The sequence below is a fragment of the Ochrobactrum sp. AN78 genome, assembly GCF_029909885.1.
Lineage (GTDB): Bacteria > Pseudomonadota > Alphaproteobacteria > Rhizobiales > Rhizobiaceae > Brucella > Brucella quorumnocens.
In genome coordinates, this window is record NZ_JASAMU010000012.1 from 1 (window position 1) to 115343 (window position 115343).

Genomic DNA, 115343 nt, shown 5'->3' on the forward strand with positions numbered 1-115343 from the left:
CGTTTGAACTCTTCTGTAAATTCTCGCTGCTTCAATTCTAACTCTCCTGTCACTTTTATTTAACAGAAGCCCTCCACTTTTGAAGGGGAAGTCCATAAAGCGCCGGTTTTCCATCGGGATTGCCAGATGCTTCCCAGTAAATCTCATTGCTGTGCGATACGGCAAGAAGGCCGCTGTCGAAGGGGTGGTATTGGGAATAGGACATCGGCGCTCCGGCTATAAAACCGGGCATAAAAAACCTCACCCGGTGGGATTCCGGGTGAGGCTTCTCATAAAAATATCAATTGCTTATGACAGCGTTCCGGCAAGTGCCTTCTGGATCAGAGCGCGGGTTTCGTCGATACCATAAAGAGCGACGAAAGAACCAAAGCGAGGGCCGCGTTCCTGGCCGATCAGTACTTCATAGAGCATCTGGAAGAAGGAAACCGATACGCCGGGACCACCTTCAGGGCTCTTCTTGGTGTGATCCTGATATCGTTCGATTGCGCGAGCCACGTCCAGAATAGCATTCTGAATGTCATTGCCATCGGTGCCAGCAGGAAGAGTTGAGAGTTTCTCATCCAGCGCTGCAAGTGCTGCTCGTTCCACATCGTCCGGTGCGCGGAACTGCTTGGTCGGCTTGACGAAATCGTTGAAGTAACGGATCGCATAGCCAACGAGCGCGTCGAGTTCCGGATTGTTTTCAGGTGTAACACCCGGCACATGACGCGAGATGAAGCCCCAGAGAACAGCCGGATTTTCGGCATTCGATGCGCTCACCAGATTGAGCATCAGCGCGAATGTAATCGGCAGGTTCACCTTCGGCGGGTTGCCATAATGAATATGCCAGACCGGATTGTTCAGACGGTCTTTCCACTCCTGACGCTCATAAGCAGCGAGATAGGTGAAATACTCGTCCACGGCCTTCGGGATCACGTCGAAATAGAGCTTCTTCGCGGTCTTAGGCTTCTGGAAATTGTAGAGCGCAAGGCTTTCGGTCGGCGCATAGGCCAGCCATTCGTCGATGGCAATACCGTTGCCCTTCGACTTGGAAATCTTCTGGCCAATCTGGTCAAGGAACAGCTCATAGACGAAATGTTCTGGCGCACGACCGCCCAGAATTTCGCAAATGCGGTCGTAAATGCCGGCATTGGTCTGGTGATCCTTGCCGAACATTTCGAAGTCAACACCAAGAGCTGCCCAGCGCATGCCGAAGTCTGGCTTCCATTGCAGTTTCACATTGCCGCCAGTGACAGACAGGGTGGTTTCAACGCCATCTTCATCGTCAAAAGTAACGGTGCCGGCCTTGGCGTCCACGCTCTTCATCGGCACGTAAAGCACGCGACCAGACTTTGGCGAAATCGGCAGGAATGGGCTGTAAGTCGCCTGTCGCTCTTCACCAAGCGTTGGCAGCATGACTTTCATGATGTCGTCAAAACGTTCGACGGCCTTCAGCAGTACCGCATCGAACTTGCCTGACTTGTAATATTCGGTAGCACTTGCAAACTCGTAATCGAAACCGAAGGTATCGAGGAAGCGGCAGAGCATGGCATTGTTATGTTCTGCAAAGCTCTTGTATTCACCACCAAATGGGTTTGGCACAGCAGAAAGCGGTAATTGCAGATAAGGCTCAAGTGCGGACTTGTCTGGCACATTGTCCGGGATCTTACGCATGCCGTCGAGATCGTCGGAGAAGCAGATAAGGCGCGTCTTGACCTTGTCTTCCGTCAAAATGCGAAATGCATGACGCACCATCGAAGTGCGGGCCACTTCGCCAAAGGTGCCGATATGCGGCAGCCCCGATGGGCCGTAACCGGTTTCGAAGATCACCGTTTCCGGCATGCCGGTCTTTGCATAACGCTTCAGGATTTTTTTAGCCTCTTCAAAAGGCCATGCTTTCGCTTCCGCGGCCGCCGCGGTCAGTTCCGGGGTCAGCGTAATGTCGGGAAGGCGATGCGAAGTCATGGTTATATCCTGATATCCTGTGAAGGGCTTTATTCGTTGAAAACGGTGTATGTATACACGCTTATGCTCTATGGCGCGCCCCGGCGCGCGCGTCAATCTTTGCTAACCTTATTGCTACCGAATTTCCTTGCGCAAGTGTGATAGGCTTCCTACGTTTCCCGTCGATTGACCTTAAGTTTTGATTCCGATCGCATGGTGCAGGAGCATTTGATGAACAAGATTTCACCGCAGGACGCTCTCGTCTACATCATGGTGACGACATCCGCAGCCGATACGGCGATGACTGACGCAGAGCTTGCTTCCATCGGCAATACGGTTTCGCGCTTGCCAGTATTCCAGGGGTTTGACTCCAAACACCTGCCGAAACTTGCAAGTGATTGCTACGCGCTTTTGGCCGATGAAGACGGCTTGGAAAAAATTCTCGATCTTGCGCATGAGGTACTGCCTGAAAGGCTTTATGAGACGGCTTATGCATTAGCCGTTGAGGTGGCCGCCGCCGATCTTCATGTGGAGCAGGAAGAACTGGAGTTTCTTCAGATGCTGCGTGATCGCTGGGATCTTGACGAATTGACGGTTGCGGCAATTGAACGTTCTGCGCGTGTGCGTTTCCGCAAACTCGATCCGGCAGTCTAACTCAGGCTCTATGCGCCGCCGATTTGTGTGGCGAAGCGCTTGCGATATTCAGCGGGCGTTACGCCGACATGGCGGACAAAGGCGCGGCGAAATGTGTCCGCGTCTGAAAATCCGCAATGGGCCGCAACCTGTTTTGGGGCTTCATGTCCCAGTTCCAGAAGCTTTCTTGCTGTGTTCACGCGAGCCTCTTCAACCCATATTGCGGGTGTGACACCGACTTCGCTGCGAAACAGTCGCGAGAAATGGCGGGGGCTCAGGTCCATCCGCCCTGCAAGGCTGGCGACACTATGATCAAGCGCGGGATTGGCGGCGACCCAGCGCTGAAGCTCTTGCAACGCGCCGCGACCCGCCGGAACCGCTTCGCCTTTCCGGCTGAATTGCATCTGACCGCCAGGGCGCTTGAAAAACATCACCAGCTGGCCTGCAACACGCATAGCGATCTCGCGGCCAATATCTTCTTCAACAAGCGCCAGCGCGAGATCAAGGCCTGCTGTCACGCCTGCCGCCGTGCGTACGGGTCCGTCACTCACCTGTATGGAATCTTCATCGACATGGATTTGCGGATATTGGCTTGCAAGCATTTGTGCAACGGCCCAGTGCGTGGTGACGCGCCGTCCGTCGAGAAGCCCTGCCGCTGCCAGAAAGAAAGCGCCGCTGCAAACTGAACCATAGCGCCGAGTTTTCGGTGCATTGAGGCGCAACCAGTTTATAATGGACTTGTTAACCGGGCGCTCAGTGATATTGGGGCAACCGGCAACAAGAAGAGTATCTATGGGTTCGTTTGGCGCGTCATCGATTACCCAATCCGGTAATAGTTTTACCCCTGATGAACTGCGCAGTGGGCCGGGCGTACTTGCTGCGACCGCAAGCTTATAAACCTCGCGTCCTGCCTGCGCATTGGCTTCCGCAAAGACGTCGAGCGGACCGGATACATCGAGCAACTGGACACCAGGCAGTGCAATCATAACTATGTTTTTTGTCTTAGCTGGCGCTGGCGTCCGCATTTATCTCTATTTGTCCGAATTTAAAGTGTAGCGACGATTGCAGACAAAATAGACCAATTCTATCCTCCTGACCAGTAGCAACCCTCAAGACAACAGGAGAAACCAATGTCCTCTATCGATAAGGGCGCAGCGATCCCGGATAGTAAGCTGGCGAGGGCGATCACAGATTACATCCGCGACACTGAAACAGACCTTCTGTTTAATCATTCCAGCCGTGTCTATCATTTTGGTGCACTGGCTGGCCTCCAGCGCGGACTGAAGTTCGACCATGAATTGCTCTATGCCGGGGCGATGTTCCACGATATCGGCCTCATGCCGAGCCACAGCAGTGACCATGAGCGTTTTGAGGTTGATGGCGCCCATGCTGCGCGTGATTTCCTGCGTAGTCACGGCATTTCAGATGAAGATGCCTATACCGTCTGGACGGCCATCGCGCTTCACACGACACCGGGCGTGCCGCAGCATATGCACCCAGTCGTGGCGCTTGTAACCGCTGGCGTTGAGATGGATGTGTTGGGACTGACCTATGACCAATACACGGATGCCGAACGTGAGGCCGTGGTCAAAGCGTTTCCGCGCTCGCCGAAGTTCAAGGAAGATATCATTCAAGCCTTCTATGACGGCATAAAGCTCAAGCCGGATACGACTTTCGGCAACGTCAAGGCTGATGTCATCGCCGATAAAGAACCGCATTTTCATCGCGGAAATTTCTGTAGCGTTATCCGCTGCTCACACTGGCACGGTTAGCCTATCAGCCAATAAGCAAGAGCGCCCCCATTGGGAGGCGCTCTGTTTGTTTTAGAGCGCCGTGCACCCTCTTGGGCGCACAAAGGTCGCTCTAACGCTTTATATTTACAGCATAATTTTAACTTAAACTGATTCAAGTTTAAGGAATTATGCTGTAGCCGAATTTTCAGCAAACGACCGGAAGCCGTCGAGCTTTGCGCCATTCGATCGCGGTCCGCATCAGGTGGGCAGCATCCGCGAATGTTGCGTTTTCCTTCCAACGCTCCGTGTGGATAAGATTGGACGGAATGATGTCCTTCAATGCTTCAAGCGTATGACGAGGCACTGTGTCGGTACAGCTCCACAAGCGTCGGAAAACGACACTTATACGCGTGACCTTACCGTTGATTGCTACGACTGGTTCTGCTGTTTCCAGGTTCCAGTGCTCATAAGCATCGACTGCGTCCTGAAATGCGTGATGCAAATAGATCGGTGCGTGACCGTCATGAAGTGGGGGCAGCAAACTAGACATTTCTGTTTCCTCTCTTCCAATGGTGGTTCAGCTTCAGGCATTTACGGAAACTTCGATACAGGACTCCGCAAATGCGGTTCAAGAAGAGCTGATATTGGCTCTTCATGCATGTGCCGTATCAGTATTCTCCTCACGAAATACGACAACACATAATTAACCATGATCTATGGAAGAGTGGGTGTTTGGCAAGGAGAAAATTTCTTTAAATGTGCTGAAAGGGGAAAATCAGTTCAGCTGCAAGCAAGGTATTTGAGCTGCATATACGCACAAACTTTAGGAATTTTTTGCGGCTTCCGAATTAGGGTTCACTCTGAAAAAGAGGAACAGTTTTCGATATTTATTGCCATGGTGACAGAATTTGCCCTGCAATTAATTCAAGGCCAGTGTAGACAAGAAAAACGGGAATTGAATTTCAGAGGCAGTGGCATGGCTCGGTTTATTGCATCGCGCAGAGCATTTCTGGTTGGCTCAACTTCGCTGGTGGCTCTGCCGCTTTTAGCGCGATGGGCGGCGGCGGAAGACAAGGCGCAAAAGGGTGGGCGGCTGGTTGTTGCTGCGGATTCTGAACCGCGTAATCTCAACCCGGCTATCGTCGCTTCGAACGGTGTCTTTTTCGTTGCAAGCAAAGTGATAGAGCCACTCGCCGAAGCTTCTTTCGATGGTGAGAATGGTCTTGAGCCACGCCTCGCAACCAGCTGGAAAGGTTCTGACGATGGGCTGACCGCCACCTTCCATTTACGAGAAGGTGTAAAGTGGCATGATGATACGCCTTTCACATCCGCAGACGTCGCTTTTTCTGCGATGGAAGTCTGGAAGCCGTTACAAAACCTCGGACGTGTCGTGTTCAAGACGCTCGAAAAAGTTGAAACACCGGACGAGCATACGGCTGTTTTCCATTTCAGTGAGCCAACCCCCTTCCAGCTTATCCGCAATGCGCTGCCTGCGCTGACTGCGGTTCTACCGAAACATGTTTTTGAGGGCACTGACATTGCTGCCAACCCCGCCAATGAAAAACTCATCGGCACTGGACCTTTCAAATATGCCGAACACAAGACCGGTGAATATTATCGGCTTGCGAAGAATGAGAATTACTGGGGTGAGGGTGAGCCTTATCTTGATGAAATCATCTATCGTGTGCTGCCGGACCGTGCAGCAGCAGCTGGAGCGCTGGAAGCGGAAGAGATCGACCTGGCAGCATTTTCTGCTGTCCCTCTCGCTGACCTCGACCGTATCTCAAAAGTACCGGGGCTGACGGTTGTTTCCAAAGGTTATGAGGCGCTTACCTATCAGCTGGTGGTGGAGATCAATCATCGACGCAAAGAACTGGCAGACCTCAAGGTGCGGCAGGCAATAGCCCATGCCATTGATCGCGATTTTGTGGTGAAGACCATTTTTCTTGGCTATGCCAAGTCTTCGACCGGACCTGTTCCGCAATATGACAGCCAGTTTTATACTGGCGATGTCGCTGCTTATCCCTTCGATGTGGAGAAGGCGAACAAGCTTCTGGACGAGGCTGGCTACAAGCGCGGCAATGATGGCACGCGCTTTGCACTGAAACTGCTGCCAGCTCCTTATTTCAATGAAACCAAGCAGTTCGGCGATTATCTGCGGCAAGCGCTTGCGGTTATCGGAATTGATGCGCGTATCGTCAACAATGATTCAGCCGCACATCAGAAGGCGGTTTATACGGATCATGATTTTGATCTCGCAATCGCGCCAACTGTTTATCGCGGTGATCCTGCTATTTCGACCACCATTCTGGTTGAAGGTGGAATTCCTGCGGGCGTTCCGTTCTCCAATCAGGGCGGTTATGCCAATGCAGAACTGGACGCGGTGATTGCCAAAGCCGCGCATGAAATCGATGAAAAGAAGCGTACTGCGCTTTATCATCAATTCCAGCAATTGGTGGAGGCCGATCTGCCACTCATCAACGCGGCCGAATGGGGCTTCATTACAGTTGCCAATGAACGCGTGAAAAACGTCTCCAACAATCCACGCTGGGCAGTCTCTAACTGGGCAGATATCTGGATTGCACAGTGACGAACTGTAAGGTTGATAGTATCGTCTGGTCGTGACGCAGATTCTTGCTCTTTTCAGGAAACGATTGATCGGCAGCATATTCGTGCTGCTGATTGTTATCATTGGTTGTTTTCTGATGCTGGAAACAGCTCCCGGCGACGCTGTGGATGCTTATGCCGTCAGTTTTGGCGGCGATGCTGCAGCTATTGCCGAAATGCGCGCACGCTGGGGGCTGGATCAGTCAATCTGGCACCGGCTTGGCGCTTATCTTGCCTCCCTTGTTCAAGGCAATCTTGGGTGGTCCGTCAGTTTTAATCGCCCCATTCTCAACGTGATCTTTGAGCGTTTGCCCAACACATTGTTGCTCATGGGTGCTGCGACTGCGCTGTCTTTTGCCGTCGGGTCAGCTTTGGGTATTGTGGCCGGTGCAAAGCCCGGCAGCTTCCGCGACCGTTTTCTGTCCGTCGCCTCGCTTGTACTTTATGCCATTCCCGGCTTCTGGTTAGCATTGGTGTTGGTGATCCTCTTTTCGATCCGGTTGCGCTGGCTGCCGTCAAGCGGGATCGAAACCATTGCGTCCGGTAAAGAAGGATGGGCTCGCGCCATCGATATAGCGCGCCATTTAGTGCTGCCGGTTGTGTCGCTGGCGCTGATCTATCTGGCGCTTTATCTCCGTGTCATGCGTGCTTCGATGGCCGATATCTGGCGCATGGATTTTGTCCGTGCGTTGAAAGCGCGCGGTATCTCGCGCCCACGCATTGTGTTGCGGCACGTGGCGCGCAATGCATTGCTGCCGCTTGTGACCATGCTTGGGCTGCAAGCTGCCTCCATGCTTGGCGGGAGTGTTGTGATCGAAAGCGTCTTTGCCGTGCCTGGTCTTGGACGGCTGGCTCAAGAGGCTGTGGCAAGCCGTGACACGCCGTTGCTGCTCGGCGTCATTCTGACAAGTGCAATCATGGTCATCTTCGTCAACTTCATTGTTGATCTTCTCTATCTCTGGCTCGATCCGCGGATTGCTACGGGAGAGGCGCGATCATGAGCGGGTTCAAACGCTATTTCGGAACTGGCGAGGGCATTGCGGGTGCGATTATTCTGCTTGTGTTGATTACCGCAGCTCTCTTCGCGCCCATGCTCTTTCCCGGTGATCCACTGCGCATTGTTGCAACACCTTTGCTTGCCCCCTTCGACAATGCGTCTTTTCCGCTTGGAACAGACCGGCTGGGTCGCGATGTGCTGGCCGAGCTCTTTCATGCAAGTCGCACATCGCTGATCGTGGGCCTTGCCGCCGCTACCGCTTCCATCTTGATAGGAAGCATCGTCGGTACGTTGGCGGGGTTCGCTGGCGGACTGGTTGATGAAGTGCTGATGCGAATAACGGAAGCTTTTCAGACCGTACCGGGCTTTCTCCTAGCGCTTGCTTTGGTCAGCATTGCCGGACCGTCGCTTCCAGTATTGGTTGCTGCAATCGCCCTGTCGAGCTGGACGCAGGCGGCACGTCTTACACGTGGGCAGGTGCTGTCTATCCGCGAGCGCGACTATGTCGCGTCTGCTCGCGTTATTGGAATGCATCCGCTGGAGATTGCTTTCCGGCAGATATTGCCCAATGCATTGCCGCCAGTTTTGGCGCTTGTGCCGGTTATTGTTGCATCCGCTATTCTGATTGAAGCCGCATTGTCATTTCTCGGATTGGGTGATCCCAATCGTGTGACATGGGGCGGCATGATCGCTGAAGGGCGCACGGTCCTGCGTTCTGCACCGTGGCTGTCGATCTTACCGGGGCTGGCATTGGCGCTTACTGTTGTCGGCGTTTACCTCGCAGGCGAGGGGATTACGAATACGACTGCACGACGAGAGATGCAATCATGAGCCTTCTCGTTCAGCTTGAAAATTTCAGCGTTCACTATGGTCGGGATGCGGCTCTGCACGATGTTGCTCTGGATATAAAAGCCGGAGAAATCCTCGCTATTATTGGTGAAAGCGGCTCCGGCAAGAGCACTCTGGCGCTGGCAATAGCCGATCTTCTGCCTGTCAATGCTACGGTGTCAGGATACATCAATTGGCGAGATGGGCAGCCGAAGCCGGGCCGCGATATCGGGTTTGTATTTCAAGACCCAGCTTCGAGCTTCGATCCGCTGATGCGTGTTGGCGCGCAACTGGTTGAGACAATCCGCGCCCACGAAAAGGTCGACGGAAAAGCGGCAAAACGCAAAGCGATCAGGCTTTTAGAACGGGTTCATATTCTCGAACCGGAAGACAGTTTCTTGCGATATCCGCATCAGTTTTCTGGTGGTCAGAAGCAGCGCATCGCCATAGCTCTTGCCATCGCTGCAAATCCGCGTGTGTTGATTGCCGATGAGCCGACAAGTGCGCTCGATACAATCGTGCAGAAGGAAATCGTGACGCTCCTGCGCGAACTGGTGCGCGCAGATGGCATGACGTTGATTTTCATCACGCATGACATTGCACTGGCCTCAAATCTGGCAGATCGCATTGCCGTATTTCATCGTGGTGAGCTTTTGGAATGCAGCACCGCGCGCGAGATTATTGGCAATCCACAAAGCGACTATACGAAGGCGCTCATCAGTGCCGTTCCCACGCTGGAGCCAATTCATGGATAAGGCTCTGCTGCAGGCAAGCGAACTCAGTGTGCGCTACGGCGATAAGCTCGCACTTGAACGGGTAAGCCTTGAAATCTTCCAAGGTGAAACGCTGGCGCTCGTTGGTCCTTCGGGCAGCGGAAAATCTACGCTTGCGCGCGCATTGTTGCGACTACATACGCTTGATACAGGATCAATCCATTTCGAGGGCGAAGATTGGCTCAGACCACAAGGTTCGGTTCTTCGCAGGCGTCGCGCACGCTTACAGATGGTATTTCAGGATCCGCTTTCCGCATTCAATCCGCGTGCGACTGTGCATGAAGTGCTTCGGGAGCCGCTGCGTATTCACGGGCTGAAACGCGATATTGCCGAGCTTATGCAGAAGGTCGGCCTTGATCCCAAACTGGCGACACGCGGTGTGCATGAGATTTCCGGCGGTCAGCGTCAGCGGGTCGCAATAGCACGTGCACTTGCCACATCGCCATCGCTCATCGTTCTGGATGAAGCTGTCTCGGCACTTGATGTGACGGTGCGTGGTGCAATTCTGAAATTGTTGCAGGAGATACAGAAGGCCGAAGGCACGGCCTATCTGTTCATCACGCATGATCTGGCGGTTGCTGCACAAATGGCGGACCGCATTGCGGTGATGGAGCGCGGGCGGATTGTTGAATGTCGCCCGACGCAGGAGCTGATCGCAGCGCCGCAAGCGCCTGTTACAAAGGCACTTATCGAAGCTGTTCCGAGGATTCTGGTTTAGACCTTCCCAAGCTCGATCGAACGCTTGCGCGCGGCGTCAACGGCCTCGGCAACCAGATTCTTGAGGCGATCTTCTCCCATCAAAATGTCCAGTGCAGCTGCAGTGGTACCTTTGGGGCTTGTCACCTGTTCGCGCAGTTTTGTCGGGCTGTCGTTGCTTGCAGATGCAAGTGCACCGGCGCCCATCACAGTTTGCATCGCAAGCAATGCAGCGGTTTCACGCGGAAGACCAGCGGTGACGCCGGCATCGGTCAGGGCTTCAATGAAATGGAACACATAAGCAGGGCCGGAGCCGGAAACAGCGGTCACCGCATCCATCTGCGCTTCATCATCGATGCTTGTCACCTTGCCGGATGTCTTGAGAAGGCTTTTTACAAAAGCCGCATCATCCTCACTCACATTGGCGTTCTTGTAGGTCACAAGCATGCCCTTGCCGATTGCAGCCGGTGTATTGGGCATGCAGCGCATGATCCGGGCGTCACCGCCAAGATGCTGTTCAAAGAATGAAACCGGGATGCCTGCTGCCACGCTGACAAAGGTCGCGTTCGGTGCAAAACGCTTATAAGCAGGCAATACGTCGCCCATGACCTGTGGTTTGACCGCAATGAGGATCATACGCGGGTTCAGATCATCGGACAGGGAGTCCGCACTCGAGCAGGCATTAACTCCAGCGCCAGCCGCGCGGCTCTGAAGTGCCTCTGATGGTTCGACAACATGCACATTCTCGGATTGCAAAATGCCGCTGTCGAGCCAGCCTTTCAGCATGGCGAAACCCATATTGCCGCAACCAACGAGAATAACTGTATCTTGCATGAGAATGTTCCGCCTTCATGAATCGAGTGTTGAAGCACTGTCGTTTATTGTGTCCGGTATAGCCTTCCGTAGACACAAATCGCAAGGCTGGATGGCAAAAAGTCCGAAGGGTGATACGGCTTTATCAGTCCAAACTTGGGAGAAATTCGTTGTTGAATATAAGTGGTTTTATAGATAACTCTCGTTTCTGAGATTGAACATTGACTGATAATTCTATTGTAAAACATCGCTTTAAAAGGTGAAGCAAATGCTTGGAAGAGCTTTCCATATCGTGCGTGTCGCTGCGATTGCGGCAGGTGTCATGGTTGCCGGTATCATGGCTGCAGGTGCAGCAGCTGCTGAAAAACCTACCGGTCCCAAATGGGGTGTTGAAGAAATCAGCAAACTGTCTGATGCCGATCTTGTGGTTTCGTCACCTGCGGGAAAAGCCTTTATGGACAAGCTGGCTCCAGATCACGAAAAGGCTTGTGGCAAACCAGACGAAAATCGCCCTGATTTTGATGAGTTCTGCTCATGGGCCTTTAATAATGATGAGGCAGATTTTGATATCCTGCTTGGTATCAAAGACAACAAGATTGTCAGCTTTGTAGCATCCTCTGTGCCTGAAAAGAGCGATGTCTGGCTGTGTGAAAAGACGCAGAAGGACATTCCTGAAAGCGATTTGCAGACCTGTAATGTTCGCTCTGCCGATGAAAAGAGTCGCACGCATTGGTCAGCAAGCTGGGAAAGCTTCCTGAACTCGATCAACTAAACCCTTGGGTCGTTGATGGTTATATTGAGCGACGCTGACGCAAGTTAGCGTCGCTCTCAATTTATAATTTTGCTGTGATTTATTGATTGCTTACTTTTTCTGTTCCAAGATGCTGAGCAAATAGCATTGAGGGGAACAATGGATCCGGCCTTAACGACTGGCGTGCCGCCTGCGGAAGCATTTACCCATGTCCGCATCATCATCGGCATCATTCTTGGTCTTTGCGTATCACGCCTTCTGACGGGCTTTGCGCGGTTTATCCAGCATCCGGGGAAGCAGAAAATCTATCCGGTTCATCTGGCGTGGGTGGCCTTCATTCTGCTTTCGGTCATCCATTTCTGGTGGTTCGAGTTCAGTCTGAGAACCATTCATCTTTGGACATTCGAGAAATATTTCTTCGTGATCTTCTACGCTGGGCTTTATTTCCTGCTGTGCACGCTGCTCTTTCCGGACAGCATGGAGGAATATACAGGCTATCGGGATTACTTTATTTCTCGGCGCAAATGGTTCTTCGGCATTCTCGCACTGGTTTATGTCGCCGACGTCGTCGACACCCTTCTCAAGGGGATGGAACATTATCAGCTTTACGGGATCGAGTATCCTATTCGCGTGGGTGCGCTGATTGCGGGAAGTCTTATCGCGATGTTCACCGATAATCGGCGCTATCATGCGATATTCGTGACCGTCGCACTCCTATATGAAATAGCCTTCACACTAAGGCATTTTGCGACTTTATCCTGAAACTTCAGCTTTCGAGATTGTCATATCCATTGATGACGCTTATTGGCATGTCTGCTGGATAAAGGCGATGTATCCCAAGGCATCGCTTGTCTAGAGCGCTTGTCGGTCTGAACGGAACAGACCAGCGCTCTAATTATTTGATTGAAGCGTATCTTATCCGAAAACCGTTTCGCACCTTTCGGGATACGCTCTTAAACGGAGCATTCGATATGGCCCAATTGATCGATGGCAAGAAGCTCGCCGAAGATGTGGTTTCCACGGTAAAGCGTGAGACCGAAAAGCTCGTTAGTGCGACCGGGGTTGTACCTGGCATTGCAGTGGTGATTGTCGGCGAAGACCCGGCAAGCCAGGTCTATGTTGCCTCGAAGGGCAAAAAGGCCAAGGAATGCGGTTTTGTATCCGTTCAGCATGATTTGGCTGAAGATGCAACTGAAGTCGAACTTCTCGATCTGATCGACAGCCTCAACAATGATCCGGCCATCCACGGTATTCTGGTGCAGCTTCCGCTGCCAAAGCACATCGATTCAGGTCGTGTGATCCAGACTATTTCGCCGGAAAAGGACGTCGACGGCTTCCATTTCATCAATGTAGGCAAGCTTGGCACAGGTGAGCTGGATACAGCTTTTGTTCCATGCACTCCGGCTGGCGCAATGATCATGATCGAGCGTGTTCATGGCCGCGATTTGTCGGGCCTGAATGCCGTTGTGATTGGTCGTTCCAACATCGTCGGCAAGCCGATGTTCAATCTGCTGTTGGCAGCAAATGCGAGTGTGACCGTTGCTCATAGCCGTACCAAGGACCTGCCTGCGATTGCGCGCACTGCCGATATCCTGGTTGCCGCTGTCGGTCGCCCGCAGATGGTAAAAGGCGATTGGGTCAAGCCCGGCGCGACAGTAATTGATGTGGGTATCAACCGCATTCCTGCGCCTGAAAAGGGTGAAGGCAAAACACGTCTAGTTGGCGATGTTGATTTTGCAGATGCGGAAAAATTGGCCGGTGCCATCACGCCGGTTCCCGGTGGCGTTGGTCCGATGACCATTGCCATGCTTATGGCAAATACACTGACAGCTGCCTGCCGCAGTGTTGACTTCGAAAAGCCAGTATTTTGACACAATTTAAAGGCGTTTTTTGCGCCTTTTCTTGCGTAATTGTTCAGTTTGAGAGGCAAGGCGGCTTAAAAAACCGCTTTGCCTTGTTTCATTGGCGTCATCTTTCAGAAGACGGAAGCACCTTCATCGGCACGGCCAGCAATCTGACGGAAGGCGCGGAAGAGTTCACGCCCCATTCCGTGCTCGTTGCCCGAAAGGTCCGGGCGCTGTTCGCTGCGCTCAGCAAGAAGAGCATCATTGATAAGCACTTCCAGCGTTCCATTCACCGCATCAAGCCGCACAATATCGCCGTTGCGGATTTTACCGATTGCACCGCCGTCGAGGGCTTCCGGGGTCACGTGGATTGCGGAAGGTACTTTGCCGGATGCGCCAGAAAGACGCCCATCAGTAACGAGTGCTACCCGCTGACCACGATCCTGCAAAATGCCAAGCACGGTCATCAACTTGTGCAGTTCCGGCATACCATTGGCTTTCGGTCCCTGATAGCGGACAACTGCGATGAAATCGCCGGTGAGATCGCCCGCCTTGAATGCGGCCTGCAATTCCGACTGATCATTGAAGACTTTTGCAGGTGCTTCAATAACATGGCGTTCGGGCTTCACGGCTGAAACCTTGATGATCGCGTTGCCGATATTGCCAGTCAAAACCTTGATGCCGCCTGACGGCTGGAACGGCGAATGGATCTTCGCCAGAACCTTGTCGTCACCGCTTTTTTCAGGCACCGGCTCGCGCACGACATTGCCATCGGCACCGAGCTTGGGTTCGATCGCGTATGGTCGCAATCCTTCGCCCCAGACTGTGCGGACATCTTCGTGCAGAATGCCGCCGTCAAGCAGCTCACGGATCAGGAAGCCCATACCGCCTGCAGCATGGAAATGGTTTACATCGGCAAGTCCATTTGGATAAACGCGGGCCAGCAAAGGCACTACGTCAGAAATCTCCGAAATATCCTGCCATGTGAGCTTAATGCCTGCCGCAGCCGCCATGGCGATCAGGTGAATCGTATGATTGGTCGAGCCGCCTGTGGCGTTCAACCCAATGATACCGTTCACAAAAGAGCGCTCATCGAGCATCTCACCGACTGGTGTATATTCGTTGCCGCATGCGGTGATCGCCAGCGCGCGTTTGGCCGCTTCGCGGGTAAGGGCGTCACGCAAAGGTGTGCCCGGATTGATGAAGGATGAACCGGGCAAATGTAGCCCCATGATTTCCATCAGCATCTGGTTGGAGTTTGCCGTGCCATAGAATGTACAGGTGCCCGGACCGTGGTAGGATTTCGATTCAGAGATCAGCAATTCCGCACGCCCAACCTTGCCTTCGGCATAAAGCTGACGGGTCTTGGCTTTCTCATCGTTCGGCAAGCCGCTCGTCATGGGACCAGCCGGAATGAACACCGCAGGCAGATGCCCGAACGTCAGGGCGCCGATGATTAGTCCCGGCACGATCTTGTCGCATACGCCGAGGTAGACGGCAGCATCGAACATATCGTGCGAGAGGCCAACGGCTGCGGCCATGGCGATCACTTCGCGTGAGAACAGCGAAAGTTCCATGCCAGCGAAACCTTGTGTGACGCCGTCGCACATTGCTGGCACACCACCTGCGACCTGTGCCACACCGCCAGCTTCACGGGCAGCCTTGCGGATCAGCTCAGGATAGGTCTCAAACGGCTGATGCGCCGAGAGCATGTCATTATAAGCGGTGATAATGCCCAAATTGGGCACGACATCGGCGGTGAGTGCCGCCTTGTCATTCGGGCCGCAGGCTGCAAAACCATGAGCGAGATTGGCACATCCAAGCACAGCGCGATGCGGTTTCTTGGATGCAGCCTCGCGGACGCGTCCAAGATATGCCTCGCGGCTTGGTTTCGAGCGCTCAACGATGCGCTCGGTAATTTCCTTGATGCGGATATGTGCAGTCTGCGTCGTCATGGGTATCACCTGCTAAAATAGTGCGAGGTTTGCCTGTGGTTTATTCCAATAGAGCGCCGTGCGCCTTCTTGGGCGCACAAAGGTCGCTCTAACACTCTATATTTACAGCATAGTTTTACCTTAAACTGATTCAGGTTTAAGGAATTATGCTGTAGCCCGAATGCAAACTGCTGCGTTCTTAACTGGAACTGATCTAACTGGTCCAGTAAAGCTGGATCGGCTTGCGGGCATGGCGGAAGACCGCTCGCACTGGCATTTCAGTCTCGTCATCGCCAGCCAGCGCTTGCTCAAGTGTCGCCTGCTTGGCAGCACCTTCAATGTGCAGAACCAGCATATCGGCTTCAGCGAGCAATGGCAGCGTAAGGGTCAGGCGCTTCTCGCCAGCACCTTCGGCATGGATTGGCAGAACAACGGCCTTTGTTGTCGGATCAATCGCCTGATCGAGCCTGTCGGCATTAGGGAAGAACGATGCCGTGTGGCCATCATTACCCATGCCGAGCACAACGACGTCAAAAGGACGGCGCAGTGCATCGATACGATTGGCGGCAGCAAGAGCTGCAGTTTCAGCTGTTGCGGCCGGATTATAAAGACCGACGAACTTCGCAACACCTGCATGATCGCGCAATAGATGATCGCGCACCAGCTTTTCGTTTGAACGTTCGTTTGTTGGGGGTACGAAACGCTCATCGACAAGCGTGATTGTGACAAGCGTCCAGTCGATCATCTTGCGCGATAGGATGTCAAACAGCTTGAGCGGCGTTGTGCCGCCGGAAACAGCGAGTGTCGCTTGCCCCCGCTCAGCGATAGCGGCAGCCAGCTTGTTCGCAATCGCTTCAGAAAGAGACTGTGCCAGTTCCGTTCCGCTGGTGAAATCGTGCCGTTCGATGCTCATGCCATACCTTTCAAGTCAGGACAGTCCAGAGCGAGCACCCCTTGTCGGGTATTCGCGCTCGCTCTTTCTTTTTTGGCACAAAGACTGATCCGGAATTTTCTGTCAACGTTTCTTCCGGGTTTGGGGGTCTCGTGCGTAGAACGGTTCCAGTTAAGATTGAATCGTTGGAACCGCTCTAACTATTGGCTTTGACGCATTATCCGGCGCTAGAGCGTGTCGCACTTAATCGCACCTATGACGCTCGCTCTAGATTCTTTTAACTGTCGCATGTTCGCGGGAGCTCAAATGAATCCATTTGAGCGCGACATGCTTTAGAGACTTTCGTGCCAGGTCCGTCCATCGCGCTCGATAAGAGCGATGGAAGACGATGGGCCCCATGTACCTGACGTGTAACCCTGAACCTGCTGGTTGTTCAATTCCCATCCCTGAAGGATCGGATCAACCCAGCGCCATGCAGCTTCCACTTCATCGCGGCGCATGAACAGTGTCTGATTGCCTCGGACAACGTCCATAATTAGGCGTTCATAAGCATCCGGGTTGCGTTCGCTGAACGATTCCGCAAAGCTCATGTCCAATGGAACGTGACGCAGGCGCATTCCGCCCGGACCCGGATCCTTAATCATCAGCCACTGCTTCACGCCTTCATCAGGCTGCAAACGAATGACGAGCTGGTTGGCCACAACCTTACCAGCATTTTCACCGAAGATCGAATGCGGGATCGGCTTAAAAGTGACGACGATTTCCGACACGCGGGTGGCAAGACGCTTGCCGGTGCGCAGGTAGAAAGGAACGCCTGCCCAACGCCAGTTGTCGATTTCTGCCTTGAGCGCCACGAAGGTTTCCGTGTTGCTGGTGTCGCTGCCGAGATCTTCCAGATAACCCTTGACCGGGCCGCCTGCAGACGCGCCGGCGCGATACTGACCACGAACGGTAACATCTTCAACATTGGCGGTTGTGATTGGCTTCAGCGAGCGAAGCACCTTGACCTTTTCGTCATGCACTGCATCGGCTTCGAGTGACGAAGGCGGTTCCATAGCGACGAGGCAAAGCAACTGGAGAATATGGTTCTGCACCATATCGCGCAGCGCGCCAGCGGTATTGTAATAACCGGCACGACCTTCAAGGCCGACAGCTTCAGCAACTGTGATCTGCACATGGTCGATATGCGCTGAATTCCAGAGCGGCTCATAGAGTGCATTGGCAAAGCGCAGAGCCATAAGGTTCTGAACGGTTTCCTTGCCGAGATAATGATCGATACGGAAAATCTGATCTTCGCGGAAAACGCTGCCGATCGTGTCGTTAAGCGCATTGGCGGATTCAAGATCGCGACCAATTGGCTTTTCAACGATGATGCGCGTGTCGCGCGTGATCAGGCCGTGCGTCTTGAGGCGGCTGGCAATGTCACCGAACAGAGTCGGGCTTACGGCAAGATAGAAAGCGCGGATCTTCTCTGGCTTTTTGCCAATGGCTTCCTTGAGAGCGGCCCAACCATCTTCAGACTTCGCATCGACTGCAACATAGGTAAGACGCGCAATAAATGCTTCGACTTCCTTGGCGTCGATTTCCGAAGCCTTCACGTGCTCGTTGATCGCATCCCGTGCAAACTTGCGATATTCCTCATCTGTCATAGCGCTACGCGAAGCGCCGATGATGCGTGTCGGCTCACTGAGCTGACCTGCACGCTGACGCTGATACAGCGCAGGAATCAGTTTGCGTTCGGCAAGATCGCCGGAACCGCCGAAAACGATGCAATCGAAGGGCTCTACCGGTATTATCTGGCTGGTCATATATTGCTCTCTTCCACTTCTAACGCAAATCAGTCTGCTACAGCATCGGCCCAAAAATCGGAATCGATTTTTGGAAAGTACGATGCGTAGATTTAATAGTTCAGAGCGTCCTTTATACACCCAAGAGGGCGCACGGCGCTCTAATAGCAGAATGCGATTTTCGTACAGCCTCTGTCTATAATCTAATCGATTTAAATTCAACCATCCAATGTAACATTCTCGCGAATGTTGCCAATTACAGCTGTCATTGCATCTCGGTTAACCGCATATGCATAGATGACATGTTCAACATAGAGCCATATTCAGGCATGAACACAGCAGTGCTGAACAAAGTTTTTACTGATTTGACGGGCGGATCATATCCTACATCCGCAAAAGGAGAATGACATGAAGAGGCTGCAGGACAAGGTTGCGATTATCACAGGTGCTGGATCTGGTTTCGGTTCTGCCATAGCGCGCCGCTTTGCAGCTGAGGGCGCCAAGGTTGTGCTGGCCGATGTGAATGTGAAACGTCTGGAAGACGAACTTGCCGATATCGGCAAAGATGCGTTGTCCGTGCAGGCTGATGTGTCACGCAAGGATGATATGGAACGGCTGGCACGCGCGGCTTTTGATAAGTTCGGTCGCATCGATATCATGGTCAACAATGCGGGTTTCACGCATCGCAATATGCCTTTGACGGAAGTGGATGAGCACGCGTTTGATCTCATCAATGCGGTCAACATGAAGGCGATCTACCATTCGACGCTGCTGGTCGTGCCAATCATGGAACATCAGGGCAGCGGCGTGATCATCAACACTGCATCTGCAATGGTCAATCGTCCGCGCAAAGGTCTTACGTGGTTTGCTGCGTCCAAAGGCTGGGTTGTAAGCGCGACCAAGGCGATGGCGCTGGAACTCGCCGAAAAGAATATTCGCGTCAACTGTATTTGTCCCGCTGAAAGCGACGGCGAAGCTTTAGGGATGTTTCTCGCAGAAGACACCCCCGCGGCACGCGAGAGCCTGAAAGGCACGATCCCGCTTGGCCGGTTCTCGAAGCCAGAAGACATTGCAGAGGCAGCGCTTTTCCTGGCGTCGGATGCATCATCGATGATTACGGGAACAGCACTCAGCGTTGATGGCGGTTATTCGATTTAGAGCGCAACCCTAAAAGCGTGAAACGGTTTTCGGACAAAGATGCGCGTTAAAACAAACTGTTAGAGCGCCGATCTGATCCAACCAGATCGGCGCTCTAACTGCCTGCTTCACACAGGAAATCGTTGAATATAGCCTCCAGCTTTTCATGGCGCTCCGTAGCCATGCGGCTTCCGGTTTCTGTTTTGAATCCGGAAGCAAGCTTGAACAATTTGGCTCGGAAGTGATCAAGCGCATAGCGTTTGTCATCAAGTGGGCGGCTTTCCGCCTGCGGGTCTTGCCAATCATAAAGCGCGCTGCCCATACGGCCTGCGATGTAAAAGCAGCGTGCTGCCCCAATGACACCGATTGCATCGAGCCGGTCCGCATCTTGTAAAATCTTAGCCTCAACAGTGCGTGGCTCGATATTGGCTGAGAAGCTATGTGCCTCAATTGCATGCGCTGTTGCTGCGATCCGTTCTTCACTCCAGCTAAGTTCACGCAGCAGGCTGGTTGCTTTTTCCGCAGCAAATCTTGAAGCGCGGTGGCGATCAGGTGCGTTTTTTTCTACGCTCACACAATCATGCAGGAGAGCGGCTGCGCATAATACTTCTGCGTCGCCGCCCTCAGTCTGCTGAATGATGGCCGCATTTTTCCATACGCGAGCAAGGTGGGAGAGATCATGTGATCCGTCCTCATGGCTGTCGAGTGCGTGTGGCAAAAGCTTTGCCGCAAGAACGTCATAGGGCGCAAAAATTTGTGTTGTCATGGCTTGTCTCAGAGAATCGGGGAGTGAGGGTGACTATCGCCCTCATGCATCAATTCTGTGAAGCTTTTCTCAGAACACCCCAGTTATAAATTGCTCCTGCCCCCATGAGCGCGCATGTGCAGAGGAATACTGCGGGCATTCCAAAGCGACCGCCGATGAACCCGCCAGCAACTGGGCCTGCGACCTGACCGACATACTGCGCCGAAACTGAAAGCCCGAGCACACTGCCTGCGACCCGGTCGGGAACATTGTGCCGGATGACGCTGCTGATGCAGGGCAGAAGACCACCCAATGCCAGGCCCATTAAAAAGCGCAAGCCTATCAACTGCCAGGCTTGTGTGACGAAGGCTTGCGGGATCAGCAGGAGTGCAGCGATCGTCAGTGCGCCGATGATGACGCGTGTGTGGCCGATACGGTCTGCCAGACGGCCAAGTCTGGAGGCAGAAAGGATGCTGCCGAGTGCGGCAACAGCCATTACCACGCCGGAAATCAGCGTCACTTTGGTCTGATCGTCCATCAGCTGCATCACATAAACGGTGATGATTGGCTCGATCGACATATTTGCGAACATCAACAACATGCCTGTCGCGAGCATGGCGATGATCGGTTTGCGATCTGGAATGGCAGCCCAGACAGATTCCCGATTTTGTTCCTTGCTGCGCTTGGGTGGTTTCCGTTCCTCACGGATCAGAAATGTAGTGGCCAGGAAGGTGAGAAAAATGACGCTGCCCGCCAGCCAGAAAGTTGCGCGAATACCGATCAATGGCGGCAGCGCACCGCCGAGCAGAGGGCCAGCCAGATTGCCGCCCATAATGCCCGCCGAAAGTGCGCCCAGCGCCCAACCAGTTTTGTCTTTTGGTGTTTGCGTGGCGACAAGGATCATCGAACCCGACGAGTAGCCTCCCGCAATGCCGACGAATAACCGCAGGGCCACAAGTTGCCAGATATCTGTGACCATGCCCATCAAAGACATGGCAATCGCCATGCCGAGACTAGCGCGGATCAGCATCAACTTGCGGCCGTAACGGTCACCAAGCCTACCCCAGAATGGGGCGACAATTGCTGCCGCGAGAAACGTCGCACCATAGGCGATGCCCGACCATTGCACGATTGCGGCATGATCAACGACGCCCAGTTGCTCCACATAAAGCGGAAGAAACGGCAGAAGCAGCGACATGGCGACGAGTGTCGTGAAGGAACCGACGAGGCAGATAACAAGGTTCTGCTTCCAATAGCGTTCCTGGTTCTCGTCATTTGCAATCGCGGCTGGCGATTGTGTTGTGGCCTTGCTGCCGTATTCGGCCGGCTGGGTACGCATGCTCTGTTCCGTTGAAATTAGATATGATTGCTTTGTATTCCATTTTGGGATACCAAATTGGAATACACACATGCGCCTGTCGCAGTGGCTTGTCAATCAGCCGTTCGCCAGAATTATCGAGGGTCCAATGTCACAGATGCGGCAAGTCGAAGAACAGCTTCGCGATTTGATCCTCGGGCTTGAGCTGGGGCCGGGCGAACGGCTGACCGAACGCTGGATCGAAGCGCAGTTCAATGCATCGCGCACGCCTATCCGTGCTGCACTCTTACGTCTTGAAGCCGAAGGGCTCGTCGGACGGGAAGGGCGCGGCTGGACTGTTTCACCGATCAATCTTGCGGAGATTGAGCAGATCGGCGTCTATCGCGAGGCGCTGGAAATTGCGGCTCTGAAAGTTACTTGCGCATTGGAAGATCGCAGTGGTGTTGAGGCAATTGCTGAAATGCTCAATAGTTGCGATGCCGCGAGCGCACGCGAGAAATGGCATCGTGTGGGCATGGATTTCCATATCGAACTCGCGCGACTTTCAGGCAATGAATTTCTAAACCGTGGTGTTCGCGATGCCATGCAACGGCTTTCAAGGGCACGCTGGCTAGAAGTGCGCGATGCGGACGCGCTAGCTTGTGCGTGGCAGCAGCATCGTGCAATTCTTGATGCGGTGCGAGAAGGAAATGCGTCTCAAGCCATGGCTCTGATGACATTGCATCTTGGCGGAAGCCGGTCGCGCCTGATCGGTAATCTGCGCGAAGACCGGCGGGGTCTGAAAGCCCGTGGCTTTGCGGTGGTTAGTGGCTAACAGCATTTCCGGCAAAAGTGCGAAGCGGTTTTGCGTAGGATAATGCGTAAAAACAGGTAACTTCACCATTCAGGCAGCTTATGTCCGTCGCGGGTAAATCGGGATGGTCGTCCCTCTTTGATACCTACATCGCGCAGCAGATATTCTGGCGAATTTTCGCTGATGACGTAATGGCTCGGCTTCCGCTTGAACAAACCTGCAATCCACGCACACAGGCCGGACGACGCTATTTTTTCAGGGCAAACAACGGCAATCGCTGATGAGTTGATCTCAACATCACGCATGGTCGATCTCGATTTTTCTGAGCTTAGAGCCTAGTGGGAGGCTGGGCTGTAGGTTAAACTGTGCCTATAGTTATGACGGAAAAACGCGTTGTTTTCCAATTGAACGTCGATTATGATGCATAAGGAGAACTTATGTATTATGACGTCGCCCCTGCCGCCGCTCTCAGCTATTCGCGTTTTTGAATCCGCTTCCCGCCATGCAAGCTTTACGCGTGCTGCGGAAGAGCTTGGAATGACTCAGGCTGCCGTCAGCTATCAGATAAAATTGCTGGAAGAGCGTGTCGGCGCGCCGCTGTTTCTGCGCAAGCCGCGCCAGGTGGAACTGACCGAATTGGGCATGCGTCTTGCTCCTGCCATCAATGAAGCCTTCGAAGCCATGCGGACGGCATTCGCATCGGCGCATGAAGACACGCAGGGCGTTCTGACGATCAGCGCTGTCGTCACCTTCGCGTCAAACTGGCTTGTGCAGCGGTTGGGGTCGTTTCAGATGAAGCATCCTTCGCTCGCGGTGCGGTTGGATACGTCCAATGATATGGTCGACTTCTCGACGTCGAATATCGATATGGCTATTCGCAGCGGAAGAGGTGATTGGCCGGGTATGATCTCGCATGAACTCATTAAGGCGCAATTCTCGCCGATGCTCAGCCCGAAGCTTATGGAGTCGGTGGGAGGAATTAACGAACCTGCCGATCTGCTGCGTCTGCGCGCGGTAGATCCAACGGATCCATGGTGGAAAATCTGGTACGAGGCTGCCGGAATTGAAAACCCGGAAATAAAGGGCAATGCATTCAGCCGTTATGGCGCTCAGCACCTCGAAGGGCGTGCAGCCGCTGCCGGGCAGGGCGTGGGCATCCTAACACCTGCATTCCATACTGCTGAATTGGCATCAGGGCAATTGATTCAACCCTTTGACCTTCTTTGCGATGACGGACGGGCCTATTGGCTGGTTTACCCAAAGGCGCGAAAGAATATGCCTAAAGTCCGCGCCTTCCGCGAATGGATTTTGGGCGAGTTAAGTTAAAGCTTGAAGACGAATGCCAAGGTCTTCAATCTGTGAATCGGCGAAGACTTCTATTCCGTGGCTGCGAAGAAGGGTGGCAGTGACACCGGCTCCGGAATGTTTTTGGCCGATGAATTTGCCGTCATAGATCGAGCGACTGCCACAGGATGGGCTGCCATCAATCAATAGAGCAAAACGGCAATCGTTTGCTTGTGCCACGGCAAGCGCTGCTTGAGCGCCAGCGACGAATTGTGCGGTGACATCGCCCCCATTTTCTTCAATAACACGACCGTGGCCTGAAAGTACTGCCTCGCCATCGTCTCCTGCTGCAATTTCTGCGGGGAGGCGAGGCACGCCAAAACCTGCCATTACTTCTGGGCAAACCGTCACTAACCGTCCTTCAGCACGCCACTGATCGACAAGCGGATGTGCGAGCGGTTTTGCCGATCCGTTGTAACGGACCGGATGCCCGGCGAGGCAGGCACTGATCAGTATTTTGCCGCTCATGGCGAGAAACTCCAATCACGGATGCGGATTGGGAAAACCATGCCGCTCGGAAAGCACTGCGAGAATTGCATCCTTGTCAGAAACAAAAGCATTGCCCCCATATTCACCCGTCTGATGGACCGAGCGATTACCTTTCGTCAATATGAACAAAGGTAACGACTGGTTTTCTTCCCCCACAAGCGCGATGACTTCTTGCCGCGGACGTGGCCAGGCTATGTGCCTGATGTCGAGATTTTTTCCGAGTTCAGGAAATGAAGCCAGAACACCTTCCATCAGGGCGCAATGCTCGCAATAGAATTTTTGACCGGGATAGGCCGGGTCATCAAAACCCGGCTGCAAAAGGTAAAGCGTATCGCGATTCATGATTTCAACTTCCATTATTGGTTCTGAACACGACACCAGAGTCATGATTGAGGGACTCGGCTCAATTCTTCATTCACATTAGCAGCCAGTTCGAAAAAACGCTGACGAATTTGCGGCGCAAAATCATTTGCACGTTCGATGGCATGGAAAACCTCCGGCGCATCGTGACGCACCATGCCCACCGCCTGCATGATCAGGTCAAAGCTTCTGGTCGTCATGCGTGTGGGCAGAGGCTCCATCTGCACCAGCACTTTTGCGATCAGATGCGTCAGCCCCTGAACCATGGCCGCATCGCGATCATGATCTTCTGGAGTGGTCATGATGACATCAAGCGCCAGATGTTTGCGTAAGAATGCACCAACGCGAGGCCCTTGTTTGCCGCGAACCGGACAAATGGCAATCTTCAATCCGGCAATACCATTGCTGGCGCTTTGCGGGCCAAAAAGTGGATGCGTGGCGACAATTTCCACATTATCCGGCAGACCTCTGAGCATCACGTTGGCTGGGCTCACTTTCACTGATCCCACATCCATCACGAGCGCGCCGGGTCGCAAATGTGGCGCAATCGCTTCAACGACGGGCTCAAGATTTGAGACGGGCGTTGCCAGAATAACGACGTCGCAGCGGGCTGCATCTTCTATGCAGGTCAATGTTACGGAGAGAGCACCAGCAACGTTATCCAGCCCTGCAGCAGGGTCATAAGCATACAGCCGGAAATATGGGCTGAGGTAGCGGGCGATAAGCTGCCCGAATGCACCAAAGCCGATAATACCGATTGTTTTATGCTGATGATTTTTGTCGCGAGACATGGACTGACCTCTGAATGGCAGCATCGCCAGAGGCACTGTCTTCATACGAAACCGCTGGCAATGCAGCGGTTGAACTATGACAAAGCAAACCCGCCGCTATATGAGCGGGGCGTAATAAGAACGGGTGTTGATGAGCGCTTTAATCATGATGCTTTGCTATTCCTGCGAGGCCGCATTGTCAACAGCTTCAATGCGGCCTTGCGGTTAATTGAGCAATCAAAGATTGGTCACGCCGCCATCAACCCGGATCTCTGATCCCACGACGAAAGTGGATTCGTCAGACGCCAAAAAAACCGCAGCTTTCGCGAGTTCGACAGGCTTACCCATCCGTCCGATTGGCACGAGTTTGCGTATATCTGAGCGTAAGATTTCTTCCTGCGCAGGCGCGAGGCCAAGTTTGCCGAATGCTGGTGTTTCTGTTGGGCCGGGGCTGAGGCCGTTCACACGGATTCCCCGATCTACTAATTCGCCGGAAAGGGTGCGTGCCAATGACAGAAGCCCGGCTTTGCTCGCACCATAGGCGCTGCTTTGCGGAAGGCCAATATGCGCGCTGGCTGATCCGCACAGAATGACTGATGACGGATTGGCCAGAAGTGGTAGCAGTGCTTTGATCAAAAAGAACGGACCTTTCAGGTTGGTCGCCATCAGCCGGTCGTAGGCGTCTTCATTAAAGTCCTGAAGCGGGCTGTGGGTGACGTCGCCCGCATTTATGTAAAGGACATCAAGTTGCGGCCACTGTTCCCGGAGTTTCTGTGCAAGCAGTTCCTGTGCTGCAACATCGCCGGAATCGCTTTGGATTTTCAGGACATTTTCAGGCAGTACGCGGGAAGCAGTCTCCAAACCTTGTGCCTTTCGTCCGGTGATGGCTACCGTTGCACCTTCAAGGGTAAATTGTCTGGCAGTTTCAAGCCCGATACCGCTCGTTCCGCCCGTGATGAGCGCGTATTTTCCTTCGAGACGACCCATAATTCACCTTTCTTCATTCGAAGCATTTTCGCTTCTGGGAGAAAGGACATTGTGTCCATTAGTATCTAATGTATAGTAGGCACCAATTTGGTACTAAAGGAATAATTTTCCAATATCGCGAGGCGGGCTGATGGACGACTTATCAGTAGACGTATCTAGCAACAGCCGGTGTCCCATGGTGGATTTCGTCAACCTGATCGCTGGAAAATGGGCGATACCAATCCTTTATCGGCTGATCGTTACGGATGGCCCCATTCGCTTTGGGGAGCTTCAACGTGCCGTTGCACCGATTACTCAGAAGGAACTTACGCGGCAACTCCGACTGTTTGAAACGCGCGGGTTGATTACCCGTGTCGTTTATCCAGAAATGCCACCGCGAGTGGAATATGAGGTTACCGCTCTGGGCAAGACCCTGCGTAATACGCTTGATTCACTTGCCTGCTGGATGCAGGCAAATGGATCAAAGCTAAAGGTATGAGAATGGTGGTTTAAAGCATTTCCAGTAAAAGTGGGAACTGATTCTACGTTCGGAAATGCGTAAAAACAAATAGTTACAGCGGTTCCAACGATTCAGTTTTAACTGGAACTGCTGTAAACAGTCTGGTTAGCAGCACGCATATAGCGAACTGTGGCAAACCAGAGCACGACACCAATACCGAGTAGTACCGCTGCAATAGCATATTGCTCCGTATCGCGGCCGGTCCATGGCCCCGCGAGGAAGGTGCAGCTGATTGCGCCCAACACCGGCAGGACAGTTGGTGTGCGGAAGTGCTTATGATCGACATGATCGCTGCGCAGGACCAAGACTGCAACATTGACCACCGCAAAGACGCACAGCAATAGCAGCGCTGTTGTGCCGCCGAGTGCCGGGACGCCGCCTGCGAAAAGAATGAGGCCAACAGCCAGTAGCGATGTGAAGATGATTGCGATATGGGGAGTACGGCGTCCTTTGTGTACTTTGCCCAAGGCCTCAGGGACAACGCCTTCGCGTGCCATACCGTAGATAAGGCGGCTTGCCATCATCATGTTGATGAGCGCCGAATTGGCGACGGCGAACATGGTAATCACTGCAAATATACTGATAGGAAAGCCCGGCGCGCCTGCCTGAATTACCTTCAAAAGTGGTGTGTCCCCTTCGCCAAGTTCAGCAGCAGAGACCAGCGTAATGGCCGAAATGGAAACCAGCACATAGACGACGCCGGTGATAGCGAGACCGGTGAGCAGCACTTTCGGGAAAAGACGCGAGGGTTCTTTGCATTCCTCAGCCATGTTGACCGAGTCTTCAAAGCCAACCATGGCAAAGAAAGCAAGAGTGGTAGCGGCGATGACGGGCCAGAAATAGCCGCTGCCTTCGGGTGTTTCGAAAGTCCATGCACGAGAGACATCACCTTGACCGCCAGCGATTGCCCAGAGGCCAATGCCAATAATGATCAATAGGCCGGTGACTTCAACGACTGTGAGAACGACATTCATTTTCACGCTTTCGCCGACACCGCGAAAATTTACGGCGGCAATGAGTGCGATAAAGCCCACTGCAATGAGCGGTGTGCCCCAATCACCGAAACCTAAGCCCAGCGATGCTTCGAAGTTTGCTGCAAAGGCGCGTGAGGCAGTGGATGCAGACGTTATGCCCGACGACATGACGGCGAAAGCGACAAGAAATGTGATGAAGTGAATGCCGAATGCCTTGTGCGTGTAGAGCGCTGCACCGGCTGCACGCGGGTACTTGGTGACGAGTTCCAGATAGCTGCAAGCGGTTAGCAGGGCAACCACGAATGCAATAAGAAAGGGTAGCCAAACGACACCGCCAACTTCGGCAGCAACTTCGCCGGTGAGGGCATAAATACCTGTCCCCAAAACGTCACCGATGATGAATAGTAAAAGTAATCCGGGTCCCATCACCCGCTTAAGTTCTGTTTTTTCTTCGCCCGCATTACCGATCGGATTTTCCATCGAGTCCTCCTCATTCCGGGCACAAGCAGCTGTGAAACCGCAGGAAAGCAGAGAGTTGCAGCTGTTTTTGAAACCATTGACAGCAAATCAACCCAGTTATCTTTAATGACGAGAATGCGAAGTGGTTCCGAACGAATGAGGAATTACGGGGCGGGAAAATCTGGTGGTTGCTTAATCTCGATCAACATATTCGGGTTTTCAAAACCCTCAAACCTCACCGAAACAACCACCTTTCGAGGTAGATCCTACGCCTATTCGCGGAGGCTTTAGCCCGGATTGCTGGAATATTTTAGGCCGGGTCATCAGGTATGATCAGATTCGTGATCTTGGGGCGAAGCAACAGAAGCGGCGATCCGCGCAACACGGATTGAAGCTTTAAATTTTTGATTTGGCGCATCGTGCTTTGCAAAAAATCCAAGCTGATTTTAGCCCGATGCCCAGCACTCGAAAAGCGGAGGGATACATGTCACCTGATAATAACCCGCACTCGCCTCGCAATCGTGCGCGCCGACACTTTCTAGGAGCAGCCGCCGGGCTGGCTGCCAAAGCGGCAGCTATTGGCGCTTTGTCTGCTTCTCTATCGTCGCTGCCAGCGCGCGCTATGGGCACGAAATGGTGGGAAAGCGGAGGCGGAGGTTCCGGCTCCAACTGTCTTTTGAAAGGGACGCTCGTTGAGACGACGGAAGGTCCCATTGCTGTGGAAAAGCTCAGCGTCGGTGATCTTGTGAAAACCATCGATGCAGTGATGCCTGTGAAATGGATCGGTCGGCAAAGTCACAGGAAAAGCGGAGCAGAGTGGAACGAAAGCATCATGCCGATCCGTGTCGCGCGCCATGCGTTGGACGGCAAAACCCCTTACCGTGATCTCTATCTGTCTCCGAACCATGCGCTTTACATCGATGGTGTTCTGATCCGTGCAAAGGATCTCGTGAATGGTCGGACCATCACGCGTGTTTTGGCACAAGACGCTGTCGATTATTACAACATCGTACTGGATAGTCATGAGGTGGTTCTGGCTGAAGGGACAGCAGTTGAAACTTATCTGATGCGCGGCGAAAGCTACAAGAGCTTCACAAACTTCGCGGAGTATGGGGAGCTTTATTCAGAAGAGCCGAACGTTGTCATGCAGCCTTTCGCGCCAATCATGGGCTATGAAGGTGCACGTGAACACATGCATGCTCTGCTTTGCCTTAGTGGTGTGCTTCCATTCCGCGATGTCGTGGAAGAAACCTACCAGCGACTGGCTAGAGTATAATTCCTTAAACTTGGATCAGTTTAAGGGGAAAACTATGCTCTGATTTTAAAGTGTTCAAGCGACCTAATGTGCCTAATTGGGTGCACGCCGCTCTAATAGTGCCTGAGTAACAGTCTTATAGAGTAACAGGGCATGAAAACTCACGGGTGGTCTATCAGAGGATATACCACTCTCTTTTTTTAAATCCGATCCATCAGCGCGTACCATGACAGAGCCACAAATAGCAGAGGTGCGCGGAAAGTGCGGCCGCCGGGGAAAGCGGGAATACGTAACTCTTCAAAGAGTTTGAGATTCTCGCGCTTGCCGCTGACTGCCTCTGCGTAAAGCCTGCCCATATAATTGGCCAGCATCACCCCATGGCCGGAATAGCCGCCTGCAGAAATGACACCGGGCATTACTTCGCGCACAAATGGCTGGCGTGGCATGGTTATGCCTACCGATCCGCCCCAGGCTTGCGTGATTTCAACCTTGTCCAGTGCGGGGTAAATCTCCGCAATCTGTCGGCGGATATGTTCGCTTATGTCGCGGGGATTGTCGGCTGTATAGGCCTCACGACCGCCAAACAGCAGGCGACCATCCTTGGATTTGCGGAAATAGCGTACAACGAAGCGCGAGTCATCGACCGACTCTCCGCCGGGGATGACTGGACTGTCATCGCCCAAAGGTGCTGTTGCGCCAATGAAAGACCGGATCGGCATGACGTGGGCGGCACTTGTCGGTTCCAGATCGCCGCCATGAGCATTGACCGCGATGAAGACGTTCTTCGCTGAAATCGTGCCGCGCGGTGTTTCCACTTCGATGCGACCGCTTACTGTGCTGATCTTTGTAGCTTTGGTGTTTTCGTAAAGATGAGCACCAGCTGCTTCGGTAACTTTGGCCAAGCCGATCAACAGTTTCAGCGGATGAATATGGCCTGTGCCCGCATCATAAACGCCGCCATGATAGCGGTCAGAGCCGAGCAGCGTTGCCATTTCCTCGCGTTCGACATAGCGAATATGCGGATAGCTGAAGCGTGTCGCCATCAATTCCGCATGTTCCTGATAGTTCTTGAGGTAGCGCGGCTTATGCACGGCAGAGATTTGGCCGGGCATATATTCCATGTCGATATTGTGCTCGCGCGCAAAACCGAGGAGATGCGCCTTGGCCTCCTCCGCTATGTTGAAGAGAGCTTTCGCACGCTCCAAACCATACTGCTTTTCAAGATCTTCCGCCCATGTGCGTTGACCTGTGCCAAACTGTCCGCCATTGCGCCCGGACGCTCCATCGCCGAAACGAGCAGCCTCGATCAGGACGACGTCAGCGCCTTGTTTCGCCAGATGATAAGCTGCCGACAGCCCAGTATAGCCCCCGCCGATGACGACGACATCGGCCTGCCGAGCGCCATCAAGTTCGGCATATTGCGGACGCTCAGAAACACTCGCCTCGTACCATGAAAATCCGGGCGAGATGGGGCTTTGATAAGGCCGTTGATTGAGCATGTGGAACCGGTCAGACGTTGAGCAGCAGGAACTCACGCTCCCACGGGCTGATGACTTCCATGAAGGTTTCAAATTCAGCACGCTTGATCGCTGCATAAGTGGTTACGAACGAGCTGCCGAACAGGTTGCGCAACTCCTGATCGTTTTCAAACAGTTGCACCGCTTCAATCAAACCACGTGGAAGGTCGATCTCCTTGGTGTTCACGCTTGTCGATGCAGGTTGATCCGCTTCGATCTTGTTCACCATGCCGATCAGACCGCAGGCAAGCGAGGCAGCCAGCGCTAGATATGGATTGGCATCGGAAGAAGGAATGCGGTTTTCGACGCGCCTGCCGCCCGGCTCCGACCGCGGAACGCGGAAGGCCGTGGTGCGGTTGTCATACCCCCATTTGACGTTGACCGGAGCCGAAGCATCTGGCGTCAAACGGCGATAGGAATTTACATAGGGTGCAAACATGACGAGCGCGTTAGGCACATGTCGCTGCATACCGCCGATAAAGTGGCGGAAGGCTTCGCTTTCAGTGCCATCTTCATTGGAGAAGATGTTTCTTCCAGTTTTCTTGTCGACGATCGACTGGTGAATATGCATGGCCGAACCCGGCTGACCCTGAATAGGCTTGGCCATGAAAGTTGCATACATATCGTGCTTAAGGGCTGCTTCGCGGATCGTACGTTTGAACATGAAGACCTGATCGGCCAGTTCAACCGGGTCGCCATGACGCAGATTGATTTCAAGCTGGCCAGCGCCTTCCTCGTGGATCAGCGTATCGATTTCAAGGCCCTGACCTTCAGAGAAGTGATAGATGTCATCAATCAGTTCATCGAATTCATTGACGCCCGCAATCGAATAGCCCTGACCGCCACCAATCGCGCGGCCTGAACGGCCTACCGGAGGGGTCAGCGGATAGTCGGGGTCTGGGTTTTTGCGCACGAGATAAAATTCGATTTCCGGCGCGACCACGGGCTTGAGGCCACGCTTGTGGTAAGCGGCGACAACCGAGCGCAGCACATTGCGCGGAGTAAATTCGACAGCGCGCCCGTCCTGATAAACGAGGTCACAAATCACCTGCGCCGTGGCATCAGACTCCCAAGGCACGGTGCAAAGGGTTGAAAGGTCCGGCAGAAGCTTCAGATCGCCGTCGTCTTCCGGATATTGGAAACCATGGCCGTCTTCCGGGTAATCACCGGAAATAGTTGTCATGAACACTGCCGATGGCAGGGCAAGCGATGTGTTGGAGGTAAACTTCTTGGACGGCATCATCTTGCCGCGGGCAACGCCAGCCTGATCGGGTGTGATGCATTCGATGTCTTCAATGTCACGCCATGCAAGCCACTCAGTGGCCTGCTTCCAGTTTTTCACGCCGCGAAGCGATTTGACATAAGTAGGCGTACGGCGACGCGGCGCGCGCGTTACCTTCTTTTCCGTCGTATCAGCAGACATCCAACACCAAAAAATGATTTCGTATGTTGGCATGATAGCGGGGACGCTCGACAATGACAAATGGCCTTTGAGCAACAACAACATTAAATATCAGGAGTGATAAATGGGTGAAATCGAGTTCATAAGATGCTTGGTATAAACGTGTGGATTGCCATTTTTGTGCAATGTTGGCGCCATGTTTGAGAAGAGAATTCCCAGATGCATTCTTTTGGAGATTTTGTTGATGCAAAGACCAATCAAAGCGGCTTTGGGAATAGCAGGCGGCACCATGCTTGCGGCATTCGTTTTGCAAGGGCAGGCTTTCGCTGCAGGCGAAAAGCTCACCTGCATGATCATGCTCAACGCAAAGAGCGGTGAGGTGATCGCCAAGGAGGGCGAGATTTGTGACAAGCGCAATAGCCCTGCATCGACCTTCAAAGTACCGCTGGCGCTGATGGGGTTTGAGAGCGGCATATTGCAAGACAGTCATAATCCATCCTGGCCATTTAAGGAGGGATATCCAGCTTGGCGTGAGTCTTGGAAGCAATCGGTTGATCCGACATACTGGGAAGATCAGTCGGTGGTCTGGTTCTCGCAGGAGCTGACGCGGAAGCTCGGGAAAGACAACTTCCAGAAATACACAGATCAGCTCAACTACGGCAATCGCGACCTGAGCGGTGACCCCGGCAAGAACAATGGCATGTTGCGTTCGTGGATATCGTCGTCATTGACCATATCGCCGACAGAACAGGCCGATTTTCTTTTGAAAATGGTCAATAACAAGCTGCCGTTCTCGGAGGCAGCGATGACCAAAACCATGGCTATTCTTCCAACCCATTCACTTTCTAATGGCTGGACCGCCCATGGTAAAACCGGTTCTGCATTTGAAACAGGCCCGAAGGGGAAGCCTGATCGGCGTCGCCAGTTCGGTTGGTATGTCGGATGGGCTGAGAAAGGCGATGAGAAAGTGGTTTTCGTTCGCCTTAATCGGAATATGCCTGCACATAACAATGGCATGGGGACCGTAACGAGTGATGAACAATGGGCGATACTTGAAAAGACCCTGAAATAATTAAGAACGCGCCATCTGAATATTTTTGATGGCGCGTCAGAGCGCATCCCGAAAGGTGTGAAGACCACTAGCAAGTTTATGAATCTAGTGGATTTTTCGAATTTGACGTTTGAAACAGCTTGTGTGTCAGTCGGGATTCAAACGTCAAATTCAATCCACTAGAGACCGAAATGCTCTTTGATAGATGGTGCTGCGATGATCAGTTGATCTACCAGATCTGGATCGCGCTCGCGGATATATAAGAACACCTGATTTCCCGCATCGGTGATCTGTTCGCTGGAAAGGCCACTTGAACGTAAGCTGGCTGCGGCTTTCAGCAGGGCACTCATTTTTTCTCCGGCAAATGTATCCATCAGTCCTGAGAATATTCCCATAAAACCGTCACCCCCTGCTGCGAGTACATCATGGTTTGCAGCCAGTGGCTTTGCGTCAGGCAACAGCACAAACACTTTTTCTCCGATTTCAGGTGTGCTGTGCTGCAATACGGAAAAGACCGATCCTGTCAGTTTTTCTGCTAATGGTTGTTCGATGTTGACCCTATTGGCGACAGTATCGACGAGTGATTGAATAGACATGAAGGCTCCTGATTGCGTCTACAACGACGATGGTTGCCATTTTTATTGCTGGTCATTGTCAAGAACGCATCAAGATTTGATCGAGGTGGTAACTTGCGATGCTTGGCGAAGAGGCGCAAAGACTATAAAGACAGTCGGTAACATTCTGGGAAATCCATTGAAATGATCGTTCGTCCGCGCCCGCCTTTGTGGAAACTGTTCTTCATCCTCAATGGCTCGATTGTCACGCGGATATTGCCGCAGATATTTGCAGTTTTCGTGCTCTCGCTCGTTGTGGTCTGGGCACATCGCGCTTTCCCGGGTTGGGTGCCTGCTTTCAATAATGGCACGGCCTTTGCGTTGTTGGGTATCGCGCTTTCGATCTTCCTCGGCTTTCGCAACAATGCTTGCTACGACCGCTGGTGGGAAGCGCGAAAAGTCTGGGGTAAGCTCGTATATGTGACGCGCAGTTTCGCCCGCCAGACAATGATTCTGGATCGGTTGCCGGGAGCAGAAAGCGCCCGTGAAAAGTTGCTTCACTATGTGATTGCATTCACACAAGCGATGGTTCCGTATCTTCGACCGGGTGATGGGCAAGCGAAGTTCCAAAAGTGGCTTTCCGCCGATGAGCAGAAGGCGTTTGATGCAAGCCGCAACGGGCCTGACTTCATCCTTCGCAAGATGGGTGAGACGCTCGCTGAATTGCGTGGGACGGGTCGTATTGAGGCAATTGATTTTCAGACACTCGATCAAACGGTGAACAGCCTTGCTGAAGTGCAAGCTGCAAGCGAGCGCTTACGTTTTACGCCGGTGCCGTTCGGCTACACTTTGCTTTTGCACCGCACCGCTTATCTTTTCTGCTTTTTCATCCCGTTTGGCTTTGCCGATATGCTCGGCTGGGGGACGCCTTTTGCAACCACGCTGGTTGCTTATACCTTCTTCGGCCTTGATGCTCTGGGCGATGAGTTGGAAGAGCCGTTTGGTACGCTGCCCAACGATCTGCCAATTGGCGCTATCGCTGATACCATTGAGATCAATGTGCGGGAAGCTTTGGGGGAAACGGATTTACCGGACATGCCGCAGCCGAAAGATTATCTGCTGATGTAAAAAAAACCCGACTGGCAGGGCCAGCCGGGGAGGTCAGTGGGGCCAGTCCAACATGAATGAACTGGTATATCAAGTTCTAATATATGTTCTTTGGATGAAACGACCGAAGTGCGACTTTTACGCTTGATTGTTTCCGCCGCCACAGCGTTTTCGAAGTGAAAAGCACGGTGGCGACGGTGATTGCGATGACGACCATCATGGGTTTTTGGTGACGATAACCGGGATCAGAAGGTCGCCCCAGTTGCCTTCGTCGTTCCCGTGCTGCCGTAGGCATACAGAAGTATAGAACATGGCGACGAAGGCAATGATCATGGGTACCGTCATGGGTTTCGGGTGACGATGACCGGGATCAGAAGGTCGCCCCAGTTGCCTTCTCCGCCATGATGGCGGGCTGAGCGAACCAGCTCAACGGAAACACCGGCCTCGACTGCATTCATGACCGACTGGTTGAGGCGGTGCAGATCATTGGCAAGCATACGGATCGCGCTTTGCTGATCGGTGCTCATCGAGGTTGACTGCTCTTCTGCTCTTTCCTTAACACGTGCAATCGAAGCCATGGTTGTTCTCCTCTTAAGAGCGCATCCCGAAAAGTGTGAAACGGTTTTCGGACAAGATGCGCTTTAAATAAATATTGGGTGTCACTCCGCAGCTGGGCGGAACTGTGCTGTTTCTGTCGATTCCTTCATGGCGGTGGTCGAAGACTGACCGCCGGTGATTGCGAGAGACACGGCATCGAAATAACCGGTGCCAACTTCGCGTTGATGCTTGGTCGCGGTGTAGCCATTTGCTTCTGCCGCAAATTCCGCCTCTTGCAGCTCTGAATAAGCTGCCATCTGACGTTCCTTGTAGCCGCGTGCCAGTTCGAACATGCCGAAATTGAGCTGGTGGAAACCGGCCAGCGTGATGAACTGGAACTTGTAACCCATCGCGCCCAACTCACGCTGGAACTTGGCAATCGTCGCGTCGTCGAGGTTCTTTTTCCAATTGAATGACGGCGAACAATTGTAAGCGAGTTTCTTGCCCGGGTATGCCTTGTGCACGGCTTCGGCAAAGCGGCGAGCCTGTTCGAGATCGGGCTTGGATGTTTCCATCCAGATCAGATCGCAATAGGGCGCATAGGCAATCGCACGGGCGATGCATGGCTCGATGCCATTTTTCACCTGATAGAAGCCTTCCGCGGTGCGGCCTGCATCATAATCAACGAAAGGTTGATCGCGTTCGTCGATGTCCGAGGTCAGAAGCTTGGCGGCCTCCGCATCCGTGCGGGCGATAACCAGCGTTGCAGTACCCATGACGTCGGCCGCAAGGCGCGCCGCATTCAGGTTGCGGATATGTGCTGCCGTCGGGATCAGGACCTTGCCACCGAGATGACCGCACTTCTTCTCAGAAGCCAGCTGGTCTTCATAATGAACGCCGGCCGCACCTGCCTCGATGAAGGCCTTCATGATTTCAAAAGCATTCAGTGGTCCGCCGAAGCCAGCTTCTGCATCGGCAACGATTGGTGCAAACCAAGTATCGACCGACAGACCTTTGCCTTCTGATGTTTCGATCTGGTCGGCACGCTGCAATGTCTTGTTGATGCGCTTTGCCAGTTCCGGAGCAGCATTTGCCGGATAGAGCGATTGGTCAGGATACATGCTTGATGCCGTATTGGCATCCGCAGCAACCTGCCAGCCCGACAGGTATATCGCCTTCAGACCGGCACGAACCATCTGCATGGCCTGATTGCCGGAGAGAGCGCCGAGCGCGTTGACGAAATCTTCTTCGTGGATCAATTTCCAGAGGCGGTTTGCACCCATCTCGGCCAGCGAGTATTTGATCTCCACCGAACCGCGCAGCCTCTTCACGTCTTCGGCTGTATGTGCACGCTGGATGCCGTCAAAACGACCCTTGGGTGCCGAAGGGATAAGGCTGTAAAAATCTGTCATTTCGGTGTCTCCTCACACTTGGACCAGGTTTTTGAAGAGCAGATTATCGCCGCTCTTTCTGTGACTAGATTTACATTTGTGAGGATCGAACAGCCAGAAAAACCCGTAAAACCGGCTTATAATTGAAGTAACGCTGTCTGAAAATTGACTGTTGTGATCTGTAAATTTGTAAATGTTGTCAAAGCTATCAATTGCAGCTATTTTGTCATGAGTTGTAAAACTCATTGTTCTTGGTTTGGGAGGCCTGATGAGCGAACGCAAGATATTTGCTGGTCCCCGTATCAGGCGCATCCGCAACGAGCGCGGTTTGACGCAGACATCCATGGCCGAGGCGCTTGGTATTTCGCCGTCCTATCTCAATCTCATTGAGCGCAATCAGCGTCCGCTGACGGTGCAGCTGCTGTTAAAGCTAGCCAGTGTTTACAAGCTTGATCTCGATAGCCTTCAGGCAGAAAGCGGCGCGACGGTTGCGGGCCTAAAGGAAGTGTTTTCCGATCCGCTGCTGACGGGAGAATTGCCGGGCGATCAGGAGCTCGTGGAAATCGGCGAGGCAGCACCCAATGCTGCCAGCGGGATCGTCAAGCTTTATCGCGCCTATCGCGAACAGCAGCAGCGGCTTTCTGATCTGTCTCAACTGCTTTCTCATGAGGGAAGCGATGCGCAGCTTTCCGCAACGCGTTTGCCCCTTGATGAAGTACGCGATGTGATGGCTCGACGACCTAATCATTATCCGCGTATCGAAGAGGAGGCGGAAAGCTTTTACGCATTGCTTAAGCCCGAAGGGGATTTGTCAGGCGCGTTGAAAGAATGGCTGCGGCGTGAGCACGGCATTACCGTGCGAAGTTTGCCTGTTACGACTATGCCGAACTGGCGCAGACGTTATGACAGGCATTCACAGCGGTTGTTTATTTCGGAACGATTGTCGCCCTTTGACCAGTTGCAGGAAATTGCGATGGAAGCAGCGCTCATCCGGATGCAGGTGATGATTGGTGCCGAAACCGAAGGGCTGAAACTGTCGTCCGGGGAGGCAAAGCGCATCGCAAGATTTGAATTGGCGCGCTATGCAGCACAAGCGTTGACGATGCCCTACAGGCAATTTCGCGATGCGGCAGTGCGCGCGCGTTACGATGTCGATGTTTTGCGCTCGCGTTTTGGCGTGTCGTTTCAACAGGCCGCGAACCGTTTGACGACCTTGCAACGCCAGGGCAATGCCGCTCTGCCGTTTTTCCTGATGGAAATCGACCACGCAGGCAATCGTCTTCGCATGGTCGGCGCTGAAGGTTTTCCAATCCGCTTTAGCGGGCAATGCCCGAAATTGCCGGTCTATGCAGCATTTGCTCAGGCAGGGCAGGTGTTGGTTGAACCTGCAGAACTGCCCGATGGTTCCGCTTTCCTCACAATAGCGCGAACGCTTGAAGGTCCGCAGGGCGCATTCAACGAGCGCCCCCGACGCACGGCGATACTTTTGGGCTGCTCTCGCGAACTGGGTGATGAAACCATTTATGGTGCGCGAAATGCTCTCAGCACGGAAATCGGACCAGCCTGCCGACTTTGTGAGCGTCAGGGTTGCATTACACGCGCCGAACCGCCACTGACCCGACCGCTCGGTCTCGACGAAATGGTGGCAGGATTATCGGCTTTTGACTTCCAGTAGAACCGCAATATTTCGGATCGGGACGTGTGCACCACAACTTTTTATGTTCGTGGTGTCATCACCCGGTTGACGAATGGTTCACAATCTAAAAAGGTATGAAGTTGAAACAGTTTACCCACCCTTGAGCTGTACCGGGAATGACGGTGCAGAATGGAGCACGCGATGAGGATGAAATCCTTTCTTCTGGCGACAACAATGGCGTCTTGCCTTGTGAGCGCCGCCGTATTTCCTGCAAGCGCGCAGGAGCGGGTGGTCAATATCTACAACTGGTCAGATTACATCGACGACTCGATCCTAAAGGATTTCACCAAGGAAACCGGCATCAAGGTCGTTTACGACGTTTATGATTCCAACGAAATTCTCGAAACCAAGCTCCTTGCTGGCGGTAGCGGCTACGATCTTGTGGTGCCATCGGGTGAATTTCTTGGCCGCCAGATCCCTGCAGGCGTGTTCCTGAAACTCGATAAGGACAAGCTCCCGAACCTCAAGAATATGTGGGACGAAATTTCGACCCGCGCCGCCACGTATGATCCGGGCAACGAATATTCCATCAACTACATGTGGGGCACGACCGGCATTGGCTATAACAAGGCCAAGATCAAGGAAGCGCTCGGCACAGACACGATTGACTCGTGGGATGTGCTCTTCGATCCGGAAAAGTCGGCAAAACTGAAAGGCTGCGGTATCTATCTTCTGGATTCGGCCAGCGAAATGCTGCGTCCAGCTTTGAACTATCTCGGCCTTGATCCGAATTCGCCATCACCAGATGATCTGGAAAAGGCGCAGGAACTTTATCTGAAAATCCGTCCAAATATTCGCAAGTTCCATTCATCGGAATACATCAATGCGCTGGCGAATGGCGATATCTGTATGGCAGTCGGCTATTCCGGGGATATTTTCCAGGCCCGTGACCGTGCCGAGAAGGCCAAACAGGGAGTAGAGATCGGTTATTCTATCCCGAAGGAAGGCGCACTGATGTGGTTCGACCAGATGGCGATCCCGGCAGATGCGAAGAATGTGCCTGAAGCGCTTGAATTCATGAACTATATCATGCGTCCGGAAGTTGCAGCCAAGGCGTCGAACTTTGTGTTCTATGCAAACGGCAACAAGGCATCGCAGGAATTCATCGACAAGGAAATTCTCGACGATCCGGCAATCTATCCAAGCGATGAAGTTCTGAAGAAGCTGTTTGTGCCGACGCCTTACGACACCAAGGTACAGCGTGTTGTTACGCGCGCCTGGACGAAGATCGTCACAGGCCAGTAACAGTCGAATAATATGACGGCTATTATTAGCCGATGCGGGCTTGCCCGTTTGAAATCTGAGAGCGGCTCACTGTTCATGCAGGAGGGCCGCTCTACGTCTTGTGACATACATCAATGGCAGGCTGCGGTCTGTGGATCGGGTTCCTGATAAGTCGATAGGGGAACGGAATGGAATCTTTTGGCAGCTTTCGCCGCAAATTCGCACCGTGGAATGATCCGGCAGCGAAACCTTATATTTCTTTTGAGAATGTGACGAAGGTGTTTGGCGATTTTACCGCCGTCGATAATCTGTCACTCAATGTCTTCAATCGTGAGTTCTTTGCGCTGCTGGGGGCGTCGGGGTGTGGCAAGACCACCCTCATGCGTATGTTGGCAGGCTTTGAAGAGCCGACTTCGGGCCGTATAACTCTTGATGGTCAGGATATGCGCGGCATTCCTCCTTATAAGCGCCCCGTAAACATGATGTTCCAGTCCTATGCCCTGTTTCCGCATATGACGGTTGAGAACAACATTGCTTTTGGTCTCAAACAAGACGGAATGGCGAAGTCGGAAATCGATGCACGCGTTGCTGAAATGCTCAAGCTTGTGAAGCTGGAGCAATACGGCAAGCGCAAGCCGCATCAGCTTTCCGGTGGTCAGCGCCAGCGCGTGGCACTTGCGCGCTCTGTCGCAAAACGTCCCAAAGTTCTGCTGCTTGATGAACCACTTGGCGCACTCGATAAGAAGTTGCGTGAGGAAACTCAGTTCGAACTGATGGATTTGCAGGTCAAGCTAGGTATGACCTTTATGGTCGTTACCCACGATCAGGAAGAAGCCATGACCATGTCTGATCGTATTGCGGTCATGGACAAAGGGCGCATCATGCAGGTTGCAACGCCTGCGGAAGTTTACGAAGCGCCACGCTCCAAGTTTGTGGCTGACTTCATCGGCAATGTGAACATCATTGAAGGTGAGGTGGTGAAAGCTGTGAATGGCGAGGCGGAAATCGCCACTGAAAAATTCGGCTTCCATATTCACACCGAAACACGTGAACAACTTAATCCGGGTCAGAAGGTCTGGTATGCGGTGCGGCCTGAAAAGACCCGCATTACCCGCGACAAGCGGGAAGACGCATCGGTCAATGCGGTTGAAGGTGAGCTATGGGATATCGCATATTTTGGCGATATGACGGTTTTCCACGTGCGCCTTGAAAACGGACGCACCATCAAGGCTGCAAGCCTCAATGCCGTGCGCAAAACCGATAATCCACTCGGTTATGATGACCGTGTCTGGGTCTCATTCGATACTGACGCCGGCCTGGTGCTAACGGCTTAAGGAGGGGACGCGTATGCAAAAGCTGATCGCCTCCATAACCAGTCGCCTCGTGATTGCGGTGCCATATTTTTGGCTGCTGCTGTTCTTTCTGGTTCCGTTTTTCATCGTCTTCAAAATTTCTCAGTCTGAAGTCACGATGGCGATCCCGCCCTATATGCCAGCTTTTGATTGGGCTGACAGTTTTGCGCAAAGCTGGGAAAAAATTAAGCAGTTGTCATTCGATAATTATTTATGGCTGCTTGACGACCCACTTTATTACAAGGCTTATCTGTCGAGCGTTCGGATTGCTGCCATTTCCACCGTTTTGGCGCTGCTTGTTGGCTATCCTATGGCTTACGGCATTGCGCGCGCACCATCAACGATCCGTCCGACACTCCTGATGATGGTGATCCTGCCATTCTGGACGTCATTCCTGATCCGCGTTTATGCGTGGATTGGCATTCTGAAACCAGAAGGCCTGCTCAACCAGTTTTTAATGTGGCTGAACATCATCGATACGCCGCTGACCATCCTCAATACGGATACGGCAGTTTATATCGGTATTGTTTATTCCTATTTGCCATTCATGATTTTGCCGATCTATTCATCACTGGAAAAAATGGATTATTCGCTGATCGAAGCTGCACAGGATCTTGGCTGTACTGCAATTGCTGCTTTCTGGAAAATTACATTTCCTCTGTCGCTTGCGGGCGTTCTTGCCGGCTGCTTCCTTGTCTTCATTCCAGCTGTGGGTGAGTTTGTTATCCCTGACCTTCTCGGTGGATCTCAGACATTGATGATCGGTAAGACGATCTGGAGTGAGTTCTTTTCCAACCGCGACTGGCCGGTCGCATCGGCTGTAGCTGTCGTTCTTCTGTTGATACTGATCATACCGATTGTGATCTTCCAGCAAATACAGGCGCGTCAGCAGGAAAAGGGGAAATAGGCCATGAACAATAATTGGTCCCGTTTCAATATCGCCTCAGTCGCACTTGGCTTTGCCTTCCTTTATCTGCCGATTGTTCTGCTGGTCATCTATTCGTTCAATGAATCCCGTCTGGTCACTGTCTGGGCGGGTTTCTCGACCAAATGGTATGTTGAGCTTTTCAGAAATCAGGCTTTGATGGATGCGGCGTGGGTGACAATCCGCGTTGGTCTTCTGTCGGCAACAATTGCAACCGTGCTCGGCACGCTGGCAGCACTTGCGCTGACCCGCTACACGCGCTTTCGCGGACGTATCCTATTTTCTGGCATGGTCTATGCACCGCTTGTCATGCCTGATGTCATCACGGGTCTGTCGCTGCTGCTTCTGTTTGTGGCGATGAACTTTGACCGTGGTTTCTGGACGGTCACACTTGCACATATCACCTTTTCGATGTGCTTTGTGGCCGTTGTCGTGCAGTCCCGACTGGTAAGCTTTGATCGCTCTTTGGAAGAGGCGGCGATGGATCTCGGAGCGCCACCGGTGACGACCTTTATGAAGATCACCCTGCCGGTGATCCTGCCTGCGGTAGTTTCTGGCTGGATGCTTGCTTTCACGCTTTCGCTCGACGATCTGGTGATTGCAAGCTTCACATCTGGGCCGGGTGCAACGACGCTGCCGATGAAAATCTACAGCCAGGTTCGCCTTGGAGTGACGCCGGAAATCAATGCGGTCTGTACGATCCTGATCGCGTTGGTGACGACGGGCGTTATCATCGCCTCGGTTGTTAACAAGCGTCGGGAAGTTCAGCGCCGCCGTGATGAGCAGGCTGCATTCAGGCTGGGGTAGTGCTTACAGCGGTTCCAGTTGACACTGATTGTTGGAGCCGCTGTAACTATTTGTTTCTACGCATTATCCCTTCGCAAAACCGCTTCGTACTTTTGCTGGAAATTCTATAAGCGAAACAGAGCGGTTTCATTGCCCCGTGGCTGTTCCTGTCGATGATGGGGAGATGAACGGACGATCCCATGAGCCGCCGACAAAGAAATGCAGCGGTGGCTTGGTGGGGGTCGTTTCGGCTTGTTGTCCGTCTGAGTTTTCTTGTTGTTGCTGTTGGCTTTCAGGGAAGATCACTTCACCACTGAGCGCCAGACTGCGATCAACAAACGGGACAATGCCAGCAAGATTAAGGGTGCCGTCGGTCGTGCCAAGGCGTGCGTTTTCGAGTGTTGCTACTCCGTCCGAAAGATTGGCCTTAAGATCGAGCCGGTTGAAGGCAAGCGAAACATTTTCCTGCCGTTCGAGTGCGAAGAAGCCTTGGCTCTGAGCCTTAGTCAGAAAATCCTGTACCGCGAAACCTTGCATCTGGCCGTTGTTGAGCTGCACTGAAACATTGCCCTGTGCACCGGTCAAGAGTGCCGACCAACGGTTCGCCGGTCCTTTCATGAACAGTGAGACATTTCCTTTGCCGTTGACGAATGGCTTATCGAAACCGAATGCTGCGAAGAGCTGAGAACTATCAATATCAGACGCGTTGAAACGGAGTTCTCCAGTGGCAGTTTTAAGGTCGCGAACGATCTGCAGATTGGCCTGAAGGATGCCGTTGAAAGCTTTGGCATCACCAATATCAAACATCGCACGACCGCCCCTGATCTGCACAGCCGCAGCCACACCCGTCATGGAAACGGGACCGGCGGTAGCGGTTTGCGCCGAGAGGCGAAGGTCGAGTTCAGCGCGATCGATAAAGCTTGTATCGATATTGTCTTTCCCGCTTTGATCGCGCTCATTCGGGGGGCGAGGCCGGTTGTCGGGCAATGGTACGAAGATGGAAAACAGTCGCCGCAGATCGAGTTTATCGAATGCAAGAGTTCCGGTCACAGCCGGTGTATCTTGCTCAAATCCGATTTCGATAACGCCCTTGGCCGGGCTTTCGTCTGTAGTCATCTCGACATTATCGAACTTCAATCGACGCGGCGTCGAGGTGATCGTTGAATCGAGCGAGAAGACGCCAATTTCTGTGCTGCCTGCAACGGGAGGCAGACCAAGCCAGCGAACTGCATTGCTCAGGGAAGGAGTTTTGGCGCTCAACGCACCTTCGAAGAAGCGGTCGTTGGAGATGTTGGCCTTGCCTTCGAATGTAATGTTGACCGGATTGGAAGTGAAACTCGCGGTAACATCAGATGTACCCCCGGCAAGGAGTGGCAAAGCCTGCGATGCAGTCAGGTTGAACTGGGTATTTTCCCCGCGCCAAAGAGCGCTGCCACGCAGTGTTGCCGCGCTCGAGGTGCGTGGCCATTCAAGCGTGGCGTTCAACTTGGTAATTTGTTGATCTTCCTTCGGTTCCTCTTCAGCGTCTGCTCGATTGAATGAGACGGTACCGTCTCGGATAACGACGCGACCAAAAGGTTGTGAGGCTTGCTGTGCAGCAAGCGTTTTGTCGTTTGCACCATTCTGCTGCAATGCGCGTTGAGCGCGGATAGCGGTGCCAAGACGTCCGTTGGAACTTGCGATGGCATCAAGCAGGCCAGAGAAGTTATCGACTGGGCCACCGATGTTGAAATGCGGTCTCACAATCTGTGTTTCTGAGAAAGACAAGCGCCCCATCAACGCATCAAGAGGCGACAGTTCGACCTCGATCCGGCTGGCACTCATGAATGGCTTGGCGCCTTGCTCGGAAAGCTTGCTGAGTGTCACACCTTCAAGCGAGGCTCGCAAAACCGGGAACACGCGCAGACGCGGTGCTTCTCGCAGTTCGACACTATAACCGGTCCAGGCGCTGATTTCCTGCGCCACTCGAACACGGATTGAATCTGTGGAGACGATAAAAGGTATAAGGGCAAGCAGGGTTGCCACGGCTGCCGCGCTAAGAATGATGATCGCAACAACAAGGCGCGTAAATCTGGGCCAGCGCATCAACCATCCTATCAGTGAGACATATTCTGTAATCTAAACCAGCACTGTGGCAAAGCAAAGCCGTCCATGCTGATTCTGACATATGGTTAAACAATTGTTTCTAGGAAATTAACCCTGATTTTACAGGAGTTTCCAATGTCTAAACTCTGAACCTTAATTTTAACGACCGATTAACCGGCTATGCGTCATAAAAAGTGCAACACTGAGTAATGATCGAGCCGCCGTCAGGCCCTCATTTGCGATCGCTTTTGTGTCTCTTTGTCTCTGAGATTCTCCAACGCTGGTTTTTACCGGCGTTTTTTTTGGTTTGCATATAAAAAGCCCTCCATGTGGAGGGCTTTAAATTGTCAATCTGCGAGAACGCGGGTCGGCGGAAAGATTATTTCCACCACGGTACCGCGTCCGGGCGTCGAGTCTATCGCAAACTGCGCGCGGTTTGCTTCGACCATCGCTTTTGTAAGGGGCAGGCCTAGGCCGGTACCCTCATTGCGCCAGTCTTTTGCGCTTTCTGTCTGTCTGCGCTGCATCGTGTTGACCTGGCGGAAAGGCTTCAGAGCCTGCTCAACTTCGGCCTTCGTCATGCCTACGCCCGTATCACGAACGCGCATGACCACATCACCATTCAATTCATAATTGGTGGAGACGATCACCTGTCCGCCGGTTGCTGTGAAGCGAACCGCATTAGACAACAGATTGAGCGCTACCTGCTTGATCGAACGTGCATCGGCAACAATGTCAGGCAAATTCGACTGGAAACTCGAGCGTATAATGACGCGCTCACGGTTTGCTTGCGGCTGCATCAGAGCAATAGCTTCACCAATCGCATCATTGAGCGAAACCGCCTCAAACTGCATATCGAGTGCACCGGCTTCTATCTTGGAGATATCGAGCAAGTCATTGACCAGTGCCAGCACATGATTGCCTGAACGGTTGATGTCGCGCAGATAATCGCGATAGCGATCATTGCCGATGGAACCGAATTTCTCGTCAGCCATCAACTCGGAAAAGCCAATGATCGCGTTAAGTGGTGTGCGAATCTCGTGGCTGATACGGGCCAGAAAGTCAGTTTTCTGGTTGGATGCACGTTCAGCTTCCTTGCGCGCATTCGTCAGCTCTTCTTCTGTACGCTTCCATTGCGTGATGTCGCGCAACACGGCGCAGAAACCGCTGGTGTGTGGAAGTTTACCCATTGTCATGAAGAGGGGGATAAACCCGCCCTGAGCTTCGCGACCAATCACTTCCCTGCCGTCGTTCAAGACGCTGAGAACACCATTTTCGGACAGCCCGTGCAGATAATCCATCGCTGCACGCTGGCTCTCGATCGCAAACAGCATCGAGAAGAATTTGCCTTCAGTGTCACTCCGGTCGTAGCCGAAAAGAGCAGCGGCAGAATGATTCATCGAGCGAATGCGACCTTCGGGATCAATCAGCACGACGCCATCTGTTGCCGTGTCGAGAATGATTTTCAGTTCTTCGACCTGAGCTTTAAGTGCCTGCTTTTCAGTATGGTCTTCACTGGATATTTCGGCTTTTGCAGGAGCCTCAACTTCGTTGGATGCAGGTGCGACCGGCATAAGGCTCAGCATGAGCGCACGACCGTTGCGCCAGCCAATGGCGTTGAGATGTGCATCTACTGGCTCTTCGCTGCCGTCTGCACGGCGCAGCACCATACCTTGAGGGTTGCTGCCTTCATCACTGTCACTGTTAAATAATGCCTGGACGCCACCCGCGTCACGGATGTCTTCGAGCGTTTCATAACCTGTCAGGTCTAGAAGTGCCTCATTGACATAATGAATCTCGTCACCCGAATGGATGATGACGGGGATAGGCAAATTAGCGAGCAGTGCTGTCTCATCGGTACGGTGTTTTTGGTCTGGTTTTGCAGCTTCAGGTTTGTCGCCCGCCGCAGGCAAATTTTCAGACCCGACCGCAACTGGCGCGTTACGCTCTGCTGCTGGCTGCTTATGTTCAATCTTTTCTGCTGGCTTTTCTACTGACTTTTCGACTGGTGCATCGTCGTCCTGACGAGAATTAGCCAGTCCTTGCTTGCGCAGACGGTCAGCAATTTCTCGAAATGCGTTGCGCTCCGTTGCGGTCAATCCGCCTTCAGGACGCTGTTCTTTGCCCTTGAACTGCTTTGCCTGATCAGCTTCCACTTTTTCGCGTGCGGCTGCATTAAGTAACTCAATGACCTTGTCGGACTCACGGCGACCGGGGTTCGGTGTCAACTCAAAAGGCAACGTCTCTGCAGCTGTGATCTGATGCCGGGTGTCCGGATGGTCGTCATTGGCAACTTCTTCGGAAAGCGCCAACACATCGTCATCACTATCAGCGCTCAGCATTTCCTGTATTGTGGGGGCTGCTTCACGCTTCTGTGGAATGCCGCCAGCAAGCACAAGGCCGATTGTCTCCGGGTCTTCTTCCGCATCTTCAGGGCGCACAAGGCCAAACCCGCGGAAGCCGATGAATTCACGATCACGCGAATAAACGGGCAGGGCGGCAAGCTCGACCGGCACGCGGAGGTTTGTGCCTTCCACGGGCCAAAGCAGTTTTTTGCCAGACCAGGTGTCGCGCTTTTCCAGAAGCGAGCCGATGCTGCCATCCGTATCGAAGGCGAAAACATTGGCGACTTCCGCGAAGCGCCTGCCTATGACATCAGCCGCATTTGGACCAATGATGACACCTAATTCCGGTGAAACCTCTGTAAACGACCCCGCCGCGTCCGTCTTCCAGATGAAACGGGCAGGTGGGCCGTTGCGATCAAAGACAAAGCTTTTCGGCTTGGTTTCTGTTGCCGCAATCTCTACCTCACGCGCGATGTTATCTGCGGCTGCATTTGTTTTCGCATCATTGGTCGTTGCAGGGGTTATGGCTGCTTCTCCGACGATGCAGATAAGATGTAAGACTGGATTGTCGGTAAGCCGTGCGATTGCACCTGGAACTGAGCTTCTGCCTGCGCGAATACGGCGCTTTACGATCCGATCGCTGGTATCGCCTGCTTCAACAATCAGATCTTCAAGCGTTGATGCGGAAATATCGAGGGCTGCAAAGCGTGGGCTTGAGGCAATCACCTTTGCTCTAGCATCGATCAGCGCGACATGCGTCGTATTATCTCCGAGACCGGAAATAATAGCGTCAGGGGTAGCATTCTGCTTCTCGACAGCAAGCAAGAGCGCTTCGATACCGTCAGGCATTGTCAGGTGGGAAACTTGAAGGCGTGTGAGTTCTGAACGCATGCCAGCACCAAGACGCACGGCCACAACGCGCGGCGCAGTTTCAGCTTCGCTGCTCGAGCCCATAATCTGGCGGCGGGTTGAAACAGGCAGATCGAGTTCGTTACCGATGACATCTTCGATCCGTTCAAAACCGAACAACTTGGCTCCTGGACCATTGATCCATAGAACGGTCGAAAGGTCGCGCGTCAGCACGAGCTGCGCATCGCCCTTGGCAAAGCCTTCGCGGATATGATCCAGCGCGGCAATGTCGATGAAGGGGTATGATCCTGACATACCGGTCCTTTACCTGTTCTTCCGACCACCCAAAGTGCTCTTTAACGACCTGTTAATAAGCTTCTTGCGGGTTCGGGTCCATATTGCCATTCGATATGGACCTCATTTTCTGTTCCATTAGTTAATGCGGGTGCGGCAATTTTATGTGTCGAGCGATTATCCAGCTTTGTGCACAGGCATGCATAAAACATGGTAATCAAAACCCGTCCAATTTTAACGATTGGGCCGCTTTGGCTAACAAACGTGGATTTCTTCAAAAAAGATCATTGTAATCACTTGCAATGTGGATCGATTCTCCGTATGTGACCCCCTGTCAGCGGACACCACAAGCGAGTTCGTTGAGATTTAGGTACGCGGTCGTAGCTCAGTTGGTTAGAGCGCAGGATTGTGGCTCCTGAGGTCGGTGGTTCGAATCCACCCGTCCGTACCATCTAATCTCCCAAAGTATATGATTTTATTATACAAACCAGTTTTGTTTAGATCCTTTGCTGGGCAAGCCCATTTTTTGCGCCACACTCACAGTTATGAAATGTCTGGCGCGGGCCCCTTAATTATTTGCAAGAACGCAGCATAGAAGATGTCGAGGCCTTCCGCACCGGGATAATCGAAGTATCGAGCATACAGATAATCTGAAGTCCTTCGCTTCGAATAAATTAGAAGGGGATGGCTCGATAATCCGGGCTGTTAGGTCTAACGGGTTGACTGAGCGCACTTCTTCTTGTTGTGCCAGAGTGCATTCTGTTGCCAGTTCCCCACCATGTTCGGTCAATAAGGGGTGGCTTGGTCAACGATCTCGGCCAATCTGTATTCCCCGATCTGCGCCTTGACCTATTTGGTGTTTCAGTAAGCGCCAGGCCGTTCGGAAACACCGCTGAAGAAGCGAATGTCCACACCATCTGACAAACTGAACTCAATAAATGGATGGCAATTCTGAAGGCGCAATAACATTATCGCGTTGGCAGTTTTGAGCTCGAAATCGCCCTAAAAAAATTTGGCTGAACTTTTAAAGTTTATACGCGAGATGCTAACGAATTTGATACCTTCATCAGTCAAGTTGCAAGGAATCCCAAGGACTTATGAGGAGTAATCTTGGGTGGCATTTAGGAGGAATTTATGAAGATTACTGCGCTGGAAACCGTGCGCGTGGCTGAACGCGCTAACCTGCTCTGGGTACTTGTCCATACCGACGAAGGTATTACCGGGCTTGGTGAAACATTTTTCGGCGCAGAAACGGTCGAAGCCTATATTCACGAATATGTTGCACCAAGGGTAATAGGTCGCGATCCTTTGGAAATCGACCTGCTGGCAGCGGATCTCGTTGGTTATGTGGGCTTTCGCTCGTCCGGCGCAGAAGTCCGCGGAAACTCGGCTTTCGATATTGCGTTGTGGGATATATTCGGCAAAGCCACCAACCAACCGATAGCGCAGCTTCTGGGTGGTTTTTCGCGACGGGAAATTCGAACCTACAATACCTGTGCGGGTACTGAGTATATCAAGAAAGCGACTGGTCAAACTACGGGCAATTATGGTCTTTCAACCGGTCGCGATTACGATGACCTCAACGGCTTTTTGCACCGTGCAGATGAATTGGCCCACTCTCTCCTTGAAGATGGCATAACGGCTATGAAAATCTGGCCGTTCGATGCAGCAGCGGAAAAAACGCGGGGACAATATATCTCGTCAACGGATATGAAAGCCGCGCTTCAACCTTTTGAAAAAATCCGCAAAGCCGTTGGTGATCGCATTGACATCATGGTGGAGTTTCACTCCATGTGGCAGCTTTTGCCCGCTATGCAGATCGCGAAAGCACTAACGCCTTATGGTACTTTCTGGCACGAAGATCCGATCAAGATGGACAGCCTTTCCAGCCTTAAGCGCTATGCAGAAGTCTCGCCTGCGCCCATTTCCGCATCTGAAACACTCGCATCCCGCTGGGGTTTTCGCGATTATCTTGAAACCGGCGTTGCTGGAATTGTCATGCTGGATATCTCCTGGTGTGGAGGATTGTCAGAGGCCCGGAAAATTGCATCGATGGCCGAAGCATGGCATCTGCCTGTCGCTCCGCATGATTGCACGGGTCCAGTGGTGTTATGTGCTTCGACCCATTTGTCACTGAATGCGCCTAATGCTTTGGTGCAAGAGAGCGTCCGCGCTTTTTACAGGACCTGGTATCGCGATCTTGTCACCGCCCTCCCAGAGGTGAAGAATGGCATGATTACGGTTCCTCCCGGTCCTGGCCTTGGCATGGAATTAAATCCGGAGCTGGATAAGGCATTCACAGTGAGCCGCCGTATTTCAGATACGACCTCGATTTAATGTCGGGTGAAAACTCCCAGTTCTAATTGGAGGCTCCATGTCTGCCACAACGCAACAGCAGGGCGGCAGCGCACTTCCGGCAATTGCCGGACCTGCGCTCATGCTCATAGGCATGCTGATGTTTTCATTGAACGATGCAATGGGTAAATGGCTTGTTGCCAGTTACAGCGTGGGTCAGGTCATTCTGATCCGCAGCGTTGCAGCACTTGTCATTCTAGCCCCTTTTCTTTGGCGGGCCGGGCTGCAACCCATCGTAAAAGCAGAGAAGCCGCTTCTTCAGGCAGCGCGTGTTTTCTTTTCGACCTTTGAGGTCTTTGCGTTCTACTATGCTGTCATGTATCTGCCTTTGGCTGACGTCATGACCTATTGGCTGGCCGCACCGATCTATGTGGCAGCGGCATCGCCTTTTCTGCTTGGCGAAAAGGTTGGCTGGCGGCGCTGGACAGCTATCGGCATCGGTTTTGTGGGCGTCATTATCGCGCTCAATCCGTCCAGCGCCATGTTTACTGCTCCAGCCATCATCTCGATCCTTGGCACGATTGCCTTTGCATTCATGATGATTTCGGGCCGCAGTCTCCGCGCCACACCGGACAAGACGCTCGTTTTCTTCCAATTAATGGGTGCGCTGATCGCAGGCGTTATTTTTGCACCGCTGGATTGGCGACCGCTGGGCACACCCGCCGAGATCGCGCTTATGCTGCTTTTGGGTATTGTAGCGATGGCTGCCCATATGCTCGTCAACCGTGCGCTGAAAATCTCCGACGCAGCAACGGTGGCACCACTCCAATATACGCTTTTGCTATGGGCTGTCTTATTTGGCTGGATGTTCTTCGGGGATATTCCGAAAACGAGTATGGTGGTTGGCGCAGCGCTGATCGTCGGATCAGGATTGTTTATTTTCTTCCGCGAACAACGAGTGAAACGGGGAGCGTAAATGGACGAGCAGTTGCCCCATTCATAAAATCCTCTCGAAAAAAAGCCCGCGGTGAGAGATCACCGCGGGCTTTCTTGTGCGTTTGAACCTAAACTTACTTGCGCAGATCGGCAAGGATACTCTGAGCACGTTCCACGATGTCAGTGCCGATATCAGCTTTATGTTTCTCGTAAATCACCTGAGACTTTTCGAGAATACGCGCCTGTTCTTCTGGTGTAATCGTGTTGAACTTCACGCCAGCCGCTTCGATTTTTTCGAGCGACTTTTTGTTAAGTTCGGCGATTACCTTGCGCTCTACATCGCGACCGACGTCAGCACATTCCCTCAGAGCTGCCTGCTCTTCAGGAGAGTAGGTGTCGAAGATCGGCTTTGAGAACAAGAAAAGGAATGGTGTGTAGGCGTGTTTTGTTTCCGAAACATAGGCTTGCACTTCATAGAATTTTGAAGTGTCGATCGTCACGTATGGATTTTCCTGAGCGTCGATGGCCTTGGTTTCCAGCGCCGAGAAAATTTCGCCAAATGCCATCGGAGTGGCATTGGCACCAAAATTCTTGAACGTATCGAGGAAGATATTGTTCTGCATCACGCGAACCTTCATCCCTTCAAGATCTTCCCATTTGTTGATGGGATGCTTGGAGTTTGACAGGTTGCGGAAACCGTTTTCCCAATAAGCCAGATTAACTAGACCGGCTGCCTCGAGCTTTTCATTCAGCAGATCGCCAAACTCACCATCCATGACGGTATAGGCTTCATCGGAATTCGCAAACAGGAATGGAAGATCAAAGATGCCAAGTGCCGGAACAATACCAACCAGAGGCGATGAGGAAGTGACAACAGCTTCCTGAACGCCGGAACGCAGAGCCTGAGTTGCCTGAAGGTCGCCGCCCAATGCGCCGCCCCAGAACGCTGTGAGCTTCAGATTGCCATTCGACTTTTCGTCGAGACATGCTTGCATCGCCTTGATGCCGTCGCCGACAGGGTGATCGGCATTGATACCATTGGAGACGCGGATGTTGCGGCTCTTGAATTCAGCCTGTGCTGGCCCGACGGCAAAAGTGGCAACGGCAGAAACGAGTGCGGTTGTTGCGATTAGGAATTTTCTCATGAGTATCCTCCCAGAGTTAGAGAAAATGAAAGAGTACCAGTGGCTCAATAGAGCCAGCTGGCGGGAACAAGAACGAGATCGGGGAACAGCACCAGAAGGAACAGTACGCAAATCTCGGCAAGCAGGAACGGGAGTACGCCCTTTATGACCCGACCCAGTGGAACGCGACCAACACCTGAAACCACGTTCAGCACGACACCGACTGGTGGTGTGAGAAGACCGATAGATGTGTTCATGATGAAGAGGACGCCGAAGTAAACGGGGTCGATCCCTGCTTTCTGAATAATCGGCATCAGAACTGGCGTTAAGATCAGGATCGTTGGCGTCAGATCAAGCGCTGTGCCGACCACCAGAACCAGCAGCATGATGACGAAGAGCAACAAAGTCGGACGGTCGATCAACGGTTCGATGTAGTTGCTGATTTCGGCCGGAATGTTGGCTGCCGTAATGAGCCATGCAGATACGAGTGCGGCACAGACGAGGAACATAACGACTGAAGTCGTTTTCGCTGCGCGAAGGAACACGTGACCAAGGTCCGTGATCTTCAGTTCGCGGTAAATGAACATACCCACGAAGAGCGCATACATGGCCGCAACCACAGCTGCCTCCGTTGGCGTTACGACGCCAGCCTTGATGCCACCCAGGATGATTACGGGCATACCGAGTGCCCATGCGGCGCGACCACTGGCTTTTAGGCGCTCTTTGCCCGAAACGCGTGGAAGAGTTTGAACTTTGTCCTTACCAACTACCAATAACCAGGTGATAATCAGGGAAATACCCATCAGAATACCGGGGAATACACCTGCCATGAACAACTTGGTGATCGAGACATTGGCGGCCACACCGAAGACGATGAAGGCCATCGAAGGTGGAATCACAGGTGCAATAATGCCGCCTGCTGCGATAAGACCAGCAGAGCGAGGAACATTGTAACCTGCTTTGGCCATCATAGGGATGAGGATAGCAGCCAGAGCAGCAGTGTCCGCGGCTGCGGAGCCAGAAATCGACGCCATGATGATGGCTGCAAAAATGGCCACGATGCCAAGTCCACCGCGAATATGGCCAACACATGCAATCGCGAAGTCGATAATACGTCGGGACAGGCCGCCCGAGTTCATCAACTCACCAGCCAGAATGAAGAACGGAATAGCCAGCAGCGTGAATGTATCTGCGCCTGCAATCATGTTCTGCGCAATGATTTGCGAATTGAACATGTCCATGTGCCACATAAGCGCGACACCACAGAGCATAAGCGCGAAAGCGACTGGAACCCCAATGGCCATAGCGCCGACGAGCGATCCAATGAATACGAGAAGAGTCATCAGGCACGCTCCGAAAGTTGTTCAATGCTCATATGTTCGCCGGCAAATGCCGAAATCTCTTCTTCGGTGATGCGACCTGTCAAAATGCGAAACAATCTTTCAAGCGAGATCAGGAAAATGCCGGCGCCGGTGAACAATCCGATGCCGTAAACCCAGCCCATGGAAAGGCCACTTACAGGTGCAACCATGGAGGAGTTGATGGGCAGCTGCTGCCAGGTGCCCAGAAAGAGAATTGCGGAAACGCCTAGAATAACCAGATTGGAAACGCCCATAAGGACAACTCGGCCCTTTCGCCCGAAGCGAGAAACCACTGTTTCCACACCCATATGCAGGTTTTCACGGTGAGCAACGACCGCGCCAATAAAGGTCAGCCAGACAAAAAAGTATCGGGACATTTCATCGGAAATGGCAATGCCTGAATTCATGCCATAACGAAGGACGACATTGACGAAAACCATCAGTGCCATGCCTGCCAGAGCTAAAATCATAAGCAGCGCCAGAAAGCGAAAGAACAGGTCAATCAGCTTCTGAATCATGGAATTATACCTTTGTGAGAAGGCCGCGAGCGGCAAGGTTCCGGAAGAGCGCCCTTGTGCCGAAGGTCCATTCCGGGCATGCATCGGTACGATCGACCCAATTGACAAGCCGGCCCAGCGACGGCGTCGAAATCTCCACGCGATCACCGATTTCGTGCGTGAAACCTTGGCCGACACCGCGTCGGTCTTTGACGGGGGCGAACATGGTTCCCAGGAACAGGACGGCTCCATCGGGATATTGGTGATTACGATTACGAAGCTGCGATACCAGATTGGCAGGTGAGCGGCTGATGGCTTCCATTGGGCTTTCGCCAGTCATTTCGAAGCCGTCTTCACCCTTTACCAGCAGTGAAACGCGAACCTTGGAAAGAACGTCAAGCGTGAAGGCATCGTGGAACAGGCGGATGAATGGGCCAACTGAACAGGATGCATTGTTGTCCTTGGCTTTTCCAAGCAACAGAGCCGATCTGCCTTCAACATCGCGCAGATTGACGTCATTGCCAAGCGCTGCGCCAAGAATTTCACCGTCGGAACGTACCGCGAGAACTACCTCCGGCTCCGGGTTATTCCATTCTGAAATCGGGTGAATGCCTACCTTATCGCCACATCCTACAGAAGACATCGGCTGTGCCTTGGTGAAAATCTCGGCGTCCGGTCCAATGCCGACTTCGAGATATTGCGACCAGAGATTCATGTCTTGAAGAAGGGTTTTAATGCTGGCCGCTTTTTCTGAACCAGCCGTAACGCCGCGCAGGCTGTCCCCAAGGACGGGAGCGAGCTTTTCACGGATAGAACGAGCGCGAGAAGGATCACCCTTTGCCTGCTCTTCAATGACACGCTCCAGCATACTGTCGGCAAAAGTGACACCAGCAGCTTTGATTGCTTGCAGATCGATTGGAGCCAAAAGGTGGCCAGTCGTACCACTCAGAAAATCGTCCAAAGAGCCGAGATCCGGCAAGTCTGTGGTGGCGGCGAGCTTCGCGGCAATACCATCGATCTCAAACAGGCCCGACACGGTTGCAGCAATAGCTGTCAGGTCGAGCACGCGTTCATCACGGATCAGAACCGGGCAGGGGCCGTCTGCAATCTTAGACCAGACACGTCCTACCAGAACGGCGGTCGTGGCGTCGTCCGGCAAAATTTGTTGTGCACTCAACGAATGCTTTGAAGTCAAGCTGTCCTCCTCCCGGCAGTCTCCATCAAAATGGAAAGCTACAATTATATGGCTCCAGTCCGGCGCAGTGGTTTCAGAAGGTCGATAGTTCCGCAGGGTTTAACCCGTCGGTTTATCTCATCCTTTTCGCCAGTTGCGGCGCCCCCCACTGTTCAGGCAGTGACCCTCCAAAGCCAACTTGCCTTATTGTCAGGATGTCTGACAACCGTATATATCGTTTTAGTTCGAGAATTTATCGCTGTCTAGAACCGAAATCGGTTGTTCAGAAAAATGCAGCTTTCCGCCTTCTTTGAATCATAGGCAGTGCGACCCGTCCTAGTAGGATTCAAGTACCAGCCCGATCCTGGCTGCGGCTCCCATAAGATGCTTGCGCATGGCATCCCGCGCCAGCGCTGGATCGCGGCTGGCAATGGTGTCGCGTAAATTGACATGCTCCTCAATCGTTATATTGACGATTTCTTCCAGAACGGCCTTTGAGCGGGCAACGTTGATTGCATGACTGATGCGCTCAGTAATAAATCCGACGAATGTAGAAAAATATTCGTTTCCGGTGGCATCAGCCACTGCCTTGTGAAAGGCAAGGTCCGCAATGATCCCTTGATCTGTCCATTTCGCGGCCCCGGTCATTTGCTCGAGTGCTTCATCAAGACGTGCCAGATCCTTGGCAGTGTGATGGGCTGCAGCCAATCCTGCCGCTTCGATCTCGAGAGGGAAGCGCAACTGGAACAGGTCGCGAAAACTATCGCGGCTGAACAATTCATCCTCATTTATTCGGATCGAACGTGCCTGTCGCTCGGTTACGAAGGCACCGACGCCTTGTCGAGTATCGACGAGGCCTTCATTGCGCAACTGCGCAATCGCTTCGCGAACAACTGAGCGGCTTACGCCAAAGGATTTTGAAAGGACATGTTCAGTCGGTAGCTTGTCGCCAGGCTTTAAACGCCCTTCATGGATATCGCTGCCGATCTGGGCGGCGATCCGCGCAGGAAGGTGTTCGCTGCGCTTTATATGGCCAAAATCCGTCGACATGTTGCGTCCTTCTAATTGCTCGTCTCTGAACAAGGCGGCAAGCTCAATTGGCAACCGGGGTTCATCATAAGGCTAGGGTCTATCGCAGTCTTGATTGCGGATAGCAATTGGCGCTGCACATTAGGCATACGCTTTTCAAAATCCGGTCGTTTAAGCCGACCAATTCCATGCTCTGCGCTCATGGAGCCGCGATAGCTATCGAGTACATCGTTGATGATGTTTTTTGCTTTGTAGATACGAGCATCGATCTCCGCGCGGTCGAGCGTGTTCGGAGGTAATACATTAAGATGGACATTCCCATCGCCCACATGACCATAAGATACGCAAACACAGTCTGGCAGACCAACATAGACCGCGGTCTCTGCATCACGTACAAAATCCGCAAGGCGCGATAGGGGCACGGAAACATCGGTGCGCAAATGAGGGCCTCTCTTGGCTTGGCCTTCGTTCATGCCTTCGCGGAACAGCCACAGTTTGCGGGATTGGTCGCGGGATGTCGCGATGACGCCATCAGCCACCAGCCCGTCTTCCATAACCTTTTCAAGGAAGCGGCCCATGAGATCTTCGATGTCGATTAATCCAGAACCGGAGATCTCCATCAGAACATAGGCTGAATAATTGCCGTCCATTGGCATGGCCAAGTCCGGCATCGCTTCTCGCGCCAGTGTGAAAGCAAGCGGCGGCATAAATTCGAATGCCGACATCAGATCGCAACAGTCGCGTCGTGCGCGGCGATAAAGAGCGATAGCGTCATCGAGAGCGTTGAGACTGAGCAGTGCAGTCGCTACCTGCTCCGGTTGCGGCATAAGCTTTACCGCGACCGCTGTAACAATCCCCAAAGTTCCTTCTGCGCCAATGAAAAGCTGCTTCAGATCGATGCCGCGATTGTCTTTACGCAAGGTTGAAAGACCATCGAAAATGGAACCGTCAGGAAGGACTACTTCAAGGCCGAGCACGAGCTCACGTGTCATGCCATATCGCAACACATTAATACCGCCCGCATTGGTCGATACGTTGCCGCCGATGCGACAAGAACCCTGTGCACCCAATGCCAGCGGAAAGAACATCCCCGCGGCCTCTACCTTGTCCTTGAATTCGGACAGAATACAGCCAGCATCTGCCACGGCGGAAAAATCATCTACATCGATGCTGCGAATAGCGGTCATACGTTCGAGGCTGATTACGACCTGAGATTCTGGCGAGTCGGGCGTTGCTCCCAGTACGAGGCCAGTGTTGCCGCCTTGCGGAACAATAGACAGGCCACGAGCGCGAACAGCTTTAACACAAGCAGATACGTCCGCTGTGGAGCGGGGGCGAAGCACTGCAACTGCACTGCTCTTCACGTCGTCGTGCCAGTCGCTGCAATAGCGCGCTACTTCTTCACCCGAGAGAACAAGGTCCATGCCCAGGCTGCCGATCAGCGCCTGTATATGCTCATGCGTTGCAGTGTCGACGCTCATCAATTTGCGTTCCTGGGACATGATTCCTCCTGCGGTCTGCCTACAAATGCGAAGTAGGTGGCAACTGCATTATTTTGGTTTTCAAGCGCATGATATAAGGTTATCAGACAACCTTACAAATACTTTTTCGCAATCGGCGTTTTTACGATGGTGAAATCGACTACGGTACATGGTGGAGGAGAAACAAATGCACATTTTGATCATCGGCGCGGCAGGCATGGTTGGCCGCAAACTCTCCGAACGTCTCACGAAAGACGGTTCGTTTGATGGTAAGACGATTGAGGCGCTTACGCTGGTGGATGTGGTGACGCCGCAGGCACCTGCGGGTTTTACCGGACAGGTAACCCTTGAAACTGGTGACCTTTCCGCACCCGGCACTGCTGAAAAGCTGGTCGCAAGTCGCCCAGATGTAATCTTCCATCTGGCAGCTATCGTTTCGGGCGAAGCAGAGCTTGATTTCGACAAAGGCTACCGTATCAATCTTGACGGTACGCGTTACCTGTTCGATGCGGTTCGTGTTGCCCACAATGAAGATGGATATTTCCCACGCATTGTCTTCACCTCGTCGATTGCGGTCGTGGGTGCGCCACTTCCTTTCCCAATTCCCGACGAGTTCCATCTAACACCGCTCACCAGCTATGGCACGCAGAAGGCAATTTGCGAACTTTTGCTGTCCGATTACACCCGCCGGGGCTTCTTCGATGGAATAGGCATCCGACTGCCCACAATCTGCATTCGGCCTGGCAAACCCAATGCGGCTGCATCTGGATTTTTCTCAAATATCCTGCGTGAACCGCTTGTCGGCCAAGAAGCTGTCCTGCCAGTTTCTGATGATGTTCGCCATTGGCACACCTCACCACGTTCCGCTGTTGGCTTCCTGATCCATGGAGCCACAATGGATCTCCAACGCGTGGGCTCGCGTCGCAATCTGTCTATGCCCGGCCTTTCCGCGACTGTAGGAGAGCAGATTGCAGCGTTGCGCCGTGTAGCGGGCGATAAGGCTGTTGCTCTCATCCGTCGCGAACCGGATGAAATGATCATGCGCATGTGCGCGGGTTGGGCTCCGGGTTTTGAAGCCAAACGCGCGCGCGAGTTGGGCTTTACTGCCGAATCCTCGTTTGACGAAATCATCCGTGCTCATATTGAGGATGAGCTTGGAGGTTCACTGTGACGCGTAAAATTGCTTTTCTTGGCACCGGCCTTATGGGCGCGCCGATGGTGCGCCGCCTTCTCAATGCTGGCTTTAGCGTTCACGTGTGGAATCGTGACTCAGCCAAAGCTGAAGCATTAGTCAAAGACGGCGCGGAAGTGGCATCAAGTGCTGCTGAAGCAGTCACGAACGCCGAAATCGTCTTCACCATGCTGTCCGATGGGAGGGCTGTGGGTTCAGTGTTGTTTGATGGCGGGGTCGCGACAGCTTTGAAAGCTGGTGCCATCGTTATCGACACGTCTTCAATCGCGCCGCCAATTGCAAGAGAACATGCCGAGAAACTTTCCTCTCTCGGCATTCGTCACATCGATTGTCCCGTGTCAGGCGGCACAGTTGGTGCGGAAGCAGGAACGCTGGCATTAATGGCTGGCGGTGATGCAGTCTTGATCGAAGAACTGGCAGATGTTTTTGCGGCGCTCGGGCGTGTCACTCATGTCGGCCCTTCCGGTGCGGGACAGATTTGCAAACTGGCTAACCAGCAGATTGTAGCAATCACAATTGGTGCAGTTGCTGAAGCGATGATGCTCGTAGAAGCCGGTGGTGCGGATCGTGGCAAGTTCCGTGATGCCATTCGGGGTGGCTTTGCAGAAAGTCGTATTCTTGAATTGCATGGGAAACGCATGGTGGATCGTAGTTTCCAACCGGGCGGTCCTTCAGGGCTGCAATTGAAAGATTTGAATGCCGTGGCAGCGATGGCCGAGAGCCTTTCGCTGACGTTGCCATTGACTGAAGAAATTCGCGATGAGTTCCGGGCTTTTGTAGAAGCCGGCCATGCGGAAACGGATCATTCGGGAATTTTGCTGCATATTGAAAAGATCAATAATCGCCAGCGGGAAGACGATAAATGAGTGATGATCAAAACACACCGCGCCGTCTGCGCTCGCAGGACTGGTTCGACAATCCCGACCACCTTGATCTGACCGCGCTCTATCTGGAGCGCTTCATGAACTACGGTACGACGCCAGTAGAACTCAGGTCAGGCAAGCCGATTATCGGCATTGCGCAGTCTGGCAGCGATCTTAATCCCTGTAATCGCCACCATCTTGATCTTGCCAAACGCATCCGTGACGGCATTCGCGATGCAGGCGGAATAGTGATCGAGTTTCCGAGCCACCCGCTGTTTGAAAACTGCAAGCGACCAACTGCAGCGCTCGACCGGAATCTCGCCTATATGGCGCTTGTCGAGATCCTTTATGGTTATCCGCTTGATGGTGTTGTCCTCACCACCGGTTGCGACAAGACCACGCCTTCCGCACTGATGGCGGCTTCCACCGTGGATATTCCGGCTATCGTGTTTTCCGGTGGCCCGATGCTTGATGGTTGGCATGAAGGCAAGCTCGTCGGTTCCGGAACGGTAATATGGCAGTCGCGTCGCAAATATGCGGCTGGCGAAATCACCAAGGAAGAATTTCTCGAAGCGGCACTCAGTTCCGCGCCTTCGGTGGGCCATTGCAATACAATGGGCACGGCCTCCACAATGAACGCAATGGCCGAGGCTTTGGGCATGTCGCTCACCGGTTGCGCTGCCATTCCCGCTGCATACCGGGAACGTGGTCAGATGGCATATCGGACGGGTCGTCGTGCTGTGGAGTTGGTACTCGAAGACATTCGACCATCCATCATTCTGACACGTGAAGCGTTTGTAAATGCCATCAAGGTCAACTCCGCCATTGGTGGTTCGACCAATGCCCAGCCACATCTTATGGCGATGGCAAAACATGCGGGTGTGGAGCTGAAGCCTGACGATTGGCAGGACGAAGGCTTTGATATTCCGCTGCTTGCCAATATTCAGCCTGCTGGCAAATATCTTGGCGAGAAATTCCATCGTGCCGGTGGTGTGCCAGCGATTATGTGGGAACTGCTGTGCGCAGGAAAAATCGACGGCTCTTGCGCGAGTGTTACCGGAAAGACAATGGCGGAGAATCTCGAAGGTCGGGAATCATCGGATCGTGACGTCATTTTCCCTTACGACAAACCACTCAAGGAGCGCGCTGGCTTCCTCGTTATGAAGGGCAATCTGTTTGATTTTGCCATTATGAAAATGAGTGTGGTCTCACCTGAGTTTCGTGATCGCTATCTGTCAGAGCCGGGACACGAAGGGATTTTCGACGGGCGGGCTATCGTTTTTGATGGCTCGGAAGATTATCATAAGCGCATCAACGATCCTGCGCTCAACATTGACGAACGCTGCATTCTCGTCATTCGGGGCGCTGGTCCGCTCGGTTGGCCGGGGTCTGCCGAAGTCGTAAACATGCAGCCGCCGGATCATCTGATCAAGCGTGGAATCACGAGTTTGCCAACCATCGGTGACGGTCGCCAATCGGGCACAGCAGATAGCCCGTCTATTCTCAATGCTTCACCGGAAAGTGCAGCGGGTGGTGGTCTGGCCTGGGTGCGTAACGGTGACACCATTCGTATCGACTTCAACAAGGGGCAGTGTGATATGCTGGTGGACGAGGCAGAAATTGCGCGCCGCAAAGCGGAAGGTATTCCGCAGACACCTGCAGATGCAACGCCTTGGCAGATGATCTATCGACAGACGGTAACGCAGTTGGCCGATGGAGCTACAATCCGGGATGCGGATAAATTCCGCCAATTGGCCAAAACTCCGCCGCGCCATAACCACTAGTGAACTGGTGAAGCGGTTGAAATAAAAGCAGGCAAGTATAGCTATCCTATAGCGCCGATCTCATTGAAACAGGTCGGCGCTATAAGCGTCTGATTTAACACGCACCTTATGAGGAGGATAGTTATGCCAAAATTCGTGACGATCGGATATGGCGATCAAGAAGGTTATGATCGGACTCCGAAATCCATTCGGGACGCAGCTCATGCCCACGATGCGAAATTGCAGAAGAATGGGGTGTTGATGGGCATAGCGGGCGCGTCCGTGCAGGTTCGCAATCTTGACGCTGTTCAGGTTGAAACGACGAATGGACCATTCATGAGTTCCTCCCTGCCAGTGGCCGGATTTGCTATAATCGAGGCCGCCAATCTGAAGGAAGCCATAAAATTAGTGTCACAAACGCCCTGTGCTGTTGCTCGCGGTGTCGTTGAGGTTTGGCCACTGGAACGTTCGTCCTAACGCTGCACGGAAAACGTTGTTAAGCAAAGCGCCCGGTAATTTTCAACAGGCGCGTAAAAGTTTTTCATGGGCTCGTTCTATGCACGGCCAAGCATTGTGATCGTTAAAATTTTGAGGGAGACATGCTGGCCAAGTTTTCTTTATCTCAGTATTTAACTTATGGTTGCATCTTTTTGGAAGATAACGCATTTTCTACCAGTTAATTTGTCCGGATCGATAATATAAGCGTTGTATTTCGTCTGTTTTCTTGCAAGAAAAACATCAGCTGGCGATGGAGAAGAGATGCAATGGCCAACATCCCTTTGACGCGTAGCCAGTTTCTTCTTCCTTTCATGGGCATACTTGATGAGTTGGGTGCGCCTACGAGCGCGCTTTTGGAGAAAGCACGGCTACCATCTTCTCTCGAGACAAAGGGCGATCTCTATGTTCCGGTATTGCCAGCAATCCGGTTTATTGAAACTGCCCAAAGCTCTCAGGGCATTACAGATTTCGGTTTCCTAGCCAGCCAGCGGCTGCATTTTTCTCATCTGAGAGAAAAAACCAGAGCACTGATCGCACACTCCCCGACATTGCTTGTTGCATTGCGGCATGCCTGTACCGAGGCTTCGAGGGAAGACACTATCCTGAGCATGTGGATCGAACACGATAGTGACCACGTCCGGGTTTGCAGCAAGCTCGCAATAACAAAAGAGCTTCAGCACCTGGAGCATGCACAATGGCTTCAGAATATTTTCTCGATCTATATTGTGCGGCAATTTACTGGTCCCAGCTGGACACCGCCAGCAATGGCTTTTGAAGCGCACTATACGCCGAGTGAAGCGACGCAATCTTTCTGGCCAAATGTGCGCTTCATGTCTGGACAGCACGCGGCGTGGATCAGCATACCTATCTCATGCCTTAGTCTCTCCAACCGTTTAGCTGGATCGTTTCATCCAGTGCAGGATCAGGAGGATGGGCCCTCGGGCTATGATATCGTGGAACTTCTCAAACTGATGTTGCCATCTTATCTTGACGGAGGCGTTCCCACGCTTGCTGAGATCGCGGAGATGGCAGGCGTCAGTGCGCGTACCTTCCAGCGCAAACTCGCGAATGTTGATTTTGTGTATTCAGATATTCTGGATGCGGTGAGATTTGAGCGCTCAAGCAACTTATTACGTGAATCCGATTCCAAGATCATCGATATCGCATTTGCGTCTGGCTATTCTGACCCAGCTCATTTCACGCGAGCATTTCGCCGTATTTCCGGTGTAACCCCCCGCCAATTTCGTGAACAATCGCGATTGCGATAAGTGTTTCACCTGAAGCACCGTCGCCTGACTAAAGTTGGCACGAAATGGCAAGACTGATGATCTGTCCCTGCTAGAAGCAGTTTGAAGAGAACTTGTCCACCAATCCCTCAATGATTGGTTAGATGTCGTTTGCATTGGTCCGTGTCACGCTCTGCGGCATGGCATCATCTTACGAATACAGGGTAAATTCAGCGTTTGCTTAAAGGGGGAAAGATGCAGGGCATAAATGGTCTGTTCAGTTGGTGCAAGCAATGCGGCACCATGATTATTTCGATCGCTGGCCTTATTACGTTTAATACTGGCGCGGCGTGGTCCCAATCCTCGGCTGATAATCTTTCACAACAATTAGCCAATCCTCTGGCCAGTCTCATTAGCGTTCCTTTTCAAAATAACTTCGACTTTAAGGCCGGGTCTAACAAAGACGGTTTTGCCTACGGTCTCAACATTCAGCCTGTTATTCCATTCAGCTTAAACGACGATTGGAACGTTATATCGCGCACAATTATACCAATCGCTTATCGGGATTATATGCCTGGTGGCAGCGTTTCCGGGTTAGGTGATATAAATGCCAGCTTTTTCCTGTCTCCCAAGAAAACGGGGCCTGGCGGCTTGATATGGGGCGTCGGACCGGTATTTCTTCTTCCTACGGCGACCGACGATTATTTAGGTAGCGGGAAATTTGGACTGGGCCCTACAGCGGTAGCACTTATTCAGGAAAAAGCGTGGACCGTCGGTGCGTTAGGTAATCATATTTGGTCTGTCGCGGGCCCTTCGGGCAGGCAAGACGTGAGTGCCAGCCTGTTGCAGCCGTTTGTTTCCTATAATTTCGGCCAGGGAAGATCGATGTCGCTCAGCGTGGATTCAACCTACGACTGGGAAGCGGAGCAGTGGACAGTTCCAATTAATTTAGGCGCCACGCAGGTTTTCAAGGTGAACGATCAGGCCATGAGCCTTCAAGTAGGTGGGCGTTATTATGCTGATGGTCCTGCCGGTACGCCAGAGTGGGGACTGCGCACGACCCTGACATTTATGTTTCCTGAATAGCGAAATGACAAAGTCGGATGGAAATGTCACAAAATGGCAAGACTGGCAGTTCGCGAGTGTTAGAAGCGATCTGGATAGGGTTAGTCAGCTGATCAAATAGTGATTTGCAGACCGTTTTTGGATTGATCCCTGCCGCAATCTGCGAAGGGGCGCCGTCATCGTTATTATGATTGAATGAAGAGGTATTCCATGTTCCGTTCGTTTGGGATCAGTTTCGTAGTTGCCTCGGTTGCATGGACCGGGGGTGCCTTTGCTGAGACCTCAGGCAGCAAAATGCCGGTCACAGTTGAGAGTTTCGTCCGCGCTGAGACCGACCATTACCTCGCAGCCAATGTGAAGGACATAGGCCGATTGGGAGAGTTTAAACACTCTCGGGAACCCGTGGCGATCGATAAGCAGACCGTCATTCGTATGAACCGCGATACGCTTTATTCATTTGCTGTGTTTGATCTTGCTGCCGGGCCAGCCACGATATCACTGCCGGATACGGGCAAGCGTTATATGTCGATGATGATCGTTGATCAGGATCACTACCTGCCAATTGTCGCCTATGGTACGAAGCCGGTTACGCTAACACAGAAATCCGTTGGTACGAGATATGCTTTTGTCGCTGTCCGGACGCTGGTGGACCCCAACGATCCAAAAGATCTTGATGAAGTCCATAAACTCCAGGATGCCATTAAGGTCAGCCAGAAGGAGCCTGGCAAGCTCGATATCCCAAACTGGGATGACGAGAGCCTGACAGAAATCCGAAATGCTCTGCTCGCGTTAGCAAAACATCAAACGTCATATAACGGTTCATTTGGAACCCGCAGCGCGGTCGATCCGATCCGTCATCTAATTGGTACAGCTTCTGGATGGGGTGGCATTCCAGAAAAAGACGCAATGTACCCGAGTTTTACGCCAGAGAAAAACGATGGCAAAACGGTCTATACCCTCAACGTGCCAAAGACTGTGCCGGTGAAGGCTTTCTGGTCGATCAGCGTTTACAACGCCAAAGGCTTCTTCGAGAAAAACGACTACAATGCCTATTCGATCAACAACCTTACGGCGACAAAAAATACGGACGGATCGGTTACTGCGCAATTTGGTGGTTGTGATGGAAAAATTCCAAATTGCCTACCCGTCGTTGAGGGCTGGAACTACACTGTAAGGCTTTATCGGCCAGATCAAAATGTTGTTAGTGGCGAATGGAAATTTCCAGAGGCCGAACCGCGTTTAAACTAGTTCACATCGGCTAAAAGGCTAAGTTTACAACTACAAAGACGCGTGGCGAAACGCGGAGTGTCCGTTATCTGCACAACTATGACGGACATCCGCTTACGAGCAGCTTGAAACTATAAATCTAGGAGCATTTGAATGTTGTCGAAGGTCGGCCGAATGGCCTTGCTCACCACTGTAGTATTTGCTGGCCAAGCTGTGAGTTCCGCCATGGCAGAAAATGCCGCTGGCCCAAAGGTAACGGACCCGCATTTTCACCTCACACCAGGATATCTGCAGTCGAGTGAGCTTCCCAACAGTCTTGTTTTGCTGGGTTCGCCTCCAGCGGAGGGAAGTGCTGCACTGGCACGTGATGAGGCAGCAAGAGAGGCTACTATCGCACTACGCGGAAAAGCGCGCTGGGATCAGGCACGGACAGATGCTGATTTGCAATTCCCCCAGCCTGCGAAGAATTTCTCATGCGCTATGGGTGTGGATATTAGTGAAGAGAAGACACCGCATCTCTATAATTTGATGCAGCGAGTTCTCACCGATGCGGGTCTTTCGACCTATGGCATCAAGAACAAATATAATAGAACTCGACCTTTCGTCGTGCACAACGAAGGTACATGTCAGCCAGACGAAGAAAATGTGTTGCGTCAAGACGGTTCCTACCCATCGGGGCACACGGCTGCGGGATGGGCATGGGCGCTCACATTGGCCGAAGTCAATCCAAAGCGTGCGAATGATCTGTTTAAGCGCGGATTGTCGTTTGGACAAAGTCGGGTGATCTGTAACGCTCACTGGCAAAGCGATGTCGATGCCGGACGCATTATGGGAGCAGCAACAGTTGCTAAACTACACAGCAATCTTGAATTCCTTGCTGATATTCAGGCAGCGCGGAAAGAATTGGAAGCAGCGAGCAGCCCGACTGTCGATTGTGCTGTTGAGGATCAAACGCTCTCAGAACAAGTTCAATGACAACCCTTTCCCTCAACTGATCACTGAAGCGGAATTTCGGGGGGATAATGCATCACAATAGACTTTTCGCAATTGCGCTGACGGCTTTGATTGGTAGCCAGCATGTGAGCTTAGCTGCTGATATTCCGATGCCCCCCGCCGTCTCTGAGCCTGTAAGGCAAGAAGTCAACCCGGACGGGTGGAGTTTTAGTGCAAGTCCTTACTTCTGGGCTGCAGGCATCAGCGGCACCGCAGGTCAATTTGGGCTGCCGCCGGTAAAAATGAACTCTGACTTCGGAGGCCTCTTCAAAGAACTCGATTTCTCGTTCATGGGTGTCATTGAAGGGCATTATGATCGTTATAGTCTGTTCAGCGATATCATCTATACTAAAATATCAACAGGCGGTCAGACTCCTTACGGGGTGTTGAGCAACAGCGTCGATATTAAATCTGAGACGTTTTCCGGCTTTTTCGGTGGCGGTTACAGTCTTCTTGAAGAGGGAAGAAACCGCCTTGATGTGGTGGCAGGAGGACGTGTCTGGTACGCGAGTACGGAAATTTCTTTTGATGGTGGATTGTTCGACGGGCACAGCGGGCGCGACAGCGCTGCATGGGTCGATGCCATGGCTGGAATGCGCGGCAAGTATTTCCTGACGGACACTTTGTACTTCAGCGGCTGGGGTGTTGTGGGTGCAGGGCAGGCAAAAATTGACTGGGACGTGGCTGGAACATTGGGCTACCAGTTCAAGGACAATCTATCGGCTGTTGCAGGCTATCGTGCGCTTGGCGTGGACTACAATCACAATGGCTTTGTCTACGATGTGGTTCAAAAAGGGCCCATACTGGGAGTGGTCCTGCACTTCTAAATAGCATCTGATGGCCAGCTCTGGGTTGCAACGAAATACGGCATCTGACGTATGTGCCAATCCGTATCTTCCGATTAGTGTCATGCTGGATTGTGAAAACAGTGCCAGCATGATCACCGTTTAATTTGGTTCTTGGCGTTTTCTGGCCTTAGCCAGTATCGGAGGAAAAGATGAAGACTATTTTGTTATTCGCAGCTGGCTCATTGATGACTGCTAGTGCTGCGTTGGCCGCAGCTCCAACCAGCGGTCAAATTGATACATCGACCGCCGTGAAGCAGGAGCAGGGTGCCACGATGCAGTTGGCAGTAGGACCAAACCGGATGGGTAGAACCTCTGGGCCAAGCGGCGGTCTTTCGGGCGGTAGAACTCTCTTTGGTTAAAAAAACTGCAATGCACTGCCTCGCAATTTGCGGGGCAGAATTTTCTAAATCATCCTCGAAAATAATATTTCTCTCTCGTATTTTCTATCATTCCTTCCCCTGCTGAGCGCGCCAGGTCGCAGGGCTTAACGAAGTGACGCGCCGAAATTCCCGATTGAAATTGGATTTGGTCTGAAACCCTGATTCAAACATTATTGTAGTTACGGACAACGCAGTCTCGCGCAACAGGCGACAAGCTTCAGTGATGCGATAATCATTGATGTATTGTGATACATTTTTGCCGGTAATGCGGTTTATGGAGCTTGATATTTGGCGTGCTGGCAGCCCCACTTTTCGTGCAAGCCTTATGAGAGTCAAATTCTCGTCCAGATATAGTCTGTTCTGAATGAGGATATGTTCAACACGTGCGAGATTGTCACGATCTTGCTCATCATAGACCTCATCTTCACTACTTTCGAGTGGTGCAGAAGGCTTCGCGCGACTTGCAACCATTGCTGTGAGGCCCACGAAAAGCAGCCCGAGCAGATTGGCGTTGCTGACGATCAGTGCCGCATTTTTTCCGTTGGTCCATTCAAAATCCATCAAGACTGCCAGATCGAAAAACGCCGATAGGCAAAGCGATACTGCGGCAATAACAAGTGCGCGATGTGCCGAAATCGCGCTATCAAAACGCGCGTTGTCAAGCGCGTCAGGTCCAGTTCTGCCAAGATATAGAAGTGCGAGTGCATATCCGACAAACAGAACAATAAGGCCAAAATCTAAGAGAAGGGGAATAGTCAGGAGAATGACGGTAACCGCCACCGGGAAAGCTGCGATATGCCAAATGTGACGGTCTTTAGCGTTGCTCTGTCCTCGTATCAGGCTTCGAAAACTTGCATAGACAAGTGGAGGCAAGCAGCTCGCGACAATGGGAAGAATGTAGCGAAACTCTGCCAGCCCATAGCCCCAGCGAAGGCCAACTACAAAAGACTGAACCGCGCATAAAGCGATCAACAGTTGGAAGGGGCGATTGGAAGCAGCGTTCTCCTGCCGACGCCACATCTCTACCAACAGGATGAGCAACAAAAGCGCGACGACAAAGGGCAAAGGAACGAAAATCAAAAGCGGTCTCGTAATCTGATGGGCGATATGTTGCCGACCAATGATCTATATCGCGATTCTGAACGACCTGAATCGTGATTTAGAACGCCAGATAATACGATATCTGGAAAGCATGGCTCATCGTATGAAATATGGAGATACACAATGAGCCGCTTTAATCTGTTGTTCTCAGCCATCGCTATGGGCACAACACTCACCACTTTCAATGCATTCGCTGCGGACGTGGGTGTCCGCACATTTGAAGTACCATCACAAGCACGCGGGAAAAATCTTGCTGTAACACTCTGGTATCCCGCAGCGGGAAGCGGCGAGTCGGTACTGTTTGGCGATAACAGGATATTCCAAGGTAGTGCTGCATTAAAAGATGCACCGTTCGACAGCGGGCAGTTTCCACTTGTCATACTGTCCCACGGCTCAGGAGGGCGCACCGAGGCGATGGGCTGGCTTGCCGTGGAACTTGCAAAAGCAGGATTTATTGTTGCAGGCCCCAATCATCCCGGCACAACTTCCGGTGACTCTTTACCCGCTGAAACGCCAAAGCTTTGGGAGCGCGCACAGGATCTCTCGACTGTCATCAATTACTTGACCAGTAATCCCGACTGGTCAGCTCTTATCGATGCGGATCGTATCGGCGTCGTCGGCTTTTCGCTCGGCGGCTCAACTGCATTAGAGATTGTCGGTGCTCGAGCCAGTCTGGAAAGTTATGCGCGCTACTGCGACACTTACACGAAATGGGATTGTGCGTGGTACGCAGGCGGTCGGGGCTATGCCGATGGTGAGGCTGTGGACGTTGAAAAGCTTAATCTGCGAAGTGTCGATAAGGCGCGTTTTGAACAGTCAAACCTCGATCAGCGTATCAAGACTGCTGTGATGATCGATCCGGGGTTGGCGCAAGCCTATGTGGAGCAAAGTCTCAAGGAAATCAAAATACCGATGAGCTTTATCAATCTTGGCAATGCAGGAGACGTTCCGACTGCAGTTCTCGCGGATCATCTGGCAGCACTCATTCCAAACAGTACATATGTGACGGTCAAGGATTCGGACCATTTCAGCTTTCTCCCTGAGTGTAAGGAAGGAGCGTCTGCATTTCTCAAATCAGTCGGAGAAGTTGATCCGATTTGTGAGGAAACCAGCAGGGAGCGCAAGGATATTCATGCTGAAGTGTCCAATCTGGTGTTGATGAGCTTGCAGATGACGCTCAAACGTTAATCGATCTCTATTATGTTAATAGACAATCAAAGCAGCGGGCACGTTTTGCCCGCTGGTGCCTTGTTGAAGGCTTGCCATCTCATCCGATGCACTTTGCGTGATGATCCACGTCAATAATAGCAGGCACATCGCCAGTACGGCGCTGACAACAGTATCCGGTTTCATGGAGTTATTCGTCCTTGGACGTCAGTCTTGCAAACGGTGCCAGGAACTGGTGTCAGCAACAGATATTAGAGCGCTTTCAATTTTCTTTGAATCAGAGGAAACGCACTAAGTATCTGTTTTAGAGCCATCTTGTCCGAAAACCATTTCACACTTTTCGGGATGCGCTCTAAATCATAGCTGTTATGCAATTAGAAGGTCACGCTGAAATGTTTAAAAATCTATTCAAATAATATTATCTATCGTCTGAATGCTGGAAGATGATCAGATCAACTGCATCAATTTCGGGTGGCGTTACTTTTTCTCCAGTGGGCTTTGTAAATATCAGTACTGCAATACAGTAGACGATAAAACACAGTACGCCCAAAGCGAAAATTATGACGAAGATAAGTGGCCAATCAATCATGTCTGGAATAATCGATTGATGCATTTGGTTTTTCAAGAACTATTTGAAAATTCGATGCTTTGCCCGTCCACGAATAGATTTGATCCCGCTGTTGTTGAACATTATTGCACCAATGACGAACGCAACGACACCAAGAATCATCATTCCAACGGCGACTCCTTGATCGCCAAACTGCTGATACAGCCAGCCTGATTTTTCAACGATCTGAGCCGGTTGCCCGAGCCTTAAAATCCCCTGAATGAGCGCGCCAACGCCGACAATCAATAAGCAAACACTACGGATCATGAGGGGAAAGCCTATACGAGATTAACGCAAACGTTCGGACAGGAGAGGCCTCAGCTTTGCGCGCTCGTGAATAAAACTCACAAAGACAGGGGCACGCTAAAGGGCAAATTTTCCGTACTGTTCTGGAAAGCCTCGGAAAACTGGAGCGGGCGAAGGGATTCGAACCCTCGACCCCAACCTTGGCAAGGTTGTGCTCTACCCCTGAGCTACACCCGCTCGCGCCAGTCTTCTCTGAGAGAAGTCGTTTCCGTTAGGCACGCGCTATATGGACTAATGATTTCGGGATTGCAACAGGGAATTTGATGTTTTGGCTAAGATATTTACAAAGATTCACAGGCTGATCCATTCCGCTGTTAACGCTTGCGCCTTGCGATGCTAATGATGGAGGCAAATGCAGCAAAGCCAGCAGCAACGAGCAAGATGTTGGGGATATTGACGATCCCCCAATGGGCGAGCAGAAAGGCAACAAAAGCCGCGCCGAGCGATTGTCCCATCAATCTCGCAGTTCCAAGCATGCCACTTGCCGCGCCACTTCTGGCACGTGGAGCAGAGGTGATAATCATGCGGTTGTTGGGTGCCTGGAAGAAGCCGAAACCAATGCCGCAAATTGCCATTCGCCAGCAAATGTCTTGAATCGTGGGTTGTTCTGGCAAAAGTCCGACCAATGTGAGACCAATCGCAAAGATAACCAATCCAACCAGCCCGAGCGTGGCGGGCGAATATTTATCTGAAAGTTTACCTGACAGTGGGGCGATAATGGCGAGCGCTATTGGCCAGGGCATTATCAGGAAACCGACTTCGATGGGTGTGAAACCATAAACAGATTGAAACAGAAACGGCAGAGAGATGAAGGCCATCATCTGCGCCAGAAATGACATGATCGATGTGCAAAGCGACAAACTGAAAACGGGGATTCGCAACAGATCGAGCGGTAGCAGTGGATCGCTTGTGCGAAGCGACCGACGGATGAGCCATACTGCAGCGAACACGCAAGCAGCAGCCTGCAATAAAAGCCAGCCCGCATCGAGTCCATTGCCAGCACTGTCGATCACCGTTACCAGCAACCCAAGCGCGAGCGCACTGAGGACGGCACTCAGATAGTCGAAACGGCGTGAAGAGCGTTCATTGTCGGGCAGGCTCTTGATGCCCATTGCGACTGCCAGCACTCCAAGCGGAATATTTATGACGAAAAGCCACGGCCAGCTGAGCGAATGCAGGATGATTCCCGCAAGAGTGGGGCCGATGGTCGAGGAAACAGCAACAAAGAGCGCGTTGAGACCGATGGCCGTGCCGAATTTGGCCTGCGGAACCGTATAGCGCAGCAATGCAGTGTTGACGCTCATCAGGCCCGCAGCGCCAAAGCCCTGAATGATGCGCGCTATGGTCAGCGCTTCCAATGAACGGGAGAAAACACAAGCGATCGAGGCAAGTGTGAACAATGATACGCCTAAAAGGTAGACACGCCGGTAGCCATATATTTCACCCAGTGCGGCCAATGGTAAAAGCGTGATGACGATGGCCAGCTGATAACCATTGACGATCCAGATCGATGCTGCAGGTCCTGCGGAAAAGTCCGCTGCGATTGTCGGAAGCGCAACATTGGCGATGGTGCCGTCAATGACGGCAAGGGTGAGCCCCACCATGAGCGTTGCCCAAGCCCAGTATATGCGCGGCTTGGGAAGGCCATCCGGTGCTACGAATGTCCCTTCTTTGACGACCATTTCATGCTTCATTTCACGACCAATTATATGGGTGGCGAGCGACAGATCGTTGCGCTGCGAATAAACGAGAGAATTCTGCCAACCTTATCCGGATTGGGAAGGTCAGCAAGGCATCTACTCCAAAATTCTGCGCAAAACATCGTCTTTGACTCATGAAAGGGGTCAGGTAACGCTATTGTGTGCTGTTTTCCGCAGTAACAGGGAAGTTCATCACCCGTGCATAGTGGCGTGGGTTAAAGCTCAGATAGAGTGGGCAGATGCTTGCGACCAAAATGAGATGCATTATCCAGCCGGAAGCAAAGCTGCCGGTCAGATTATGCAGGAAAGCTGTAGCAATCGGGCCGAGGGCGGCAATCAGAAAGCCACCGCCTTGCATCATAGCCGCCAGCGCGCCAGCTTCTTCCGGTTTTGGAAGGTGGTCGAGCGATGTTATCATTGCGAGCGCGAAACTACCGCCGAGACCGGCTCCACAAATTGCAGACCAGAACATCGGGGAAAGCTGTGGGGTGAAGGCGAGACCCGCAAATCCTATGCCCTGCATGGCCAATGTCAGAAAGAGCCAAGGTCGACGGTCGACGCTGCGTCGTGCAAGAAGTGGGAGGCCAAAGGCCGAGAGCGCCTGTGCAATTGCCATAACTGCAACCAAATTGCCGGTCGCTGAGGCTTCAACGCCAAGCGACTGATAATAAGGTGCAAGCCAGGCCACCATCGATGAGTAACCTGCATTCACCAACCCGAAGGCAGCCATCAGCATCCATGTTCTTGGGCGTTGAAGCAGTTTGATCGTTATACCCGATTTCGAACCAGATGATGCCGTTTCACTGAGGATAGGTATTGCTGCGAACAAAGCTACGACTGTAGGAATTGCGAGAACTGCGAGCGCAAGGCGCCAATTGTGCTCGGAACCCGCAAACCATGGTGTCAAACGTGCGCCAAGCGCTCCACCACCCATGATCATTGCGGAATAAAGACCAGTAACAGCTGCAATACTTGCAGGAAATTTCGCTTTGATGAGCCCGGGCATGATTGCTTGAATCATGGCAACGCCTGCACCGCAGAGGACGGCGGTAAGCACCAATGAGAAACCGTTGGGTACGAAACCGCGCAAGACCGAACCGGCGGCGAGTATCACGAGTGCTGCGAACATGCTTCGGCGAGTGCCGATCGATGACTGAATACGTGGCGCGATAAAGGCACCAAGCCCCATCAACAACATCGGTAGAAACGTGAGCAGCGACAGCGCACCAAAGCCCATTCCGGTGTCGCTTGCGATATCAGTGAGAACAGGCCCCGGTGCCGTGAGGAAAGGTCGGAGATTAAGACCGATCAAAACAACCAGAATTATAAGAGCGACTGAGCTGGCTTGTTTGCCAACGGGCGCGGCTGTGATGGGATTCATGTTTTATCTAGCGCTTTGACTGTTCTTTTTCCTGCCATACACGATAGAGACGTTCGCCATCGTCAGGGGAGCAATGCTCAACCTTGATGCCAGTTTGCTCGCTTATAGGCTTGGAAAGCTCTTCTGCAATCTTTGCAGTCGAGAGATTGTAGGGCGCAGCCTGATCGTTTGAATAGGCAAATATGATTTTGCCTACGCCTGACATCCGCATGGCAGCAAAGCACATGGGGCAGGGCTGACCGCTTGCATAAACGCTGCAACCGTCGAGGCGCGACGATTGCAATGCTTGGCCTGCAGCGCGTAATGCCAGCAACTCGGCGTGCGCAGTTGGATCGCAGTCTGCCTGCATGCGATTTATACCGGTTGCAATGACCTTCTCGTCTTTAACAACAACAGCGCCGAATGGGCGTCCACCGTGCTCGACATTTTCAAACGCAAGTGCGATTGCCTGATCGAGAAATGTGCGGTTCACACTCATTTCGCGCCAGCCTTTTCCAGCATCGCCACCATAGGTGTAAAGCCGCGCTGACGCGCATGCTGCAATGGCGAAACGCCATCATTGTCTGCGAGGTTTACATCAGCACCGGCATCAATCAGCAGTTTTACGATATCGACATGGCGCTGCCCACCATCTCCAAGGATGATGGCTTCGAGAAGAGCGGTCCAACCGAGATTATTGACGTGATCAACCTTCACGCCTGCTTCAATCAGCGTTCGCACGGTTTCTACATGACCACGTTCTGCGGCGGGGATTAGCGCTGTGCCGCCATAGCGATTGGTGCTTTGAAGGTCAGCACCGTGGGCGAGTGTAAGTTTCAGGATTTCGAGATGACCGCGTGCACCCGCGTAAAGATAAGGACTATCCTTGATCGCATCTTTGGCGTTCACATCTGCGCCCGCTTCAATAAGCACGCGAGCGACATCGACATGATTGGCGTGGGTGGCGGCAAGCAGTGCCGTTTCGCCGCGCTTGCCGCGTGCATCGAGCTCGACACCTGCTTTGATCGCCTCATCTACTGCCGAAAGATTGCCGGCTGCTGCTGCTTCAATGAGCGAGCTTTGCGCATATGCAACTGCGTAGTGGCCCGGCAGTGTTGGTTCGGTCATGACTAATGTCCCTGCAATCAATGCCAAGGCACTCAAGCTGAATATTGTTTGACGCATCGGCAGTGCTCCTAATTTGTTGATTAAATACTAGCTACAAGTCATATTTAGAAATTAAATGTTCAACTGGTCCCTATTCAAATTATGAATAACGTATTCAGTCTCGATCTTCTGCGCGCGTTTGTAGCTGTTGTTGATAGTCGGAGCTTCACGGCTGCGGCACAGCAACTGCACTCCACCCAGTCGACTGTAAGTCAGAAAATAATCCGTCTTGAAGAAGCGGCGGGGCAATCTCTTCTGGAACGTGCACGGCATGATGTCCGCCCAACAGATGCCGGCGAAAAGTTGCTCGGTTATGCTCGGCGAATGCTGCATTTGCACGATGAAGCAGCCGCAGCTATGACTGGCAATGCACTAACCGCCGTTCTTCGGCTTGGATTGGCCGAGGATTTTGCGGCAAAGCTCGTGACTCCAGCACTCGCAGCTTTTCTCCGCACGCATCCCAATATGAAGTTGGAAGTGACCAGCGGATTGAGCCGCGAGTTACAAAAGGGCTTTGAAACGGGTGAGTTTGATCTTGTCATGATCAAACAGAGGCGGGGAGAAACTGCTGGAACCATGCACTGGCCCGAACCACTGTCATGGCTGGAGAGCGCGGATTATCCGGTTTCGCACGTTGATCCATTGCCGCTGGTCGTGTTTCCCCCAAACGGGCTTTATCGCAGCGACATGATGGAAGCGCTCGACCGCATTGGGCGGCCGTGGCATGTCGTTTTTACAAGTTCCAGTCTCGCGAGCGTTCAAAGTGCCGTTGCTGAAGGATTGGGCGTCAGTCTTCTCCCCACACGCGTTGCACAGCCTGGGCATCGAATTGTGCCTGTAGCGGCAGGTTTACCCGCTGTTGATCCGATGGAAATCGTCATTCGCCATATGGAAAATGGTCCCGACCAGATAGGCCAGTTGGTCGAAATGCTTGCCGAAATTGTTGGGGAATGATCGAATATTGCTTTAACAGGCTGATTTAATGTGACTCATTGCGTCAAACAACGTGAGACTGCTTGACTCTACCGCAAACGCGGTGTTTTTGCCTGTTCGTAGCGCTACAGATATGCCGACAGGATAGCCCCCACTTTCACCATCTTAAAGTTCCTTTCGCTCGCTGCGACAGCCAAACGGCATGGTTCTTGCTTATTGCAAGCGGGAGGCGCTTTACGGGATTATGATAATGTCCAACACCACCATCACTCATAACGATGGAAACACCCTGTTTCCAATCGTTCTTTCAATCGTTGCGGCTGCTGCAACAGGCGTTCTTTGGGCCTATGCGAACCCGATCCAGCTCGTGCCAGGCGTTATCCAGTGGCGTATCTTCGCTTTCCTTCCGCCGCTTGTTGGCATTCTTCTTGGCCGTAAAAGTGGCTTTATCTGCGGTTATCTCGGTACAGTCATCTGGTCTTTGCTCGCTGGAACTTTCATTCCTGCGCATTCGCTCATCATTGATGGCATCATGGTTGGCTTGACTGGCTTGATCCCCGGCATGTTGTTCGATCCAAAGACGACAACATTTAATCGCACGACATTGATTAAAATTGCAGCAACCTGCCTTGTTGTTGGTCTTTTGATGGTTGCCTCCGTTTCGGCCAGCTTGGCTTATCTCGGTATTTTCCCATACTGGTGGGCAGTGTTGTATCTCGGCCTTTCGGACATTGTACCAATGCTCATTGGCACACCGCTGCTGGTCGTCCCAGCTCTGAAGATCCTCAAGGGCGCTCATCCGTCCGGCTTCACCCGTTTCTGATTGCGAGCCCAGAAAAGTGCTCCAACTACAGAATGTAAAAGTAGGCTTTGGCGATTCCGTTTTAGGCATTGCCGAAGCCAGCCTGAATATTCGTGATGGCGAACGCCTTCTCATTTGCGGCGCTGGCGGCAGTGGTAAAACCACGCTGCTCAACGCGGCGTCCGGCATCGTACCGCGTCTGATCACGCCTCAGGTTTTCGCTGGCGAAATATCGCTTAATGGCAAGCCAATTTCCTCCATGCCGAAAGACGAACTCTTCAGCATGGTCGGGGTGGTGTCGCAGAATGTCGAAGACCAGCTATGGGATTTGAGCGTTGAAGATCTCGTCGCCTTTCCGTTGGAAAATCGCGGTCTTGCCAGAGATATAATCCGTGCGCGGATCGACGATCTTCTGAATGAGCTGGAGCTCAACGCTTTGCGTGGTCGCCGCGTGCTGACGCTTTCAGGCGGCGAACGCCGGATGGTTGCGATGGCAGCAGCTCTGGCCGCCGAGCCGAAACTACTCATTCTTGATGAGCCGACCACAGGTCTCGATCCAGCTGCACGGCAGCGTCTTGTGCGCGTTTTGAAGAAGCTCGGCGCGGAAATCCCTGCTCTGCTGATTGCAGAACAAGACCCAGCATCTTTGCAAGCTGTGGTGACAAATGTCGGTTTGTTGAAAGAAGGAAAGCTGGCGCCTCTCGTGTCGCTTTCCGAAATCATCAATAATGCTGCGGCATGGGAAGATGCGGGCGTTCTCCCACCCATTGGCGTTCGCAAGCGTCTTATTGGTGCCAAGCCTGACGGCACGGTGTTTGTTTCCGTTTCCGGCATCAAGACCCAGCTTCAGCGTCGTGACGGTCAGCCAGTGTTGGAAAACGTGAACTTCCAAATCCGTGCCGGTGAAGTCGTGGCTTTGATAGGCAAAAACGGTGCCGGCAAAACCACGCTGTTTCAATCGATCCTTGGGCTTCAGAAAATTGCAGCAGGTTCAATTATCATCAGAGGCGAGAATGCCGACAAGTGGACGGCCGCAAAGCGTGCCCGGTCGGTCGCCTATCTGCCGCAGAATATGCGCCGTATCCTGTTTAATATGACTGTGCTGGAAGAGGTGGTTTTTGCTATCACCGCAGCCACGCGTGCAGCAAAGGATGATGCAGTGACTGCGCGCGCAACGGCGTGCCTGCAAAAATATGGGCTTGGTGGGCACGAAGAAACCAACCCGTTTGCGCTCTCGTCCCGTCAGCAGGCTCTGCTTGGTCTTGCTTGTGCGGAAGCTGCAGGCGCTTCGGTTGCCATCCTCGATGAGCCGCTTCTGGCGCGTGATCTTAACGGTCGCCGTATGCTGGAACTGTTCCTCGAAACGGCACTTTCTGAAAACCGTGCGGTCATGCTGATCTCTCACGATTTGGAACTCGTGGACGATGTTTCGTCCCGTGTCATGATACTGGATCGTGGTCATGTCACCTATGACGGCGATGTGGATGCATCATGGGAGTCGGACGCCTATCGTGCGCTTGGCTGGCCAAAACCGCGCGTTGTCGAGACAGGAGAAGCAGCATGAAAGTCTTTTATGATCTGAACTTCTTCGTCAAACTTGCGGCGGCATTCCTGGTCATGCTTGCAGCCTGGCTTGTGCCGGGCTGGAAATATGGTTTGCCGCTGGCGCTCCTTACGGTCGCCTTTCTGGTGCTGGTCAAGGTGCCGGGCTTACGTGGCTATCTCAAAGGTGCTGTGCTGCTGACGCTGCTTGTCATGGCGAGCTGGATTCTCAACCTCGTCCTTCAAGGCATGGCTTTCGTTGATACTTTGCCGATTGCGGCAGGCATGGCTGCACGTCTGGTGACAACGACTGCGGCGTTCTATTTTGTGATGGAAACCAGCACGCCCGGCTCCATTCTGGCTGCTGCCAGTGCGGCCCGACTGCCGCCGATGGTGACGCTCGTTTTGTCTCTGACTTTCGGCATTATTCCTATGCTGCGTGAGGATTTTGAACGTATCGCAGACGCTCAGCGCGCGCGCGGCATGGAAATTGATGATGTTTCTTTCCCAATGCGTCTGCGTTTTGCGCTGGCGCGCGGGGTGCCATTGTTGGTTCAGGCTATCCGCATGGCCCATGCGATTTCGCTGTCGCTCGCCATTTATGGTTTTGATACCAAGCGCAAGCGTACCACATGGCGTAACGTCGGCCTGCTGGTCGAATCGAGACTTAATTCCAAGGATGTAAAACGATGACTGAAGACAGCGCAAAACTCTCCGGAAACGGCCAAGTCTGGACTGTCGATGTAGCGGGCAGGAAGGTCGATCTGCCTATTGTGCCGATCAATCCAAACTTCGCCATTTCGTTGATGATGGTCATTGATCTCGGTGTTCGTTTTGGCGAACACGTAGGCAAGGCACTGGCTGAAAAGCTTGCGCCGTTGAAGCCGGATGTGATTGTCGGCGCTGCAACGCTTGGCATTCCTGTTGCGATTGAAGTCTCGCGAGCACTTGGTCTGGACAACTATGTTATTCTGCAGAAATCGCCAAAGATTCATCTTGGCGACGCGCTGGTGCAGACCATTTCTTCTATCACCTCAAAAGGCGAGCAGCGCCTGCTTCTCGATCGTCAGGCGATCCCGCTTCTCAAGGGCAAGCGCGTGGTTGTGGTGGACGATGTCGTTGCTTCCGGCTCAAGCCTCAAGGGCTCGGTAGAACTGGTACGCAAAGCGGGCGGAGAAGTCGTTGGGGTTGGCGTGATTCTTACTGAAGCTAAGGATTGGCAGGAGGTACTTGGTGATGATGTGAAGCTGCTTCACAGCCTCGCGCATATTCCACAGTTCGATAATCAGGATGGCGAGTGGAAGCCGATATCCAAGAGTTTTCTGTAAAGACCGCAGCCATGCTGCCGTTGCGCTCGAAAACGCCGCGCTTGTCGCGGCGTTTTTTTATGCATCTTGCGCCTTGTTTCGCGCGACGGTTACTATCCGGAATTATCCTTCGTCAGCACACATAAATCTTTTCAGAAAACGCGCTGCATTTCGGATTGACTGATTTTGTATCCAGGATATTGTACTCAGAAAAGTTGGGAGGCTTTTCTATTGGCGGCTTTTGAATGGCGCAGTCAGACCCGTTTGTTGGACGAAGTTGCAGAGGCACTTCGCGAGCGAATTTATTCGGGCGTTTATGCGCCGGGCGCGATACTCCGGCAGGAGCACATGGCCGCTGAGTTCGGCATCAGCCGCACTCCGTTGCGTGAGGCGCTGCGTGTCCTAGAACGCGACGGACTGGTTGTTCATCTGCCGGGTCGAGGTGTTCGCGTGGCTTCTGCCGATCTTACCCGCCTCATTGATGCATATGCTGTGCGTGAAGTGCTGGATGGTGTTGCAGCTCGCTTTGCCGCGGAGCGCGCAACAGACGAGGATATCGCAAAGCTGCGTGCCCATGTTGCCGGGCAGGGTGCAGTCGTCGATCCGTGGGACCCGAAAGCCTATACCCAATCCAATGTCGATTTTCATATGGCGGTGATGAACACGGCGGGCAATGCTTCGCTGATTGCATTCGTTCCGCTGTTGCGCATGACCTCGCAGGTATTTGCCCCCTCCTTCTCGCTGTCGGTGGACAGGGCGCGCGATGCGATCCGCGAACATGGCGGGATTGTTGAGGCTATTGCTGCGCGTGATGGCGAAGGGGCCGAGCGGCTGGCGCGGGCTCATATTCGCGCGACCACGGCACGACTGGAGGCTGAAATGCCTCTTCAGGAGAATGAAAATGAAGCATGATAACAAGGCTGGAGGCTCTGGCTTGCTGCGCTATGGCAATTACATAAACAATGAGTGGCGTGATGCGCTGGGTGGCGAACACATCACTTTGCGTAATCCTTCTGATGGCAGCGATCTGGCTCTCATCGCGCGCGGTGCGAAGGCCGATGTTGATTTGGCCGTGGCCGCCGCGCGCGCCGCACTTTCCGGTGATTGGGGCAAACTGACCGCGACAGAACGCGGTCGTGTGCTGCATCGTATTTCAGAAGAAGTGTTGAAGAACGTCGATCTGCTCACCGAGCTGGAATCGAAAGATGTCGGCAAACCGATTACGCAGGCGCGTGCCGATGTGATTGCGCTTGCACGCTATTTCGAGTTCTACGGTGCTTCTGCCGACAAAGTGCATGGCGACACGCTGCCATATCGGAACGGCTTCACGGTTCTTTCAATTTACGAACCGCATGGTGTCACTGGCCATATCATTCCTTGGAATTACCCAATGCAGATCCTTGGCCGCAGCCTTGGTGCAGCACTGGCGATGGGCAATGCAACAGTGGTGAAGCCTGCTGAGGAAGCCTGCCTTACCATTCTGGAATTTGCGAAGATCGCAGAACAGGCTGGTCTTCCGAAAGGTGCACTTAATATCGTGACTGGTCTTGGAGCGGAGGCGGGGGCCGCTCTCTCCGAGCATCCGGATGTCAATCATATTTCCTTCACTGGCTCGGTTCGTACCGGGGAGCTCATTCAGGCAGCCGCTGCGAAAAACACTGTGCCTGTTACGCTTGAGCTGGGCGGTAAGTCGCCGCAAATCGTTTTTGCTGATGCAGATATTGAACGCGCTGTCCCGTTTCTCGTTAATGCGGGTATCCAGAACGCAGGCCAGACCTGTTCTGCGTCGTCGCGCATTCTGGTCGAACGCAGCATTTATGAAGATGTTGTGGCACGCATGAGCGAACGTTATCGCGCGTTGAAAGTTGGTCCGGCGGGCGATGACCTGTCAGTTGGTCCGGTGGTCTCGCCGCGCCAGAAGGCAATCATCGAAGGCTATCTTGATGTAGCGAAAGAAGATGGGCTGGCGATAGCGGCGCAAGGTGTGCTTGTCGATGACGCGCCGGAAGGCGGTGCTTATGTTCTGCCGACTTTGATCCGCGATGTTCCTGCCGATCATTGTCTTGCGCAGGAAGAAATCTTTGGGCCGGTACAGGTCATCCTGCCATTTGATACGGAAGAAGAAGCAATCGCCATTGCCAACGGCACGTCCTATGGTCTCGTGTGCGGAATCTGGACCAATGATGGTGGACGTCAGTTCCGGCTCGCCCATGCGATCCATTCCGGTCAGGTCTTCATCAATAATTATGGTGCTGGCGGCGGTATCGAGTTGCCGTTCGGCGGCGTGAAGAGATCGGGGCATGGTCGTGAAAAGGGTTTCGAAGCGCTTTATGGCTTCGCCTCGCTGAAAACGATTTCCGTTTATCACGGTTAAGAATAGCATTTGGGAGAATGACAGTGTCGCTTGAAGGTAAGGTCGCGCTCATCACTGGAGCAGGTTCTGGATTTGGCGAGGGTATGGCTAAGCGTTTTGCCGCTGGCGGCGCGAAGGTCGTGGTCGTTGATCGCGATCAGGCTGGTGCGGACCGCGTTGCATCGGAAATAGGTAATGCAGCACTTAGCGTTGCTGCCGATATTTCCAGGGAATCCGATGTTGATGCGGCCGTAGAAGCAGCCCTGTCGAAATTCGGCAAGGTCGATATTCTGATCAACAATGCTGGCATTGGCCACAAACCGCAGAATGCCGAACTGGTTGAGCCGGAAGAATTCGACCGCATTTTTGGTGTCAATGTGCGCGGCATCTATCTGATGACGCGCAAGCTGATCCCGCATATGAAGCAGAATGGAGAAGGCGTCATTCTCAATGTCGCGTCGACCGGTGCTGGTCGTCCGCGTCCTAATCTCGCCTGGTATAATGCGACGAAGGGCTGGGTGGTTTCCGTCACAAAGGCGCTGGCCATCGAGCTTGCGCCTGCAAAAATTCGTGTTGTCGCACTGAACCCGGTTGCAGGCGAAACACCGCTTCTCACCACCTTTATGGGTGAGGATACCGAAGAAATTCGCAAGAAGTTCCGCGATTCCATTCCGATGGGCCGCCTGTTGAAACCTGATGATTTGGCTGAAGCTGCGGCTTTCCTTTGCTCGCCCGCTGCATCTATGATTACCGGGGTGGCGCTCGACGTGGATGGCGGGCGTTCGATTTAAATAAGAGATAAGGGGAGCCCAAGAGGAACGATGAGTAAACTGCTGAAAGCCGGGCTGATAACAGCCACGATGCTGGCATCGATCAACGGTGCCTTTGCAAAGGATACGCTGGTGGTCGGCGAAGTGCTGGAACCTCCAGGCCTCGACCCGACGGCAAATGCCGCTGCCGGTATCCGGCAGGTTACTTATGCCAATCTCTATGAAGGTCTGGTTCGTATCGTCGAAGACGGCACAGTGAAGCCACAGCTTGCTGAAAGCTGGACCGTTTCAGACGATAAAAAGACTTACACATTCAAGCTGCGCCAGGGCGTGAAGTTCCACGATGGAACGCCATTCGATTGCTCGGTTGTAAAATTCTCCTATGAGCGCGCGGTGGCTCCAGATTCCACGAATGCGCAGAAGGGTCTTTTTGAGCCAATCGCCAGCACTGAATGTCCTGATTCAGCGACCGCCGTTGTCACACTGAAACGTCCAACCTCGAACTTCCTGTTCAATATGGGTTGGGGTGATGCTGTAATGGTTGCGCCTAATTCAGCAGCCGATAACCGCACCAAGCCTGTCGGTACAGGCCCGTTCAAGTTCAAGCGTTGGGTACAGGGTGATCGTGTCGAACTCGACCGCAATCCAGACTATTGGGGCGAGGCTGCAAAACTCTCTGCAGTTACCTTCCGTTTTGTGAGCGATCCATCGGCTGCAGCAGCGGCCATCCTTGCGGGGGACATTGACGTATTCCCGATGTTCCAGGCTCCTGAACTGATCAGCCGCTTCAAGAGCGATGATAAGCTTCAGGTGGAAGTAGGTGATACTGCAGGTAAAGTTCTGCTTTCGCTTAACAATGCCAAGGCTCCATTCGACAATGTGAAGGTGCGTCAGGCACTGGCCCATGCCATCGACAGCAAGGCACTGATCGAAGGTGTTTATTCCGGGTTTGGGACGCCAATCGGCTCGCATTATGCACCAGTCGATCCGGGTTATGTCGATCTGTCCGAAACCTATCCGTATGATCCGGCCAAGGCGAAGCAGTTGCTGGAAGAAGCAGGCGTTCCTGAGGGTACGTCAATCACCATTACGCTTCCACCTCCGGCCTATGCGCGTCGCGGTGGTGAGATCATTGCGGCCATGCTGGCGGAAGTGGGCATTCAAGCCAATCTCGTTCCAATCGAGTTTGCGCAGTGGCTTGACCAGGTATTCAAGCGTTCAGATTTTGATGCGACGATCATTGCTCATACCGAAGCACGTGATCTCGATATCTATGCCCGTGACAAATACTACTTCAATTACAACAACCCGGAATATAAGGCGCTGTACAAAGCTTATGCCGAAGCCGGTAGTGACGAAGAACAGCTTGAACTCGTGAAGAAGCTTCAGGAAAAGCTTGCCGCAGACGAGCCGAACATCTTCCTCTATGCGCTGCCAAAAATCGGTGTGTGGAATAAGAACGTCAAAGGCCTCTGGAAGAACATGCCAATCCCGGCTGATGATCTGACACAGGTTTACTGGGAAAACTAAAAAATGATCCGCCCCGGCGTTTGGTGCTTAGGGGCGGATATTCACGCGCGTTCCGAAAGGTGTAAGACGGTTTTCGGACAAAAATGCGCGTAGAACAACTTGAATGGCCGCGCAGCGATAATAACCAAGGGGCTGCGGCGCGGTAAAGAATGGAATGCGGAGTGTGCGGCAGACGCCAACACTTCAAGGAGGTCGCTTTGCTGGCTTATATATCCGGGCGGTTAGTCTCGCTCTTGCTTACGACGCTTGCGGCCTCCGTCATCGTCTTTCTGTTGATGCAGGTGCTGCCGGGCGACCCCGCGGCAGTCATCCTTGGTATCAATGCACAGCCTGAAACATTGGCTGCATTGCATAAGCAGCTTGGCCTCGATCAGCCGCTGTGGTGGCGGTACCTATCCTGGATTGGCGGCTTTCTGAAAGGTGACTTCGGAACAAGTTACACCTATTCCGTGCCGATCAGTGAGTTGCTCGGTCCGCGCATCATGGTAACGCTGCCGCTGGCTTTACTTTCCATGGTGCTCTCTGTTGCAGTCGCCATTCCCGTGGGTGTTTATGCGGCTTCCAAGCGTGGCAAGACCGGCGATGTTCTTTCGATGGGTGTGGCACAGGTCGGGGTGGCGATCCCGAATTTCTGGCTGGGCCTCCTGCTCATTCTTCTGTTTGCACTGCAACTTGGCTGGTTCCCCGCATCTGGTTTTGCCGGATGGGAAAATGGCTTCTGGATAGGTATTCGTTCGTTGTTCTTGCCCGCGCTGGCACTCGCCTTGCCGCTTGCCGCCATTCTTGCACGCGTTACCCGTTCAGCTGTTATTGAAACACTCGGCGAAGATTTCGTGCGCACCGCACGTGCAAAAGGTCTCACTCGTAACGCGGCACTCTGGCGCCATGCGGTGCCGAATGCGCTGATCCCGGTCGTGACGATTATCGGTCTGCAATTTTCCTTTCTGCTCGCAGGGACTATCATTATCGAGAACGTTTTTAATCTTCCCGGCCTTGGGCGATTGGTGTTTCAGGCGATTGCGCAACGCGATCTCATCACCGTTCAGTCGCTGGTGACATTGCTCGCGGCTTCCGTGATTGCCGTCAATTTCGTCGTTGATCTGGTCTATGGCTTCATTGATCCGCGTCTTTCGACAGGAGGCAGCCGATGAGCGACGTTCAGAACATCGCCAAACTGAACCGCTTCCGAGTGTTGTTGCTAAGCCGTAGCTTGTTTGTCGGGTCGCTCATTACCGCTATTTTGGTAGCTATGGCCTTGGTGTCTTATTTCTGGACGCCATATTCGCCCACCGCGATGAACTTCCGCGATAAACTGCAAGGCCCAAGTCTGACGCATTTCTTCGGAACAGACAATTTTGGTCGCGACGTCTTTTCCATGATCATGGTCGGCGCGCGCAATTCGATTGCTGTTTCGATCATTGCCGTGCTGGTTGGCGCGGGTGTCGGCATTCCGCTTGGCGCCTTCGCAGCAGCACGCGGCGGTATGGTTGATGGCTTTGTCATGCGAATGACAGACCTTGCGTTCGCTTTTCCGGCACTTCTCACCGCCGTTATCATCACCGCCATTTTTGGTCCGGGTGCGGTCAATGCGATGATTGCAATTGGCATCTTCAACGTACCGGTCTTCGCTCGCGTGACACGCGGTGCATCACTTGGTCTTTGGAAACGGGAATATGTGCAGGCCGCACGCTGTGCTGGACGTGGCGACATCTCGATCACGATTTTGCATGTGCTGCCAAATATCAATCACGTGCTCATCGTGCAGGCGACTATCCAGTTTGCGCTGGCCATCGTTGCAGAAGCAGGTCTGTCCTATGTCGGGCTTGGCACCCAACCACCAATGCCAAGCTGGGGCAAGATGCTCAATGATGCACAAACTTTCATTTATGACGCGCCATGGCTGGCGATTTTCCCCGGCCTCGCAATCACGCTCGCCGTTCTGGGGCTTAACATGCTCGGAGACGGATTGCGCGACGTGCTCGATCCGCGCGTAAGGAGGCAGAGATGACAACACCTTTGCTTGAAATGATGAATATGTCCGTGGAACTACCCATTGGCTTGAAGGTCGCGGATATTGTTTCCGACATCACGCTGACACTTAATCGCGGCGAACGCTTAGGCATCGTAGGTGAATCCGGCAGCGGTAAATCTATTACCGCCCTTGCGGCCATGGGGCTGCTTCCCGATCGTATGCGCGTGCGTGGCATGCTCCGGTTTGACGGTCAAGACCTCGCGTCTTTGCCGGAGGCGCAATTATGCAAAATGCGTGGACGCCGCATGGCGATGATTTTTCAGGAGCCGATGACTGCGCTTAATCCAGTGAAATCCATTGGAGCACAGATTGCCGAAGGTCGCCGTCTGCATCTCGGCGAAAGCCGCACCGATGCCGAGCGGAAGGCTCGCGAGTTGCTCGACCGTGTTGGATTGCCCGCACCGCGCTTCAATCTTGATCTATATCCGCACCAGCTTTCGGGTGGTCAACGCCAGCGCGTGATGATCGCTATGGCAATAGCCTGCGAGCCTGACCTGTTGATTGCTGATGAACCGACAACCGCGCTTGATGTGACGGTACAGGCGCAAATCCTCGATCTCATGGATGAACTGATCGATGAGACCGGAACGGCGCTGATGCTGATCACGCATGATCTTGGTGTGGTCTCGGAAATGACCGACCGTATTGCCGTCATGTATGCAGGGCGGATTGTGGAAACGGGGCGAACCGAAGCCGTCTTTCGTCGTATGGCGCATCCTTATGCACGAGGTCTGTTTGCGGCGTCACCGCATGGCGCGGCACTGGTGCGACATAGCTCCGGCGGGCGGCAACGGTTGAAAGCCATTCCGGGCGTAGTGCCTGATCCGCTTACACGTCCGGCGCATTGCTCATTTGCTGATCGCTGCGCCTTTGTGCAGGATGATTGCCGGCTGACAATTCCGCCTCTTGATGTGTTGGATGAGAACAACGGGATCACACATCGCGCTGCCTGCTTCCATCCTTGCGAAGGCGAGGTGATGGCATGAGCAAGCATATCCTGGAAGTGCGCAACGTTGTGCGCGAATATCGCCTGCCGCGTGCTTCGTTTTTATCGAAGCAGGAGAGCCTGCGCGTACTCCACGGCGTCAGTGTTGACATTGAAGCAGGGCAAAGTCTTGGCATTGTTGGCGAAAGTGGTTCCGGAAAATCCACACTTGCGCGTGCTGTGATGGGGCTGGAACGACCGCAATCTGGGCAGATCCTGATCAACGGGCAGGATATTTATGCGCTGGATCGCGGTGGGCTGCGTGAAGCGCGTAAAGGCTTCCAGGCGATTTTTCAGGACCCTTACGGCTCTCTCGATCCACGCCATACAGTGAGGCGGATTATATCCGAGCCGATTGTCTCGCTGGAACGTGGAACAAGCACTGCTGAACGCAATGAACGCGTTGCGGAGGTGCTGGCAGCGGTTGGTCTGCCGCCCGCATCGGCAGACAAATACCCCCATGAATTCTCTGGGGGGCAGCGTCAGCGTATCGCGATTGCGCGCGCTTTGATTACCAAGCCTGCACTCATCGTTGCCGACGAGCCAGTCTCGGCGCTTGACGTTTCCATTCAGGCGCAGGTGCTGAATCTGATGATGGATTTGCAGGAAAAGTTTGGCCTTAGCTATCTTTTCATCAGCCACGATCTTGGTGTCGTGCGTGCGATTACCGACCGCGTTGCCGTGATTTATCGCGGCAATATCGTCGAAGAGGGACCCACCAACGAAGTCTTCGACAATCCGCAGCACGAATATACCCGTGCGCTTGTTGATGCGGTGCCAAAGCCTTTTTCGGGACGGCGCAAACGGGCTCCGCGCAAGACTGCCAACCTCCAATTACCGGAATGATAAAAGGGAACTTAAATGTCAAATCTTGCAGATTTGTCTGCCGTTGCGCTTGTCGATGCCTATAAAACCAAGACGCTTTCTCCGGTAGAAGTAACAGCAGCAGTTATTAATCGCATTGAAGCCTATGAACCGAAACTCAATGCACTCTGGGCTTATGATCCGGATGCTGCACGTGCAGCGGCAAAAGCATCGGAAGCGCGCTGGGTGAAGGGTGAACCGGCGGGCGTAATTGACGGTGTGCCGCTGACGCTCAAAGAAAATATCGCAACAGAAGGTTTGCCCGTACCGCTAGGCTGTGCGGCATTGCCGTTGAAGCCTGCTGCAGCTGACGCCCCGGCTGCTGCTCGCACGCGTGAAGCTGGCGGAGTGCTGCTCGGCAAGACGACCATGCCGGATCTTGGCATGTTGTCTTCAGGACTATCAAGTTTCCATAAGCTCGCACGTAATCCATGGGATTTGAACACCAATCCGGGTGGTTCAAGTGCAGGGGCGGGTAGTGCTGCTGCTGCCGGTTACGGACCTTTGCATGTCGGCACAGATATTGGTGGTTCGGTTCGTTTGCCTGCTGGCTGGTGTGGTCTTGTGGGCCTCAAGCCGTCCTTCGGGCGTATTCCGATTGATCCGGCATTTTTAGGCCGGGTTGCCGGTCCTATGACCCGAGATGTTGCCGATACCGCGCTTTATATGTCGGTTTTGTCAAAACCAGATCGTCGTGACGGCATGAGCCTGCCTTATCAGCCGATTGACTGGATGGATATTGATATCGATGTGAAGGGCCTGAAGATCGGTCTCTGGATGGATGCCGGTTTTGGTGAAGAGGTTGGCGAAGAAACCAAGGCAGCGGTGGAAGCCGCAGCAAAGCTATTTGCCGACGCGGGTGCCATTATCGAACCGGTTGCGCCGTTCTTGAATCGCGCGATGATTGACGGTCTTGATCGTTTCTGGCGGGCGCGATCATGGTCGGACATCAAGAAGATGACACCTGAAAATCGTGCAAAGATATTGCCTTATATCTATCAATGGACCGAAACCGCAGAAAATCTATCTGGGGAAGAAGTCTACACAGGGTTCGCCCAGATTGATGCCATGCGCAATGCAGCACTTGCTGCATCGAAAGGCTTTGACTTCATCATTTCACCGACGGCGCCAATGGCGACCTATCCGGCAGAATGGGCATCGCCGATCAATGATCCGCAGCGTCCATTCGAGCATATCGCCTTTACGGTTTCGCTCAATATGTCGGAGCAGCCCGCTGTTTCCATCAATTGCGGCTATACCTCAAAGGGTCTGCCCATTGGTTTGCAGATTTTCGGTCAGCGTTTTGATGATCTGGGTGTGTTGAGGCTTGCAAAAGCCTACGAGGATATGCGGCCAGCGCAACGGCCTTGGCCAGTCATCGGATAAGTAAAAAGGCCGCTTAATGCGGCCTTTTTATTATTTTGATCTGAGTGGCGCCCGCTCTTTGTAACGCTCGGTGGCGGTCAGCTTCACGATAAGCGGATCGGCATCACGCCAGCCGTAAATTTCCGTACGCAGATATTCCAGTTCCGTGTCCAGTTCGTCCTCGTCGACTTCCGTCCACCAGGATTTCGGACGACCATCAGTGCCATCAGACCAGCGATAGCGCCGCTCTTTCAGCTTGTCCTTCATTTCGAATGGACTGTTTTCAGCATAGATGCGCAGGCGCGATTTGCGGCTGGCTTTGAGCAGTTCTGAAAATGGGGTTTGTTTTCGGCCTGACGTTTCGCGCAACACCGCCAACAATGCCTGACAATCATCCTCGGCGCGGTGGCCATTATGAAAATAGCCGCTTTGACCGATCAGATAGCCAAGCTTGGTTCCTTCAAAGCCACGTTCGGTCCAATCGATTTCTTTCACCGAGCAGGCCCATGGCTTGTTGGTAAAGGTTGGCGAAAATCGCTCAAGAAATGGTCGGTCGAAACCCGCATTATGCGCGATGATCAGATCAGCGTCTGCGATCAAGGCTTCCAGTTTCGCGCGCGGGATCATCTGCCCTGCCACCATCTCATCGGTGATACCGGTAATGCGCGTGATCTCCGCTGGAATAGGTTTAGATGGTTCCTGCAATGCACCGAAAGTGGCGCAGACATCGCCAATAGAGCCATCATCTGCATAGCGGAAGGCTACCGCACCGATCTCGATAATTTCTTCCTGTGCGGCACTCAAGCCAGTGGTTTCCGTATCGACCACAACACCAAGACGCGGGAAAGCAAGTTTGTCAGCATCGGGCACAATCGGGGCAGGGTCGAGTCTCTGCAAAATCCGATAACGACCACTGTCCTTGAGGCGCTGTACCATTTCCGATTCATCCATACCGGTTGTCTTGCCGGGTTTGGTGCGGGTAGGGCGCAGTTCCGCCTGTTTTCTCCCGTCCACTGCTGGAGGAGTAAAAAGGTCGAACTGATGGCGCATATGTTTTCTCCGCTGGGGCTGTGCGTATTGATAAAATGACATTTCAGAACTTCGTCACCAAGCCCTCAATAAATTTAGTAACAGGTAATGTTGGTATTCTTGGCTTTTCTTGCCATATTTGGCGAGTGTGTAAAATCAATATCTGGGGATAACTGGAAGTCGGTAGAATCCAAAATTCTCTATATACGCAGCGATCCTGTTGATTGTAGGTTATTATTAAAATATTATTATTTTATAATAAATTAATTAAATGGAGTTTCTTCTTATTTATACTAAGAGCCCACTTGATTTAAATCGTTTGTTACCGTTTTAAAGGGGATCAATTTCGATTTTCATGCATTTTTAATTTAACGGTATCGTCTGTCGTGAAATTTGTTCCGCCTCTCTTGATTATGTTGTTTGCGACGACAATGTCGGGCGTTTGGATGCTCGACACCAGACGCAGGCACATATTGCTATTTGGACTGGGATTCGCAACCTTTGCGGCTGGCTTGCTGCTGCAGGTTCTGCATCTTTTGCCGAGCTTAAATGGGACGGTATTTGCAGCGACTACCTTCTATCTTCTGGCCGGACTTTTCTTTTGCGAAGCTGTGATGGTTCGTCTTGGCAAGCAGTTTTCCCCGTTTACGGGTGCGTCGATTAGTGTGCTTACATTGGTGGTAATTGCTTATCTCGGGCAAGCTGGCATTGCTTACAAATATATGGCGGTTGTTTCAAATTTCGGGCTTGGAGCACTGATTGCTGTCCTTTGTATAAAGTCTCGGAGACTAGCGGAAGGCAATTGGATCGAGCGGACATTGCACAGTCTACTTGTGATATTTGCGCTGCATTTCTTTCTCCGAAGCGTGCTAACTTTCAACATGCTCGATGGTGTTCAAAGCACCCAGCAATTGATCAATTCCCAATACTGGACTCTTGTAACGATTTCCGTCTCATTCATCAGTGTATTGCTCGGCCTCGTTATTCTCGTTGTTGCGACCGCTGACGTGATCAACGAACTGCAAGGGGAGCGTGACTCTGATCCGCTAACAGCCGCTCTTAATCGTCGTGGATTGGAACGATCTGTTCAAAGGAAACTCAACACATCGGCTTGCGATAATCGCGCGGTCATCATTGCAGATATCGACCATTTTAAAGCAATCAACGATGAATTCGGTCATTCTATTGGCGATCAGGTGTTGGTGGAGTTTTCTTGTATCCTTCATTCAATGGCTGAAGAGGGCACAATTGTTGGCCGTGTTGGTGGCGAAGAATTCATCTTGATTGTCGAAGGCAGCGCACAGCAATCCGAAATTTTTGCCAATCGCCTGTGTAATCATGTGGCACGCTACAGTTTCTCGATGTTGCCAAATGGGCGCAAAATTACCAGCAGTTTTGGCGTGGCGCTTATGCGCGAGCACGAGACAATTTGGGATACTGCGGAACGCGCAGATATTGCCCTTCTAGGCGTGAAACGCCGCGGGCGTAATCGCGTGGCGGTCGAGGGTTTTGAGTTTCGGAACGTTAGCCATTTCGACTATTTGCTCACGGCATAGTGACCCTGCCTGAGAGCGACAGCCAGACTTTCTTTGTTTCGGCTGAGCGATTGTAAAGAATTTAGTTACCATAATTCTGCATGCTTAGTGTGACTTTCAAGTTAGCACTTTCGCCATGATTGCTTCGCTTTTCCGCCGAACTTTCATGCAAAGCGACAGCGAGAAAACCAGTTATTATTCAGGACGAGTAGTATGGCGTTCGTCACAGAAACGTATAATTTCGCTTTGCCGCGTGGGATTAATATCCCTAACCCCTTTGTATTTAAAGGTATTTTGCGTATTGCAGGTCTGTTGGGTGCCGGCCTTCTGGCAGGTAGCTGTCTTATGACCGCGTTGGGTACTGTAGAAGCCGTTCTGCCGGCTTTCGTGCCTTTAGCACCTGTCATGCGACGTCTTCCGACGGCAACACCCCATCGATTAGCCGTTGTAGATCAAAAAATCGGCATGGGTCATGTTATCCGTCAGCGCTTCATCGAAGCCTATACTGCCGATGCGCCCTATTCCAATCTTGACTGGCGGCGCAACAAAGCAATTGCGGATGCGGCGATCATTGTAGATGTCGGTCCTGAATCGGTCATAGAAGACGTGCCGGTTGCGGTGACCGTGATAACTGAACCGCGCGAGGAGCGCGTGGCACAGCTTGCGCCCATCCAAGATGTAATTTCTCCGACCGTTTTGGAGTCAGCCTCGAAAACGGCGCAGACGGCTGCACAAGATTATATTGAAAGTTCAGTGGCTGCTTTGCCATCCGGCGATGCGGTTCCCGTTCCGGTGGCTGCACCAGATACACAAATGGCGCGTGCGCCTATTGAAAATGATACAGACAGCTTCGTGCCTGACGAAGTTCCTTTTCCTGGCCAGAAGCCCATCATCGATAAACCAGCTGTTGCAAAGCCTGAAAAACAGGAAAAAACACAGTTGGCTTATGCGCCTCCAAGTGGCCAAACCGAGAATATTCAACGCGGCCTTTTTGGTCGGCTCTTCGGTCAGGCAGCGCGTAACAAGACGGCGATTTATGATATCTCCGCAGCGACAGTTTATCTGCCTAGCGGTGAAAAGCTGGAAGCCCATTCGGGCATGGGCCACATGCGCGACAACCCGCGTTATGTTGACCAGAAGATGCGCGGGGCCACGCCGCCGAGCACCTATAAGCTTCGTATGCGGGAAAGTCTTTTCCACGGTGTTGAAGCTGTGCGTTTGCTTCCTGCCGATGGACGCAACCCGTATAATCGGGACGGACTTCTGGCCCATACCTATATGCTGCGCCGCGCTGGCGATTCAAATGGCTGTGTGGTCTTCAAAGATTATAAGCGGTTTCTAAATGCGTTCAAACGTGGGGAATTTGATAAGATGGTCGTTGTAACGAGCATGTCTTCATCATCGAAGTCTGCACGCATTGCTTCCATTTTCTGATCGTCATAGAAAAGAGCGCCAGAGTAAAATCCTGTTCAATTCAGGCGCTCCAATCGGCATCAAGCTCCAATGTTTTCATAAAGCGGAGCGGTGATTTCAAGGATCAGGTCAAGGGCACGATCAGCAGATTGCTGGTGTTCAGGCAATTCAAATTCTGCAAGTTCGATTGCCGCTATCTGCGACGAAGGAATTGCGGCCAGTGCATCGCGCAGTTGTGGCGCGAGCAAACCATTTTCGATTGCATAAGCGGCTGGAATTAGCCCCGGCTCCATGACATCCCAGTCAATGTGTACCCAGACCGGGCCTGCACCTATCGCCGTTAAAAGCGATTGTGCATTCGCGGCTTCGGGCCTGATCACAGTTACATTGTTGCGATTGAGCGTTTCCATTTCATCTGGATCAATGTCGCGCGCTCCGAAAATCACCACCTTTTCAGGTGTTACATTGCCGCCGTGTCCGCTATCCCAAAGTCCGCAGATACCAGCGAGCGCCATTCCGCCCATGTAGCCTGATCCGGTTGTTTCCGGCGTGTTGAAATCGCCATGCGCATCGACCCACAGAACGGTCAGTCCATCAATCTGGCTGGCTGCTTGTGGAATGGTCGCAAGGCTTGCCGAACAGGTGTTGGTGGCAAGGAGCGGTCTGCGTCCAGCGGTCAGTTCTTCGGAAACAGCTGCCGCAAGACCTTTGAGCGTTTCACGCGCTTGCGGAAGTGCTTCGCTCCAGTCATCCGAGACAGCAGGTGCAGGTGTGCCAACCGTCTTTATGGAAAGATCGTAACGTGCTGCCAGAGCTTTGGCGACGGCGAGGGCACCCGGAATAGCGCCGGGAGTACGGTCTGCTACACGGCCTTGCGAGGTGATGATGCTCGATTTCATGCGAGTCGTCCTTGATACTTGAAACAGGCAGAAGTTCTTTAGCGAGTCTGAAGAATTAACTCTATCTCTTTGTTTTTGCGAAGCTTACAGCGGCTCTAGTTAATATTGAATCGTTGGGACCGCTGTAACTATTTGTTTTACGCATTTCCGAACGCAAAACCGGTTCCCACTTTTGCTGGAAATGCTCTAAAGCCATGAAATTCGCATTGATAGAGTTCACTTGAATTTGAGCCGTAGGTTTAAAGTTTGTGCCGTTGATGAAAATGCATTCTCGTAATCGGGGGCAACTTGATATAAGCCTGCGCGACATCGTTCCTTGTTCCGGTTACTGAATTTGTTGGGATCGATAAATATTCTTGCTCACGGTTAGAAACAGGAACCGATGATGTTCAACGGTTTTCGGCTTTTTGTGCCCATATTGGCGGGTGCCAATCTGCGCGACCGGTTAATTGGCAGTCTTGGCGCATTGATCGGCATTTGCCTGACGGGTTTGATAACCGCACTCGTTGTGGGTAAGGGGATTGGACTGCCTTTGATCGTGGCACCAATCGGCGCTTCTGCAGTGCTGATATTTGCAGTTCCCGCCAGTCCACTGGCACAACCTTGGTCAGTCATCGGAGGAAATGTGATCTCGGCGCTTGTCGGCATCACAGTTGTTCGTTTCATAGGTAATCCGTTGATTGCCATCGGGGTCGGTGTTGCTCTGGCTATTGCGATCATGTCGCTTTCGCGTTGCTTGCATCCTCCAGGTGGCGCTGCCGCTTTGACAGCTATTATTGGTGGCTCAAACGTGACCGATTTGGGCTATCACTTTGCTTTCATACCCGTCGGGTTGAACTCTGTGTTGCTGGTTGCCCTTGGCATCGCCTTTCACAAACTGGCTGGGCGGAAATATCCGCATGTGCCCGTTGCAGCCCCTGCCAATACCCATAAAACCAATGATCTTCCTGCTCCTTTGCGGGTCGGTTTTACGTCTGACGACGTTGCTTCGGCGCTGAAAGAAGTCGATGAGACATTTGATATTGACCCGGGTGATCTGGACCGACTGTTAAGGCAGGTCGAGTTGCAGGCGCTTATCCGCACCCATGGTACAGTGACGGCCAAAGACATCATGTCGCGCGATGTTATCAGCATCGCCGAGCACGACAGCCCAGACGAAGCGCGGCGCCTGCTGCTAGAGCACAATATTCGCACCTTGCCGGTGGTTGGCGAACAGGGAAAGCTGATTGGCACTATCGGGTTGCGCGAGCTGAACCAAACTGCGGCAAATGTCGGTGTTTTAATGATCAATGCTGTAAAGGCGCAAAAAGATGATCCGGTTGTTAAACTGGTGCCGCTGCTGACAGACGGTCGCTCTCATGCAATTATGGTTACGGATCAGGACAACATTGTTCAGGGGCTCATTTCGCAAACGGATTTGCTGAGTGCGTTGGCGCGTTCGCTGCGGTTTCAGGAACCAGAGCCGCCTAAGAAACGTAAATCACGGCTTAATCTGCTTCGTGGCGCGGGCATATAACGTCACAAATATTGCACCGACTCCTCCAATGGGCTGGCGTTTTGGGCGGCGATATCGCCGTTGCGCGCCTGCGTTTCGTCGGCGCTCCTAAGATAGGGCCGCCGATCCGCCGGTCCTGGCCGAAATAAATTGCACCTAAGCTGCGCCAACACGATTCCAAAGGAGTAGAGAATGCGCGGCGCAGATATTTTGGTCCAAATGTTGATTGGCTATGGCGTTGAGACAATCTTCGGGGTGCCGGGCGATACCAACGTGCCTCTGTATGAAGCTCTACAGCAGCGGGAAGGCGAAATACGACATATCATGGCGCGCGATGAACGCTCCGCCGGGTATATGGCCGATGCCTATGGACGTTTTACAAACAAGCCCGGGGTCTTTGAATGTCCGTCGGGCGCAGGCGCTATGTATTCGCTGCCGCCGGTCGCTGAATCGAACGGATCGTCAATACCTGTTATTCTCCTTACCATTGATATTCCTTTGCCGGGAGAAGGGCGCGGTGTTCTCACCGAGCTTGATTGCGCAAAACTGTTTGAGCCTGTGACCAAGCTCTCGGTGCAGGTGAAATCGGCCGAAAAACTGCCCGAAATCATTCGTCGTGCGTTTCGTGTTGCCTGTTCCGGTAAACCGGGCGCAGTGCATCTCCAGATTCCCGAAGATATGCTTCTTGCGGAGGTTGATCCGGCGCGGATATCGCTGCATGTCGAAGAAGAGTGCAAAACCTTCCCGGCATTCCCGACACTGCCGCCAAAACAGAAGCTGCAAGAACTGCTCGAACTGATTGCGAAAGCAGATCGACCTTTGATCGTGGCGGGTGGTGGTGTTAATCGCGCCAGAGCCGGTGAACAGATTTCAAGGCTGGCCGAGAAGTATAATATTCCAATGTGCACAACGATGACGGGGCAGGGTGCGATTGACGATGATCATCGCCTGGCCATCGGCGTGATCGGAGATAATGGCTATCATCCTCATGCCAACTGGGCGTTGGAACATTCCGATTTTACATTGTTTGTCGGTTCCCGCATTGGTTCTGTTGTGACGATTGGCTGGACTTTCCCAAAGATCACACTCAACAGACGTCTTGCGCAAATTGATATTTCGCCTGAAATAATGGCCAATAATTACGAAAATCTGCTCTCTATTCAGGGCGATGCATTGCTGGTGTTGGATGAGTTGCTGCAGATCGAGCTGACGATTGAGCCCAAAAAGCACGATAGCTGGATCGAAGAATTGAACGCCCATAGGCGCATCTTCTGGGAACATGCCGAGGAAGCATTGAACGACGAGCGTGTTCCTTTGCGCCCTGAACGTGTTGTGCGTTCGTTCAACGAAGCGCTCAGCCAGTCGAGCCAACCAGCCCTGATTTACTCTGACGCAGGCACACCCACGCCCTATATGACACGTTTTCTCAAGATCAATGATCAGGAAACACGGTTTGCCATTCCGCGTGCTTTTGGTGGTCTTGGATCAGCACTTCCTGCCACTGTCGGTGCTTGGCGAGCCGATCCTGACAAGCGACCGATTGGACTGTTTGGCGATGGATCATTCGGCATGACGGTAGGCGAGCTTGAAACGCTGGTGCGTTTGCAGGTGCCCGCGATCCTTATTTTGTTCAACAATGCGACTTTCGGCTGGATCAAAGGCCTGCATCGATTAAAGGGGCACAACCAGTGCTTCGGTGTCGATTTTCTTGCGCCCAAAGGTCAGGCAATTGCCGAGGCCTACGGCTTGAAGGCATGGACCGCCAAAACCGCCGATGAGGTTGACCAAGCGATGGCGGAAGCCTTTGCCTGGAAAGACGGGCCGTGTTTTATCGACGTCCATGTTGAATCGATAGCTGACCGGGTGCCGCCAGTTTATTCTTGGCTTTTAAAGCGCGGTGAAGATCCGCTCAACCTGAAGCCAGTTGAGCGTTCTTACATCTAAACTGATGACGCCACAGGCAGATAATGTTTGTGGCGTTTTGCTTCTGCAATGAACCAGTCGCGGAACAGTCGGACATTTTGCGAGCCCTGCCGCGCCTGCGCTGAGCAGAGAAAATAGCTCTCGCCAGATGTCTGTACGCGCTCAAGTGCCAGCTTGAGTTTTCCGGACTGCAGTTCCTCCTGCACTAAAATTTTAGGTGCGATTGCAAGCCCCATACCTGCAACAGCACATTCGATGATTACATCATGTGTTGGCAGGCGCGGCCCAAAGATACGCTTGTTGTAATGAATACCTGCACCCCGCAGCCAGTGCAGCCACAGGCTTGGCCTGTTTGAGTTCTGGATCAGCGGAAAGTCGAGCAATTCGACATCTCCGGTCAGTCCGTTCTCGGGTACAATTTCCGGTGAACCGATCACCACCAATTCTTCAGGAAACAGCAGATGGCTGCGCACATTGGCCCAATTGCCAATGCCGCGCAGTATGGCTAGATCGAGATCGGATTTACCCCAATCGAGATCATGTGAGCAGGGAAACACCTCGAACCATATTTGAGGATATGTCCGGGCGAAGGTGCTGATGATGCTCGGCGCCCATTTCCGCATTAGTGTCGGCGGCAGGCCAACTTTGAGCAGGCTCTGCGTTTTATACCCACGCACTGCATCCATAGAAACTTCTTCAAGTTTTGCGAGAATACGCGAAACTTCCTCGTAGTAACTCTGTCCTTCTTCCGTGAGAACCAAACGCGGCCCCGCCCGTTCAAATAGCTTGAGACCGAGAAAAGACTCAAGATTTTGAATCTGACGGCTGACGCCGCTTTGCGTCATGCCGAGATTTTCCGATGCGCGTGTGAAGCTCAGATAGCGCACCGACGCATCGAAAGCATGCAGAGCTGAAAGAGATGGAAGAAAGCGGCGCATGGGTTTCCTCAGATTTTAATCATGAGTTTAATTCATGCTTAATCCAATTTTCAATGCTTTTATTTGATGAGAAAGCGCCGCATTCTCATTACAAATAAACATAAGGGAACACGATGGACTACGGTGATAGTATCGACCGAAATCTGGTCAGTATCCTGGAGGAAAATGCACGTCTCCCGGCGAGTGAACTGGCAAGGCGCGTGGGCCTTGCCCGATCGAGTGTTCAGGAACGAATTGGCCGTCTGGAACGGCGCGGCGTCATCTTGGGATACCGGGCTATCGTCCGTCGAACCAAGGATGACAACAGCATCTCCGCTTATCTGTTCATCACAGCTTCACAACGCATTGTGCAGCGCTTGTTTGCGGCGTTACGCGCTTATCCGGAAATTCTTACAGCAGATGCCATCAGCGGTCCGGCGAACATATTGTGTCGGGTTCATGTCGGATTTCTCGAAGATCTGGAGGCATTGATTGAAGAGCTGGCACAGATCGAAGGAATCGAGAACGTCAGTTACTCAGTGGTACTTTCCAATAAATTTAATAGAGAAAGCAGCCTGGCGCATTCAAGCGCACAGTAATGCTCGGTTCAACAAGAGGGAAACAACGATGAATAGACGTAAGTTTATCCAAACAACGCTTCTGGGCGGCACTGCTGTCATGCTTGCGCCTGGCTTTTCGTGGGCTGTCGAAGACGGCGTGACACTGAAATCCATCAAGGACCGGGGCGCGCTGCGCATCGGCGTATTCAACGGCACACCGCCGTACTACCAGAAAAACCTCGCCACTGGTGAATGGGACGGTTTCTGCGTTTCCATGGGCAAGGACCTCGCCGAATATATTGGTGTGCCGCTGGAAATGGTCGAAACCACCTGGGGCAACTCCGTCATGGACCTTCAGGGTGGCAAGATCGACATTATGTTTGCTCTCAGCAATAATCCTGAACGTGCGAAATCGGTCGATTTCACCGAAGCTATGATGGACAATGTCTTTACCGTCATCACCAGCAAGGATCGTGAGATCAAAAACTGGGAAGAGCTAAACAAGCCTGAAATCCGCGTCACGGTTGATCTCGGTTCTACGCAGGATCTCTTCGCTCGCAAAACGTTGCCCAACTGCACGCTTGTCGCGCTTAAAGGTGCGGATGAAACCGTTATCGCTCTACAATCTGGTCGGGCCGATGTAATCGTGCAGGTCGCACTGATGTCTGTTGTGACGGCGCATAAGCTTGGCGACAAATTTAAAGTATTTGTTCCTGAGCCGCTGGATAGTCAACCCACCACGATTGGCGTGCGCAAAGATGCAAACGGCGAATTCCGCGACTACGTTGACGTTTGGCTCAAAAAACGTCGTGAAGACGGCAAGGTCAATGAATGGATCGTCAGCAGCCTTTCGCTAGTGGGTGTGCAGCCATCTGATTTGCCGCCAACTTTGAAGTTCTGACGCGTCAACCATCATGCAGCATCAGCAAAGATCACTCGGTGTCATCATGCTTGACACCGGCTTTCCGCGTCCGCCCGGAGATGTCGGGAATCCGGCATCATGGGAGATGCCGGTAAGTTTCAAGAAGGTAAGCGGAGCATCACCCGACAAGATCATTCGTCAGGGTGGTGCGGGGTTGATCGAAGACTTCGTTATTGCTGGCGAGGCTCTGATTGCTGAAGGATGCAGGGCGCTCGTTACCTCTTGCGGCTTCATGGCGCGCCACCAAGGCACTTTAAACGGAAAACTGTCGGTGCCGATTGCTACCTCCAGCCTGCTTCAGTTGCCGATGGTCAGCACATTGGTCGGCCCGCAGCGCGCGGTGGGGGTAATCACCTATGATGAAGCGAGCCTTGACGATGCAATCTTCGCCGCCTGTGGTGCCAGCATCGGCACGCCAAGGATTGGCATGCCGGGCGGTGGTGCCTTTCGCGAGTTGATTGAAGGCAGCGGAACTTATGATCGCTCGGCTCTTGAAACTGAAATTACAAACGCCGCACAAGAGCTGAAGTTACGCGAACCCAATCTTGGTGCCGTTGTTCTTGAGTGCACGAACATGCCGCCATTTGCACAAGCAGTCACAAAAACATGTGGCTTGCCGGTGTTCGATGTCCTGTCGCTGGGGCATTGGCTGTTCAGCTCAACGTCTTCCCGTGCCTTCGCCGGGATGTCAGAAAGAGTGAATTAATGGACTATCAATGGGACTTTTCCGGCCTTTGGCAGTATCGGGGATTATTCCTCCAAGGCCTGGCCTACACGGTCGGTTTTACGATTATAACCGTACTCTCGGGCATATTCGTTGGAACAGTCTTTGCTCTTGGCAGGCTTTCCGGCAACAAAATCATCACCGTTCCCATTATGACGGTCGTTGAGATATTTCGCTGTACGCCAGTACTGGTGCAGTTGGTCTGGTGCTACTACGCACTCCCGATGCTGATTGGTTTTGAAATTTCGCCTGCCATGGCGGCTTTCATTACGCTTACCTTCTATGGTGCTGCATTTTATGCGGAAATCATCCGTGGTGGCATCGTTTCCATTGATGCGGGGCAGTGGGATGCCGGCCGTGCAATCGGTATGCGTCGCGGTCAGCTCATGGGAAAGATTATATTGCCGCAGGCACTGCGCCGCATGGTGCCGCCACTGGTCAACCAGTCCGTGCTTCAGCTGAAAAACACATCGCTTTTGTCGGTCCTTGCTGTTCCGGATCTTCTTTATCAGGGCCAGCTTGTAACTTCGGCTACCTACCGACCGCTTGAAACCTACACCCTGATTGCAGTGCTTTATCTCGCTGTCCTATTCCCTCTGACACGGCTCGCCCATGGGCTGGAAGGCAGGCTGAAATGATGAGCCGAATGAAGCAAGCAAGCCTTGTGGAGATAAGCCATGAATGCTGAACCGATGATCGAAGTGCGTGGGCTGAAAAAGTCTTTTGGCGACATTGAGGTGCTGCGCAATATCAGTCTCACAGTTGAGCGCGGGCAGGTGGTTGCGCTGATCGGGCCAAGTGGCTCCGGCAAATCGACACTGCTCCGCAGTCTTAATCTGCTTTCGCTGCCAGATGCGGGTTACATCGCAATTGGTCAGCAGAAGATCGATTTCTCGTCCGGAGACGTGTCGCTCAAGGACAAATATCTCGCGGCATTCCGCGCCAATACCGGGATGGTGTTTCAGAACTTCAATCTGTTTCCGCATATGAGCGTTCTCGATAACGTCATGATTGGGCCGGTCACTGTTCTCAAACAGGACAAAAAGGCTGCCCGCGAACTGGCCATGGAACTGCTGGAAAAGGTCGGGCTTGCAGCCCGTGCGGACGCCAGACCAGAGCAGCTCTCGGGCGGTCAGAAACAGCGCGTTGCGATTGCAAGGGCACTCGCGATGCGCCCCGATGTGATGCTGTTTGACGAGGCAACATCGGCTCTTGACCCAGCACTGGTCGGTGAAGTTCTGGCGGTCATTCGGCAATTGGCCGAGCAGGGCATGACGATGATCCTTGTGACCCATGAAATGGCCTTTGCTCGTGATGTCGCTGACAAGGTCATCTTCATGCAGGACGGTTACGTCGTTGAAACCGGCGATGCCCGTCAGGTGATCAATGAGCCGCATGAACCCGCAACCCGAGAGTTTCTGAGCCATTTCCACGGCGGTCTCGCATAAATGCACGCGCAGAACGGATAAATGTCATGACAGGCAATGTAATTGTCGTCGGGGCTGGCATTATCGGCTCCACCACCGCCTTGCGGCTCGCTGATGCCGGTTTGAAAGTAACGCTTTGCGACGGCTCAGAACCGGGTGGAGAGCAAAGTGCAAGCTACGGAAACGGCGGCTGGATCAGTCCTGCTTCAATCATTCCCATGAGTATGCCGGGCCTGTGGCGACAGGTTCCCGGATTTCTGCTTGATCGCAACGGGCCACTGACCCTTGACTGGAAATCGGTCCCAAGGTTGACACCATGGCTCACGCGGTTTCTGCTCGCAGGGGCCACAAAATCGCGGGTGACAAAAACTGCGGCCAAGCTCAACTGGCTGCTTAATGATGGGCCAAAACGCCATCTTGAGCTGGCCAGCAAGACCGGGCAGGAACATCTCATCGTGCAGAAGGGCCTGCTTTACGCCTATCCTGATCGTGCAGCCTTTGAAGCTGAAGCGCTTAGCTGGCAGCTGCGCCGTGATAACGGCATTCTGTTCGACGAATGGCAGGAAGCAGAACTGCGTGAACGTATTCCGGCGCTTGGAGGCAATTTTCGCTTTGCCATTCATGTAACGGAAGGCGCGCATTGTCTCGATACTGGAGGCTATGTTGCGGGTATTGCAGCGCAAGCGGAAAAGGCAGGCGTTCGTTTTATTCGAAAGAACGTCGTAAAAGTTCTCACAGGTGTTTCGCCGCGTGTTGTGCTCGATAATGATGAGAGTATCGCTGCCGATTATATCGTGCTGGCAGCGGGCATCCATTCCGGGCGCATCATGAGCGATCTCGGCTTGTATGTGCCGATGCAAAGCGAGCGGGGGTATCATGTGACCTTGCCCTTGAACGAGCTTCCCTTTGATATCCCGATCATGCCGAGCACCGGGCGAATGGGCAATACGCCGACCAATATGGGTTTGCGTCTCTCCGGTCAGGTCGAGCTGGCAACGGTGGAGAAAGCGCCCGACTGGCGACGCTCGGAGGTGCTGCTTAAGCACGCATTGGCGAGCTATCCCAATTTGGAAAAGCAGGATCTGCAGCATCTCAAACTCTGGATGGGGCATCGCCCGTCGCCTGCAGATGGCGTTCCGGTGATAGGCAAACTCACGCCCCATCCGGGGATCATTGCCGCCTTCGGTCACGGTCATATCGGGATCGCTGCAGCTCCCAAAACCGCTGAGATCGTTCTCGACGCAATCAACAACGTACCCCCATCAGACAGCGTTCGCGCCTTCTCGCCCGCGCGCTTCGGTTGTTAGAGCGGTTCCAGTTAATATTGAACCGTTGGAACCGCTCTATCTTTTTGTTTTTACGCATTATCCCTACGCAAAACCGCTTCGCACTTTTGCTGGAAATGCTTTGATTACCCATAATTCAGAGGAATGAAACTATGATGCTCAAAGGTGGCTTCACCAATTATGGCCAGCAGATCGGTGTGCTGATGCTGGACACGATTTTCCCTCGTCCTGCTGGCGATATCGGCAACGCGCTGTCCTATGATTTTCCTGTGCGTTACAAGACAGTAAAAGGTGCACATGCCACACGCATCATGGGCAAAAATCCTGATCCAAAACTGATCGAGCCGTTCATCGATGCGGCACGCGAACTCGAAGCGGAGGGTGTACGCGCCATTACCACAAGCTGTGGTTTTTTGGGGCCGTTCCAGAAAGATATTGCCGCAGCGGTCAACATTCCGGTCTTCTCATCATCACTGATGCAGGCACCGATTATTCACGCCATGCTGCCACCTGGTAAAGTCATCGGTGTCTTCACTGAGCGAGCGCATCATATGAATGACGCGCATTTCAAAGGCGTTGGCTGGTCGTCCGATGTAATCCCTGTGCAGGTGCAGGGAATGAAGCAGAATGCCGAGTTTCCACAGACCTATATTGAAGGTCGCGATTATCTCGATACGGAAGTGTTGAAGGAAGAAATGCTGGAAATGACGCGGGAATTTATGGTGAGCTGTGAAAATCCGGGCGCTATTCTGTTTGAATGCACCAATATGTGCCCGTTTTCATCTTATGTTGCGGCGGAATCCGGCTTGCCTGTGTTCGATATCAATACGCTGATCAATACCTTCTATCTGGCAGCAAATCCACGTCGATATCTCTAAATTCAACCCAATGATAAATCACAGCGGCAGTGCATTTTAGCCGCTGTGAGAATTTTCAATCATTTTTCATGAGGAAAGGTGGATCAGACTGTCATCAAACAGTCCGTTTCAACATATTCCACCGACACAGAATAAATTTGCCCCAAGACCGCATATTTCAGTCGCCTGATCTTTGAGATTTTGTCTCGAAGCCGAGAAACTACGCTCGGCTGATCCATGTTCGCGCGCCGCGCCTAAGGTTCTGCCCGAAATTGCGATGGTCAGCGAAAGTGGATGTGCCGATGCCCTATCAGTTAAGCCTTCTCGACAAGAGCCCGGTGGCGCAATCAGGGAGCGCGGAAATAGCGCTCGCGAATACCGTTTCTTATGCGCAGGCTGCGGAGCAGTCGGGTTACAAGCGGTTTTGGGTTGCGGAACACCATCACGCGGATGAGCTGGCCGGGCCCTCACCTGAGGTGCTTGTTTCCTATCTTCTGGCATCGACAAAGCGGATCAGGATTGGTTCCGGCGGCGTGATGCTGCAGCATTACAGCCCTTACAAAGTTGCCGAAAACTTCAACCTTCTGGCAGCCCTTGGGCGCGGACGCGTTGATCTCGGTGTCGGCAAGGCTCCAGGCGGACTTCCATTGTCAACCAAGGCCTTGCAGCAGGAAACAGGCAGCGAAAAACGGCTCGATTTCAACAGCAAGCTTGAACAGCTCAGCGCATTTCTTGGCGGTGACAAGATCGCTTCCGGCCCGTTTGAAGGACTGGCCGCAACTCCCAAACCACAGATATCTGCGGAAAAATTTGTGCTTGGCGCAAGCCCGGAGAGCGCGTTGCTTGCCGCACATTCCGGCTGGGATTTTGTCTATGCCGGTCATTTGAATGGCGATACTGCCAATCTGCAGAAGACGTTCGACGCCTATCGCAATGTGACTGGAAAAGTGCCCGTGCTGGCGCTTGGTGCGGTCGTTGCCGAGAGCAAAGACGCGGTTGATGCTGCGGTTTCGAAAATTAAAATCTTCAAGGTTCATCTCACCTCCGGACAATCAGTTTCGGTTGGCACACAGGACGCAGCCGCCGAGTTTGCGCGGCAGGCTGGAGAGACTGATTATCGGGTTGAAGAAAAACATCCAAATGTGCTCGCAGGTTCAGCAAAACAAGTGAAGCAGAAGCTCGATGAACTGCACGAGCAATATGGGGTGGCTGAGTTTGTGCTCGAGTTTCCCGCTGTTTCTCATGAACTAAGAATAGCTGCCATCGAAAGCCTCGCAGGCGAACGTCTGGCTATTGCCGCCTGATCCAAAGCCACTGGCTATAGGGAGTACCTCAAATGAGTTCCAAGCAGATTAGATTCGGTGTGATGCTGCAGGGTGCAGGCGGACATATGAATGCCTGGAAACATCCATCCGGGCCGGCAGATGCCAGCGTGAACCTTCAGTTTTTCATTGATGCGGCACGCAAGTCCGAAGAGGCTGGCATCAGCTTCGCCTTCATCGCGGACGGGCTTTATATCAACGAGATTTCCATTCCGCATTTTCTCAATCGCTTTGAGCCTTTGACGGTCCTTTCAGCGCTCGCTGCAAACACAAAGCGCATTGGTCTCGCAGGCACGGTTTCGACGTCCTATAGCGATCCGTTTACGATCGCGCGGCAATTCGCATCGCTTGATCTCATCTCCGGCGGTCGTGGGGGCTGGAATGTGGTGACAACACCGCTCGAAGGGTCAGGCCGCAACTATGGCAAGCCGCATCCCGAGCACGCTCTGCGTTATGAAATCGCCGATGAATATCTTGAAGTGACCAAAGGTCTTTGGGATTCATGGGATGAAGATGCGTTCGTTCGCGATCGCGAAAGCGGACAGTTTTACAAACCCGAAGGTTTCCATCGGCTCGACCACAAGGGGCGCTTCTTCTCGGTTGAAGGGCCGCTCAATATCCAGCGCTCGCCTCAGGGCCAGCCTGTCATCTTTCAGGCCGGTGCTTCCGAAGCGGGTGTAGGACTTGCGGGCAAACATGCCGACGCCGTCTTCACCAATGCCGGCACCATCAAGGACAGCCAGACATTTTATGCGCAGATCAAAGCAAGTGCGGTTGCCCATGGGCGTTCTCAGGACGATGTCGGCATTTATCCGGGCATCGGCCCCATTGTTGGACGAACCGAAGCTGAAGCCGAAGAGAAATACCAGGCGATCCGCAATCTCGTAAGCATCCACGAAGCGCTCTCCTATCTCGGACGTTTCTTCGATCACCATGATTTCACCGCCTATGATCTCGATGCGCCTTTCCCTGATCTTGGTGATGTCGGCAAGAACAGCTTCCGTTCGACAACGGATCGCATCAAGCGCGACGCGGCTGCAAACAAGCTCAGTCTGCGTGAAGTGGCGCTGAATGTGGCCACGCCACGCACGTCCTTCATCGGCACGGCAGAGAAGATTGCCGACGAAATCATTCTCTGGAAAGAGCAGAAGGCTGCTGACGGTTTTATCCTTGGCTTCCCGGTGATTGCCGAAGGGCTGGATGATTTCATTGCCCATGTTCTGCCAATTCTGGAAGAGCGCGGATATCATGAAGGCAGCCTGAAACACGATACGCTGCGCGGAAATCTCGGACTTGAGCATCCGCAGAGCCGTTATGCGAAGCCCGTTGAAAACAATGATGCCGGAAGTCACCGAAAGGGTGCGGCATGAATATTCAGCGGTCGCCAGACGTAAACCGGAAACTGGAAATCGAGACAGGTCTTGCCTCGTTTATCGACGAGTTTATCGCTTTGCGTCGCGACATTCATACCCATCCGGAACTGGCGTTCAAGGAAACCCGGACGTCTGCTCTGGTGGCAGATTATCTGAAGCAATGGGGCTATGACGTTACAACCGGCGTTGGCGGTTCTGGCGTGGTTGGCACATTGAAGCGTGGCAACTCGAACAAGACCATTGGCATCAGGGCGGACATGGACGCCCTGCCGATCACCGAGGCAACTGGCCTTGATTACGCAAGCAGCAATTCCGGTGTGATGCACGCCTGTGGCCATGACGGACATACGACCGTTTTGCTGGCAGCGGCTCGCTATCTCGCCCAATCCGGTCGCTTTTCCGGCACGGTGCATCTGATTTTCCAGCCAGCTGAGGAGATCGGGGCAGGTGCCCGACGCATGATCGAAGACGGCCTCTTTGAGCGCTTTCCGTGCGATGCTGTCTATGGTTTGCATAACTGGCCGGGTGTGCCCGCAGGAAAGTTCGGCTTCGTGACCGGGCCCGCGATGGCATCAGTGGATCGCGCAAGAATTCGCGTGAACGGGCGTGGCGGTCATGGTGCAGAACCACACAAGTCGGTCGATCCGGTTGTGGTTGCTTCATCGATTGTTCTGGCCCTGCAAACGGTGGTCGCGCGCAATCTTGATCCGCTTGATATGGGTGTGGTGACGGTGGCCTCCATTCATGGCGGCGATGCGTTGAATGTCATTCCCGCGCATGTCGATCTTGGCATTACCATCCGCTCGTTCTCGCAAACTGTACGTGAAGAGTTGCGGCGGCGGATTGAAGCTGTCGCGCGCTCACAAGCCGAAAGCTTTGGTGCTGTTGCTGATGTCAATTATCAATGGGGCTTTCCTGCCCTGATCAACGCAAAAGCCGAGACGGAATTTGCGCGACAGGTCGCGCTCAGCACTTTCTCCACTGACACCGTTATCGAAGATTTCCGTCCGCGCACGGCAAGCGAGGACTTTGCGTTCATGCTCGAACAGAAGCCTGGGACGTACTTTTTCGTCGGCAATGGCGACAGTGCGGGCCTGCATAGCCCCAATTATAATTTCAACGATGAAATCCTGCTTCCGGCCGCGCTGTTTTGGGTTCGGCTGACCGAAGCCTCGCTGATCTGAGATTGTACTATTTCTTCAACATGGATGGCCCATCATGGCGGATGAATTTCTCTACACTTCAACGACCGATATTCGTGCGGTGCCGCTGATCGAGGCGCTGACAATCGAGTATGACACGCGCTACGGCACCTATTTCAATGAAGAGGGTGCAGCAGCCGAAATGAACAAATATCCGCCGGAAGCCTTCGCGCCTCCGCACGGCAATTTCCTGCTGCTGCTCCGTGACGGTCAGACAATCGGTGGTGGTGCATTCATGCGCTATGACGATGTGACAGCCGAATTCAAGCGCATCTGGACGCATAGCGATCTGCGCAGGCAAGGGCTTGCCAAAAAGGTGCTTGAAGAGCTGGAAGCGCAGGCACACCGTCAGGGTTACACGCGCGTTTATCTGACCACTGGTTTCCGGCAGCCGGAAGCCAAAGAGCTTTATCTCAGAAATGGTTATACGGCGCTTTTCGATGTGTCCGCCGACCCCGAGGTTTACGGGACTTTGCCTTTCGAGAAAAATATCGAGAATATCAGACAAGTTGATTTTAATGCTTCCGATACGACTGCGAAGCACGCGGCATTTGGCTAAGTAAATGCTAGGGTACAAGAGTGGGTGTTATGGAAAAAACATCCACTGATCGATGTTTAAATAGACTTATTTGTTTTGAAACTTGACGCTTCATCTCCGAAACTCAGGTTGAGTGACTTCCATGACAGACACGTCTGCATTGGATCATAAGTTAAATGATATTTCGGAGCGGCGTTGATTATGGCAATTGCTACAGATTTTGCAGGGACAGACGGGGAAGTTAATTCCCGCGTAAGTCCGGGTGACTTCAAGCACTACAAGATCGTTCCGGCGCGCTATCCGGCGCGTGTGATTGGTACTATCTTGGCTGCTGGCCTGATTATCGCCGTACTGCAGTCGGTTCTGACCAACCCCAAATGGGGCTGGTCAGTCTTTGCAGAATGGTTCTTGTCAGAGCCCGTTCTTGTCGGTTTGATGCGGACGCTGTGGCTGACAGCGCTTGCAACGGTGCTTGGATTTGCACTGGGAACCGCACTCGCGCTTGCTCGCGTTTCACGCTCGCCGCTGCTATCCGGTCTTTCCTGGGCCTATATCTGGCTGCTGCGATCCATTCCACTCATCGTCCTGCTTCTCGTTCTGAACAATCTCGGCTATCTATATGAAACTGTTAGGCTTGGTGTCCCTTATACGGATATCACCTTTGCCGAATATCCCACTGTTCAAATCCTCAGTCCGTTTGCTGCGGCCCTTCTGGGCTTGAGCCTCAATCAGGCAGCGTTCTCTTCCGAGATTATCCGTGGCGGTATTCTGTCTGTCGATCAGGGGCAGCTCGAAGCCGCCGCCGCTCTCGGCTTGCCACGACGCAGGCAAGCCTTCCGCATCGTGCTTCCGCAAGCCATGCGCACGATCCTTCCAACGGGCTTCAACGAGATCATCGGTCTCGCCAAAGGCACGTCGATGGTCTACGTGCTTGCGCTGCCGGAACTCTTCTACACGGTGCAGGTCATCTACCGCCGCAACCTCGAAGTCATTCCCCTGCTGATGGTCGCAACCGTCTGGTATCTGATCATCATGACGGTGCTGTCGATCGCGCAATATTACATCGAACGTCATTTCTCACGCGGTGCATTGCGCAATCCGCCTCCAGCCATTCTGACACGCCTTTTCGCTCGTTTCATTCCTGCGCAAGCAACGACATCGACCAAAGCGCAGAACGTAGTCAGCCGCGAGCAGGACGTACAGATTACTGATGCCCTTGCCGTCAGCGGGTTCACAGGTGCGCGACGCGGTGCGGTGGACATTCACGGTGTATCCAAAAGCTTTGGCAACAATCTCGTTCTCGATAATGTCAGCCTGCATATCAAACCCGGCAGCGTGACCGCGATCCTCGGACCATCAGGTTCAGGCAAATCGACATTGCTGCGATCCATCAATCATCTGGAGCGTGTTGACGACGGCTTTATCTCGATTGATGACGAGCTGCTGGGCTATCGCCAGAGTGGCAACACCCTCTACGAGCTTAAAGAAAAAGACATTCTGAAAAAACGCGTCGATGTCGGCATGGTGTTTCAGAACTTTAATCTCTTCCCGCATCTGACCGTGCTGGAAAACATCATCGAAGCACCGATGATTGTGCGTGGACTGAGCCGGGATGGCGCGACGGTGATTGCAAAACGTCTGCTGGCGCGCGTTGGTCTCAGCGAAAAAATCGATGCCTATCCGCGTCAGCTTTCCGGCGGTCAGCAACAGCGTGTCGCCATCGCTCGCACACTGGCCCTCAATCCCAAAGTTATCCTGTTCGACGAACCAACCTCGGCACTTGATCCGGAACTGGTTGGTGAAGTGCTGGATGTCATCAAGGAGCTTGCACGCTCTGGCACCACGCTTGTCATCGTAACCCATGAGATCGGCTTTGCCCGTGAAGTGGCGGATACGGTGGTCTTCATGGAAGAGGGCCGTATTCTCGAAACCGGCAGGCCGGAGCAGCTTTTCAATGCGGCAACGCATCCCCGAACCCGGGAGTTTCTCGCAAAAGTCCTCTGACGCCAGAACGCCCGTTGTTTTTAAGCGCATCCCGAAAACCGGTTTCCACTTTTCGGGATGCGCTCAGGATCCAAACCACAACTCCCGACAATTGCGATTGCCCTGACGAGGCAGTCGACGGGGATTGTTTGTCCAAAATTCAGATTATTCTCAGGAGTCATTCAATGAAATCAGGCAACTACAAGAACGCAATATTGGGCAGCTTTCTGGCAGCCGCAACGCTGTTAAGCGCGCCAGTCTTTTCCGCAGAACTCGATTTGAGCCCGGAGCAACCAAACCGTCTGCGCACGGAAAAGAGCGAAGCCGCCGTCAATGCCGTTCCCAAGGATTTCAAGTTCGTGCAGGACGGCAAGTTCGTCGTCGGCATCAATCCTTGGGTGCCTCCGATCAGCACTTATGCAACGGATGCAAAGACTGTCGTGGCTTTCGATCCTGATCTCATTCAGCTGGTTTCCGATACGTTGGGCCGTGAGCTTGTGCTGGTGCCAATCGCCTGGGCTGACTGGCCGCTTTCACTTGAATCCGGCAAGTTCGATGCCGTGATTTCCAATGTGACCGTGACCGAAGAACGCAAGGAAAAGTTCGACTTTTCAACGTATCGCAAGGATGAGCTTGGATTTTACGTCAAGGCGGACAGTGCGATTACATCGCTGAAAGAGCCAAAGGATATTGCGGGCCTGAAGATCATCACCGATCCCGGTACCAATCAGGAAAACATTCTTCTGCAGTGGGACAAGCAGAATGTTGAAGCTGGTCTGAAGCCCGTCGAAGTGCAGTATTACGACGACGATGCGGTCAAGAGCCTCGCGCTTGAATCCGGTCGTGCGGATGCGGTCTTCAGCGTCAATGCAGTGCAGGCCTATGCCGCATCGCAGCACGGCAAAACCAAGCTTGTCGGCACGGTAAGTGGCGGCTGGCCGCAGACGGCCGAGGTGGCAATCACCACACGCAAGGGCAGCGGTCTGGCCGATGCGCTGACGCTGTCGCTTAATGAACTCATCAAGAACGGCAAATATCATCAGGTGCTTGAGCGTTGGAGCCTGAGTTCAGAAGCCGTCGATGAGGCCAAAACCAACCCTGCCGGATTGCCGAAAAGCGGATCTTAACATCCGCTCGTAACGGGTAAAATCTAAAGAAATCAGGTCATTACACAGAGTTTTACACTCAAGGAGATGGGAATATGACTTATATCAGAAAAGCGGGATACTTCACTGCGGGCCTGATTTCAGGGGCTTTGCTGATGACCAATGCTGCATGGAGTGAGGGCAGATTTGATCTCAGTCCAGAACAGCCAAACCGTTTGCGGGTTGAAAAACTCGATAAGCGTATCGACGAGGTCAAAGACTTCAAATTCGTCAAAGACGGTGTTCTGACTATTGGCATCAGCACCAGCGGGCATCTGCCGTTGCATGACTATGCATCAGATTCCAAGACCGTCATCGGCTACGATGTCGATCTGGCACAGATCATTGCCGATAGTCTAGGACGCGATCTGGAACTGGTTTCGGTTGCGTGGGCTGATTGGCCTCTTGGGCTTGCTTCGGGCAAATTCGACGCGGTGATTTCCAACGTCACAGTGACGGAAGAGCGGAAGGAGAAGTTCGATTTCTCCACCTATCGCAAGGATGAGCTTGGCTTTTACGTCAAGGCTGACAGCGCGATCAAGGAGCTGAAACAGCCCAAGGATATTGAAGGCCTCAAGATCATCACCGATGCAGGCACCAATCAGGAAAAGGTGCTGCTGGAGTGGGATCGTCAGAATGTTGCAGCCGGTTTGAAACCGATTGAGGTGCAATATTATGACGATGATGCGGTCAAGGATCTCGCCATTCAAAGCGGCCGTGCCGATGCGGTTTTCAGCGTGAACGCGACACAGGCCTATTCCGCTGGCATCAATGGCAAGACCAAGCTGGTTGGCACGGTCAGTGGCGGCTGGCCGATCACCGCCGAGATTGCGGTCACCACACGCAAGGGTAGTGGGCTTGCAGCTCCACTGACCAATGTTCTCAACGATCTGATTGCAAACGGTGCCTATACCAAGGTTCTAGATACTTGGAACCTTGGACCGGAAGCCATCACCGAAGCCAAGACAAATCCACAAGGCCTGCCGAAAAGCGGTTCGTGAGGGGCTGGGCTGGCACATGAGGGGACGCATATGCCAGCCCGCTTTAATTTACTTAAATGGAGAACGGTTCATGAGAGCAGGTGCTCTGTTAGTTGCTGCATGGGCGTTGGTAGGCGCTTCATCCCTGTCGGCCTTTTCGGAGGATGGTTTTGATTTATCACCCGAGCAGGCTGGCCGCATTCACGTGCAGAAAGATGCTGCAGCAATCGCTGCCATTCCCGCAGATTTCAAATTCGTCACGCCGGGCAAGCTGACTGTGGCCGTTGCGCCGGGCGGTCCGCCGCTGGCGGCTTACGCCATAGATGCCAAGACCGTTGTGGGTGCGGATGCAGACTATGCGTCCGCAATTGCTGAAAGCCTTGGGCTTGAACTCGAAAGCGTTCCGGTCGCATGGATCGATTGGCCGCTGGGTCTCGCATCCGGCAAATATGATGCCGTGATATCCAATGTTGGTGTCACGGAAGAGCGCAAGGAAAAGTTCGACTTTTCGACCTATCGGCAGGGCTTGCATGGCTTTTTCGTAAAAGCCGACAGTGGCGTTACCTCCATCAAGGAACCCAAGGATGCTGCAGGCCTCCGCATCATCGTGGGTGCTGGGACCAACCAGGAGCGCATTCTCGTCAAGTGGAGCGAAGAGAATGAGAAGGCGGGACTTAAGCCGCTGGAACTGCAATATTACGATGACGAAGCTGCCAGCCTTCTGGCTCTGCAATCGGGCCGGGCCGATGTGATCGTGCAGCCCCACGCGCAGCTCGTGTTCATCGCCTCCCGCGACAAGAATATCAAACGCGTCGGCACGCTGAGTGCGGGCTGGCCGGATCGCTCGGATGTGGCGATTACAACGCGCAAAGGCAGCGGACTTGCCGATGCACTGACCATTGCCACCAACAGCCTGATCGCAAGCGGAGACTATGCCCGCATTCTCGACCGCTGGCATCTGAAGGAAGAGGCTCTCAAACAATCGGAGACCAATCCGCCCGGATTGCCGAAGTTCAAATAACGTTTCTGCGCGCATCTTATCCGAAAACAGGTTCACACTTGTCGGGATGCACTCACATATAAAAGGATAAAACGTGCCAAAATCGATCGACTATTTCTTTTCCATCGGTTCGCCCTGGTCATATCTCGGGCTTGATACGCTTGAGGAGCTGGCAGAGCGGCATGTGGTCGAAATCAAGCCTTATCTTGCGACCGTCATCGAGGAAAATGGCGGCATCTTTTCGCGCAATCGTCCGGAAGCCCGTCGCGCTTATGGCACGCAGGACCTCAAGCGTTGGGCCAAGTTTCGCGGCAAACCGCTTTTCATTGATGACCGACCGGCTCTGAGTGACCCCACGCCTGCTTCATTCAGTGTGATTGCCGCCTATCTTGAAGGTCAAAACTGGCTGCAGCTGACACGTGTGCTTCAACATGCATTTTGGTCTGAGGCTAAGGATATTGGCAAGCCGGAAGTCCGCAGTGCCGTGGCCGATGAAGCTGGCTTTAACGGTCAG

107 protein-coding genes and 2 tRNA genes (1 of these 109 running past the window's edge) are annotated in these 115343 nt (G+C 52.9%); 70 read left to right on the forward strand and 39 right to left on the reverse strand.

The window, feature by feature from the left end; all coding sequences use genetic code 11:
- Positions 1 to 288 precede the first annotated feature (288 nt).
- Positions 289 to 1944, reverse strand: coding sequence for a lysine--tRNA ligase (locus QBD00_RS18800; RefSeq protein ID WP_151091629.1), 1656 nt, complete (start codon positions 1942 to 1944; stop codon positions 289 to 291).
- Positions 1945 to 2154: 210 nt separating this feature from the next.
- Here QBD00_RS18800 and QBD00_RS18805 point away from each other — a divergent pair, with 210 nt between their 5' ends.
- Positions 2155 to 2577 (forward strand): tellurite resistance TerB family protein, encoded by a 423-nt coding sequence (locus QBD00_RS18805; RefSeq protein ID WP_095444582.1) that lies wholly within the window; start codon positions 2155 to 2157, stop codon positions 2575 to 2577.
- A gap of 8 nt (positions 2578 to 2585) precedes the next feature.
- Here the strand turns inward: QBD00_RS18805 and QBD00_RS18810 are convergent, their stop codons facing one another.
- Complete coding sequence (locus tag QBD00_RS18810) at positions 2586 to 3542, reverse strand: GlxA family transcriptional regulator (RefSeq protein WP_318580232.1); 957 nt, start codon at positions 3540 to 3542, stop codon at positions 2586 to 2588.
- A 144-nt stretch (positions 3543 to 3686) separates the two neighbouring features.
- On the opposite strand from QBD00_RS18810, the gene QBD00_RS18815 reads away from it, so the two are divergent.
- On the forward strand, positions 3687 to 4328 hold the full coding sequence (locus tag QBD00_RS18815; protein ID WP_318580233.1) for an HD domain-containing protein: 642 nt from the start codon (positions 3687 to 3689) through the stop codon (positions 4326 to 4328).
- Positions 4329 to 4494: 166 nt separating this feature from the next.
- Here the strand turns inward: QBD00_RS18815 and QBD00_RS18820 are convergent, their stop codons facing one another.
- Positions 4495 to 4839: a hypothetical protein gene (locus QBD00_RS18820; RefSeq protein WP_151091626.1), complete on the reverse strand. Its 345-nt coding sequence runs from the start codon at positions 4837 to 4839 to the stop codon at positions 4495 to 4497.
- A 426-nt stretch (positions 4840 to 5265) separates the two neighbouring features.
- On the opposite strand from QBD00_RS18820, the gene QBD00_RS18825 reads away from it, so the two are divergent.
- The 5 genes from QBD00_RS18825 to QBD00_RS18845 are packed head-to-tail and all read left to right on the forward strand — an operon-like array spanning position 5266 to position 10212.
- Positions 5266 to 6879, forward strand: coding sequence for an ABC transporter substrate-binding protein (locus QBD00_RS18825; protein WP_318580234.1), 1614 nt, complete (start codon positions 5266 to 5268; stop codon positions 6877 to 6879).
- Between the two features lie 31 nt (positions 6880 to 6910).
- Entirely contained in the window at positions 6911 to 7897 is a 987-nt protein-coding gene (locus QBD00_RS18830; RefSeq protein ID WP_318580235.1) for an ABC transporter permease, read from the forward strand.
- The gene (locus tag QBD00_RS18835; RefSeq protein ID WP_318580236.1) at positions 7894 to 8724 is read left to right on the forward strand and encodes an ABC transporter permease; all 831 of its coding nucleotides are present in this window, start codon (positions 7894 to 7896) and stop codon (positions 8722 to 8724) included. Before QBD00_RS18830 ends, QBD00_RS18835 begins: the two co-directional genes overlap by 4 nt.
- The gene (locus QBD00_RS18840) at positions 8721 to 9476 is read left to right on the forward strand and encodes an ABC transporter ATP-binding protein (protein WP_191792719.1); all 756 of its coding nucleotides are present in this window, start codon (positions 8721 to 8723) and stop codon (positions 9474 to 9476) included. Before QBD00_RS18835 ends, QBD00_RS18840 begins: the two co-directional genes overlap by 4 nt.
- The gene (locus tag QBD00_RS18845) at positions 9469 to 10212 is read left to right on the forward strand and encodes an ABC transporter ATP-binding protein (protein WP_191792720.1); all 744 of its coding nucleotides are present in this window, start codon (positions 9469 to 9471) and stop codon (positions 10210 to 10212) included. The genes QBD00_RS18840 and QBD00_RS18845 overlap by 8 nt, the downstream gene beginning before the upstream one ends.
- Here the strand turns inward: QBD00_RS18845 and proC are convergent.
- The gene (proC, locus tag QBD00_RS18850) at positions 10209 to 11024 is read right to left on the reverse strand and encodes a pyrroline-5-carboxylate reductase (RefSeq protein WP_191792721.1); all 816 of its coding nucleotides are present in this window, start codon (positions 11022 to 11024) and stop codon (positions 10209 to 10211) included. The genes QBD00_RS18845 and proC overlap by 4 nt on opposite strands.
- A gap of 247 nt (positions 11025 to 11271) precedes the next feature.
- Here proC and QBD00_RS18855 point away from each other — a divergent pair, with 247 nt between their 5' ends.
- From QBD00_RS18855 to folD, 3 genes are all read left to right on the forward strand, one after another.
- Entirely contained in the window at positions 11272 to 11775 is a 504-nt protein-coding gene (locus QBD00_RS18855) for a hypothetical protein (RefSeq protein WP_318580237.1), read from the forward strand.
- 138 nt (positions 11776 to 11913) lie between these two features.
- Positions 11914 to 12516, forward strand: coding sequence for a hypothetical protein (locus QBD00_RS18860; protein ID WP_191792723.1), 603 nt, complete (start codon positions 11914 to 11916; stop codon positions 12514 to 12516).
- Between the two features lie 209 nt (positions 12517 to 12725).
- Positions 12726 to 13625: a bifunctional methylenetetrahydrofolate dehydrogenase/methenyltetrahydrofolate cyclohydrolase FolD gene (folD, locus tag QBD00_RS18865; RefSeq protein ID WP_318580238.1), complete on the forward strand. Its 900-nt coding sequence runs from the start codon at positions 12726 to 12728 to the stop codon at positions 13623 to 13625.
- Positions 13626 to 13729: 104 nt separating this feature from the next.
- Here folD and edd read toward each other — a convergent pair whose 3' ends face one another.
- The 3 genes from edd to zwf all read right to left on the reverse strand — a co-directional run bounded on the left by edd (position 13730) and on the right by zwf (position 18232).
- On the reverse strand, positions 13730 to 15553 hold the full coding sequence (gene edd / locus QBD00_RS18870; RefSeq protein ID WP_318580239.1) for a phosphogluconate dehydratase: 1824 nt from the start codon (positions 15551 to 15553) through the stop codon (positions 13730 to 13732).
- Positions 15554 to 15746: 193 nt separating this feature from the next.
- A complete protein-coding gene (gene pgl, locus QBD00_RS18875; protein WP_095444568.1) occupies positions 15747 to 16445 on the reverse strand; it encodes a 6-phosphogluconolactonase in 699 nt (232 codons plus the stop codon).
- Between the two features lie 311 nt (positions 16446 to 16756).
- The gene (gene zwf, locus QBD00_RS18880) at positions 16757 to 18232 is read right to left on the reverse strand and encodes a glucose-6-phosphate dehydrogenase (RefSeq protein WP_151091614.1); all 1476 of its coding nucleotides are present in this window, start codon (positions 18230 to 18232) and stop codon (positions 16757 to 16759) included.
- A gap of 387 nt (positions 18233 to 18619) precedes the next feature.
- On the opposite strand from zwf, the gene QBD00_RS18885 reads away from it, so the two are divergent.
- Positions 18620 to 19369, forward strand: coding sequence for a glucose 1-dehydrogenase (locus QBD00_RS18885; protein WP_318580240.1), 750 nt, complete (start codon positions 18620 to 18622; stop codon positions 19367 to 19369).
- Between the two features lie 94 nt (positions 19370 to 19463).
- Here the strand turns inward: QBD00_RS18885 and QBD00_RS18890 are convergent, their stop codons facing one another.
- Together QBD00_RS18890 and QBD00_RS18895 are read right to left on the reverse strand one after the other, a co-directional pair.
- The gene (locus QBD00_RS18890; protein WP_318580241.1) at positions 19464 to 20114 is read right to left on the reverse strand and encodes an HD domain-containing protein; all 651 of its coding nucleotides are present in this window, start codon (positions 20112 to 20114) and stop codon (positions 19464 to 19466) included.
- Positions 20115 to 20163: 49 nt separating this feature from the next.
- The gene (locus QBD00_RS18895) at positions 20164 to 21432 is read right to left on the reverse strand and encodes a multidrug efflux MFS transporter (RefSeq protein ID WP_151091611.1); all 1269 of its coding nucleotides are present in this window, start codon (positions 21430 to 21432) and stop codon (positions 20164 to 20166) included.
- Between the two features lie 127 nt (positions 21433 to 21559).
- On the opposite strand from QBD00_RS18895, the gene QBD00_RS18900 reads away from it, so the two are divergent.
- Positions 21560 to 22225 carry a GntR family transcriptional regulator gene (locus QBD00_RS18900; protein ID WP_095445676.1) on the forward strand — a complete coding sequence of 222 codons (666 nt, stop codon included), beginning with the start codon at positions 21560 to 21562 and terminating at the stop codon, positions 22223 to 22225.
- 62 nt (positions 22226 to 22287) lie between these two features.
- On the opposite strand, the gene QBD00_RS18905 is transcribed toward QBD00_RS18900, so the two are convergent.
- A complete protein-coding gene (locus QBD00_RS18905) occupies positions 22288 to 22509 on the reverse strand; it encodes a hypothetical protein (RefSeq protein ID WP_151091610.1) in 222 nt (73 codons plus the stop codon).
- Positions 22510 to 22648: 139 nt separating this feature from the next.
- Here QBD00_RS18905 and QBD00_RS18910 point away from each other — a divergent pair, with 139 nt between their 5' ends.
- The gene (locus tag QBD00_RS18910; protein WP_318580242.1) at positions 22649 to 23530 is read left to right on the forward strand and encodes a LysR substrate-binding domain-containing protein; all 882 of its coding nucleotides are present in this window, start codon (positions 22649 to 22651) and stop codon (positions 23528 to 23530) included.
- On the opposite strand, the gene QBD00_RS18915 is transcribed toward QBD00_RS18910, so the two are convergent.
- The 4 genes from QBD00_RS18915 to QBD00_RS18930 form a co-directional block, all read right to left on the reverse strand.
- Complete coding sequence (locus QBD00_RS18915) at positions 23522 to 24016, reverse strand: DUF523 domain-containing protein (RefSeq protein WP_318580243.1); 495 nt, start codon at positions 24014 to 24016, stop codon at positions 23522 to 23524. The genes QBD00_RS18910 and QBD00_RS18915 overlap by 9 nt on opposite strands.
- 15 nt (positions 24017 to 24031) lie before the next feature.
- Positions 24032 to 24379 carry a DUF3088 domain-containing protein gene (locus QBD00_RS18920; RefSeq protein WP_095445675.1) on the reverse strand — a complete coding sequence of 116 codons (348 nt, stop codon included), beginning with the start codon at positions 24377 to 24379 and terminating at the stop codon, positions 24032 to 24034.
- A 41-nt stretch (positions 24380 to 24420) separates the two neighbouring features.
- On the reverse strand, positions 24421 to 25188 hold the full coding sequence (locus tag QBD00_RS18925) for a prephenate dehydrogenase (protein ID WP_318580311.1): 768 nt from the start codon (positions 25186 to 25188) through the stop codon (positions 24421 to 24423).
- 216 nt (positions 25189 to 25404) lie between these two features.
- The gene (locus QBD00_RS18930) at positions 25405 to 26154 is read right to left on the reverse strand and encodes an SDR family oxidoreductase (RefSeq protein WP_191792730.1); all 750 of its coding nucleotides are present in this window, start codon (positions 26152 to 26154) and stop codon (positions 25405 to 25407) included.
- 175 nt (positions 26155 to 26329) lie between these two features.
- Between QBD00_RS18930 and QBD00_RS18935 the strand changes: the two genes are divergently transcribed.
- Positions 26330 to 26632: a winged helix-turn-helix transcriptional regulator gene (locus tag QBD00_RS18935; RefSeq protein ID WP_235901730.1), complete on the forward strand. Its 303-nt coding sequence runs from the start codon at positions 26330 to 26332 to the stop codon at positions 26630 to 26632.
- Between the two features lie 98 nt (positions 26633 to 26730).
- On the opposite strand, the gene QBD00_RS18940 is transcribed toward QBD00_RS18935, so the two are convergent.
- On the reverse strand, positions 26731 to 28107 hold the full coding sequence (locus QBD00_RS18940) for an APC family permease (protein ID WP_151091605.1): 1377 nt from the start codon (positions 28105 to 28107) through the stop codon (positions 26731 to 26733).
- Between the two features lie 463 nt (positions 28108 to 28570).
- Here QBD00_RS18940 and QBD00_RS18945 point away from each other — a divergent pair, with 463 nt between their 5' ends.
- Positions 28571 to 29362 carry a Hint domain-containing protein gene (locus QBD00_RS18945; RefSeq protein ID WP_318580244.1) on the forward strand — a complete coding sequence of 264 codons (792 nt, stop codon included), beginning with the start codon at positions 28571 to 28573 and terminating at the stop codon, positions 29360 to 29362.
- 179 nt (positions 29363 to 29541) lie between these two features.
- Here QBD00_RS18945 and QBD00_RS18950 read toward each other — a convergent pair whose 3' ends face one another.
- Together QBD00_RS18950 and QBD00_RS18955 are read right to left on the reverse strand one after the other, a co-directional pair.
- A complete protein-coding gene (locus tag QBD00_RS18950) occupies positions 29542 to 30840 on the reverse strand; it encodes an FAD-binding oxidoreductase (protein WP_318580245.1) in 1299 nt (432 codons plus the stop codon).
- Between the two features lie 10 nt (positions 30841 to 30850).
- A complete protein-coding gene (locus tag QBD00_RS18955; protein WP_151091602.1) occupies positions 30851 to 32281 on the reverse strand; it encodes a glutamine synthetase family protein in 1431 nt (476 codons plus the stop codon).
- 223 nt (positions 32282 to 32504) lie between these two features.
- Here QBD00_RS18955 and blaOXA point away from each other — a divergent pair, with 223 nt between their 5' ends.
- Positions 32505 to 33332, forward strand: a complete 828-nt coding sequence (blaOXA, locus tag QBD00_RS18960) for an OXA-919 family class D beta-lactamase (RefSeq protein WP_318580246.1) — start codon at positions 32505 to 32507, stop codon at positions 33330 to 33332.
- 158 nt (positions 33333 to 33490) lie between these two features.
- On the opposite strand, the gene QBD00_RS18965 is transcribed toward blaOXA, so the two are convergent.
- Positions 33491 to 33907 (reverse strand): DUF2267 domain-containing protein, encoded by a 417-nt coding sequence (locus tag QBD00_RS18965; protein WP_151091600.1) that lies wholly within the window; start codon positions 33905 to 33907, stop codon positions 33491 to 33493.
- A 162-nt stretch (positions 33908 to 34069) separates the two neighbouring features.
- Between QBD00_RS18965 and QBD00_RS18970 the strand changes: the two genes are divergently transcribed.
- Positions 34070 to 34993, forward strand: coding sequence for a bestrophin family protein (locus QBD00_RS18970; protein ID WP_318580247.1), 924 nt, complete (start codon positions 34070 to 34072; stop codon positions 34991 to 34993).
- Positions 34994 to 35313: 320 nt separating this feature from the next.
- Here QBD00_RS18970 and QBD00_RS18975 read toward each other — a convergent pair whose 3' ends face one another.
- Together QBD00_RS18975 and aceA are read right to left on the reverse strand one after the other, a co-directional pair.
- On the reverse strand, positions 35314 to 35550 hold the full coding sequence (locus QBD00_RS18975) for a hypothetical protein (protein ID WP_007879671.1): 237 nt from the start codon (positions 35548 to 35550) through the stop codon (positions 35314 to 35316).
- Between the two features lie 81 nt (positions 35551 to 35631).
- On the reverse strand, positions 35632 to 36921 hold the full coding sequence (gene aceA, locus QBD00_RS18980) for an isocitrate lyase (protein WP_318580248.1): 1290 nt from the start codon (positions 36919 to 36921) through the stop codon (positions 35632 to 35634).
- Positions 36922 to 37168: 247 nt separating this feature from the next.
- On the opposite strand from aceA, the gene QBD00_RS18985 reads away from it, so the two are divergent.
- The 5 genes from QBD00_RS18985 (at position 37169) to QBD00_RS19005 (ending at position 42904) form a co-directional block, all read left to right on the forward strand.
- Complete coding sequence (locus QBD00_RS18985) at positions 37169 to 38575, forward strand: XRE family transcriptional regulator (protein ID WP_318580249.1); 1407 nt, start codon at positions 37169 to 37171, stop codon at positions 38573 to 38575.
- 162 nt (positions 38576 to 38737) lie between these two features.
- Positions 38738 to 39841 carry a polyamine ABC transporter substrate-binding protein gene (locus QBD00_RS18990; protein WP_151091597.1) on the forward strand — a complete coding sequence of 368 codons (1104 nt, stop codon included), beginning with the start codon at positions 38738 to 38740 and terminating at the stop codon, positions 39839 to 39841.
- 167 nt (positions 39842 to 40008) lie between these two features.
- Entirely contained in the window at positions 40009 to 41154 is a 1146-nt protein-coding gene (locus QBD00_RS18995) for an ABC transporter ATP-binding protein (protein WP_318580250.1), read from the forward strand.
- Positions 41155 to 41167: 13 nt separating this feature from the next.
- A complete protein-coding gene (locus QBD00_RS19000; protein ID WP_151091595.1) occupies positions 41168 to 42079 on the forward strand; it encodes an ABC transporter permease subunit in 912 nt (303 codons plus the stop codon).
- Between the two features lie 3 nt (positions 42080 to 42082).
- The gene (locus QBD00_RS19005) at positions 42083 to 42904 is read left to right on the forward strand and encodes an ABC transporter permease (RefSeq protein ID WP_151091594.1); all 822 of its coding nucleotides are present in this window, start codon (positions 42083 to 42085) and stop codon (positions 42902 to 42904) included.
- Between the two features lie 126 nt (positions 42905 to 43030).
- Here the strand turns inward: QBD00_RS19005 and QBD00_RS19010 are convergent, their stop codons facing one another.
- Positions 43031 to 44968 (reverse strand): AsmA family protein, encoded by a 1938-nt coding sequence (locus QBD00_RS19010; RefSeq protein WP_318580251.1) that lies wholly within the window; start codon positions 44966 to 44968, stop codon positions 43031 to 43033.
- Between the two features lie 347 nt (positions 44969 to 45315).
- On the reverse strand, positions 45316 to 48477 hold the full coding sequence (gene pdhS / locus QBD00_RS19015) for a cell-division control histidine kinase PdhS (RefSeq protein ID WP_318580252.1): 3162 nt from the start codon (positions 48475 to 48477) through the stop codon (positions 45316 to 45318).
- Between the two features lie 353 nt (positions 48478 to 48830).
- Between pdhS and QBD00_RS19020 the strand changes: the two genes are divergently transcribed.
- From QBD00_RS19020 to QBD00_RS19030, 3 genes are all read left to right on the forward strand, one after another.
- A tRNA-His gene (locus QBD00_RS19020) sits at positions 48831 to 48907 on the forward strand.
- A 683-nt stretch (positions 48908 to 49590) separates the two neighbouring features.
- Positions 49591 to 50793 carry a mandelate racemase/muconate lactonizing enzyme family protein gene (locus QBD00_RS19025; protein ID WP_151091591.1) on the forward strand — a complete coding sequence of 401 codons (1203 nt, stop codon included), beginning with the start codon at positions 49591 to 49593 and terminating at the stop codon, positions 50791 to 50793.
- Between the two features lie 37 nt (positions 50794 to 50830).
- Positions 50831 to 51727, forward strand: coding sequence for a DMT family transporter (locus tag QBD00_RS19030; RefSeq protein ID WP_210318187.1), 897 nt, complete (start codon positions 50831 to 50833; stop codon positions 51725 to 51727).
- A gap of 94 nt (positions 51728 to 51821) precedes the next feature.
- Here QBD00_RS19030 and QBD00_RS19035 read toward each other — a convergent pair whose 3' ends face one another.
- The 6 genes from QBD00_RS19035 to QBD00_RS19060 all read right to left on the reverse strand — a co-directional run bounded on the left by QBD00_RS19035 (position 51822) and on the right by QBD00_RS19060 (position 58296).
- The gene (locus tag QBD00_RS19035; RefSeq protein WP_151091590.1) at positions 51822 to 52832 is read right to left on the reverse strand and encodes a TRAP transporter substrate-binding protein; all 1011 of its coding nucleotides are present in this window, start codon (positions 52830 to 52832) and stop codon (positions 51822 to 51824) included.
- Between the two features lie 44 nt (positions 52833 to 52876).
- Positions 52877 to 54154 carry a TRAP transporter large permease gene (locus QBD00_RS19040; RefSeq protein ID WP_191792740.1) on the reverse strand — a complete coding sequence of 426 codons (1278 nt, stop codon included), beginning with the start codon at positions 54152 to 54154 and terminating at the stop codon, positions 52877 to 52879.
- Positions 54154 to 54687 carry a TRAP transporter small permease gene (locus tag QBD00_RS19045; RefSeq protein WP_151091808.1) on the reverse strand — a complete coding sequence of 178 codons (534 nt, stop codon included), beginning with the start codon at positions 54685 to 54687 and terminating at the stop codon, positions 54154 to 54156. The genes QBD00_RS19040 and QBD00_RS19045 overlap by 1 nt, the downstream gene beginning before the upstream one ends.
- Before the next feature lie 7 nt (positions 54688 to 54694).
- Complete coding sequence (locus QBD00_RS19050) at positions 54695 to 55864, reverse strand: fumarylacetoacetate hydrolase family protein (RefSeq protein WP_151091588.1); 1170 nt, start codon at positions 55862 to 55864, stop codon at positions 54695 to 54697.
- Between the two features lie 315 nt (positions 55865 to 56179).
- A complete protein-coding gene (locus tag QBD00_RS19055) occupies positions 56180 to 56893 on the reverse strand; it encodes a FadR/GntR family transcriptional regulator (RefSeq protein ID WP_264230880.1) in 714 nt (237 codons plus the stop codon).
- An 11-nt stretch (positions 56894 to 56904) separates the two neighbouring features.
- Complete coding sequence (locus QBD00_RS19060) at positions 56905 to 58296, reverse strand: FAD-binding oxidoreductase (protein WP_412535046.1); 1392 nt, start codon at positions 58294 to 58296, stop codon at positions 56905 to 56907.
- 244 nt (positions 58297 to 58540) lie between these two features.
- Between QBD00_RS19060 and denD the strand changes: the two genes are divergently transcribed.
- The 10 genes from denD to QBD00_RS19110 all read left to right on the forward strand — a co-directional run bounded on the left by denD (position 58541) and on the right by QBD00_RS19110 (position 68387).
- On the forward strand, positions 58541 to 59524 hold the full coding sequence (gene denD, locus QBD00_RS19065) for a D-erythronate dehydrogenase (RefSeq protein ID WP_318580253.1): 984 nt from the start codon (positions 58541 to 58543) through the stop codon (positions 59522 to 59524).
- Positions 59521 to 60411 carry an NAD(P)-dependent oxidoreductase gene (locus QBD00_RS19070; protein WP_264230878.1) on the forward strand — a complete coding sequence of 297 codons (891 nt, stop codon included), beginning with the start codon at positions 59521 to 59523 and terminating at the stop codon, positions 60409 to 60411. The genes denD and QBD00_RS19070 overlap by 4 nt, the downstream gene beginning before the upstream one ends.
- Complete coding sequence (locus tag QBD00_RS19075; protein WP_318580254.1) at positions 60408 to 62192, forward strand: IlvD/Edd family dehydratase; 1785 nt, start codon at positions 60408 to 60410, stop codon at positions 62190 to 62192. Before QBD00_RS19070 ends, QBD00_RS19075 begins: the two co-directional genes overlap by 4 nt.
- A gap of 123 nt (positions 62193 to 62315) precedes the next feature.
- Positions 62316 to 62648 (forward strand): YciI family protein, encoded by a 333-nt coding sequence (locus tag QBD00_RS19080; protein WP_318580255.1) that lies wholly within the window; start codon positions 62316 to 62318, stop codon positions 62646 to 62648.
- Between the two features lie 287 nt (positions 62649 to 62935).
- Positions 62936 to 63937, forward strand: coding sequence for an AraC family transcriptional regulator (locus QBD00_RS19085; RefSeq protein ID WP_318580256.1), 1002 nt, complete (start codon positions 62936 to 62938; stop codon positions 63935 to 63937).
- 213 nt (positions 63938 to 64150) lie between these two features.
- Positions 64151 to 64981, forward strand: coding sequence for a transporter (locus tag QBD00_RS19090; protein WP_318580257.1), 831 nt, complete (start codon positions 64151 to 64153; stop codon positions 64979 to 64981).
- A gap of 189 nt (positions 64982 to 65170) precedes the next feature.
- Entirely contained in the window at positions 65171 to 66208 is a 1038-nt protein-coding gene (locus tag QBD00_RS19095; RefSeq protein WP_318580258.1) for a DUF1254 domain-containing protein, read from the forward strand.
- Between the two features lie 132 nt (positions 66209 to 66340).
- Entirely contained in the window at positions 66341 to 67162 is an 822-nt protein-coding gene (locus tag QBD00_RS19100; protein WP_318580259.1) for a phosphatase PAP2 family protein, read from the forward strand.
- Positions 67163 to 67209: 47 nt separating this feature from the next.
- Positions 67210 to 68007, forward strand: a complete 798-nt coding sequence (locus tag QBD00_RS19105; RefSeq protein WP_318580260.1) for a hypothetical protein — start codon at positions 67210 to 67212, stop codon at positions 68005 to 68007.
- 170 nt (positions 68008 to 68177) lie between these two features.
- Positions 68178 to 68387: a hypothetical protein gene (locus tag QBD00_RS19110; protein WP_264230873.1), complete on the forward strand. Its 210-nt coding sequence runs from the start codon at positions 68178 to 68180 to the stop codon at positions 68385 to 68387.
- Between the two features lie 87 nt (positions 68388 to 68474).
- On the opposite strand, the gene QBD00_RS19115 is transcribed toward QBD00_RS19110, so the two are convergent.
- On the reverse strand, positions 68475 to 69488 hold the full coding sequence (locus QBD00_RS19115; RefSeq protein ID WP_318580261.1) for an AraC family transcriptional regulator: 1014 nt from the start codon (positions 69486 to 69488) through the stop codon (positions 68475 to 68477).
- Between the two features lie 180 nt (positions 69489 to 69668).
- Between QBD00_RS19115 and QBD00_RS19120 the strand changes: the two genes are divergently transcribed.
- On the forward strand, positions 69669 to 70697 hold the full coding sequence (locus QBD00_RS19120; protein WP_412535047.1) for an alpha/beta hydrolase family protein: 1029 nt from the start codon (positions 69669 to 69671) through the stop codon (positions 70695 to 70697).
- Between the two features lie 15 nt (positions 70698 to 70712).
- On the opposite strand, the gene QBD00_RS19125 is transcribed toward QBD00_RS19120, so the two are convergent.
- The 7 genes from QBD00_RS19125 to QBD00_RS19155 form a co-directional block, all read right to left on the reverse strand.
- A complete protein-coding gene (locus QBD00_RS19125) occupies positions 70713 to 70862 on the reverse strand; it encodes a hypothetical protein (protein WP_264230870.1) in 150 nt (49 codons plus the stop codon).
- A 442-nt stretch (positions 70863 to 71304) separates the two neighbouring features.
- Entirely contained in the window at positions 71305 to 71550 is a 246-nt protein-coding gene (locus QBD00_RS19130) for a hypothetical protein (RefSeq protein ID WP_151091577.1), read from the reverse strand.
- Positions 71551 to 71691: 141 nt separating this feature from the next.
- Positions 71692 to 71766, reverse strand: a tRNA-Gly gene (locus QBD00_RS19135).
- Between the two features lie 137 nt (positions 71767 to 71903).
- On the reverse strand, positions 71904 to 73283 hold the full coding sequence (locus tag QBD00_RS19140; RefSeq protein ID WP_151091576.1) for an MFS transporter: 1380 nt from the start codon (positions 73281 to 73283) through the stop codon (positions 71904 to 71906).
- A gap of 160 nt (positions 73284 to 73443) precedes the next feature.
- Complete coding sequence (locus QBD00_RS19145; RefSeq protein WP_318580263.1) at positions 73444 to 74670, reverse strand: cyanate transporter; 1227 nt, start codon at positions 74668 to 74670, stop codon at positions 73444 to 73446.
- A gap of 7 nt (positions 74671 to 74677) precedes the next feature.
- Entirely contained in the window at positions 74678 to 75148 is a 471-nt protein-coding gene (locus QBD00_RS19150) for a nucleoside deaminase (protein ID WP_151091574.1), read from the reverse strand.
- A complete protein-coding gene (locus tag QBD00_RS19155) occupies positions 75145 to 75777 on the reverse strand; it encodes an ankyrin repeat domain-containing protein (RefSeq protein ID WP_318580264.1) in 633 nt (210 codons plus the stop codon). The genes QBD00_RS19150 and QBD00_RS19155 overlap by 4 nt, the downstream gene beginning before the upstream one ends.
- 141 nt (positions 75778 to 75918) lie before the next feature.
- On the opposite strand from QBD00_RS19155, the gene QBD00_RS19160 reads away from it, so the two are divergent.
- The 14 genes from QBD00_RS19160 (at position 75919) to QBD00_RS19225 (ending at position 90320) form a co-directional block, all read left to right on the forward strand.
- Positions 75919 to 76770, forward strand: coding sequence for a LysR substrate-binding domain-containing protein (locus QBD00_RS19160; RefSeq protein WP_151091572.1), 852 nt, complete (start codon positions 75919 to 75921; stop codon positions 76768 to 76770).
- Positions 76771 to 76999: 229 nt separating this feature from the next.
- Positions 77000 to 77572 (forward strand): aminotriazole resistance protein, encoded by a 573-nt coding sequence (locus QBD00_RS19165; protein WP_191792748.1) that lies wholly within the window; start codon positions 77000 to 77002, stop codon positions 77570 to 77572.
- Positions 77573 to 77588: 16 nt separating this feature from the next.
- On the forward strand, positions 77589 to 79115 hold the full coding sequence (locus QBD00_RS19170; protein WP_318580265.1) for an ABC transporter ATP-binding protein: 1527 nt from the start codon (positions 77589 to 77591) through the stop codon (positions 79113 to 79115).
- A complete protein-coding gene (locus QBD00_RS19175) occupies positions 79112 to 79786 on the forward strand; it encodes an energy-coupling factor transporter transmembrane component T family protein (RefSeq protein WP_151091569.1) in 675 nt (224 codons plus the stop codon). Before QBD00_RS19170 ends, QBD00_RS19175 begins: the two co-directional genes overlap by 4 nt.
- Positions 79783 to 80421, forward strand: coding sequence for a phosphoribosyltransferase family protein (locus QBD00_RS19180; protein WP_318580266.1), 639 nt, complete (start codon positions 79783 to 79785; stop codon positions 80419 to 80421). The genes QBD00_RS19175 and QBD00_RS19180 overlap by 4 nt, the downstream gene beginning before the upstream one ends.
- A gap of 210 nt (positions 80422 to 80631) precedes the next feature.
- Positions 80632 to 81312, forward strand: coding sequence for a GntR family transcriptional regulator (locus QBD00_RS19185; protein WP_151091567.1), 681 nt, complete (start codon positions 80632 to 80634; stop codon positions 81310 to 81312).
- Positions 81302 to 82774 (forward strand): aldehyde dehydrogenase family protein, encoded by a 1473-nt coding sequence (locus QBD00_RS19190; protein ID WP_318580267.1) that lies wholly within the window; start codon positions 81302 to 81304, stop codon positions 82772 to 82774. The genes QBD00_RS19185 and QBD00_RS19190 overlap by 11 nt, the downstream gene beginning before the upstream one ends.
- Positions 82775 to 82797: 23 nt before the next feature.
- A complete protein-coding gene (locus tag QBD00_RS19195; protein ID WP_318580268.1) occupies positions 82798 to 83544 on the forward strand; it encodes an SDR family oxidoreductase in 747 nt (248 codons plus the stop codon).
- Between the two features lie 30 nt (positions 83545 to 83574).
- Positions 83575 to 85053 carry an ABC transporter substrate-binding protein gene (locus QBD00_RS19200; RefSeq protein WP_318580269.1) on the forward strand — a complete coding sequence of 493 codons (1479 nt, stop codon included), beginning with the start codon at positions 83575 to 83577 and terminating at the stop codon, positions 85051 to 85053.
- A 197-nt stretch (positions 85054 to 85250) separates the two neighbouring features.
- A complete protein-coding gene (locus tag QBD00_RS19205) occupies positions 85251 to 86204 on the forward strand; it encodes an ABC transporter permease (protein ID WP_105534725.1) in 954 nt (317 codons plus the stop codon).
- Positions 86201 to 87061: an ABC transporter permease gene (locus QBD00_RS19210; RefSeq protein WP_318580270.1), complete on the forward strand. Its 861-nt coding sequence runs from the start codon at positions 86201 to 86203 to the stop codon at positions 87059 to 87061. Before QBD00_RS19205 ends, QBD00_RS19210 begins: the two co-directional genes overlap by 4 nt.
- On the forward strand, positions 87058 to 88071 hold the full coding sequence (locus QBD00_RS19215; RefSeq protein ID WP_318580271.1) for an ABC transporter ATP-binding protein: 1014 nt from the start codon (positions 87058 to 87060) through the stop codon (positions 88069 to 88071). Before QBD00_RS19210 ends, QBD00_RS19215 begins: the two co-directional genes overlap by 4 nt.
- Positions 88068 to 88916, forward strand: a complete 849-nt coding sequence (locus QBD00_RS19220) for an ATP-binding cassette domain-containing protein (protein WP_318580272.1) — start codon at positions 88068 to 88070, stop codon at positions 88914 to 88916. Before QBD00_RS19215 ends, QBD00_RS19220 begins: the two co-directional genes overlap by 4 nt.
- Before the next feature lie 15 nt (positions 88917 to 88931).
- On the forward strand, positions 88932 to 90320 hold the full coding sequence (locus QBD00_RS19225; protein ID WP_318580273.1) for an amidase: 1389 nt from the start codon (positions 88932 to 88934) through the stop codon (positions 90318 to 90320).
- Positions 90321 to 90350: 30 nt separating this feature from the next.
- Here QBD00_RS19225 and QBD00_RS19230 read toward each other — a convergent pair whose 3' ends face one another.
- Positions 90351 to 91349, reverse strand: coding sequence for a 3'-5' exonuclease (locus QBD00_RS19230; protein ID WP_151091559.1), 999 nt, complete (start codon positions 91347 to 91349; stop codon positions 90351 to 90353).
- Between the two features lie 365 nt (positions 91350 to 91714).
- On the opposite strand from QBD00_RS19230, the gene QBD00_RS19235 reads away from it, so the two are divergent.
- Positions 91715 to 92884, forward strand: coding sequence for a GGDEF domain-containing protein (locus tag QBD00_RS19235; protein WP_318580274.1), 1170 nt, complete (start codon positions 91715 to 91717; stop codon positions 92882 to 92884).
- Between the two features lie 192 nt (positions 92885 to 93076).
- The gene (locus tag QBD00_RS19240) at positions 93077 to 94297 is read left to right on the forward strand and encodes a DUF2778 domain-containing protein (RefSeq protein ID WP_318580275.1); all 1221 of its coding nucleotides are present in this window, start codon (positions 93077 to 93079) and stop codon (positions 94295 to 94297) included.
- Between the two features lie 59 nt (positions 94298 to 94356).
- On the opposite strand, the gene QBD00_RS19245 is transcribed toward QBD00_RS19240, so the two are convergent.
- Positions 94357 to 95175, reverse strand: a complete 819-nt coding sequence (locus tag QBD00_RS19245; RefSeq protein ID WP_318580276.1) for an arginase family protein — start codon at positions 95173 to 95175, stop codon at positions 94357 to 94359.
- 382 nt (positions 95176 to 95557) lie between these two features.
- Between QBD00_RS19245 and QBD00_RS19250 the strand changes: the two genes are divergently transcribed.
- Together QBD00_RS19250 and QBD00_RS19255 are read left to right on the forward strand one after the other, a co-directional pair.
- Entirely contained in the window at positions 95558 to 96691 is a 1134-nt protein-coding gene (locus QBD00_RS19250; RefSeq protein WP_318580277.1) for an HPP family protein, read from the forward strand.
- 171 nt (positions 96692 to 96862) lie between these two features.
- Entirely contained in the window at positions 96863 to 98614 is a 1752-nt protein-coding gene (locus QBD00_RS19255) for a thiamine pyrophosphate-binding protein (protein ID WP_191792760.1), read from the forward strand.
- On the opposite strand, the gene QBD00_RS19260 is transcribed toward QBD00_RS19255, so the two are convergent.
- Positions 98611 to 99531 (reverse strand): LysR substrate-binding domain-containing protein, encoded by a 921-nt coding sequence (locus QBD00_RS19260; protein WP_318580278.1) that lies wholly within the window; start codon positions 99529 to 99531, stop codon positions 98611 to 98613. The genes QBD00_RS19255 and QBD00_RS19260 overlap by 4 nt on opposite strands.
- 113 nt (positions 99532 to 99644) lie before the next feature.
- Here QBD00_RS19260 and QBD00_RS19265 point away from each other — a divergent pair, with 113 nt between their 5' ends.
- The 16 genes from QBD00_RS19265 to QBD00_RS19340 all read left to right on the forward strand — a co-directional run.
- Positions 99645 to 100109 (forward strand): Lrp/AsnC family transcriptional regulator, encoded by a 465-nt coding sequence (locus tag QBD00_RS19265; RefSeq protein ID WP_151091552.1) that lies wholly within the window; start codon positions 99645 to 99647, stop codon positions 100107 to 100109.
- Positions 100110 to 100137: 28 nt separating this feature from the next.
- The gene (locus tag QBD00_RS19270) at positions 100138 to 100971 is read left to right on the forward strand and encodes a transporter substrate-binding domain-containing protein (RefSeq protein ID WP_151091551.1); all 834 of its coding nucleotides are present in this window, start codon (positions 100138 to 100140) and stop codon (positions 100969 to 100971) included.
- A 13-nt stretch (positions 100972 to 100984) separates the two neighbouring features.
- On the forward strand, positions 100985 to 101698 hold the full coding sequence (locus tag QBD00_RS19275; protein WP_318580279.1) for an aspartate/glutamate racemase family protein: 714 nt from the start codon (positions 100985 to 100987) through the stop codon (positions 101696 to 101698).
- On the forward strand, positions 101698 to 102354 hold the full coding sequence (locus QBD00_RS19280; RefSeq protein WP_012093406.1) for an amino acid ABC transporter permease: 657 nt from the start codon (positions 101698 to 101700) through the stop codon (positions 102352 to 102354). The genes QBD00_RS19275 and QBD00_RS19280 overlap by 1 nt, the downstream gene beginning before the upstream one ends.
- Positions 102355 to 102393: 39 nt before the next feature.
- Positions 102394 to 103164: an amino acid ABC transporter ATP-binding protein gene (locus QBD00_RS19285; protein WP_318285329.1), complete on the forward strand. Its 771-nt coding sequence runs from the start codon at positions 102394 to 102396 to the stop codon at positions 103162 to 103164.
- 26 nt (positions 103165 to 103190) lie between these two features.
- Positions 103191 to 104450 carry an FAD-binding oxidoreductase gene (locus QBD00_RS19290; RefSeq protein WP_318580280.1) on the forward strand — a complete coding sequence of 420 codons (1260 nt, stop codon included), beginning with the start codon at positions 103191 to 103193 and terminating at the stop codon, positions 104448 to 104450.
- Between the two features lie 131 nt (positions 104451 to 104581).
- Positions 104582 to 105307 (forward strand): aspartate/glutamate racemase family protein, encoded by a 726-nt coding sequence (locus tag QBD00_RS19295; protein ID WP_318580281.1) that lies wholly within the window; start codon positions 104582 to 104584, stop codon positions 105305 to 105307.
- A 281-nt stretch (positions 105308 to 105588) separates the two neighbouring features.
- The gene (locus QBD00_RS19300) at positions 105589 to 106590 is read left to right on the forward strand and encodes an MsnO8 family LLM class oxidoreductase (protein WP_318580282.1); all 1002 of its coding nucleotides are present in this window, start codon (positions 105589 to 105591) and stop codon (positions 106588 to 106590) included.
- Between the two features lie 32 nt (positions 106591 to 106622).
- Entirely contained in the window at positions 106623 to 107978 is a 1356-nt protein-coding gene (locus QBD00_RS19305) for an LLM class flavin-dependent oxidoreductase (RefSeq protein WP_318580283.1), read from the forward strand.
- A complete protein-coding gene (locus tag QBD00_RS19310; RefSeq protein WP_318580284.1) occupies positions 107975 to 109165 on the forward strand; it encodes a M20 aminoacylase family protein in 1191 nt (396 codons plus the stop codon). Before QBD00_RS19305 ends, QBD00_RS19310 begins: the two co-directional genes overlap by 4 nt.
- A 34-nt stretch (positions 109166 to 109199) precedes the next feature.
- Positions 109200 to 109742: a GNAT family N-acetyltransferase gene (locus QBD00_RS19315; RefSeq protein ID WP_264230850.1), complete on the forward strand. Its 543-nt coding sequence runs from the start codon at positions 109200 to 109202 to the stop codon at positions 109740 to 109742.
- Between the two features lie 180 nt (positions 109743 to 109922).
- Positions 109923 to 111725: an amino acid ABC transporter permease/ATP-binding protein gene (locus QBD00_RS19320; RefSeq protein ID WP_318580285.1), complete on the forward strand. Its 1803-nt coding sequence runs from the start codon at positions 109923 to 109925 to the stop codon at positions 111723 to 111725.
- Positions 111726 to 111889: 164 nt separating this feature from the next.
- Positions 111890 to 112831 (forward strand): ABC transporter substrate-binding protein, encoded by a 942-nt coding sequence (locus tag QBD00_RS19325; RefSeq protein ID WP_318580286.1) that lies wholly within the window; start codon positions 111890 to 111892, stop codon positions 112829 to 112831.
- A gap of 134 nt (positions 112832 to 112965) precedes the next feature.
- Entirely contained in the window at positions 112966 to 113850 is an 885-nt protein-coding gene (locus tag QBD00_RS19330) for an ABC transporter substrate-binding protein (protein WP_412535048.1), read from the forward strand.
- 70 nt (positions 113851 to 113920) lie between these two features.
- Positions 113921 to 114850, forward strand: a complete 930-nt coding sequence (locus tag QBD00_RS19335) for an ABC transporter substrate-binding protein (protein ID WP_191792770.1) — start codon at positions 113921 to 113923, stop codon at positions 114848 to 114850.
- 73 nt (positions 114851 to 114923) lie between these two features.
- Positions 114924 to 115343 carry the 5' portion of a 2-hydroxychromene-2-carboxylate isomerase gene (locus QBD00_RS19340; protein WP_191792771.1) on the forward strand. The gene runs 177 nt beyond the window's last position, so 420 of the gene's 597 nt are visible here — the first part of the coding sequence; its start codon is at positions 114924 to 114926; the stop codon falls past the right edge of the window.

Excerpts from the sequence above, each read along its gene's own strand:
- QBD00_RS18800 (WP_151091629.1), bottom strand. The coding sequence starts at position 1,944 with ATGACTTCGCATCGCCTTCCCGACATTACGCTGACCCCGGAACTGACC.
- QBD00_RS18805 (WP_095444582.1), top strand. The coding sequence starts at position 2,155 with ATGAACAAGATTTCACCGCAGGACGCTCTCGTCTACATCATGGTGACG.
- QBD00_RS18810 (WP_318580232.1), bottom strand. The coding sequence starts at position 3,542 with ATGATTGCACTGCCTGGTGTCCAGTTGCTCGATGTATCCGGTCCGCTC.
- QBD00_RS18815 (WP_318580233.1), top strand. The coding sequence starts at position 3,687 with ATGTCCTCTATCGATAAGGGCGCAGCGATCCCGGATAGTAAGCTGGCG.
- QBD00_RS18820 (WP_151091626.1), bottom strand. The coding sequence starts at position 4,839 with ATGTCTAGTTTGCTGCCCCCACTTCATGACGGTCACGCACCGATCTAT.
- QBD00_RS18825 (WP_318580234.1), top strand. The coding sequence starts at position 5,266 with ATGGCTCGGTTTATTGCATCGCGCAGAGCATTTCTGGTTGGCTCAACT.
- QBD00_RS18835 (WP_318580236.1), top strand. The coding sequence starts at position 7,894 with ATGAGCGGGTTCAAACGCTATTTCGGAACTGGCGAGGGCATTGCGGGT.
- QBD00_RS18840 (WP_191792719.1), top strand. The coding sequence starts at position 8,721 with ATGAGCCTTCTCGTTCAGCTTGAAAATTTCAGCGTTCACTATGGTCGG.
- QBD00_RS18845 (WP_191792720.1), top strand. The coding sequence starts at position 9,469 with ATGGATAAGGCTCTGCTGCAGGCAAGCGAACTCAGTGTGCGCTACGGC.
- proC (WP_191792721.1), bottom strand. The coding sequence starts at position 11,024 with ATGCAAGATACAGTTATTCTCGTTGGTTGCGGCAATATGGGTTTCGCC.
- QBD00_RS18855 (WP_318580237.1), top strand. The coding sequence starts at position 11,272 with ATGCTTGGAAGAGCTTTCCATATCGTGCGTGTCGCTGCGATTGCGGCA.
- QBD00_RS18860 (WP_191792723.1), top strand. The coding sequence starts at position 11,914 with ATGGATCCGGCCTTAACGACTGGCGTGCCGCCTGCGGAAGCATTTACC.
- folD (WP_318580238.1), top strand. The coding sequence starts at position 12,726 with ATGGCCCAATTGATCGATGGCAAGAAGCTCGCCGAAGATGTGGTTTCC.
- edd (WP_318580239.1), bottom strand. The coding sequence starts at position 15,553 with ATGACGACGCAGACTGCACATATCCGCATCAAGGAAATTACCGAGCGC.
- pgl (WP_095444568.1), bottom strand. The coding sequence starts at position 16,445 with ATGAGCATCGAACGGCACGATTTCACCAGCGGAACGGAACTGGCACAG.
- zwf (WP_151091614.1), bottom strand. The coding sequence starts at position 18,232 with ATGACCAGCCAGATAATACCGGTAGAGCCCTTCGATTGCATCGTTTTC.
- QBD00_RS18885 (WP_318580240.1), top strand. The coding sequence starts at position 18,620 with ATGAAGAGGCTGCAGGACAAGGTTGCGATTATCACAGGTGCTGGATCT.
- QBD00_RS18890 (WP_318580241.1), bottom strand. The coding sequence starts at position 20,114 with ATGACAACACAAATTTTTGCGCCCTATGACGTTCTTGCGGCAAAGCTT.
- QBD00_RS18895 (WP_151091611.1), bottom strand. The coding sequence starts at position 21,432 with ATGCGTACCCAGCCGGCCGAATACGGCAGCAAGGCCACAACACAATCG.
- QBD00_RS18900 (WP_095445676.1), top strand. The coding sequence starts at position 21,560 with ATGTCACAGATGCGGCAAGTCGAAGAACAGCTTCGCGATTTGATCCTC.
- QBD00_RS18905 (WP_151091610.1), bottom strand. The coding sequence starts at position 22,509 with ATGCGTGATGTTGAGATCAACTCATCAGCGATTGCCGTTGTTTGCCCT.
- QBD00_RS18910 (WP_318580242.1), top strand. The coding sequence starts at position 22,649 with ATGACGTCGCCCCTGCCGCCGCTCTCAGCTATTCGCGTTTTTGAATCC.
- QBD00_RS18915 (WP_318580243.1), bottom strand. The coding sequence starts at position 24,016 with ATGAGCGGCAAAATACTGATCAGTGCCTGCCTCGCCGGGCATCCGGTC.
- QBD00_RS18920 (WP_095445675.1), bottom strand. The coding sequence starts at position 24,379 with ATGAATCGCGATACGCTTTACCTTTTGCAGCCGGGTTTTGATGACCCG.
- QBD00_RS18925 (WP_318580311.1), bottom strand. The coding sequence starts at position 25,188 with ATGTCTCGCGACAAAAATCATCAGCATAAAACAATCGGTATTATCGGC.
- QBD00_RS18930 (WP_191792730.1), bottom strand. The coding sequence starts at position 26,154 with ATGGGTCGTCTCGAAGGAAAATACGCGCTCATCACGGGCGGAACGAGC.
- QBD00_RS18935 (WP_235901730.1), top strand. The coding sequence starts at position 26,330 with ATGGTGGATTTCGTCAACCTGATCGCTGGAAAATGGGCGATACCAATC.
- QBD00_RS18940 (WP_151091605.1), bottom strand. The coding sequence starts at position 28,107 with ATGGAAAATCCGATCGGTAATGCGGGCGAAGAAAAAACAGAACTTAAG.
- QBD00_RS18945 (WP_318580244.1), top strand. The coding sequence starts at position 28,571 with ATGTCACCTGATAATAACCCGCACTCGCCTCGCAATCGTGCGCGCCGA.
- QBD00_RS18950 (WP_318580245.1), bottom strand. The coding sequence starts at position 30,840 with ATGCTCAATCAACGGCCTTATCAAAGCCCCATCTCGCCCGGATTTTCA.
- QBD00_RS18955 (WP_151091602.1), bottom strand. The coding sequence starts at position 32,281 with ATGTCTGCTGATACGACGGAAAAGAAGGTAACGCGCGCGCCGCGTCGC.
- blaOXA (WP_318580246.1), top strand. The coding sequence starts at position 32,505 with ATGCAAAGACCAATCAAAGCGGCTTTGGGAATAGCAGGCGGCACCATG.
- QBD00_RS18965 (WP_151091600.1), bottom strand. The coding sequence starts at position 33,907 with ATGTCTATTCAATCACTCGTCGATACTGTCGCCAATAGGGTCAACATC.
- QBD00_RS18970 (WP_318580247.1), top strand. The coding sequence starts at position 34,070 with ATGATCGTTCGTCCGCGCCCGCCTTTGTGGAAACTGTTCTTCATCCTC.
- QBD00_RS18975 (WP_007879671.1), bottom strand. The coding sequence starts at position 35,550 with ATGGCTTCGATTGCACGTGTTAAGGAAAGAGCAGAAGAGCAGTCAACC.
- aceA (WP_318580248.1), bottom strand. The coding sequence starts at position 36,921 with ATGACAGATTTTTACAGCCTTATCCCTTCGGCACCCAAGGGTCGTTTT.
- QBD00_RS18985 (WP_318580249.1), top strand. The coding sequence starts at position 37,169 with ATGAGCGAACGCAAGATATTTGCTGGTCCCCGTATCAGGCGCATCCGC.
- QBD00_RS18990 (WP_151091597.1), top strand. The coding sequence starts at position 38,738 with ATGAGGATGAAATCCTTTCTTCTGGCGACAACAATGGCGTCTTGCCTT.
- QBD00_RS18995 (WP_318580250.1), top strand. The coding sequence starts at position 40,009 with ATGGAATCTTTTGGCAGCTTTCGCCGCAAATTCGCACCGTGGAATGAT.
- QBD00_RS19000 (WP_151091595.1), top strand. The coding sequence starts at position 41,168 with ATGCAAAAGCTGATCGCCTCCATAACCAGTCGCCTCGTGATTGCGGTG.
- QBD00_RS19005 (WP_151091594.1), top strand. The coding sequence starts at position 42,083 with ATGAACAATAATTGGTCCCGTTTCAATATCGCCTCAGTCGCACTTGGC.
- QBD00_RS19010 (WP_318580251.1), bottom strand. The coding sequence starts at position 44,968 with ATGCGCTGGCCCAGATTTACGCGCCTTGTTGTTGCGATCATCATTCTT.
- pdhS (WP_318580252.1), bottom strand. The coding sequence starts at position 48,477 with ATGTCAGGATCATACCCCTTCATCGACATTGCCGCGCTGGATCATATC.
- QBD00_RS19025 (WP_151091591.1), top strand. The coding sequence starts at position 49,591 with ATGAAGATTACTGCGCTGGAAACCGTGCGCGTGGCTGAACGCGCTAAC.
- QBD00_RS19030 (WP_210318187.1), top strand. The coding sequence starts at position 50,831 with ATGTCTGCCACAACGCAACAGCAGGGCGGCAGCGCACTTCCGGCAATT.
- QBD00_RS19035 (WP_151091590.1), bottom strand. The coding sequence starts at position 52,832 with ATGAGAAAATTCCTAATCGCAACAACCGCACTCGTTTCTGCCGTTGCC.
- QBD00_RS19040 (WP_191792740.1), bottom strand. The coding sequence starts at position 54,154 with ATGACTCTTCTCGTATTCATTGGATCGCTCGTCGGCGCTATGGCCATT.
- QBD00_RS19055 (WP_264230880.1), bottom strand. The coding sequence starts at position 56,893 with ATGTCGACGGATTTTGGCCATATAAAGCGCAGCGAACACCTTCCTGCG.
- QBD00_RS19060 (WP_412535046.1), bottom strand. The coding sequence starts at position 58,296 with ATGGACCTTGTTCTCTCGGGTGAAGAAGTAGCGCGCTATTGCAGCGAC.
- denD (WP_318580253.1), top strand. The coding sequence starts at position 58,541 with ATGCACATTTTGATCATCGGCGCGGCAGGCATGGTTGGCCGCAAACTC.
- QBD00_RS19075 (WP_318580254.1), top strand. The coding sequence starts at position 60,408 with ATGAGTGATGATCAAAACACACCGCGCCGTCTGCGCTCGCAGGACTGG.
- QBD00_RS19080 (WP_318580255.1), top strand. The coding sequence starts at position 62,316 with ATGCCAAAATTCGTGACGATCGGATATGGCGATCAAGAAGGTTATGAT.
- QBD00_RS19085 (WP_318580256.1), top strand. The coding sequence starts at position 62,936 with ATGGCCAACATCCCTTTGACGCGTAGCCAGTTTCTTCTTCCTTTCATG.
- QBD00_RS19090 (WP_318580257.1), top strand. The coding sequence starts at position 64,151 with ATGCAGGGCATAAATGGTCTGTTCAGTTGGTGCAAGCAATGCGGCACC.
- QBD00_RS19095 (WP_318580258.1), top strand. The coding sequence starts at position 65,171 with ATGTTCCGTTCGTTTGGGATCAGTTTCGTAGTTGCCTCGGTTGCATGG.
- QBD00_RS19100 (WP_318580259.1), top strand. The coding sequence starts at position 66,341 with ATGTTGTCGAAGGTCGGCCGAATGGCCTTGCTCACCACTGTAGTATTT.
- QBD00_RS19105 (WP_318580260.1), top strand. The coding sequence starts at position 67,210 with ATGCATCACAATAGACTTTTCGCAATTGCGCTGACGGCTTTGATTGGT.
- QBD00_RS19110 (WP_264230873.1), top strand. The coding sequence starts at position 68,178 with ATGAAGACTATTTTGTTATTCGCAGCTGGCTCATTGATGACTGCTAGT.
- QBD00_RS19120 (WP_412535047.1), top strand. The coding sequence starts at position 69,669 with ATGGGCACAACACTCACCACTTTCAATGCATTCGCTGCGGACGTGGGT.
- QBD00_RS19125 (WP_264230870.1), bottom strand. The coding sequence starts at position 70,862 with ATGAAACCGGATACTGTTGTCAGCGCCGTACTGGCGATGTGCCTGCTA.
- QBD00_RS19130 (WP_151091577.1), bottom strand. The coding sequence starts at position 71,550 with ATGATCCGTAGTGTTTGCTTATTGATTGTCGGCGTTGGCGCGCTCATT.
- QBD00_RS19140 (WP_151091576.1), bottom strand. The coding sequence starts at position 73,283 with ATGAAGCATGAAATGGTCGTCAAAGAAGGGACATTCGTAGCACCGGAT.
- QBD00_RS19145 (WP_318580263.1), bottom strand. The coding sequence starts at position 74,670 with ATGAATCCCATCACAGCCGCGCCCGTTGGCAAACAAGCCAGCTCAGTC.
- QBD00_RS19150 (WP_151091574.1), bottom strand. The coding sequence starts at position 75,148 with ATGAGTGTGAACCGCACATTTCTCGATCAGGCAATCGCACTTGCGTTT.
- QBD00_RS19155 (WP_318580264.1), bottom strand. The coding sequence starts at position 75,777 with ATGACCGAACCAACACTGCCGGGCCACTACGCAGTTGCATATGCGCAA.
- QBD00_RS19160 (WP_151091572.1), top strand. The coding sequence starts at position 75,919 with ATGAATAACGTATTCAGTCTCGATCTTCTGCGCGCGTTTGTAGCTGTT.
- QBD00_RS19165 (WP_191792748.1), top strand. The coding sequence starts at position 77,000 with ATGTCCAACACCACCATCACTCATAACGATGGAAACACCCTGTTTCCA.
- QBD00_RS19175 (WP_151091569.1), top strand. The coding sequence starts at position 79,112 with ATGAAAGTCTTTTATGATCTGAACTTCTTCGTCAAACTTGCGGCGGCA.
- QBD00_RS19180 (WP_318580266.1), top strand. The coding sequence starts at position 79,783 with ATGACTGAAGACAGCGCAAAACTCTCCGGAAACGGCCAAGTCTGGACT.
- QBD00_RS19190 (WP_318580267.1), top strand. The coding sequence starts at position 81,302 with ATGAAGCATGATAACAAGGCTGGAGGCTCTGGCTTGCTGCGCTATGGC.
- QBD00_RS19200 (WP_318580269.1), top strand. The coding sequence starts at position 83,575 with ATGAGTAAACTGCTGAAAGCCGGGCTGATAACAGCCACGATGCTGGCA.
- QBD00_RS19210 (WP_318580270.1), top strand. The coding sequence starts at position 86,201 with ATGAGCGACGTTCAGAACATCGCCAAACTGAACCGCTTCCGAGTGTTG.
- QBD00_RS19215 (WP_318580271.1), top strand. The coding sequence starts at position 87,058 with ATGACAACACCTTTGCTTGAAATGATGAATATGTCCGTGGAACTACCC.
- QBD00_RS19220 (WP_318580272.1), top strand. The coding sequence starts at position 88,068 with ATGAGCAAGCATATCCTGGAAGTGCGCAACGTTGTGCGCGAATATCGC.
- QBD00_RS19225 (WP_318580273.1), top strand. The coding sequence starts at position 88,932 with ATGTCAAATCTTGCAGATTTGTCTGCCGTTGCGCTTGTCGATGCCTAT.
- QBD00_RS19230 (WP_151091559.1), bottom strand. The coding sequence starts at position 91,349 with ATGCGCCATCAGTTCGACCTTTTTACTCCTCCAGCAGTGGACGGGAGA.
- QBD00_RS19240 (WP_318580275.1), top strand. The coding sequence starts at position 93,077 with ATGGCGTTCGTCACAGAAACGTATAATTTCGCTTTGCCGCGTGGGATT.
- QBD00_RS19245 (WP_318580276.1), bottom strand. The coding sequence starts at position 95,175 with ATGAAATCGAGCATCATCACCTCGCAAGGCCGTGTAGCAGACCGTACT.
- QBD00_RS19250 (WP_318580277.1), top strand. The coding sequence starts at position 95,558 with ATGATGTTCAACGGTTTTCGGCTTTTTGTGCCCATATTGGCGGGTGCC.
- QBD00_RS19255 (WP_191792760.1), top strand. The coding sequence starts at position 96,863 with ATGCGCGGCGCAGATATTTTGGTCCAAATGTTGATTGGCTATGGCGTT.
- QBD00_RS19260 (WP_318580278.1), bottom strand. The coding sequence starts at position 99,531 with ATGCGCCGCTTTCTTCCATCTCTTTCAGCTCTGCATGCTTTCGATGCG.
- QBD00_RS19265 (WP_151091552.1), top strand. The coding sequence starts at position 99,645 with ATGGACTACGGTGATAGTATCGACCGAAATCTGGTCAGTATCCTGGAG.
- QBD00_RS19270 (WP_151091551.1), top strand. The coding sequence starts at position 100,138 with ATGAATAGACGTAAGTTTATCCAAACAACGCTTCTGGGCGGCACTGCT.
- QBD00_RS19275 (WP_318580279.1), top strand. The coding sequence starts at position 100,985 with ATGCAGCATCAGCAAAGATCACTCGGTGTCATCATGCTTGACACCGGC.
- QBD00_RS19280 (WP_012093406.1), top strand. The coding sequence starts at position 101,698 with ATGGACTATCAATGGGACTTTTCCGGCCTTTGGCAGTATCGGGGATTA.
- QBD00_RS19285 (WP_318285329.1), top strand. The coding sequence starts at position 102,394 with ATGAATGCTGAACCGATGATCGAAGTGCGTGGGCTGAAAAAGTCTTTT.
- QBD00_RS19290 (WP_318580280.1), top strand. The coding sequence starts at position 103,191 with ATGACAGGCAATGTAATTGTCGTCGGGGCTGGCATTATCGGCTCCACC.
- QBD00_RS19295 (WP_318580281.1), top strand. The coding sequence starts at position 104,582 with ATGATGCTCAAAGGTGGCTTCACCAATTATGGCCAGCAGATCGGTGTG.
- QBD00_RS19300 (WP_318580282.1), top strand. The coding sequence starts at position 105,589 with ATGCCCTATCAGTTAAGCCTTCTCGACAAGAGCCCGGTGGCGCAATCA.
- QBD00_RS19305 (WP_318580283.1), top strand. The coding sequence starts at position 106,623 with ATGAGTTCCAAGCAGATTAGATTCGGTGTGATGCTGCAGGGTGCAGGC.
- QBD00_RS19310 (WP_318580284.1), top strand. The coding sequence starts at position 107,975 with ATGAATATTCAGCGGTCGCCAGACGTAAACCGGAAACTGGAAATCGAG.
- QBD00_RS19315 (WP_264230850.1), top strand. The coding sequence starts at position 109,200 with ATGGCGGATGAATTTCTCTACACTTCAACGACCGATATTCGTGCGGTG.
- QBD00_RS19320 (WP_318580285.1), top strand. The coding sequence starts at position 109,923 with ATGGCAATTGCTACAGATTTTGCAGGGACAGACGGGGAAGTTAATTCC.
- QBD00_RS19325 (WP_318580286.1), top strand. The coding sequence starts at position 111,890 with ATGAAATCAGGCAACTACAAGAACGCAATATTGGGCAGCTTTCTGGCA.
- QBD00_RS19330 (WP_412535048.1), top strand. The coding sequence starts at position 112,966 with ATGACCAATGCTGCATGGAGTGAGGGCAGATTTGATCTCAGTCCAGAA.
- QBD00_RS19335 (WP_191792770.1), top strand. The coding sequence starts at position 113,921 with ATGAGAGCAGGTGCTCTGTTAGTTGCTGCATGGGCGTTGGTAGGCGCT.